The sequence below is a fragment of the Rhizobium sp. BG4 genome, assembly GCF_016864575.1.
GTDB lineage: Bacteria > Pseudomonadota > Alphaproteobacteria > Rhizobiales > Rhizobiaceae > Rhizobium.
Map to the genome: position 1 here is coordinate 1 of NZ_CP044125.1, position 112,693 is coordinate 112,693.

General features: G+C 61.5%; 104 protein-coding genes, 7 tRNA genes and 14 pseudogenes (1 of these 125 cut by a window edge). 39 read left to right on the top strand and 86 right to left on the bottom strand.

The features are described from left to right. Nucleotides 1-6 precede the first annotated feature (6 nt). Nucleotides 7-688, top strand: a pseudogene (locus F2982_RS00005) (helicase-related protein); the annotation flags it as partial. On the opposite strand, the pseudogene F2982_RS00010 reads toward F2982_RS00005, so the two are convergent. The 14 genes and pseudogenes from F2982_RS00010 to pcsA form a co-directional block, all read right to left on the bottom strand. Continuing rightward, nucleotides 644-1,374: pseudogene (locus F2982_RS00010) on the bottom strand (DUF502 domain-containing protein). The pseudogenes F2982_RS00005 and F2982_RS00010 overlap by 45 nt on opposite strands. Nucleotides 1,375-1,492: 118 nt before the next feature. Further along, nucleotides 1,493-3,318: pseudogene (gene glmS, locus F2982_RS00015) on the bottom strand (glutamine--fructose-6-phosphate transaminase (isomerizing)). 100 nt (nt 3,319-3,418) lie between these two features. Continuing rightward, nucleotides 3,419-4,776: pseudogene (gene glmU / locus F2982_RS00020) on the bottom strand (bifunctional UDP-N-acetylglucosamine diphosphorylase/glucosamine-1-phosphate N-acetyltransferase GlmU). 91 nt (nt 4,777-4,867) lie between these two features. Next, nucleotides 4,868-5,624: pseudogene (locus F2982_RS00025) on the bottom strand (FadR/GntR family transcriptional regulator). A 15-nt stretch (nt 5,625-5,639) separates the two neighbouring features. Further along, nucleotides 5,640-6,609, bottom strand: a pseudogene (gene yjfF / locus F2982_RS00030) (galactofuranose ABC transporter, permease protein YjfF). Beyond that, nucleotides 6,606-7,635 (bottom strand): annotated as a pseudogene (locus F2982_RS00035) (ABC transporter permease). The pseudogenes yjfF and F2982_RS00035 overlap by 4 nt, the downstream one beginning before the upstream one ends. Further along, nucleotides 7,632-9,156: pseudogene (gene ytfR, locus F2982_RS00040) on the bottom strand (galactofuranose ABC transporter, ATP-binding protein YtfR). Before ytfR ends, F2982_RS00035 begins: the two co-directional pseudogenes overlap by 4 nt. A 119-nt stretch (nt 9,157-9,275) precedes the next feature. Continuing rightward, on the bottom strand, nt 9,276-10,238 hold the full coding sequence (gene ytfQ, locus F2982_RS00045) for a galactofuranose ABC transporter, galactofuranose-binding protein YtfQ (protein ID WP_203428907.1): 963 nt from the start codon (nt 10,236-10,238) through the stop codon (nt 9,276-9,278). Between the two features lie 153 nt (nt 10,239-10,391). Continuing rightward, nucleotides 10,392-11,462 carry a BMP family ABC transporter substrate-binding protein gene (locus tag F2982_RS00050; protein ID WP_112711843.1) on the bottom strand — a complete coding sequence of 357 codons (1,071 nt, stop codon included), beginning with the start codon at nt 11,460-11,462 and terminating at the stop codon, nt 10,392-10,394. A 54-nt stretch (nt 11,463-11,516) separates the two neighbouring features. After that, nucleotides 11,517-12,437 (bottom strand): ABC transporter permease, encoded by a 921-nt coding sequence (locus F2982_RS00055; protein ID WP_199629300.1) that lies wholly within the window; start codon nt 12,435-12,437, stop codon nt 11,517-11,519. Beyond that, nucleotides 12,434-13,519, bottom strand: a complete 1,086-nt coding sequence (locus tag F2982_RS00060) for an ABC transporter permease (RefSeq protein ID WP_203428908.1) — start codon at nt 13,517-13,519, stop codon at nt 12,434-12,436. Before F2982_RS00060 ends, F2982_RS00055 begins: the two co-directional genes overlap by 4 nt. Next, on the bottom strand, nt 13,509-15,083 hold the full coding sequence (locus tag F2982_RS00065) for an ABC transporter ATP-binding protein (protein ID WP_203428909.1): 1,575 nt from the start codon (nt 15,081-15,083) through the stop codon (nt 13,509-13,511). Before F2982_RS00065 ends, F2982_RS00060 begins: the two co-directional genes overlap by 11 nt. 46 nt (nt 15,084-15,129) lie before the next feature. Next, nucleotides 15,130-16,110 carry a quinone oxidoreductase gene (locus tag F2982_RS00070; protein WP_112711835.1) on the bottom strand — a complete coding sequence of 327 codons (981 nt, stop codon included), beginning with the start codon at nt 16,108-16,110 and terminating at the stop codon, nt 15,130-15,132. A gap of 10 nt (nt 16,111-16,120) precedes the next feature. Beyond that, nucleotides 16,121-16,849: a phosphatidylcholine synthase gene (gene pcsA, locus F2982_RS00075; RefSeq protein WP_112711833.1), complete on the bottom strand. Its 729-nt coding sequence runs from the start codon at nt 16,847-16,849 to the stop codon at nt 16,121-16,123. Nucleotides 16,850-17,095: 246 nt separating this feature from the next. Between pcsA and F2982_RS00080 the strand changes: the two genes are divergently transcribed. Next, on the top strand, nt 17,096-17,908 hold the full coding sequence (locus tag F2982_RS00080) for a ferredoxin--NADP reductase (RefSeq protein WP_203429983.1): 813 nt from the start codon (nt 17,096-17,098) through the stop codon (nt 17,906-17,908). A 48-nt stretch (nt 17,909-17,956) separates the two neighbouring features. On the opposite strand, the gene F2982_RS00085 is transcribed toward F2982_RS00080, so the two are convergent. From F2982_RS00085 to F2982_RS00110, 6 genes are all read right to left on the bottom strand, one after another. Beyond that, a complete protein-coding gene (locus F2982_RS00085) occupies nt 17,957-18,571 on the bottom strand; it encodes a GntR family transcriptional regulator (RefSeq protein WP_112711831.1) in 615 nt (204 codons plus the stop codon). 104 nt (nt 18,572-18,675) lie between these two features. Next, nucleotides 18,676-19,884: an ABC transporter permease gene (locus F2982_RS00090; protein WP_130278354.1), complete on the bottom strand. Its 1,209-nt coding sequence runs from the start codon at nt 19,882-19,884 to the stop codon at nt 18,676-18,678. Beyond that, entirely contained in the window at nt 19,874-20,590 is a 717-nt protein-coding gene (locus tag F2982_RS00095; RefSeq protein ID WP_203429984.1) for an ABC transporter ATP-binding protein, read from the bottom strand. Before F2982_RS00095 ends, F2982_RS00090 begins: the two co-directional genes overlap by 11 nt. An 11-nt stretch (nt 20,591-20,601) precedes the next feature. Beyond that, a complete protein-coding gene (locus F2982_RS00100; RefSeq protein ID WP_203428910.1) occupies nt 20,602-21,909 on the bottom strand; it encodes an efflux RND transporter periplasmic adaptor subunit in 1,308 nt (435 codons plus the stop codon). A 147-nt stretch (nt 21,910-22,056) separates the two neighbouring features. Further along, nucleotides 22,057-22,434, bottom strand: coding sequence for a GFA family protein (locus F2982_RS00105; protein ID WP_203428911.1), 378 nt, complete (start codon nt 22,432-22,434; stop codon nt 22,057-22,059). After that, nucleotides 22,431-22,643: a hypothetical protein gene (locus F2982_RS00110; protein ID WP_203428912.1), complete on the bottom strand. Its 213-nt coding sequence runs from the start codon at nt 22,641-22,643 to the stop codon at nt 22,431-22,433. The genes F2982_RS00105 and F2982_RS00110 overlap by 4 nt, the downstream gene beginning before the upstream one ends. Nucleotides 22,644-22,848: 205 nt before the next feature. Between F2982_RS00110 and F2982_RS00115 the strand changes: the two genes are divergently transcribed. Next, on the top strand, nt 22,849-23,286 hold the full coding sequence (locus tag F2982_RS00115) for a hypothetical protein (RefSeq protein WP_112711823.1): 438 nt from the start codon (nt 22,849-22,851) through the stop codon (nt 23,284-23,286). A 360-nt stretch (nt 23,287-23,646) separates the two neighbouring features. Here the strand turns inward: F2982_RS00115 and F2982_RS00120 are convergent, their stop codons facing one another. From F2982_RS00120 to F2982_RS00130, 3 genes are all read right to left on the bottom strand, one after another. Then, the gene (locus F2982_RS00120) at nt 23,647-23,964 is read right to left on the bottom strand and encodes a hypothetical protein (protein WP_203428913.1); all 318 of its coding nucleotides are present in this window, start codon (nt 23,962-23,964) and stop codon (nt 23,647-23,649) included. Nucleotides 23,965-24,115: 151 nt separating this feature from the next. After that, nucleotides 24,116-24,385: a hypothetical protein gene (locus tag F2982_RS00125; RefSeq protein WP_203428914.1), complete on the bottom strand. Its 270-nt coding sequence runs from the start codon at nt 24,383-24,385 to the stop codon at nt 24,116-24,118. Between the two features lie 217 nt (nt 24,386-24,602). Then, a tRNA-Lys gene (locus F2982_RS00130) sits at nt 24,603-24,678 on the bottom strand. Between the two features lie 195 nt (nt 24,679-24,873). Between F2982_RS00130 and F2982_RS00135 the strand changes: the two genes are divergently transcribed. Beyond that, a complete protein-coding gene (locus F2982_RS00135) occupies nt 24,874-25,623 on the top strand; it encodes a cytochrome c biogenesis CcdA family protein (protein WP_199629308.1) in 750 nt (249 codons plus the stop codon). A 44-nt stretch (nt 25,624-25,667) separates the two neighbouring features. Further along, the gene (locus tag F2982_RS00140; RefSeq protein WP_203428915.1) at nt 25,668-26,618 is read left to right on the top strand and encodes an AEC family transporter; all 951 of its coding nucleotides are present in this window, start codon (nt 25,668-25,670) and stop codon (nt 26,616-26,618) included. Here F2982_RS00140 and F2982_RS00145 read toward each other — a convergent pair. From F2982_RS00145 to F2982_RS00170, 6 genes are read right to left on the bottom strand one after another with little or no spacing between them, the layout of a single operon-like run. Continuing rightward, nucleotides 26,598-27,809, bottom strand: coding sequence for a UbiH/UbiF family hydroxylase (locus F2982_RS00145; protein WP_203428916.1), 1,212 nt, complete (start codon nt 27,807-27,809; stop codon nt 26,598-26,600). The two genes, F2982_RS00140 and F2982_RS00145, sit on opposite strands and share 21 nt — an antisense overlap. Nucleotides 27,810-27,846: 37 nt before the next feature. Next, complete coding sequence (locus F2982_RS00150; RefSeq protein WP_203429985.1) at nt 27,847-28,359, bottom strand: DUF934 domain-containing protein; 513 nt, start codon at nt 28,357-28,359, stop codon at nt 27,847-27,849. 10 nt (nt 28,360-28,369) lie between these two features. Continuing rightward, nucleotides 28,370-30,040, bottom strand: a complete 1,671-nt coding sequence (locus F2982_RS00155) for a nitrite/sulfite reductase (protein WP_130278363.1) — start codon at nt 30,038-30,040, stop codon at nt 28,370-28,372. Between the two features lie 8 nt (nt 30,041-30,048). Further along, nucleotides 30,049-30,363 carry a DUF2849 domain-containing protein gene (locus tag F2982_RS00160; RefSeq protein WP_130278364.1) on the bottom strand — a complete coding sequence of 105 codons (315 nt, stop codon included), beginning with the start codon at nt 30,361-30,363 and terminating at the stop codon, nt 30,049-30,051. 2 nt (nt 30,364-30,365) lie between these two features. Further along, on the bottom strand, nt 30,366-31,802 hold the full coding sequence (gene cysG / locus F2982_RS00165) for a siroheme synthase CysG (protein ID WP_203428917.1): 1,437 nt from the start codon (nt 31,800-31,802) through the stop codon (nt 30,366-30,368). Between the two features lie 2 nt (nt 31,803-31,804). Beyond that, nucleotides 31,805-32,062, bottom strand: a complete 258-nt coding sequence (locus tag F2982_RS00170; RefSeq protein WP_203428918.1) for a hypothetical protein — start codon at nt 32,060-32,062, stop codon at nt 31,805-31,807. On the opposite strand from F2982_RS00170, the gene F2982_RS00175 reads away from it, so the two are divergent. The 3 genes from F2982_RS00175 to F2982_RS00185 are packed head-to-tail and all read left to right on the top strand — an operon-like array spanning nt 32,052 to nt 34,715. Continuing rightward, complete coding sequence (locus F2982_RS00175; protein WP_203428919.1) at nt 32,052-32,639, top strand: nucleoside deaminase; 588 nt, start codon at nt 32,052-32,054, stop codon at nt 32,637-32,639. The genes F2982_RS00170 and F2982_RS00175 overlap by 11 nt on opposite strands. 6 nt (nt 32,640-32,645) lie before the next feature. Continuing rightward, nucleotides 32,646-33,479 (top strand): nucleoside triphosphate pyrophosphohydrolase, encoded by an 834-nt coding sequence (gene mazG / locus F2982_RS00180; RefSeq protein WP_203428920.1) that lies wholly within the window; start codon nt 32,646-32,648, stop codon nt 33,477-33,479. Between the two features lie 6 nt (nt 33,480-33,485). Continuing rightward, a complete protein-coding gene (locus F2982_RS00185) occupies nt 33,486-34,715 on the top strand; it encodes an NAD(P)/FAD-dependent oxidoreductase (protein ID WP_203428921.1) in 1,230 nt (409 codons plus the stop codon). An 88-nt stretch (nt 34,716-34,803) separates the two neighbouring features. Here the strand turns inward: F2982_RS00185 and F2982_RS00190 are convergent, their stop codons facing one another. From F2982_RS00190 to dusB, 9 genes and pseudogenes are all read right to left on the bottom strand, one after another. Next, entirely contained in the window at nt 34,804-35,031 is a 228-nt protein-coding gene (locus tag F2982_RS00190; RefSeq protein WP_203428922.1) for a hypothetical protein, read from the bottom strand. 44 nt (nt 35,032-35,075) lie between these two features. Continuing rightward, nucleotides 35,076-36,407 (bottom strand): GTPase HflX, encoded by a 1,332-nt coding sequence (gene hflX / locus F2982_RS00195; protein ID WP_203428923.1) that lies wholly within the window; start codon nt 36,405-36,407, stop codon nt 35,076-35,078. Between the two features lie 77 nt (nt 36,408-36,484). Next, entirely contained in the window at nt 36,485-36,727 is a 243-nt protein-coding gene (gene hfq, locus F2982_RS00200) for an RNA chaperone Hfq (RefSeq protein WP_003539403.1), read from the bottom strand. Between the two features lie 110 nt (nt 36,728-36,837). After that, complete coding sequence (locus F2982_RS00205) at nt 36,838-37,701, bottom strand: D-amino-acid transaminase (protein ID WP_203428924.1); 864 nt, start codon at nt 37,699-37,701, stop codon at nt 36,838-36,840. 59 nt (nt 37,702-37,760) lie between these two features. Then, nucleotides 37,761-39,124: pseudogene (locus F2982_RS00210) on the bottom strand (sigma-54 dependent transcriptional regulator). Further along, on the bottom strand, nt 39,114-41,384 hold the full coding sequence (locus tag F2982_RS00215; protein WP_112711791.1) for a PAS domain-containing sensor histidine kinase: 2,271 nt from the start codon (nt 41,382-41,384) through the stop codon (nt 39,114-39,116). Before F2982_RS00215 ends, F2982_RS00210 begins: the two are co-directional and overlap by 11 nt. A 197-nt stretch (nt 41,385-41,581) precedes the next feature. Further along, nucleotides 41,582-43,033: a nitrogen regulation protein NR(I) gene (ntrC, locus tag F2982_RS00220; RefSeq protein ID WP_112711789.1), complete on the bottom strand. Its 1,452-nt coding sequence runs from the start codon at nt 43,031-43,033 to the stop codon at nt 41,582-41,584. After that, a complete protein-coding gene (locus F2982_RS00225; protein ID WP_112711787.1) occupies nt 43,030-44,175 on the bottom strand; it encodes a nitrogen regulation protein NR(II) in 1,146 nt (381 codons plus the stop codon). Before F2982_RS00225 ends, ntrC begins: the two co-directional genes overlap by 4 nt. Further along, nucleotides 44,172-45,193: pseudogene (gene dusB / locus F2982_RS00230) on the bottom strand (tRNA dihydrouridine synthase DusB). The gene F2982_RS00225 and the pseudogene dusB overlap by 4 nt, the downstream one beginning before the upstream one ends. Before the next feature lie 144 nt (nt 45,194-45,337). Here dusB and F2982_RS00235 point away from each other — a divergent pair. The 3 genes from F2982_RS00235 to F2982_RS00245 all read left to right on the top strand — a co-directional run bounded on the left by F2982_RS00235 (nt 45,338) and on the right by F2982_RS00245 (nt 47,429). Beyond that, a complete protein-coding gene (locus F2982_RS00235; protein ID WP_203428925.1) occupies nt 45,338-46,558 on the top strand; it encodes a bifunctional 2-C-methyl-D-erythritol 4-phosphate cytidylyltransferase/2-C-methyl-D-erythritol 2,4-cyclodiphosphate synthase in 1,221 nt (406 codons plus the stop codon). After that, nucleotides 46,555-47,049: a CinA family protein gene (locus F2982_RS00240; protein WP_203428926.1), complete on the top strand. Its 495-nt coding sequence runs from the start codon at nt 46,555-46,557 to the stop codon at nt 47,047-47,049. Before F2982_RS00235 ends, F2982_RS00240 begins: the two co-directional genes overlap by 4 nt. A gap of 74 nt (nt 47,050-47,123) precedes the next feature. Further along, a complete protein-coding gene (locus F2982_RS00245; RefSeq protein ID WP_112711779.1) occupies nt 47,124-47,429 on the top strand; it encodes a hypothetical protein in 306 nt (101 codons plus the stop codon). Nucleotides 47,430-47,432: 3 nt separating this feature from the next. On the opposite strand, the gene F2982_RS00250 is transcribed toward F2982_RS00245, so the two are convergent. From F2982_RS00250 to F2982_RS00325, 16 genes and pseudogenes are all read right to left on the bottom strand, one after another. Continuing rightward, nucleotides 47,433-47,879, bottom strand: coding sequence for a type II toxin-antitoxin system RatA family toxin (locus F2982_RS00250; protein WP_203428927.1), 447 nt, complete (start codon nt 47,877-47,879; stop codon nt 47,433-47,435). Nucleotides 47,880-47,888: 9 nt separating this feature from the next. Continuing rightward, entirely contained in the window at nt 47,889-48,461 is a 573-nt protein-coding gene (locus tag F2982_RS00255) for an AAA family ATPase (RefSeq protein ID WP_203428928.1), read from the bottom strand. A 77-nt stretch (nt 48,462-48,538) separates the two neighbouring features. Further along, on the bottom strand, nt 48,539-49,510 hold the full coding sequence (gene lipA, locus F2982_RS00260) for a lipoyl synthase (protein WP_112711775.1): 972 nt from the start codon (nt 49,508-49,510) through the stop codon (nt 48,539-48,541). Between the two features lie 91 nt (nt 49,511-49,601). After that, nucleotides 49,602-49,850 (bottom strand): GlsB/YeaQ/YmgE family stress response membrane protein, encoded by a 249-nt coding sequence (locus F2982_RS00265; RefSeq protein ID WP_112711773.1) that lies wholly within the window; start codon nt 49,848-49,850, stop codon nt 49,602-49,604. Between the two features lie 26 nt (nt 49,851-49,876). Next, nucleotides 49,877-50,131, bottom strand: coding sequence for a GlsB/YeaQ/YmgE family stress response membrane protein (locus F2982_RS00270; protein ID WP_112711771.1), 255 nt, complete (start codon nt 50,129-50,131; stop codon nt 49,877-49,879). Between the two features lie 76 nt (nt 50,132-50,207). Further along, on the bottom strand, nt 50,208-51,656 hold the full coding sequence (gene lpdA, locus F2982_RS00275; protein ID WP_203428929.1) for a dihydrolipoyl dehydrogenase: 1,449 nt from the start codon (nt 51,654-51,656) through the stop codon (nt 50,208-50,210). A 13-nt stretch (nt 51,657-51,669) separates the two neighbouring features. Further along, entirely contained in the window at nt 51,670-52,254 is a 585-nt protein-coding gene (locus F2982_RS00280) for a GNAT family N-acetyltransferase (protein ID WP_203428930.1), read from the bottom strand. Between the two features lie 2 nt (nt 52,255-52,256). Beyond that, nucleotides 52,257-52,897: pseudogene (locus F2982_RS00285) on the bottom strand (SGNH/GDSL hydrolase family protein). A 19-nt stretch (nt 52,898-52,916) separates the two neighbouring features. Further along, nucleotides 52,917-54,260: a pyruvate dehydrogenase complex dihydrolipoamide acetyltransferase gene (locus tag F2982_RS00290; protein ID WP_130278382.1), complete on the bottom strand. Its 1,344-nt coding sequence runs from the start codon at nt 54,258-54,260 to the stop codon at nt 52,917-52,919. Next, a complete protein-coding gene (locus F2982_RS00295) occupies nt 54,250-54,558 on the bottom strand; it encodes a hypothetical protein (protein ID WP_199629326.1) in 309 nt (102 codons plus the stop codon). The genes F2982_RS00290 and F2982_RS00295 overlap by 11 nt, the downstream gene beginning before the upstream one ends. 10 nt (nt 54,559-54,568) lie before the next feature. Continuing rightward, the gene (locus F2982_RS00300; RefSeq protein ID WP_199629327.1) at nt 54,569-55,957 is read right to left on the bottom strand and encodes a pyruvate dehydrogenase complex E1 component subunit beta; all 1,389 of its coding nucleotides are present in this window, start codon (nt 55,955-55,957) and stop codon (nt 54,569-54,571) included. A gap of 15 nt (nt 55,958-55,972) precedes the next feature. Then, the gene (gene pdhA, locus F2982_RS00305) at nt 55,973-57,019 is read right to left on the bottom strand and encodes a pyruvate dehydrogenase (acetyl-transferring) E1 component subunit alpha (protein WP_112711759.1); all 1,047 of its coding nucleotides are present in this window, start codon (nt 57,017-57,019) and stop codon (nt 55,973-55,975) included. A 146-nt stretch (nt 57,020-57,165) separates the two neighbouring features. Then, nucleotides 57,166-57,486, bottom strand: a complete 321-nt coding sequence (locus tag F2982_RS00310) for a septum formation initiator family protein (protein WP_112518610.1) — start codon at nt 57,484-57,486, stop codon at nt 57,166-57,168. Between the two features lie 144 nt (nt 57,487-57,630). After that, nucleotides 57,631-58,905, bottom strand: a complete 1,275-nt coding sequence (eno, locus tag F2982_RS00315) for a phosphopyruvate hydratase (RefSeq protein ID WP_112711757.1) — start codon at nt 58,903-58,905, stop codon at nt 57,631-57,633. Between the two features lie 164 nt (nt 58,906-59,069). Continuing rightward, the gene (gene kdsA / locus F2982_RS00320) at nt 59,070-59,915 is read right to left on the bottom strand and encodes a 3-deoxy-8-phosphooctulonate synthase (protein ID WP_112711755.1); all 846 of its coding nucleotides are present in this window, start codon (nt 59,913-59,915) and stop codon (nt 59,070-59,072) included. Then, nucleotides 59,912-60,790, bottom strand: coding sequence for a VOC family protein (locus tag F2982_RS00325; protein WP_203428931.1), 879 nt, complete (start codon nt 60,788-60,790; stop codon nt 59,912-59,914). Before F2982_RS00325 ends, kdsA begins: the two co-directional genes overlap by 4 nt. 204 nt (nt 60,791-60,994) lie before the next feature. On the opposite strand from F2982_RS00325, the gene lexA reads away from it, so the two are divergent. Continuing rightward, a complete protein-coding gene (lexA, locus tag F2982_RS00330; protein ID WP_112711751.1) occupies nt 60,995-61,708 on the top strand; it encodes a transcriptional repressor LexA in 714 nt (237 codons plus the stop codon). On the opposite strand, the pseudogene F2982_RS00335 reads toward lexA, so the two are convergent. Further along, nucleotides 61,689-63,864, bottom strand: a pseudogene (locus F2982_RS00335) (ComEC/Rec2 family competence protein). The gene lexA and the pseudogene F2982_RS00335 overlap by 20 nt on opposite strands. Before the next feature lie 510 nt (nt 63,865-64,374). On the opposite strand from F2982_RS00335, the gene gltA reads away from it, so the two are divergent. Further along, complete coding sequence (gene gltA / locus F2982_RS00340; protein WP_112711747.1) at nt 64,375-65,664, top strand: citrate synthase; 1,290 nt, start codon at nt 64,375-64,377, stop codon at nt 65,662-65,664. Between the two features lie 32 nt (nt 65,665-65,696). Here the strand turns inward: gltA and lpxB are convergent. From lpxB to F2982_RS00415, 15 genes and pseudogenes are all read right to left on the bottom strand, one after another. Further along, nucleotides 65,697-66,871, bottom strand: a pseudogene (lpxB, locus tag F2982_RS00345) (lipid-A-disaccharide synthase). Beyond that, entirely contained in the window at nt 66,868-67,749 is an 882-nt protein-coding gene (locus F2982_RS00350; RefSeq protein WP_203428932.1) for an LpxI family protein, read from the bottom strand. Before F2982_RS00350 ends, lpxB begins: the two are co-directional and overlap by 4 nt. A gap of 2 nt (nt 67,750-67,751) precedes the next feature. After that, on the bottom strand, nt 67,752-68,570 hold the full coding sequence (gene lpxA / locus F2982_RS00355; RefSeq protein ID WP_203428933.1) for an acyl-ACP--UDP-N-acetylglucosamine O-acyltransferase: 819 nt from the start codon (nt 68,568-68,570) through the stop codon (nt 67,752-67,754). Then, nucleotides 68,567-69,034 carry a 3-hydroxyacyl-ACP dehydratase FabZ gene (gene fabZ, locus F2982_RS00360; RefSeq protein ID WP_112711739.1) on the bottom strand — a complete coding sequence of 156 codons (468 nt, stop codon included), beginning with the start codon at nt 69,032-69,034 and terminating at the stop codon, nt 68,567-68,569. Before fabZ ends, lpxA begins: the two co-directional genes overlap by 4 nt. Then, the gene (gene lpxD / locus F2982_RS00365; RefSeq protein WP_203428934.1) at nt 69,031-70,092 is read right to left on the bottom strand and encodes a UDP-3-O-(3-hydroxymyristoyl)glucosamine N-acyltransferase; all 1,062 of its coding nucleotides are present in this window, start codon (nt 70,090-70,092) and stop codon (nt 69,031-69,033) included. Before lpxD ends, fabZ begins: the two co-directional genes overlap by 4 nt. A gap of 48 nt (nt 70,093-70,140) precedes the next feature. Beyond that, on the bottom strand, nt 70,141-72,483 hold the full coding sequence (gene bamA, locus F2982_RS00370; protein ID WP_203429986.1) for an outer membrane protein assembly factor BamA: 2,343 nt from the start codon (nt 72,481-72,483) through the stop codon (nt 70,141-70,143). Nucleotides 72,484-72,680: 197 nt separating this feature from the next. Next, nucleotides 72,681-73,814: an RIP metalloprotease RseP gene (gene rseP, locus F2982_RS00375; RefSeq protein WP_112711735.1), complete on the bottom strand. Its 1,134-nt coding sequence runs from the start codon at nt 73,812-73,814 to the stop codon at nt 72,681-72,683. Between the two features lie 28 nt (nt 73,815-73,842). Then, a complete protein-coding gene (locus tag F2982_RS00380; protein ID WP_203428935.1) occupies nt 73,843-74,679 on the bottom strand; it encodes a phosphatidate cytidylyltransferase in 837 nt (278 codons plus the stop codon). Continuing rightward, complete coding sequence (locus F2982_RS00385; protein WP_112711731.1) at nt 74,679-75,422, bottom strand: isoprenyl transferase; 744 nt, start codon at nt 75,420-75,422, stop codon at nt 74,679-74,681. The genes F2982_RS00380 and F2982_RS00385 overlap by 1 nt, the downstream gene beginning before the upstream one ends. 36 nt (nt 75,423-75,458) lie before the next feature. Next, nucleotides 75,459-76,019, bottom strand: coding sequence for a ribosome recycling factor (gene frr, locus F2982_RS00390; protein ID WP_112711729.1), 561 nt, complete (start codon nt 76,017-76,019; stop codon nt 75,459-75,461). A 55-nt stretch (nt 76,020-76,074) separates the two neighbouring features. Next, nucleotides 76,075-76,797, bottom strand: coding sequence for a UMP kinase (gene pyrH, locus F2982_RS00395; RefSeq protein WP_112711727.1), 723 nt, complete (start codon nt 76,795-76,797; stop codon nt 76,075-76,077). A gap of 95 nt (nt 76,798-76,892) precedes the next feature. Next, complete coding sequence (tsf, locus tag F2982_RS00400) at nt 76,893-77,819, bottom strand: translation elongation factor Ts (RefSeq protein WP_112711725.1); 927 nt, start codon at nt 77,817-77,819, stop codon at nt 76,893-76,895. Nucleotides 77,820-78,062: 243 nt separating this feature from the next. Then, entirely contained in the window at nt 78,063-78,827 is a 765-nt protein-coding gene (gene rpsB / locus F2982_RS00405; protein WP_112711723.1) for a 30S ribosomal protein S2, read from the bottom strand. A gap of 205 nt (nt 78,828-79,032) precedes the next feature. Beyond that, nucleotides 79,033-79,734 (bottom strand): pentapeptide repeat-containing protein, encoded by a 702-nt coding sequence (locus tag F2982_RS00410; protein WP_203429987.1) that lies wholly within the window; start codon nt 79,732-79,734, stop codon nt 79,033-79,035. A 57-nt stretch (nt 79,735-79,791) separates the two neighbouring features. Further along, nucleotides 79,792-80,631 (bottom strand): cell envelope integrity EipB family protein, encoded by an 840-nt coding sequence (locus F2982_RS00415; RefSeq protein WP_130278396.1) that lies wholly within the window; start codon nt 80,629-80,631, stop codon nt 79,792-79,794. 136 nt (nt 80,632-80,767) lie between these two features. On the opposite strand from F2982_RS00415, the gene F2982_RS00420 reads away from it, so the two are divergent. From F2982_RS00420 to F2982_RS00440, 5 genes are all read left to right on the top strand, one after another. Continuing rightward, on the top strand, nt 80,768-81,235 hold the full coding sequence (locus tag F2982_RS00420; protein ID WP_203428936.1) for a RidA family protein: 468 nt from the start codon (nt 80,768-80,770) through the stop codon (nt 81,233-81,235). Nucleotide 81,236: 1 nt separating this feature from the next. Beyond that, entirely contained in the window at nt 81,237-81,956 is a 720-nt protein-coding gene (locus F2982_RS00425) for a glycerophosphodiester phosphodiesterase (protein WP_203428937.1), read from the top strand. A 78-nt stretch (nt 81,957-82,034) separates the two neighbouring features. Continuing rightward, the gene (locus F2982_RS00430; RefSeq protein WP_203428938.1) at nt 82,035-83,225 is read left to right on the top strand and encodes a GNAT family N-acetyltransferase; all 1,191 of its coding nucleotides are present in this window, start codon (nt 82,035-82,037) and stop codon (nt 83,223-83,225) included. A 50-nt stretch (nt 83,226-83,275) separates the two neighbouring features. Continuing rightward, nucleotides 83,276-83,704, top strand: a complete 429-nt coding sequence (locus F2982_RS00435; RefSeq protein ID WP_203428939.1) for an HIT family protein — start codon at nt 83,276-83,278, stop codon at nt 83,702-83,704. A 26-nt stretch (nt 83,705-83,730) separates the two neighbouring features. Then, nucleotides 83,731-84,021, top strand: coding sequence for a Dabb family protein (locus tag F2982_RS00440; RefSeq protein ID WP_130278399.1), 291 nt, complete (start codon nt 83,731-83,733; stop codon nt 84,019-84,021). Between the two features lie 72 nt (nt 84,022-84,093). Here F2982_RS00440 and clpA read toward each other — a convergent pair whose 3' ends face one another. The 7 genes and pseudogenes from clpA to F2982_RS00475 form a co-directional block, all read right to left on the bottom strand. Next, complete coding sequence (clpA, locus tag F2982_RS00445; RefSeq protein WP_203428940.1) at nt 84,094-86,586, bottom strand: ATP-dependent Clp protease ATP-binding subunit ClpA; 2,493 nt, start codon at nt 86,584-86,586, stop codon at nt 84,094-84,096. Nucleotides 86,587-86,596: 10 nt separating this feature from the next. After that, nucleotides 86,597-86,950: an ATP-dependent Clp protease adapter ClpS gene (gene clpS, locus F2982_RS00450; protein ID WP_112388172.1), complete on the bottom strand. Its 354-nt coding sequence runs from the start codon at nt 86,948-86,950 to the stop codon at nt 86,597-86,599. Between the two features lie 259 nt (nt 86,951-87,209). Beyond that, nucleotides 87,210-87,581 (bottom strand): phasin family protein, encoded by a 372-nt coding sequence (locus tag F2982_RS00455; protein WP_112711707.1) that lies wholly within the window; start codon nt 87,579-87,581, stop codon nt 87,210-87,212. Nucleotides 87,582-87,811: 230 nt separating this feature from the next. Further along, the gene (locus tag F2982_RS00460; protein WP_203428941.1) at nt 87,812-88,255 is read right to left on the bottom strand and encodes a DUF3597 domain-containing protein; all 444 of its coding nucleotides are present in this window, start codon (nt 88,253-88,255) and stop codon (nt 87,812-87,814) included. A 148-nt stretch (nt 88,256-88,403) separates the two neighbouring features. Beyond that, complete coding sequence (locus F2982_RS00465) at nt 88,404-88,607, bottom strand: DUF3126 family protein (RefSeq protein WP_112388095.1); 204 nt, start codon at nt 88,605-88,607, stop codon at nt 88,404-88,406. Between the two features lie 138 nt (nt 88,608-88,745). Next, nucleotides 88,746-89,578: pseudogene (gene cysE / locus F2982_RS00470) on the bottom strand (serine O-acetyltransferase). A gap of 132 nt (nt 89,579-89,710) precedes the next feature. Beyond that, nucleotides 89,711-90,490 carry an alpha/beta hydrolase gene (locus F2982_RS00475; protein ID WP_203428942.1) on the bottom strand — a complete coding sequence of 260 codons (780 nt, stop codon included), beginning with the start codon at nt 90,488-90,490 and terminating at the stop codon, nt 89,711-89,713. A gap of 158 nt (nt 90,491-90,648) precedes the next feature. Between F2982_RS00475 and F2982_RS00480 the strand changes: the two genes are divergently transcribed. Continuing rightward, the gene (locus tag F2982_RS00480) at nt 90,649-90,894 is read left to right on the top strand and encodes a zinc-finger domain-containing protein (protein WP_112711699.1); all 246 of its coding nucleotides are present in this window, start codon (nt 90,649-90,651) and stop codon (nt 90,892-90,894) included. A 26-nt stretch (nt 90,895-90,920) separates the two neighbouring features. Beyond that, nucleotides 90,921-92,054 carry an FAD-dependent monooxygenase gene (locus F2982_RS00485; RefSeq protein WP_203428943.1) on the top strand — a complete coding sequence of 378 codons (1,134 nt, stop codon included), beginning with the start codon at nt 90,921-90,923 and terminating at the stop codon, nt 92,052-92,054. Here F2982_RS00485 and F2982_RS00490 read toward each other — a convergent pair whose 3' ends face one another. Continuing rightward, the gene (locus F2982_RS00490) at nt 92,055-93,245 is read right to left on the bottom strand and encodes a cystathionine beta-lyase (RefSeq protein WP_203428944.1); all 1,191 of its coding nucleotides are present in this window, start codon (nt 93,243-93,245) and stop codon (nt 92,055-92,057) included. A 369-nt stretch (nt 93,246-93,614) separates the two neighbouring features. Between F2982_RS00490 and F2982_RS00495 the strand changes: the two genes are divergently transcribed. The 4 genes from F2982_RS00495 (at nt 93,615) to F2982_RS00510 (ending at nt 97,879) form a co-directional block, all read left to right on the top strand. After that, nucleotides 93,615-94,640, top strand: a complete 1,026-nt coding sequence (locus F2982_RS00495) for an amino acid ABC transporter substrate-binding protein (RefSeq protein ID WP_112711693.1) — start codon at nt 93,615-93,617, stop codon at nt 94,638-94,640. A gap of 94 nt (nt 94,641-94,734) precedes the next feature. Beyond that, the gene (locus F2982_RS00500; RefSeq protein WP_203428945.1) at nt 94,735-95,937 is read left to right on the top strand and encodes an amino acid ABC transporter permease; all 1,203 of its coding nucleotides are present in this window, start codon (nt 94,735-94,737) and stop codon (nt 95,935-95,937) included. A gap of 1 nt (nt 95,938) precedes the next feature. Next, the gene (locus tag F2982_RS00505; RefSeq protein ID WP_112711689.1) at nt 95,939-97,093 is read left to right on the top strand and encodes an amino acid ABC transporter permease; all 1,155 of its coding nucleotides are present in this window, start codon (nt 95,939-95,941) and stop codon (nt 97,091-97,093) included. A gap of 18 nt (nt 97,094-97,111) precedes the next feature. Beyond that, nucleotides 97,112-97,879: an amino acid ABC transporter ATP-binding protein gene (locus F2982_RS00510; RefSeq protein ID WP_112711687.1), complete on the top strand. Its 768-nt coding sequence runs from the start codon at nt 97,112-97,114 to the stop codon at nt 97,877-97,879. A 69-nt stretch (nt 97,880-97,948) separates the two neighbouring features. Here the strand turns inward: F2982_RS00510 and F2982_RS00515 are convergent, their stop codons facing one another. Next, nucleotides 97,949-98,662 carry a hypothetical protein gene (locus F2982_RS00515; RefSeq protein ID WP_203428946.1) on the bottom strand — a complete coding sequence of 238 codons (714 nt, stop codon included), beginning with the start codon at nt 98,660-98,662 and terminating at the stop codon, nt 97,949-97,951. A gap of 312 nt (nt 98,663-98,974) precedes the next feature. Here F2982_RS00515 and F2982_RS00520 point away from each other — a divergent pair, with 312 nt between their 5' ends. From F2982_RS00520 to F2982_RS00535, 4 genes are all read left to right on the top strand, one after another. Then, nucleotides 98,975-99,262: a hypothetical protein gene (locus tag F2982_RS00520; RefSeq protein WP_112711683.1), complete on the top strand. Its 288-nt coding sequence runs from the start codon at nt 98,975-98,977 to the stop codon at nt 99,260-99,262. A 9-nt stretch (nt 99,263-99,271) separates the two neighbouring features. Continuing rightward, nucleotides 99,272-99,871, top strand: a complete 600-nt coding sequence (locus F2982_RS00525) for a Pr6Pr family membrane protein (protein ID WP_203428947.1) — start codon at nt 99,272-99,274, stop codon at nt 99,869-99,871. 65 nt (nt 99,872-99,936) lie between these two features. Next, nucleotides 99,937-100,266: a hypothetical protein gene (locus tag F2982_RS00530; RefSeq protein WP_112711679.1), complete on the top strand. Its 330-nt coding sequence runs from the start codon at nt 99,937-99,939 to the stop codon at nt 100,264-100,266. Between the two features lie 132 nt (nt 100,267-100,398). After that, nucleotides 100,399-100,475: transfer RNA gene (locus tag F2982_RS00535), tRNA-Thr, on the top strand. A gap of 147 nt (nt 100,476-100,622) precedes the next feature. Here the strand turns inward: F2982_RS00535 and F2982_RS00540 are convergent. From F2982_RS00540 to F2982_RS00550, 3 genes are all read right to left on the bottom strand, one after another. After that, a tRNA-Arg gene (locus F2982_RS00540) sits at nt 100,623-100,699 on the bottom strand. A gap of 44 nt (nt 100,700-100,743) precedes the next feature. Continuing rightward, on the bottom strand, nt 100,744-101,049 hold the full coding sequence (locus tag F2982_RS00545) for an ETC complex I subunit (protein WP_112711677.1): 306 nt from the start codon (nt 101,047-101,049) through the stop codon (nt 100,744-100,746). 169 nt (nt 101,050-101,218) lie between these two features. Then, nucleotides 101,219-102,868 (bottom strand): phosphoethanolamine--lipid A transferase, encoded by a 1,650-nt coding sequence (locus F2982_RS00550; protein ID WP_203428948.1) that lies wholly within the window; start codon nt 102,866-102,868, stop codon nt 101,219-101,221. A 185-nt stretch (nt 102,869-103,053) separates the two neighbouring features. Between F2982_RS00550 and F2982_RS00555 the strand changes: the two genes are divergently transcribed. Together F2982_RS00555 and F2982_RS00560 are read left to right on the top strand one after the other, a co-directional pair. Next, nucleotides 103,054-103,130, top strand: a tRNA-Pro gene (locus F2982_RS00555). 56 nt (nt 103,131-103,186) lie between these two features. Continuing rightward, nucleotides 103,187-103,396 carry a hypothetical protein gene (locus F2982_RS00560; RefSeq protein WP_130278408.1) on the top strand — a complete coding sequence of 70 codons (210 nt, stop codon included), beginning with the start codon at nt 103,187-103,189 and terminating at the stop codon, nt 103,394-103,396. A gap of 13 nt (nt 103,397-103,409) precedes the next feature. On the opposite strand, the gene F2982_RS00565 is transcribed toward F2982_RS00560, so the two are convergent. Beyond that, nucleotides 103,410-103,901 (bottom strand): DUF192 domain-containing protein, encoded by a 492-nt coding sequence (locus tag F2982_RS00565; protein ID WP_112711935.1) that lies wholly within the window; start codon nt 103,899-103,901, stop codon nt 103,410-103,412. Between the two features lie 8 nt (nt 103,902-103,909). Beyond that, nucleotides 103,910-104,488, bottom strand: coding sequence for a cold-shock protein (locus tag F2982_RS00570; RefSeq protein ID WP_112711631.1), 579 nt, complete (start codon nt 104,486-104,488; stop codon nt 103,910-103,912). A gap of 195 nt (nt 104,489-104,683) precedes the next feature. Here F2982_RS00570 and gloA point away from each other — a divergent pair, with 195 nt between their 5' ends. The 4 genes from gloA to F2982_RS00590 all read left to right on the top strand — a co-directional run bounded on the left by gloA (nt 104,684) and on the right by F2982_RS00590 (nt 106,790). After that, the gene (gene gloA, locus F2982_RS00575) at nt 104,684-105,124 is read left to right on the top strand and encodes a lactoylglutathione lyase (RefSeq protein WP_130278410.1); all 441 of its coding nucleotides are present in this window, start codon (nt 104,684-104,686) and stop codon (nt 105,122-105,124) included. Between the two features lie 154 nt (nt 105,125-105,278). Then, nucleotides 105,279-106,370 (top strand): D-Ala-D-Ala carboxypeptidase family metallohydrolase, encoded by a 1,092-nt coding sequence (locus F2982_RS00580; RefSeq protein ID WP_203428949.1) that lies wholly within the window; start codon nt 105,279-105,281, stop codon nt 106,368-106,370. Between the two features lie 196 nt (nt 106,371-106,566). Then, nucleotides 106,567-106,641, top strand: a tRNA-Glu gene (locus F2982_RS00585). Nucleotides 106,642-106,715: 74 nt separating this feature from the next. Then, nucleotides 106,716-106,790 (top strand) — tRNA-Glu (locus tag F2982_RS00590). A 33-nt stretch (nt 106,791-106,823) separates the two neighbouring features. Here the strand turns inward: F2982_RS00590 and F2982_RS00595 are convergent. After that, nucleotides 106,824-106,991, bottom strand: a complete 168-nt coding sequence (locus F2982_RS00595; RefSeq protein WP_165402600.1) for a hypothetical protein — start codon at nt 106,989-106,991, stop codon at nt 106,824-106,826. A 253-nt stretch (nt 106,992-107,244) separates the two neighbouring features. Between F2982_RS00595 and F2982_RS00600 the strand changes: the two genes are divergently transcribed. After that, nucleotides 107,245-107,319 (top strand) — tRNA-Glu (locus F2982_RS00600). Nucleotides 107,320-107,446: 127 nt separating this feature from the next. Here F2982_RS00600 and F2982_RS00605 read toward each other — a convergent pair. Next, a complete protein-coding gene (locus tag F2982_RS00605; RefSeq protein WP_203428950.1) occupies nt 107,447-108,328 on the bottom strand; it encodes a capsular polysaccharide synthesis protein in 882 nt (293 codons plus the stop codon). A gap of 275 nt (nt 108,329-108,603) precedes the next feature. On the opposite strand from F2982_RS00605, the gene F2982_RS00610 reads away from it, so the two are divergent. The 4 genes in view from F2982_RS00610 to rfbD are tightly spaced (at most 20 nt apart) and all read left to right on the top strand, a layout consistent with a single transcriptional unit that may run on beyond the window. Then, nucleotides 108,604-110,580 (top strand): glycosyltransferase, encoded by a 1,977-nt coding sequence (locus F2982_RS00610; protein ID WP_203428951.1) that lies wholly within the window; start codon nt 108,604-108,606, stop codon nt 110,578-110,580. A gap of 9 nt (nt 110,581-110,589) precedes the next feature. Then, a complete protein-coding gene (gene rfbC / locus F2982_RS00615; RefSeq protein ID WP_203428952.1) occupies nt 110,590-111,156 on the top strand; it encodes a dTDP-4-dehydrorhamnose 3,5-epimerase in 567 nt (188 codons plus the stop codon). A 20-nt stretch (nt 111,157-111,176) separates the two neighbouring features. Continuing rightward, on the top strand, nt 111,177-112,232 hold the full coding sequence (gene rfbB, locus F2982_RS00620) for a dTDP-glucose 4,6-dehydratase (RefSeq protein WP_203428953.1): 1,056 nt from the start codon (nt 111,177-111,179) through the stop codon (nt 112,230-112,232). Nucleotides 112,233-112,234: 2 nt separating this feature from the next. Next, nucleotides 112,235-112,693, top strand: the 5' portion of a protein-coding gene (gene rfbD / locus F2982_RS00625) for a dTDP-4-dehydrorhamnose reductase (RefSeq protein WP_203428954.1). It continues 429 nt past the right edge of the window; the window shows 459 of its 888 coding nt (coding positions 1-459); the start codon lies at nt 112,235-112,237; its stop codon lies off the right edge, out of view.

Consider the following 112,693-nt stretch of genomic DNA (forward strand, 5'->3'; position numbering starts at 1 on the left):
GTGCAGCGGCTGAAGGGTGCGCTTGGCGAGGGCAAGAAGGCTTACTGGATCTGCCCGCTGGTCGAGGAGTCCGAAGAGCTTGACCTGATGTCGCCGAAGAGCGGCATTCGACGCTGGTTTCGGCCCTTGGGCCCGGCATCGGCCTGATCCACGGCCGCATGAGCGGACCGGAGAAGGATGCCGTCATGCTCGCCTTCAAGAGCGGCGAGATCCGGCTGCTGGTCGCGACGACCGTGGTCGAAGTCGGTGTCGACGTACCGGACGCGACGATCATGGTGATCGAGCATGCGGAGCGTTTCGGCCTGGCGCAGCTCCATCAGCTCCGCGGCCGCGTCGGCCGTGGCGACGAGGCCTCGACCTGCATCCTGCTCTACAAGGGACCGCTCGGTGAGACCGGCCATGCGCGGCTTTCGATCATGCGTGAAACCGAAGACGGTTTCCGTATTGCGGAAGAGGACCTGAAGCTGCGCGGCGAAGGCGAGCTTCTGGGCACCCGCCAGTCAGGCACGCCCGGGTTCAGGATCGCCAGCCTTGAAGACCATGCCGATCTCCTGGAGATCGCCCGCAAGGATGCCGCCTATCTGATCGAGCGCGATCCGATCTGACGAGCGAGCGCGGAGAGGCCGTGCGCACCCTGCTCTATCTATTCCGGCGCGATGAGGCGATCCGCTTTCTTCATGCGGGCTGAGGCCTTCGGCTTCAGCGCCGCAGGCTCGGCGCCCGGCACGACCGGCAGATATTCCGGAGTGACGAGACCGCCGGAAACCAGAAGCTTGGCGCCGTCCTCAGCCGTCATGTCGAGCACGACGATCTTTTCGCGCGGCACGAAGATCAGAAAGCCCGCCGTCGGCACCGGGGTCGGCGGCAGGAAGACGCTGACCATGTCCTTGCCCATCGCATTGAACTTCGAGGCGATCTCGCCCTTGGCGTCGGTGGCGATGAAGACCAACGACCAGAGGCCGGCGCTCGGATATTCGATCAGACCGACCTTCTTGAAGGAATCGCTGCGCTCCTTGAGCACCGTCTCGAATATCTGCTTCAGGCTCTTGTAGATGCTGCGCACCAGGGCACGCGGCGCACCAGCGACTCGCTGAACTGCACGATCGTCTGGCCGATCAGGTTCTTGCCGAGGAAGCCGATGATGGTGATGAAGATCATCGCGATCAGCAGGCCGGAGCCGGGCACGGCGAAATTCAGGTAACTGTCGGGATCGTAGCGCGCAGGGATATAGGGCTTCACCCAGCTATCGGCCCAGCGCACGACGGACCATGTCAGCCAGAGCGTAATGGCGATCGGGGCGCAGATGATGAGGCCCGCAAGGAAGTTGTTTCTGATGCGCGTGGCAATCGGCAGGCGGGGAAGCTTGTTGGTCATCGCTCGCGATGAACTCCTTGAGTCTATCAGCTTTCGTGATCAGGCGCTCCCCCGTACCTTCGTAACGAAGCTGCCAGAATTCGGTTCCCGGACAAGCCTCGTCCGGGGATTTCAGGCTTCACTCCACCGTGACCGACTTGGCGAGATTGCGCGGCTGGTCGACATCCGTGCCCATGAAGACGGCCGTGTGATAGGCGAGCAACTGGATCGGCAGCGAGAAGATCATCGGCGCGATGATTTCATCGACATTCGGCAGCGTGATCGTCGCCATGGTCGGCAGCTTGGAGGCGCCGGCACCCGCTTCATCGGTGATGAAGATGATACGGCCGCCGCGGGCCGCGACTTCCTGCATGTTGGAAACGGTCTTTTCGAAGAAGCGGTCGTAGGGCGCGATGACGATGACGGGCATGTTCTCGTCGATCAGCGCGATCGGGCCGTGCTTGAGCTCACCGGCGGCATAGCCTTCGGCGTGGATATAGGAGATTTCCTTGAGCTTCAGCGCGCCTTCCATGGCCAGCGGGAAGCTGGTGCCACGGCCGAGATAGAGAACATCGCGGCACTTGGACAGCTCGCGCGACAGGCTTTCCATCTGCGGCTGGATGAGGTTCAGCACGCGGCTCATGATGCGCGGCATTTCCGAGAGATGCTTGACCAGAACCTTCTCGTCCTTGGCGCTGAGTACGCCGCGGGCCTTGGCGGCGCCGAGCGCCAGCGAGGCGAGCACGGCGAGCTGGCAGGTGAAGGCCTTGGTGGAGGCAACGCCGATCTCGGGACCGGCCATGATCGGGAAAACGGCATCGGATTCGCGGGCGATGGTCGACTCGCGAACATTGACGACGGCGCCGATCTTCAGGCCGTTGTCCTTGCAGTATCGCAGCGAGGCGAGCGTATCGGCGGTTTCGCCTGATTGAGAGATGAACAGTGCCGCCTGCGTCGGCTGCAGCGGCATTTCGCGGTAGCGGAATTCCGAGGCAACGTCGATCTCGACGGGCAGGCGCGCATAGCGCTCGAACCAGTACTTGCCGACGAGACCGGCAAGATAGGCCGTGCCGCAGGCCGAGATCGCCAGGCTGCTGACCGACTTGAAATCGATCCCGGCGGCATTGGCGCCGATCGTATTCTCGGCGAAATTCACATAGTGGCTGAGCGCGTGGGAGATGACTTCCGGCTGCTCATAGATTTCCTTTTCCATGAAGTGGCGGTGATTGCCCTTGTCGACGACATAGGCCGTCGCCTGGGAAATCTGCTTCTGGCGCTTCACGACATTGCCGTTGAAATCGACGATCGTCGCGCCTTCGCGGGTGATGATCGCGCAGTCACCGTCGACGAGATAGGTGATTTCGTTGGTGAAGGGCGAAAGCGCTATGGCATCCGAGCCGAGGAACATCTCGTGCTTGCCGTAGCCAATGGCGAGCGGCGGGCCGGAACGCGCGGCCATGATCGTGCCCGGATGATCCTTCAGCATCACCGCCAGCGCATAGGCGCCGGTGACGCGGTTCAGCATCTTCAGCATCGCCGCCTGCGGCTGCAGACCCTCGCGCAGATACTTCGCCATCAGGTGGGCGATGACTTCGGTATCCGTCTGGCTTTCGAAGACCGAGCCTTCGGCGGTCAGGTGATCGCGGATTTCCGAGAAGTTTTCGATGATGCCGTTATGGACGACGGCGACGCCTTCGACGAAATGCGGGTGGGCGTTGGTTTCGTTCGGAACGCCATGCGTTGCCCAGCGGGTGTGGGCGATACCGGTCGTGCCCGGCAGCGGCTCCGAATCAAGGCGCTTTTCGAGATTGAAGAGCTTCCCTCGGCGCGGCGGCGATCCATGACGCCGTCATGGACTGTCGCGACACCGGCGGAATCGTAACCCCGGTACTCCAGGCGCTTCAGCGCATCGACCAAACGCCCGGCAACCGGCTTGCTACCGACGATCCCAACGATACCACACATGAAATAATCCCCAACCGCTTCGAAATAGTGACGCCACTCCTAGCAATTTATTCTTATTTCTCAATCGGTCAGGCGGTCACTTTGGATTTCGGGCCGTAACTCAGCCCTTGGCCTTCTTCTGAGCCTTGATTGCCAGGGCGCGCTCGCGCAGCAGCTTGGCACGGTCAGGCTTTATTTCCTGTCGCGCGCGGCCGAATGCGAGAGCATCACCGGGGACATCATCGGTGATGACGCTGCCGGACGCAATGTAAGCGCCATCCCCAATCTGGACAGGTGCGACCAGCGAGCTGTTCGACCCAATGAAGGCGTTGGCACCGATTCTGGTCTCGTGCTTGTTCACCCCGTCGTAATTGCAGGTGATCGTCCCTGCCCCGATATTGGTGTGCGCACCGACCACGGCGTCGCCGATATAGGTCAGATGGTTGACCTTGGCGCCCTCGGCGATCTTGCCATTCTTTACCTCGCAGAAATTGCCGACCTTCGATCCCTCGCCGAGATCGGCACCGGGGCGCAGGCGGGCGAACGGGCCGACGGTGGCGCCGGCGCTGACATGGGCGCCCTCGATATGCGAGAAGGCATGGATGACGGCGCCGCTGTCGATCGTGACACCGGGCCGAAAACGACATTCGGCTCGATCAGCGCATCCTGACCGATGACGGTGTCATGCGACAGGAAAACCGTTTCTGGCGCGACCATCGAGACGCCTGAGATCATCAGCTCGTGGCGGCGGCGCTCCTGCCAGAGGCGCTCGATATTGGCGAGCTCGGCACGGTTGTTGCAGCCGGTCATTTCGACCTCCGGCGCATCAACGGCCGTAACGCGCCACCGAGCGAGCGGGCGATCTCGACGAGATCGGTCAGATAATATTCGCCCTTGGCATTGCTGTTGCCGATGCGGGCAAGCAGATCGAGAGCCTTGCGGCCGTTGATCGCCATCAGGCCGCTGTTACACCACTTGACGGCGCGCTCGGCATCCGTCGCATCCTTTTCCTCGCGGATGGCGATCAACTCGCCATCCCTGACGAGCAGGCGGCCGTAGCCGGTGGGCTTTTCGGTGTGGAAACCGATGACGACGATGTCGCTGCCATCGGCCAAGCCCTGACGTGCTGCCTTCAGCGGCCCATCGGTCTGCAGCGGCACATCACCATAGGTGACGAGGATGTCGTCATAGCCGCGGGCGATCGCCTCGCGTGCGGCGAGCACGGCATGGCCGTGCCAAGCCGCTCCTTCTGCAGATGCGTCTCGACAGCAACGCTACCGATCGCGGCCGCCTTCGCAACCTCATCGGCATCACGGCCGACGACGAGCGCAACCGACGAAATACCCGCCTTCGAGACCGCATCGACCACGTGCGCGATCATTGGCCGGTTGGCGACCGGATGCAGAACCTTCGACTTCGAAGACTTCATGCGGGTGCTGTCGCCGCGGCGAGAATGACGGCAAGGCAGGTGCGTTCCATGTGCAGGCTCCGGGAATCCATTATTCGACGCTTTGCTGTGACATAGCAGCAAGGCGAAGCGGCGACAAAGATGAAAAATCGGCTTACGCCGCTAGGCCGAGACGCGGCTGATCGTCAGAAAGGCTTCATGGACGTGATCGCGCCCATCGATGATCACGTCTTCCATCGCCTTGCGGGTAGCCGCGACATCACCGGCGGCGATCATATCGACGATGCGCATATGGGTGTCGGCGATATTGGAAAAGCCCTGAGTTGCTGAGATGGCGGCGTGCTATGCGGAACATGCCGACGAGTGCGGCCTCGATCAGGCTTCCGAGCGTGCGCATGAAGGGATTGTGCGAGGCATCGGCGACCGCCAGGTGAAAGCGAAGGTCGGCGAGCGCCAGGCTTTCGGTCGTGTGCCCGGGCTCGGCCATGACAAGCGCCAGTTCGCGGAGGTGGGCGATATCGTCGCCGGTGGCGCGTTCCGCCACCAGGCCTGCGGCGAAGGGCTCGAAGGCCAGACGGATATCGTAGAGCTGCAGCAGGAACTCTTCGGTGACGCCATTGTCGAAATGCCAGGCGATGATCTCGCTGTCGAACATGTTCCAGAGGTTCTTCTCCGTCACACGCGTACCGACGCGGGCCTTGGCGACGACCATGCCCTTGGCGGCCAGCGTCTTCATCGTTTCGCGAAGAACAGTGCGCGATACCTTGAAACGCTGGGCGAGCTCCGCGTCGCCAGGCAGAATGGAGCCGACCGGATATGTTCCGGCGACCATGGCCCTGCCAAGCTCGTCCACGACCTGCGCGTGGCTCGTCCGCGTTTTCCGTCCCGCCTTGCGGGTATCAAGCATTCTGCTGCGCAAGCAACACGTCCTCCGTCAGGCATACCTCTTGTTCAGGCTGGAAAGGAACAGAATGGCCTTCTGCATCAAGATGAATGCGAAGAGCAGAAGCCCGATCAAGATCTTCGTCCACCAGCTCGACAGGGTTCCGTCGAAGGTGATGTATGTCTGAATGAGCCCCTGTATCAGGAGACCGATAAAGGTTCCCGCTACGAATCCTGCACCCCCAGTCAGCAGCGTCCCTCCGATGACGACCGCTGCGATGGCGTCGAGCTCGACGCCCACCGCTGCAAGGGAATAACCGGCCGACGTATAGAGAGAAAAAACGATTCCGGATAGGCCCGCCAAAAAGCCCGAAAGCGCCGTAGATCTGGATAGTGGTCTTGGCCACCGGAACGCCCATCAACTCTGCCGTTTGAACCCCGCCGCCGAGCGCGTAGACGTTGGTGGACGAAGCGAGTGCGGTGGGCGAGGAAGATGCCCGCCGCAAAGACGATCAGCATGATGGCACCGATCAGCGTCAGGCGCCCGCCGCCCGGCAGACGGTAATAGATGCCCGTCAGCGTCGTGTAGTATTCGTGCTCGATCGGGATGCTGTCGATCGACAGCACGTAGGACATGCCGCGGGCCAGGAACATGCCGGCGAGCGTGACGATGAAGGGCGGCATTTTCAGGTAATGGATGACGCGCCCATCAGGCCGCCAAGCGGTGGTGATGACGAGCACCATGGCGAAGGCAACGAGCGATGAACGGTCGTGTCACGCAGGACGACGGCGAGGAAGACGCCGGTGAAGGCGATCACCGAACCGATGGACAGATCGATGCCGCCCGAGATGATGACGAAAGTCATGCCGACGGCGGCGGCAATGCCGAGGAAAGCGTTGTCGGTCAGAAGATTACCGGCGACGCGGGTCGACAGCATGTTCGGATATTGCAGCGCGCAGGCCGCATAGGACAGGATGAAGATGACGATCGTGGCGAGCAGAGGCAGGTAACGGGAATTCATTTCGGCTGCTCCACGCGCACGCCCGCGCTCTCCACCGGCTTGCGGCTGAAGAAGGCGGCTGCCGATTGCAGCGCCGGCGACTGGATGATGAGAATGACGAGGATGATGATCGCCTTGATGATCAGGTTGAACTCCGGCGGAAAGCCGGAAAGCAGGATACCTGTATTGACCGCCTGAATGATCATCGCGCCGATCAGCGACCCCAGGATGCTGAAGCGGCCGCCGAGCAGCGAGTTGCCGCCGACGACCACCGCCAGGATGGCGTCGAGCTCCAGCCACAGACCGGCATTGTTGGCATCGGCGCCCTTGATGTCGGCGGCGACGATGATGCCGGCGATCGCCGCGCAGAGCGCGCGCTCAGCATATAGACGGCCATCAGCAGCACCGGGGTACGAACCCCGAGAGCGTGCTGGCGCGTCTGTTGATGCCGACGGCCTCGACCAGCATGCCGAGCGCTGTTCGGCGCACCAGCAGTATGACGATCGCGCCGACGAGCAGCCAGATGACCACCGGCATCGGCAGATAGGCGAAGGAGCCGCTGCCGAAGAAGATCAGGCCTGGATCGTTGAAGGTCATGATCACGCCTTCGGTGATCAGCTGCGCGATGCCGCGGCCCGCGACCATCAGCACCAGCGTGGCGATGATCGGCTGGATGTTGAGGATGGCGACGAGGAAGCCGTTCCAGACACCACAGAGCAAACCGACCGCCAGCGTGACGACGAGCGTATAGGCCAGCGAATTGCCCGAAACGATCGACGAGGCCGCGACCGCGCCGCAGATAGCGATGACGGCGCCGACCGAGAGGTCGATGCCCTTGGTGGCGATGACGAGCGTCATGCCGATCGCCAGCAGCGCCACGGGCGCGCCGCGGTTCAGCACGTCGATGAGGCTGCCGTAGAGCCGGTCATTTTGAACAACGACGTTAAAGAATTGCGGGAACATGATGAAATTCAATGAAAGAATGACAACAAGCGCAATCAATTGCGGCGCCAGGCGGATGGCGAGCGCCTTAAGTGAGGAACTCATGCATCCTCCGTCTTCTTCTCGGCCGCGGCGATGGCATCGACAATGCCCGACGCGGTAATGCTGTTGCCTGAAAGCTCGGCGATATGTTCGCGGTCACGAAGTACGATGACACGTGAACTATAGGCGACAAGCTCTTCTAATTCCGACGAAAATCACCACCAGCGACATGCCCTTGGCACAGAGCTCCTCGATCAGCCGGATGATCTCGGCATGGGCTCCGACATCGATGCCGCGGGTCGGTTCGTCGAGGATCAGGAAGTCTGGATTGGTGGCGAGCCAGCGGGCCAGGATGGCCTTCTGCTGGTTGCCGCCCGACAAGAGCCGGATCGGTTTCTCGCGGTCGGTGGTGCGGATATCCAGCGCCTTGATGTACTGGTCGGCCAGGGCGTTCTGTTCGCTGCGGGAGAGCGGCCTTGCCCAGCCGCGGCGGGCCTGCAGCGCCAGGGCGATATTCTCGCGGATCGAGAGATCGCCGATGATACCGTCGGTCTTGCGGTCCTCCGGGCAGAAGCCGAAGCCCTGGCGGATTGCCGCTCGCGGGCTGTTCAGAGCAACGGGCTTGCCGTCGATCTCCGCCTTGCCGCTATCGGCATTCTCGATCCCGAAGAGCAGCTCGGCCGTCTCCGTGCGCCCGGAACCCAGGAGGCCGGCGACACCGACGACCTCACCGACGCGAACTTCGAGATCGAAGGGCTTCACCTTGCCGCGCTTGCCATAGCCTTCGAAGCGGTACTTCATCGCCCCGGCCTCGGTGCTGCGTTCCTTGGCCGCTTCCTCCGCATGGGCGAGCTCGCGGCCGAGCATCATCGCAATCAGGCCCTGACGCGGTAGCTCGGCGGTATCGCGCGTGCCGACAAGGCGGCCGTTGCGCAGCACCGTTATGCGGTCGCTGATCTCATAGACCTGCTCGAGGAAGTGCGTAATGAAAACAATGCCTAGCCCCCTCTCCTTCAAGTTTCTGATGATACCGAAGAGCATCGCCACTTCCTGCGTATCGAGGCTGGCGGTGGGCTCGTCGAGGATCAGGACCTTGCCGGAGAGATCCACGGCCCGGGCGATGGCGATAACCTGCTGCACGGCGACCGAGAAGCGGTCGAGCTGTGCGGTCACGTCGATCGTCAGGCCGTATTGGGCGAGCAGCTCGCGCGCCTGCCGGTTCATGGTGCGGATGTCGACCATGCCGAAGCGCCGCGGCTGGCGGCCGAGGAACAGGTTCTCGGCAACGCTGAGATTGGGAAGGAGGTTGACCTCCTGGTAGACGGTGCCGATGCCAAGCCGCTGGGCGGCGAGCGTATCGCCCGGATCGATGTCACCGCCATCGAGCGTCAGGCCGCCGCCGTCACGGCGATAGGCGCCCGTCATGCATTTGATGAGTGTCGATTTGCCTGCTCCGTTTTCGCCGAGCAGCGCATGCACTTCGCCCTTGCGCAGAGTGAAATCCACCTTGTCCAGCGCGACTGCGCCGGGGAAGAATTTCGATATGCCTGATGCGACGAGGACGTTCTCGAAATCGTGAATCATGGTCCGGCCGTTTCCTGATATGCACCCCGTCATGCCGTTGCAAATGCGGGACATGACGTCCGCACGCAGAGGCAGTCCCGCACCGGTCCATGATGGGCCGGTGCGGTTCCAGCGTCAAATCAGTAGCCCTGACCCTTCTTCTCCTCGTAGACCTTCATCGGATCGTCGGCCTGCGTGTAGAGCTTGGATTCCGTCTGGATCCACTTCGGCGGTGCCTTCTTGTCCTTCAGATACGCATCGAGCGCATCGAAGGCCGGACCCGCCATGTTCGGCGTCAGCTCGACCGTGGCGTTCGCCTCGCCGTCAGCCATCGCCTTGAAGAGATCCGGAACGGAGTCGATCGAGATCGTCAGGATGTCCTTGCCCGGCTTCAGGCCGGCTTCCTTGATCGCCTGGATGGCGCCGACGGCCATGTCGTCGTTATGGGCGTAGAGGGCGCAGATATCCTTGCCGCCGTTCTCCGCCTTCAGGAAGCTTTCCATGACTTCCTTGCCCTTGGCGCGGGTGAAGTCGCCGGTCTGGCTGCGGACGATCTTCAGGTTGTTATGACCCTTGATGGCTTCCTCGAAGCCCTTCTTGCGGGCGATCGCCGGCGAGGAACCGGTCGTGCCCTGAAGCTCGACGATGTTGCACTTCTTGTCGCCGACGGTCTTGACCAGCCAGTCACCGGCAACCTTGCCTTCATGGACCTGATCCGAGGTCACGGCGGTGAGGTAGAGATCCTCCGGCGCCTTGATCGTGCGGTCGAGCAGGATGACCGGGATATCGGCTTCCTTGGCTTCCTTCAGGACGGCATCCCAGCCGGTTTCGACAACAGGTGCGAGCAGGATGGCGTTGACGCCCTGGGCGATGAAGGAGCGGATCGCCTTGATCTGGTTTTCCTGCTTCTGCTGAGCATCGGAGAACTTGAGATCGATGCCGCGCTTCTCGGCCTGCTGCTTGGTCACGGTCGTTTCGGCAGCGCGCCAGCCCGATTCCGAGCCGATCTGCGAAAAGCCGACAACGAGACCGGCGGCCTGGGCCGAACCGAACATGCAGGCAGCCAGAATCGTGGCACTCAAGAGTGCAGTTTTCAGTTTCATGATTGTCTCTCCCAAAAGGCCGCCTCCTCGCGGCACGAGAGTCAAAAAATCATATAGTATTACTTTTGTAAATCGTAATTCTAGCATGCAGTGCAGCAAAAAAGGCGCCCCTATCGGAGCGCCTTTCGCAATCGCAAAAGTTGCGGCCGGATATTATTGCGGCAGCTTGTCGTCGACGCCTTCGACGTAGAAGTTCATGCCGAGCAGCGTGCCGTCATCAGCCTTCTCGCCGGCCTTCAGCCAGGGCGTACCGTCCTGCTTGTTGATCGGGCCGGTGAAGGGATGCAGTTCACCGGACTTGATCTTGGCTTCGGTATCCTGCGCCATCTTCTTCACGTCGTCAGGCATGTTGGTGTAGTCGGCCATCTTGAGGATACCGTCCTTCAGGCCATCCCAGCTCTGCTCGGACTTCCAGGTGCCGTCGAGCAGCGCGTGAACGCGCTTGGAGTAGTAGTTGCCCCAGGTGTCGACGATCGCCGTCAGCTGTGCCTTCGGGCCGGCTGCGATCATGTCGGAGGCCTGACCGAAGGCGTGGATGCCGCGCTCTTCAGCAACCTGCATCGGCGCGGTCGTGTCGGTGTGCTGCGTCAGGACGTCGACGCCCTGGTCGATCATCGCCTTGGCGGCATCGGCTTCCTTGCCCGGGTCGAACCAGGTGTTGACCCATATGACCTTCAGCTTGAAGCTCGGGTCGACGGACTTGGCGCCCTGCTCGAAGGAGTTGATGCCCATCACGACTTCAGGAATCGGGAAGGAGGCGATGTAGGCAGCGCCGTGGTTCTTCGAGGTCTTGGCAGCGATCTGGCCGAGGATGTAGCGGCCTTCGTAGAAACGCGAGTTGTAGGTCGCGAGATTCGGGCCGGTCTTGTAGCCGGTGCCGTGTTCGAACTTCACGTTCGGGAACTTGGCGGCAACCTTGACGGTCGCGTCCATGAAGCCGAAGGAGGTCGTGAAGATCAGCTTGCAGCCGGAACGGGCGAGACGCTCGATGGCGCGCTCGGCGTCCGGGCCTTCCGGCACGTTTTCGAGGTAAGGCGTTTCGATCTTGTCGCCGAATTCCTTCTGGATCTGCTGGCGGCCGAGATCGTGTGCCTGCGAGTAGCCGCCGTCGGTGTGCGAACCGACATAGACGAAGCAGATCTTGGTCTTGTCCGCCGCCTGAGCGGAACCGACGCTGATCAGCGCGGCAGCCGATGCGGCGAGTGCGAGTGCTATTTTCTTCATGGTGACCCCTGTTGGTTTTGAAGAGATTTCCGGAAACCCGTCTGATTTTTTCTTCTATCGCTCCGGTACGAAGGCTTTTCCAAGCGACGCGGGCGTGTTGATCAACGTCGTGCGCCGATTATGAGAAATGATGATGAGAACCACAATAGTGGCCGCATAGGGCAGCATCGACAGGAACTGTGCCGGAATGCCGATGCCGAAGGCCTGGGCATGCAGCTGCAGAATGGTGACGGCGCCGAACAGATAGCCGCCGGCGAAGACACGCAGCGGACGCCAGGAGGCAAAGACGACGAGTGCCAGCGTGATCCAGCCGCGGCCCGACGACATGTTCTCCACCCATTGCGGCGTATAGACGAGCGACAGCTGCGCGCCGGCAAGACCGGCGCAGGCGCCACCGAAGATGACGGCGAGATAGCGGGTGCGGATGACGTTGATGCCGAGCGCATGGGCCGAAGCGTGATTGTCGCCGATGGCGCGCAGCTTTAGCCCGGCACGGCTGCGGAACAGGAACCAGCTGACGCCGACCAAGAGCGCGATCGACAGGTAGAAGGTCAGGTCCTGGCGGAACAGCACCGAGCCGATCACCGGAATATCCGACAGGAACGGGAAGACGATGGGGCTCAGCCGGATACCGGGAACGCTGACGAAGGATTCGCCGAGCATGCCTGACACGCCAAGGCCGAGAATGGTCAGCGCCAGCCCCGTCGCCACCTGGTTTGCGACCAGCGTCAGCGTCAGGAAGCCGAAGAGCAGCGAAAACAGCGCGCCGGCGGCGATGCCGCAGATCAGGCCGACATAGGGAGAGCCGCTCATCTGCGCACCGGCGAAGGCGGCAACGGCACCCATGATCATCATGCCCTCGACACCGAGATTGAGCACGCCAGAACGCTCGGCCACGAGTTCGCCGAGTGCGGCGATGACCAGCGGCGTGGAGGCGGTGATGACCGTCAGCAGGATTGCTTCGAAGATGCTCATGCCGCGCCTCCCCGAACCCGCGACCAGATGATGCGGATCTTGTAGTAGATGAGCGTGTCGCAGGAGAGCACGAAGAACAGCAGCAGTCCCTGGAAGACGCGCGTAACCTTGTCGGAGACACCAATCGACAGCTGCGCTGCCTCGCCGCCGAGATAGGTCAGCGCCAGCACCAGGCCGGAGAGAATGATGCCGAGCGGATTAAGGCGGCCGAGGAAGGCGACAATGATCGCGGTAAAGCCATAACCCGGCGAGATCGCCGGCTGCAGGTGGCCGATCGAACCGGAGACTTCGGAAATGCCTGCGAGACCGGCCAGAGCGCCTGAGAACAGGAAGCCGAACCAGATCATCCGCTTCGAGGAAAAGCCTGCAAAACGCCCTGCCCGTTCCGACTGCCCGAGGACGACGATCTCGAAGCCCTTCAGCGTGTATTTCATCATGAACCAGACGAGGATCGCGGCAACGATCGCGAAGATGAAGGCCCAATGCGCGCGGCCGGACTCCTCCCAGATCGCGGGCAAAGTCGCTTCCGGCGGAAAGCCGACGCTTTCAGGGAAGTTGAAGCCCTGCGGATTGCGCCAGCGGCCGCGGATCAGCCAGTCGAGGAAGAGCTGGGCGATATAGACCAGCATCAGCGAAGTCAGGATTTCGTTGGTGTTGAAATGCGCCTTGAGCAGTGCCGGGATTGCTGCAAACAGCGCCCCGCCGATCGCGCCCATGATCAGCATCAGCGGCAGCACCATCGGCGAATGCCATTCGGTGAAGACGATCGGCAGGATCGAACCGGTGATCGCGCCAACCGTGAACTGGCCTTCGGCGCCGATGTTCCAGTTGTTCGAACGGTAACAGACCGACAGGCCGACAGCGATCAGGATCAGCGGTGCGGCCTTGATCGCCAGTTCGTGCAGCGACCAGACTTCGAGCAGCGGCTCGATGAAGAAGGCGTCGAGCGCCTCGATCGGGTCCTTGCCGAGAATGGCGAACATGATGGCGCCGGCAATCAACGTCAGGGCCAGTGCGAGCAGCGGCGAGACGAAGGCGTAAAGCTTCGAGACCTGCGGACGCTTTTCGAGTTCAATGCGCATGTCCGGCCTCCGCAGCGGGCTTGCTTTCATGCAGGCCGCCCATGAGCAGGCCGATCTTTTCGCGGGTCAGTTCGCCCGACGGGAATGGCGGCGACAGACGCCCTTCAGAGATGACGGCGATCTCGGTCGCGACTTCGAAGATCTCGTCGAGATCCTGGCTGATGACGACGACGGCAGAACCGGCACGGGCCAGATCGACCAGAGCCTGACGGATGCGGCTTGCAGCACCGGCATCAACGCCCCAGGTCGGCTGATTGACGACGAGGACGGCCGGCTGGCGGTCGAGCTCGCGGCCGACGATGAACTTCTGCAGGTTGCCGCCCGAGAGCGACCCAGCCGCCGGATCGTCTCCGCTCTTGCGGACATCCATGGCTTCGGAAATGCGGCGCGCGGCGGTCTTGACTGCGCCGTGCTTGATGACACCGAGGAAGCCTCCGCCAAGGAAGGACTTGCGATCCGACTGGCTGCGCGCCAGCACCAGATTGTCCGACAGCTTCATGGCCGAGACAGCGGCGTGGCCGTGGCGTTCTTCCGGGACGAAGCCGGCGCCGAGAAGACGGCGAGCGGTGATGCCGAGGGTACCGACCGGTTTTGCGCGGATCATCACGGCGTTCGGCTCGGCAACGGGATATTCGCCGGAGAGCGCATCGAAGAGTTCGCTCTGACCATTACCGGCCACACCGGCGATCGCCAGGATTTCGCCGGAGCGGACAGCCAAAGAGACGTCCTTGAGCGGCATGGCGAAGGGAGTACGCGCAGAGACCGAAAGGCCGGTCACCGCGAGCTGGACTTCGCCCTTGTTGCCGCGGTCGGGATGGGTGACGGCCGCGACATCGCTGCCGACCATCATGCGGGCCAGCGACGCCGGCGTTTCCTGCTTCGGATCGCAGGCGCCGGTCACTTTGCCGTGGCGAAGAACGGTGGCGCGGTCGCAGATGCGCTGCACTTCCTCGAGACGGTGGCTGATATAGAGAACGGAGCGGCCCTCGGCCTTCAGCTTGAAGAGTGTCTCGAACAGCTTGTCGGCTTCCTGCGGCGTCAGCACCGAGGTCGGCTCATCGAGGATGATCAGCTTCGGGTTTTGCAGCAGGGCGCGGACGATCTCGATGCGCTGGCGTTCGCCGACCGAGAGGTCGGCGACATGCGCATGCGGATCGAGCGGCAGGCCGTAGGCGCGCGACAGCGTGCGTGCCTCTTCGGCGATCTTGCCGATCGGGATGGTGTCAGCGAGCGAGAGAGCGATATTTTCGGCGACGGTCAGCGCTTCGAACAGCGAGAAGTGCTGGAAGACCATGCCGACGCCGAGATTGCGGGCCTCGCCGGGGGAGCCGATGGTGACGGGCTTGCCTTCCCAGAGGATGTGACCAGCCGTCGGCTCCAGCACGCCGAACAGCATTTTCACCAGGGTCGATTTTCCCGCACCGTTTTCTCCAAGCAGAGCGTGGATTTCGCCGGGGGCTATATCGAGGTCGATTTCATTGCAGGCAGCAAAGCTGCCGAAATGCTTGGTCAGCTTCTGGACCGACAGTAACGCACCCGACGACGGCGCATTGGATGACGACACGTTCCCCTCATTTCTCTCTGCCGATCCGTCCTTTTTCACGGAATCTCTATGGGATCAGCAGCGTAGTTCCAGTCGTTTTTCTTGCTTCCAGATCCGTGTGAGCCCGTCCCACCTCACGTAGCGGATATGTTTGATTGATATTGATACGCACTTTGTTGCTCAGCACAACAGCAAATAGCGCGTTTGCACAATCCTTAAGCTCTTGCGGTGTCGCAATATAGCTGAAGAGCGTCGGCCGGGTGGCGAAGAGCGAGCCGCGCTGGGCGAGTGCGGCAAGCGTGAAATTCTCAATGCCGCCAGAGGATTGACCGAAGGAGGCGAAGAGACCGCGCGGCTTCAGGCAGTCGAGCGAGTGCGGGAAGGTGTCGCGGCCGATGGAGTCATAGACGACATCGACGCCCTTGCCGCCGGTGATTTCCTTCACCCTTTCGACGAAGTTTTCGGTCCTGTAGTTGATGACGTGATCGTAACCGTGCTCGAGCGCCAGCTTGACCTTGTCGTCCGATCCCGCCGTACCGATGACGGTAGCGCCGAGCGCCCTCGCCCACTGGCCGGCAATCAGGCCGACGCCGCCGGCAGCGGCGTGGAACAGCAGGACCGTTTCCGGGCCGACCTTGAAAGTGCGGTTCAGCAGATACTCGGCCGTCATGCCCTTGAGCATCATCGCCGCTGCAGTCTCGAGACTGATGCCGTCGGGCACCTTGACCAGATGCTTGGTGTCGATGTTGCGCTCGACGCTATAGGCGCCATCGGCGCTGGCATAGGCCACCCGGTCACCGACGGCAAAGCCGGTCACGCCCGGGCCGACAGCGGTGATGGTGCCGGAGGCTTCCTTACCGGTGACGAAGGGCAGATGCGGCGCCTTGTAGGTGCCGTCGCGGAAATAGACGTCGATGAAGTTCAGGCCGATCGCAGCATGTTTCAGCTGCACCTCGCCGGCGCCGGGCGGCGGCAGATCGACATCCACATAGTCAAGAACCTCCGGGCCGCCATTGCGGGTGAATGCGACTGCCTGCGTCTTTGCCATTGCGCCTGTCCTATTCGCTCTTTCCAAGCGCCGGGAAGAACTGCAGCACGGCGCCGATGCAGTAGAGATAGATACCGCTGATGATGAAGAGGACAACCGCCCAATGCGGCATGTCGAAATGCATCAGCAGCGAATAGATGCCGAGCGCCGACCAGAGAAAGAAGACGCCGAGATTGAGCGGCCGCAGGCGCTTGACGCGGACCGGATGCAGGAAATTGATCGGCAGGAACGTCAGGAATACCGAGACCGTGACGACGATCATCGCCGTCATCGCGCTCGCATCCATGACGAAGAGCGTGAAGACGATCATGTTCCAAACGACGGGGAAGCCCGAGAAGAAGTATTCCTCGGTCTTCATGCCCATGTCGGCATAGTAGATGGCGCTGGAGACGACGATCATGCCGGCGGCGGCAAAAGACCAGGGCTCGCCGATCATGCCGCTCTGATAGAGCGCGAAGGCCGGAAGCAGTACGTAGGTGACGTAGTCGATGATGTTGTCGAGCGTGTCGCCCGACCAGTTCGGCAGCACTTCCTTGACCCGCACCTTGCGGGCGATCGGGCCGTCGATGCCGTCGACGAGGAGCGCCAGGCCCAGCCACCAGAACATGTCGATGAAACGATGTTCGGCAGCGGCCACAACGCCGAGGAAGGCCAGAAAGGAGCCGGAAGCCGTCAGAATATGGACGGAAAAGGCGCGCATCTCCGCGTAGGGTACGCGCTTGTAATTGAAAATCTTCATGTTTCCCCGTAGCGCCTGCCGCTCCCTGATACTCCCGGGCGCGTTTTGGCCCTAATATGCATCCTTTGCCCCGCTCCGCCAGATCAAAAGCGAAAACAGCCCACAGAGCGTTGAATCATGAGAATGACATGCATATTTCGCAGCTGGCACGCGGCAGAGAATGGATTGCCTTTAATTTGCGGTGGTTTTGTAATATCAGCCTCGCAATAGAACTTTCGTGCGATGAATACGGGATCCGATACCGAAATGAACGCCCCTGCAAAGACCGAAGATTTCGCCTCCTCCATTCCGGCAAACGTCTATGCCGAAACGGTGCTGAGCGTGACCCATTATACCGACCGGCTCTTCCGCTTCACGATGACCCGGCCGCAGGGCTTCCGTTTCCGCTCGGGCGAGTTCGCGATGATCGGCCTGATGGTCGAGGGCAAGCCGGTATTCCGCGCCTATTCGATCGCCAGCCCGGCCTGGGCCGAAGAGCTCGAATTCTTCTCGATCAAGGTTCCGGATGGCCCGCTGACCTCACATCTGCAGGGCATCAAGCCTGGCGACCAGGTGCTGATGCGCAAAAAGCCGACCGGCACGCTGGTCCTCGACGCGCTGACCCCCGGCAAGCGCCTCTACATGTTCTCGACCGGCACCGGCATAGCACCCTTCGCCAGTCTGATCCGCGATCCCGAGACCTATGAGAAGTTCGAGGAAGTCATCCTCACCCATACGACGCGTGACGTTGCCGAACTGAAATACGGCTTCGACCTCGTTGACGAAATCCGCAACGACGAGCTGCTCGCCGAAATCGTCGGCGACAAGCTGCGCCACTATGCGACCGTGACCCGCGAGGATTTCGAGCGCACCGGCCGTATTACCGACCTCATCGAGTCCGGGAAGCTGTTCACCGATCTCGGCATCCCGCCGATCGATCCGGCGATCGACCGCGGCATGATCTGCGGCTCCTCGGCCATGCTGAAGGACACCAAGGAACTGCTCGAAAAGGCGGGCCTGGAAGAAGGCGCCAACAGCAAGCCGGCCGAGTTCGTCATCGAACGCGCCTTTGTAGGCTGATCGTTCCAGACAATCTGATTGCAAACGGCTCCGGAAACGGGGCCGTTTTCATTTCTGGCTGAGATAGTCGATGAGTACGGTCATCGTGTCACGGGCGGCGTCGGTGCGTCCCTCGCGGATCGCCTCGATCGTTGCGACATGCAGCGCGATCGAGCGCTCCATGCGGGACGGGTTGGCGGTCGAGTACCAGATGCGGCGCGAATGGGTCTGCACCGGGCCGAGCGCCGCGGTGATGAACTGGTTGGGACAGGCCTCCTCCAGCACTTCGTCGAACGCCTTGTCGGCAGCGAAGAAGGCAGCAAGATCGCCGCTATCGGCGCAGGCCCGCATGGCGTTCTCGCAGCCGGCGAGCGCCTCGCGCTGATCCTCGTTCGCGTGCTCGGCAACGAGGGCCGCGGCAATCGGCTCCAGCTCGCGGCGCACCTGCATGACGCTGGCGTGGTCGTCAGGGCCGATCTCAGCAATCTGCAGGCCGACGCGCGGGCGCACGATGATCAGGCCCTGCCACGCGAGCTTCTGGATCGCCTCGCGCACCGGCGTGCGGCCGTGGCCGGTCATGTCGATCAGCTGGCGCTCCGTCACCATGGCACCGGGCTTCACAGCGAGCGTCACGATCGCGTGCTCAAGCGCCAGGTAGGATTGGTGACTTTGCGAGTTCTGCATTCGGTGATCCGCCGCAACTTACTGATATATCATCCCTTACACGCATCCGGCGCAATGGCAAGGTTGGGTGTGGGGATGACATATCAAAGAGCGGTGACTTCAGGTCACTCGTGACGCAGTGCCTCGATCGGGTTCAGCTGGGCAGCACGCCGGGCCGGAAAATAGCCGAAGATCATCCCGATCGCCGCCGAGAAGGCGAAGGCGACGCCGATCATCAGCGGGCTGACGACGAAGGGCACCTTCAGCAGCGTCACCGAAACGAAACCGATCCCCATGCCGAGCACGATACCGGTAATGCCGCCGAACAAGGACAGCGCCACCGCCTCGACGAGGAACTGCATGAGGACCTGCGTCTCCAGCGCGCCGATCGCCAGGCGGATACCGATCTCGCGGGTTCGCTCGGTCACCGATACCAGCATGATGTTCATGATGCCGATGCCGCCGACGAGCAGACTGATGGCGGCGACGGCGCCGAGCAGGCCGGTCAGCAGCGTCGTCGTTCCGGTCATCGCTTCGGCGATCTGTGTCATGTCGTTGACGTTGAAATCGTCCTCGCGGCCTGGAATGATCTTGCGGCGCTCGCGCAGCAGGTTTTCGGTCTCGTCCTGGATCTTGGAGGTCTCGACACCATCGCGCGCCGAGATGACGATCATCTGCACATTCGCATTGGCCTTGCCGCCGATACGGCGCTGATAGACCTTCACCGGCATGATCACCACGTCGTCCTGGTCATTACCCATGCCCGACTGACCGCGCTTGGCGAGAACGCCGATGACGCTGCAGGAAACCTTGCCGACGCGGATCTGCTGGCCGGTCGGGTCGGCGCCGCCGAAAAGCTGCGAGCGCACGGTCTCGCCGAGGATACAGCGCGCCCTGCCCCGTTCCTCGGCGGCATCGAAAGTACGGCCGAGCGCCATGTCCCAATCCTGGGCGATGAAATAGTCGTTGGTCGTGCCCATCACGCTCGTCGAATGGCTCTGGCCGCCATAGATGACCGTCGCCGTCGTCTGGTTGAGCGGCGCGACAGCGCGCAGGCCACTCACCTGATCTCTGATGGCATCGACATCCTTGACGGTGAAGCGCCGGGCCTCGGTGCTGGCGCGGCCGGGGCCGAACTGGCCTGGCCGGGCAAAGAGCATGTTGGTGCCGAGCCGGGAGAGCTCGGCCGATACCTGCGCCGTCGTGCCATTGCCGATCGTCACCAACGCGATGACGGCTGCAACGCCGATGACGACGCCGAGCACGGTCAGAAACGAGCGCAGCATGTTGCGGGTGATGGCGCGCAGCGCGAGCTTCAGCGTCTCAAGAAACATGGCCGGCCTCCTGCTTATGCGCCACTTCGGCTTCCAGCTTGCCATCGACGAAGCGCAGCAGGCGCTGGGCATAGCCGGCGATATCGGGCTCGTGGGTGACCATGACGATGGTGATCCCCTGCTCCCGGTTCAGGCGCGTCATCAGATCCATGATCTCGATGCTGGTCTTGGTATCGAGATTGCCGGTCGGCTCGTCGGCGAGCAACAGTGCCGGCTCGGTGACGATGGCGCGGGCGATTGCGACGCGCTGCTGCTGGCCACCGGAGAGCTCCTGCGTCTTGTGATGTTCGCGGCCCGAGAGTCCGACGAGCTTCAACGCTTCGCGGGCGCGCTTGTGACGCTCCGCGGCATGCATGCCGCGATAGATCAGCGGCAGCTCGACATTTTCGAGCGCCGAGGTGCGCGACAGAAGATTGAAGCCCTGGAAGACGAAGCCCAGCATGTGGCGGCGCAGCAGCGTCAGCTGGCTGCGATCGAACCCGGTCGTCGAGATGCCCTGGAAGACATAGTCGCCCGAAGTCGGCACATCGAGGCAGCCGAGAATATTCATCGCCGTCGACTTGCCGGAGCCGGAGGGACCCATGATCGCGACGAACTCGTGTGTCCGGATCGTCATGTCGACGCGGTCGAGTGCGCGGATCGCCGCCTCGCCCTCGCCGTAGATCTTCGACACCTGCCGGAATTCCAGAAGCGGCGGAGTGCTCATCATCCGCCCGCCTATCGTGTCCTGGCGGTGGCGTCGGTCACGAGCGCATCGCCGTCCTTGATCTCACCCGAGGTCACCTGCGTGAACTGGCCATCCGACGAGCCCACCTGGATGACGAGCGGAACCTGGCGTTCGCCGCGCAGTACCCAAACGCGGCGCTTGTTGCCGGTCAGCGCCTCGCCACCGGCGCCCGATCGCGGTCCCATGCGGGGCGGACGGAAGAGACCGAAAATACCGCGGTTGCGGCCGGCGCCCGTTTCTGGCGGCGCATAGCGCAGCGCCGCATTCGGCACCATCAGCGTGTCCTTGACGGCCTCGACGGTGACGTCGGCTGTCGCCGTCATGCCCGGGCGCAGCAGCAGGTCCGCGTTATCGACAGAAAGGACGGCCTTGTAGGTAACGACGTTGTTGGTCGTCTCCGAGGCAAAGCGGATCTGCTCGATCTCGGCGGGGAACGTGCGGTCCGGATAGGCGTCGACGGTGAAGGTCGCCTTCTGGCCGACGGCGATCTGGCCGACATCGGCCTCATCGACATCGACCTGCAGCTCCATCTTCTTCAGGTCTCCGCCGATGACGAACAGAACCGGTGCGGAGAGCGACGCGGCAACGGTTGCGCCCGGATCGACCGAACGCGTCAGGATGACGCCATCGATCGGCGAGACGATCTTCGCCTTGGCGAGATTGACTTCCGCCAGCTGCAGATCGGCTTCCGACGATAGCACGTCGGCTTCATTGATCTCTTTGGTGGCGACGGCGGAATCGAACTTGTAGCTCGCGTCGTCGAGGCTCTGGCGCGTCGTGACGTTGCTCTGCACGAGGTTTTTGACGCGATCCAGCGAGGTGCGCGCCGATTCGAGATCGGCACCGGCCTTGGTGACATTGGCTTTCGCGGAAGCGAGCTTGGCGCGCGAGCTCTTGACGTCGGCTTCCAGCTTGTTGGTGTCGAGGACGGCAAGCACGTCGCCCGCCTTGACGGTGCTGTTATAGTCGACATTGACGTCGCGCACCGTGCCGGAAAGCTCGCTCGAAATATCGACCTGCTCCGTCGGCTGCACCGAACCGGTGGCTGTGACGAGCACCGTCAGGTCGCCGCGCTTCACCGGCTGGGTCGTATAGCTGTATTCGTTGCCGCCGCGGCCGGAATAGTAATAGGCCGCGCCGCCACCGATGATGACGATCGCCGCGGCTGCAAGCAGTCTCCCTCGCCAGCGGCCGGATTTGCGGCGCTTGCCGGATGCGGCGAGAACGGCCGCGAGATCGTTTTCGGCATGCTTGGCGGGCGATGTCTTCGGGCCGGTTCCAGTTTCGGAATCGCTCATAAAATCCTCAAACAGAGATATGGGAGCACCTGCTCCGTTCATCCCTAGATAGTCACAGGGTAGATGAACCGGAGATTAGCGATAGCGCCGCATTGGCACGGAAAGCGGGCATTGTGCAATTAAATCTTGGTAATAAAACTCCGCTTTTCAAACCGGATCTCTCGGAAACTGTGCCGCGCCGGCGACGGGATGCAGCCAGCGCTCACGCCTGATGATCCAGACCTCCTGTGCCGGCTCGATACCAACAGGAGGACCATCGAGCGAGCCGAGCCGCAGCTCGGCTTTCTCATCCGTCAGGCAAAATAAGCGACCGCCGCAATGCGGACAGAAGCTGCGCCCGGCAAAGACGGAGACGGTACCGGCATAAGTCAGGGCGGCGCGCGGCCATATCGCATAAGCGGAGAACAGCGAGCCGCTTTCCTTGCGGCAATCGGCACAATGGCAAAGACCGGATGTCAAAGGCTCGCCCCGGATCTCGTAGCGGACGGCGCCGCAGAGACAGCCGCCGCTGCGAAGCGCGCTCACATGCCGAGGCCGGGCGTCGGCTGCGGCGGCCTGCGCTTTGCCGCCATCAACAAGTCGAGCTCCGTGGCTGAGGGACCGAACTTGTCGAAAAGCCGCTTCGCCTCGTCATCATCGAGGCGGTATTTGCGCGCGAATTCGCTGATGCTGTAGGGCCGCCCGCGGATCACCTTGTGGGATGAGGTCTTGCTGTCACTCGTATGTCCGGTCATCGAAAGAGCCCTCCTGCGCGCTGCATTTACAATCTAGGGCGGCGGCCGATCATGGAAAGGCCAGCGGAAAAACGTGAAACAGAATGCAACCTGAAAGTAATCGTGGAACTATACTTATAGTTGGTGAGATAAATTGCCGCGTTGACTGAGAATTTCATCCGGTCCGATAGTTTACGGGCACACGGTACAATCGGAGGATGGACCAATGCTCAATCGTGCACTTCTGCTTACCTCGCTTGCTTTTCTCGGCGCCACGGCCTTCATGGCAACACCGGCCTCGGCGCTGACAATGAAAGAATGCAGCGCCAAGTATAAGTCCGCGCAGGCGGACGGCTCGGCAAAAGGCGTGAAGTGGAACGACTTCCGCAAGGCTCAATGCGGCGCTGACGCAACCGCCGAGCCCGACGTTTCTCTCAACACCAATGAAGAGCCCGAAAAGCCGACGGTGGCTGCCCCCTCGGGCGTGAAATTCCCGACCGCAATCTCGACGAAATATGCCAGCGAAAAGCCCGGCAAGGCCCGCATGCATACCTGCGTCGATGCATACAACGAAGACAAGGCCAACAATTCGCTTGGCGGCCTGAAGTGGATCCAGAAGGGCGGCGGCTATTACAGCCTCTGCAATGCCAAGCTCAAGGGTTGATGGCGGACCAGGAGCCGGTGCCTCGCCGAAGCTAGCGGCGGGGCATCCCCAAATCTCGCGATATGCGATAGCTTAGGCTTCGATCATATTAAGGCCATCCGCAAGTGCGATGGCGGTCGCACCCGGAACATGACGGCTGCCGATGAACGGCCCGTCCAACGAGGGGTCAGGCCATGTGGGATATCATCACAATCGTCGCAATCTTCAGCGTATTGTTCCTCGGCCGCGAGGCCCAGACCGTTGTCGCCAAGGCACGGGCATCCAACTGGAACGACTTTCCGCGGCGCTGAACGGCAATAATCGACGGCAAACAAAAAGCGCGCTCAACGGCGCGCTTTTTCATTTGCGGCTCGTCCGGCCTTAGCGGCAGACGCGAACGCTTTCCATATGCCAGCCGCCATCATAGGCGTTGGCCACCTGGCGGTCCTCGAACCAGCAACGCGGCGGCGGAGGTGGCTCGACATAACGCGGGCCGTTGTTGACAAGGGCTCCGCCGATCATGCCGCCGATGACGCCGGCAGCGAGGCCGCCGGCAATGGCTGCGCCGGTATTGTCGTGATAGTGGCGATCATAATGCCGCCGATGGCGCCAGTCGTCCGCGGCTGCGTTGTCCGTCACTGCAATCAGGCAGCTCGCACCAATCACCGCCGCCAAGATCGAACTCGTTATCTTCTTCATCGTCTCTCCAGTCGAGCTTCCGCGCTTCGCGCTGTGGCACTCAAACATCGAAACAATGGCATCATTGCGATTAATCCCGCATTAACGACGCCGTCCCGCAGACATGACAAAGCCCCGGCGCGAACCGGGGCTCTTCCTCAGTCACGGGTGATTACCAGCGTGAATAGCTGCAGACGCGCTTCTTGGCGAAGACCACACGGCCATGGCGATGATAGCGCACGGTCCTTACATTGCAGTGGCGGCGCGCGTGATGGCGCGAGCGGTAGTGATGGCGGCGCCAGTCGTTATGGTGACTGCGATTCCAGCGATCCCCATGATGGCTATCCCCGATCGTCACCGTGACACTGTCGGCCATGGAGGGCGTGGCACTCGCGGTGATCGAGGCGAGACCGATGAAACAGGCAACAAGAAGCTTCTTCACTATATTCTCCGCATATTGAGCCGGATACTGATCCGGGCATGGCATCATTCAGTCGATGCCAGCTAACGCGGGGGAAATGTGATTGTTCCGCAAAAGACGGAATGCGGCGGGCGCTAAGCCGCGGAAAAGGCGGGAGAATGCCGATTCGAGTTGGCAGAGACAGGCAACGGAAACAGTCTTCGCCGGTTGCTCAGATCGGAAAATCACTGGGAGAAAGTGGTGAGAGCGTCGGGGTTCGAACCCGAGACCTACTGATTAAAAGTCAGTTGCTCTACCGGCTGAGCTACGCTCTCCCACGGTGCACTGGACAGCGATTTGCCGCCCGGCTGGAAGTGCGCGGAACATATGCAGGCGACCCATTGCGGTCAACCGAAAAATCATGCCTTTCACAGGCGTTCGGCACATTTCTTGCCGGAGCGCAAAAAGGTGATTGGCAATCGCGTGGCCGCAGCGCTAGAGAACGGCCTGATTGCAGCCGGAGAAGATGCGTGTCGATTGCCGATATTTCCCTGTGGAGCGCCCTGATCGCCGGTGCTCTGTCCTTCCTCTCCCCCTGCGTTCTGCCGCTCGTTCCGCCCTATCTCTGCTATATGGCCGGGATCTCCGTCGATCAGTTCCGTGGCGGGACGGCTGTTGCCGTGGCTCCCGATGTGCGCCGCGGCGTGTTCTTCTCGGCGCTGTTCTTCACGCTCGGATTCGCGACCGTATTCGTGGCGCTGGGTGCGGGTGCCTCCAGCATCGGCATGGCTCTCCGCCAGCATCTCGATATTCTCTCGAAGATCGGCGGCCTGATCATCATCATCATGGGCCTGAATTTCCTCGGCGTGTTCCGAATCGGATTGCTGGCGCGCGAGGCCCGCTTCCAGAATGGCGGCAAGCCGGCGACGCTGACCGGCGCCTATGTCATGGGTCTTGCCTTCGCCTTCGGCTGGACGCCCTGTATCGGCCCCGTACTCGGCGCGATCCTCGGCGTCGCCGCGTCGCGCGATACGGTCGGTTCCGGCGCCGGGCTGCTTGCCATCTATTCGCTGGGCCTTGCCATTCCCTTCTGGATCGCAGCCGGTTTCTCGGGCGCCTTCATGCGGTTCCTGGTGCGCTTTCGTCGCCATCTCGGCACCGTCGAGAAGGTTCTCGGCGGGCTTCTGGTGCTGACCGGCCTCGCCTTCATGTTCGGCTTTATCAGTCAAGCCGCGATCTGGTTCCAGCAGACCTTTCCAATCCTGATGCAGATCGGCTAAGCGGGAAGCATTCGCCCGCTCTGCAACTTGCCCCGGACGGTCCAGTGGCCGACATCATCAGCCTGCTCCTGCCCTTCTTCGGCCTGATCCTGATCGGCTATATCGCCGCGAAAGTGACGAAACAGCCGGCCGAGGCGCTCGGCTGGCTGAATACGTTCATCGTCTATGCCGCCCTGCCCGCGCTGTTTTTCAAGCTCGTATCGCGCACGCCGGTCGAGGATCTGGCGCGGATCGATTTCATCGTCACCGATCTGGCCGCCACCTATTCGATCTTTATCGCGATTTTCGTTATCGGCCGTTTCATCCGCAAGAGCCGGATGGACGAATCGACGATCCAGGCTTTTGCCGGCGCCTATGGCAACATCGGCTACATGGGTCCCGGGCTGGCGCTGATCGCCTTCGGTGACAGGGCTGCGGTTCCGGTCGCGCTGATCGTCTGCCTCGAGAACGCGCTGCATTTCATCGTGGCGCCGGCGATGATGGCGGCTGCCGGCGATGACAAGCGCTCACGGGGACAGATTGCCGTCGATATCGTCCGCAAGGTCGCGTTGCATCCGTTCATCCTGTCGACGGCGGCCGGTTTTCTTGCGGCGGGGCTGCAGTTCGAGCAGCCATCGGCGCTCCGGCAGTTCATCGACTATCTCGCCCAGGCGGCCGCACCCTGCGCGCTGTTTGCCATGGGCGTGACGCTGGCGCTGCGGCCGCTGAAGCGGGTGCCTGTGGAGATCAGCTACATCGTTCCGGCGAAGCTCATCGTCCATCCGCTCGTCGTCTACGCGGCGCTGACGCTGGCCGGCGGCTTCGAGCCGGTCTGGGTCTATGCCGCGGTGCTGCTCGCGGCACTACCGACCGCGACGAATGTCTTCGTCCTCGGCCAGCTCTATCACGTCTGGCAGGAGCGCGCGTCGGCGACCATCCTGATCACCACGGCGCTGTCTGTCGTCACCGTATCGATGTTCCTGATCGCGATCAAATCAGGCTTTCTTCCGGCCTAGCCTTTCCTTGAGCGCCGCCGGAATGCCGCGAAGACCGCGGCCGGGCTCGATTCCCTCGCGCATGACGACATTGCGCAGCGGAGGGATAGCCGAGAGGATGTGCAGGCCGGCAGCGCGCAGCATCTGCACCGGTAGGAAGTCCGAAAGCAGCGAGCGGTTCAGAAGGTCGACGCTTGCGGTGCGCGTCATGATATCGGCGCGGCGCTTACGGTCGAACTGGTCGCCTGCATCGGCCGCGACCGGCAATTCGGCGCGGGTGCAGAGGATGTCGGTCAGCGCCATGATGTCGCGCAGGCTGAGATTCAGGCCCTGAGCCCCGATCGGCGGGAAGACGTGGGCAGCCTCGCCGATCAGCGCGATCCGGCCCTTGCCGAAGCGATGCGCCATCATGCCGGACAGCGGCCAGACCTGAACGCCCTCTTCGACGGTGACCTTGCCGAGCATCGACTGCATGCGCTCTTCGACGAGACGGCTCAGATCACCAAGGGAGAGTTCGGCATTCTGAGCGGCCTCCGCCGGGTTCTGGACCCAGACGAGGCTGGAGCGGCTTCCTGCGAGCGGGACCTGGGTGAAAGGCCCATGCTCGGTGTGAAACTCGGTGGAGATGTTCTGGTGCGGCACCGAATGGCTAAAATTCAGCACCATGGCCGATTGCGGATAGGACCAGTTGCGGACATCGATGCCGGCCGTTTCGCGCAGCTTCGATTTGCGCCCGTCGGCGCCGACGGCGAAATCGGCCGTCAGCTGCTCGCCGCCGGCAAGTGTCAGCGTCACGCTCTCGGCGCCGATTTCGATCGTCTCGGCGAAAGCGTCGAAGCGCGTGATATTGCCCTCGCCTGCGATGGCCGTTTCCAGCACATCGGTCAGAGCCTTGTTCGGGAAATTGTAGCCGAAGGCATCGAGGCCGACTTCGGCGGCACGGAAGGTCGTTGCCGGTGCGCGCAGCAGGCGATTCGTGCCATCGATGATGCGCATGCTGGTGAGCGGCGCGGTCGACGGCTTCAGCTTGTCCCAGAGGGTCAGACGATCGAGGAAGCGGATCGACTGATCCATCAGCGCCGTGGTGCGGCGGTCTTCCCTGGCTGCAGGCGGCGCGATCAGCGCCACGTTGCGGCCGCCGCGGGCAATCGCTACCGCGGCAACCATGCCGGCGAGACCGCCACCGATCACCGCCACTTCGAAATTCTTCATCGCATTGCTTCCGTCATCAGATGACGGCGAGCCGGCCTTATGCCGCCGGCTTCGCCTGACGGCGCCAACTATAGCCCTTGCCGCTGTCCGCGTCACGCACAGCCGGCTGATAATGATGCTGAATTCCCGGCAGACGGTTTTCCGAGAGACGCTTCAGCGCCGTCTCGTTGGTCACGGCGAAGCTGTCGATGCCGACGCGCAGCATCAGCGGCACCTGGTCGATCAGCACGTCGCCGACGGCGCGCAGTTCGCTCTTGTAGTCGAGGCGATCGCGCAGCAGCGAGGCATGGCTGAAGGCACGACCATCGTTGAATGCCGGGAAGGCAACGGCGATGATCGCCAGACGGTCGAGATAGGGCTCGAGCTTGCGGACATCGTCGGCCGGCTTGACCAGCACACCGAGGCCGACATCGTTGCTTTCGTCCGCCTTGGCGATGAGCTCGTCGAGGCCAAGCAGCGGCTTCTGATTTTCGGTTGCCTTGACTTCCTCGGTCTCGATGACCCAGGGATCGTTTTCGACAAAACCGGTTTCTCTCCAGATCTTCGTCATCATCCCCTCCTTACGCAGCTTCGGCGGCAGAGCCGTAAAGCGCGTCCTTGAACGGCTGCGGCCCGACACGGCGATAGGCTTCGAGGAAGATTTCCGACTGATCCTTGCGGATCTTCAGATAGGTATCGACGATCGTCTCGATGGCGTCCGTCACTTTCTCGGGCTCGAAGCCGCGGCCGATGATTTCGCCGATCGAGGTGTGCTCGTCGCCGGAGCCGCCAAGCGTGATCTGATAGAGCTCGGCACCCTTCTTCTCGACACCAAGCAGACCGATATGGCCGACGTGGTGATGGCCGCAGGCGTTGATGCAGCCGGAGATCTTGATCTTCAGCTCGCCGATTTCGGCCTGGCGCTCGGGATTGCCGAAGCGGCGGGAGATTTCCTGGGCCACCGGGATCGAGCGCGCATTGGCGAGAGCACAGTAGTCCAGGCCCGGACAGGCGATGATATCGGTGATCAGCCCGGCATTGGCTTCGGCGAGATCGATCGCCACGAGGCCACGATAGACGGCTTCGAGATCGGCCAGCGCCACATGCGGCAGGATCAGGTTCTGTTCGTGGCTGACGCGGATTTCGTCGAAAGCATATTCCTCGGCGATATCGGCGATCGCATCCATCTGGCTGTCGGAGGCGTCGCCGGGAATGCCGCCGATCGGCTTCAAAGAGATCGTCACCATGCCGTAGTCGGGGTTCTTGTGCGGCTGCACGTTCTGCTGGACCCAGCGGGCGAAAGCCGGATCGGCCTTCTTCCAGCGGGCGAGGTTTTCCCAGCCTTCGGCGCGCTGCGGCAGGGCCGGAGGCGCGAAATAGGCGGTGATCGCCTCGACGTCCTGTTCCGGCAGCTTCAACTCGGTGTCCTTCAACTGCGCGAACTCGACCTCGACCTGGCGGGCGAGCTCTTCGGCGCCGGTCTCATGAACGAGGATCTTGATGCGGGCCTTGTACTTGTTGTCGCGGCGGCCGTGCAGATTGTACACGCGCATGACGGCGGTCGTGTAGGACAAGAGGTCCTCTTCCGGCAGGAAGTCGCGGATCAGCTTGGCGACCATCGGCGTGCGGCCCTGGCCACCGCCGACGTAAACGGCAAAGCCGATCTCGCCCTTGTCGTTCTTCTTCAGATGCAGGCCGATATCATGGACCTGGATTGCGGCGCGGTCACGCTCGGCACCGGTGACGGCGATCTTGAACTTGCGCGGCAGGAACGAGAATTCGGGGTGGACAGACGACCACTGACGCAGGATTTCCGCATAAGGCCGGGGATCAGCGACTTCATCGGCGGCGGCGCCGGCGAAATGGTCTGCCGTGACGTTGCGGATGCAGTTACCGGAGGTCTGCAGCGCGTGCATTTCGACAGTTGCCAGTTCGGACAGAACAGCCGGCATGTCCGAGAGCTTCGGCCAGTTGAACTGCAGGTTCTGGCGGGTGGTGAAGTGGCCATAGCCGCGGTCATAGGTGCGGGCAACATGGGCCAGCATGCGCATCTGTTTTGAGCTCAGCGTGCCATAGGGAATGGCAATGCGCAGCATGTAGGCATGCAGCTGCAGGTAAACGCCGTTCATCAGGCGCAGCGGCTTGAAGGCATCTTCGGAAAGCTCGCCGGCGAGACGGCGTTGGACCTGATCGCTGAACTGCGCAACGCGCTCGGCGACAAAGGCGTGGTCAAATTCGTCGTAACGGTACATCAGCTTCCTCAGACATCAATGAACTTGGGATCGGCAATCGCATATCCCGGAGCATATTCCATGGTCGGGCCTTGCGCGCGAATGCGCTCACGCAGGCGCAGCGGCCACAATACGCCGTTGGTTTCCTGAACCTCGATGACATTGACGTCAACGACCTTGTTGTCGGCATAGGCTTTCTTGCCGATGTCCTCGAGTGCGGCGACCGCTTCCGCATGGCGGGCGACCAGCGCATCCTGCAACGAGGTGACCCACGCGCCATTGGCGTCGAGCCAGACGGCAATGCCGTCCGTCAACCGGTTGGCGGTCAGTACCTTGTCTACCATATTCAGCTCCTTGCAAGTTCCGGCACGCTCGCCTCCCGGCGACCCAGCGGCTCGGACAGTTCGAAATTGGCGCCTGCCACTGCATCGCCGATAATGACCATGACGGGGCCCGTCAATTCGTCACGATGCTGCAGGTCGGGAAGATCGCGCAGAATGCCATGCATGAGACGGCGCTCGGCGCGGCTGGCATTCTCGATGACGGCAACCGTCGTCTCGGCGGGAATGCCCGCAGCCATCAGACGCTCGGCAACCGAGGCCGCGACGGTGCGGCCCATATAGACGGCGATGGTGGCACCCGAGACGGCGAGGCTCGCCCAATCCGGCAGCACGTCGCCGGTCAAGTCGTGGCCCGTCGTGAAGACCAGCGACGAGGCGACGCCGCGCAGCGTCAGTGGCAGTTCGAAATCGGCAGCGGCGGCGAAGGCGGAGGTGATGCCAGGCACCACTTCATAGGCGATACCGGCGGCGCGGAGAGCCGCCATCTCTTCCCCTGCCCGGCCATAGACCAGCGGATCACCGGACTTCAGGCGCACGACGCGCTTGCCTTCACGGCCAAGCTGGACGAGCAGATCGTTGATCTCTTCCTGAGACTTGGAATGGCAGCCTTTGCGCTTGCCGACCGAAATACGTTCGGCATCGCGGCGGCCCATGTCGACGATCGCCTGCGGCACGAGTGCGTCGAAGACGAGCACATCGGCTTCCATCATGACGCGCTGCGCACGCAGCGTCAGCAGGTCTTCGGCACCGGGGCCGGCGCCGACAAGCCAGATACGGCCCTTCGCCTTGCCCGTTTCCTGCAGCAGCGCCTGTGCGGCGCGCTCGGCTTCCGGCAGATTGCCATTGGCCACGGCATCGGCGACGGGACCGGAGAAGAAGCCGCGCCAGAAGACACGGCGGGAAACGCCGCGCGGAATGAGGTGCTCGACCATCTTGCGGTAGCTGGTCGCCAAGGTCGCGAGGCGCCCAAGCGAGGGCGCGAGCAGCTGGTCGATCTGCGCGCGGATCATCTGGGCCAGGACCGGACCGGCGCCTTCCGTTCCGATCGCGACAGCGACGGGCGCGCGATTGACGAGCGCCGGCGTGAAGAAATCGCAGTAATCAGGCTGGTCGACAGCATTGGCCGGGATTTTTGCCGCGCGGGCTGCATCAACGATGGCGCGGTCGACGGCAGCCTCACCGGTCGCAGCGAAGACAAGCACCGCGCCCTCGACCTGTTCGGCAGCGAAGGATGCGCGGACGGTCTCGATGCGATTGGCGATCAGGAAGGCGTGGTAGCTGGCTTCCGGATGATCGGTATAGGCAACCACGCGCGCTTGCGTATTCAGCAGCAGGCGCGCCTTCGCATAGGCCTCGTCTCCGTTGCCGAAGACGGCTGCGATCCGCCCTTCCACACGGAAGAAGGCGGGGAAAACCGATAGCTGTTCGCTCTTGGAAGGCATTATCATTCCACTTCGAAGTTGCGCCAATATGCCTTTAACCGGCAAGGCGTTGAAGAAACAGAAATTCGAAAGCCTACGCGGTCCGCGTAATCTTTTGCCTGCATGCCACTGATTTGAGAAAAGTCGCCCGAGCGACGCCGTTGTCGCTGCAGTGCAATGTAAAGCCTGTGATCAAAAACGTCCATCGGGCAATTCGGCATTTTTCTTCTTGCCCGGGCGGGATAGACTTGCTGCGACAAGGAGAAAGCCATGGCTTCCAAGACGATTGCTCCACGCCTGCTCGAGGTGATGGAGCGCGATATCCTGCCGATGACCGAGCGCGGCGTTTCTGCCGGCAACAAGGTGTTCGGCGCGGCAATCCTGCGCAAGTCCGACCTCTCGCTGGTGGTCGCAGAGACCAACAACGAGCTCGAAAATCCGCTCTGGCACGGCGAAGTGCACACGCTGAAGCGCTTCTACGAACTCGGCGAGAAACCGGCGACCAAGGACCTGATCTTCCTGTCGACTCACGAACCCTGCACCATGTGCATGTCGGCAATCACCTGGGCGGGTTTCGATAACTTCTATTATTTCTTCAGCCACGAAGATTCCCGCGACAGCTTCGCCATTCCGCACGACCTAAAGATCCTCAAGGAAGTCTTCGGCCTCGAGCCCGGCGGATACCGCCGCAGCAACGCTTTCTGGAACAGCTTTGCGATCGCTGATCTCGTCGAGACCGAGGCGGATACGCTGAAGAGCGAGCTGAACGCGCAGACCGCCCGCATCAAGTCCCGCTACGACGCTCTCTCCGGCGCCTATCAGGCCTCCAAGAGCGATAACGACATCCCCCTGAATTGAGCGATCATGGAAGCCTCCAAAGACATTTCGCGCCTCATCGAGATCATGGCAGCGCTGCGCAACCCGGAAACGGGATGCCCCTGGGACATCGTCCAGACCTTCGAGACCATCAAGCCCTATACGATCGAGGAGGCCTATGAGGTTTCCGATGCGATCGAGCGCAACGATATGGACGATCTCTGTGACGAGCTCGGCGACCTTCTGTTACAGGTGGTCTTTCACGCGCGGATGGCGGAGGAAGCCGGTGAGTTCTCCTTCGGCGATGTTGTCGAGGCCATCACCCGCAAGATGATCCGCAGGCATCCGCATGTCTTCGCCCGCTCCGATGCCGATACGCCCGATCGCGTGAAGAAGCAGTGGGACGAGATCAAGCAGGCGGAAAAGCGCGAGCGTGCCGAGCGGCGCGCCAGGCGCGGGGCGACCGAGGACTCCACGGCCGGGTTTCTGGGCTCTGTGCAGCGCAGCTTTCCAGCCCTGACGGAGGCGCTGAAGCTGCAGGAACGTGCCGCCAAAGTCGGCTTCGACTGGTCGGCACCCGAGCCGATCCTCGACAAGATCGAGGAAGAGATCGGCGAACTGCGCGAGGCACTGGCGCATGGCGACCGGGCCAAGGTCAGCGACGAGCTCGGCGATCTCATCTTCGCCGTCGTCAATATCGGCCGCCATGTCGATGCCGATCCGGAGCAATCCCTGCGCGGAACGAACACGAAATTCAGGCGCCGTTTCAATCATATAGAAACCATTCTTGAGAAAGAAGGCGAAACGTTGGAGGCCGCAAGCCTGGAGCGGATGGAAGAGATCTGGCAGGCGGCGAAAGCCATCGAACGGCAACTCGGCTGACCCGCCATGAAGCTCTCCGGCCTTGAGATCGCGATTGCAGGTGCCGGTATCGGTGGATTGTCACTGGCCGCGCTCCTGGCACGCCATGGCGCAAACGTCACCATCTACGACCAGATGGCAGCACCCCAGCCGGTCGGGTCCGGCTTCGTGCTGCAGCCGACGGGAGCCGCGGTTCTCGCGGCGATGGGGCTGCTTGACCAGGTCGAGCAGCGCGGCGCGCGGATCCGGCGGATGCATGGCAGGCTCTCGGCGACGGGCCGCACCGTGCTCGATGTCGGTTATCGCAATGGTGCGTCGGGCATCGCCATCCAGCGAGTGGCACTCTTCGACCTGCTGCTCGATGCCGCTGTCGCATCCAGCGTGAGTTTCGAAACGGCTTCGCGGGTGACGGCGTTCGAACCGGGCGCAAGGCCGCGGCTGAAGCTCGGCAATGGCAAAGCATCCGCCGCTTCCGATCTCGTCATCGATGCGATGGGGGCCAGCTCGCCGATCGGCTACAAGTCCTCGACCGAGCTCGATTACGGCGCGCTCTGGGCCACCGTTCCCTGGGATGCATCGGGCGTCTTCCATTCCGACGAGCTGGAGCAGCGCTATCACCGGGCAAGCCAGATGGCAGGCGTGCTGCCTGTCGGCACGGCCAAGGATGGCGCCGCACCGATGGCGACCTTCTTCTGGAGCATCCGCAACAAGGATGTGGCGGCCTGGCGCGACGCCGGGCGCGAGGCGTGGATCGAAGCGGTCCATCGCTTCTGGCCGGAGGCTGCCCATTTCGCCGCATCGGCCGAGCCGGTTCATGCACGCTACCGGCATCATACGCGCGTCCCGGTCGCCGGGCAGAATGTGGTAAAGATCGGCGACGCGTGGCATGCGACGAGCCCGCAGCTCGGCCAGGGTGCCAATATGGCCCTGCTCGACGCCGCCTCGCTCTGCACGGCGTTGATCCGCGAGGCAACGGTCGGCGATGCCATTTCACGGCATCTGCGCCAGCGCCAGATCCATATCCGCTTCTACCAGCTGCTGAGCCGCGTGCTGACGCCGTTCTATCAGTCGGATAGCAAGATCCTGCCGATGAGCCGCGACCTGATGATCGGCCCGGCGACGAAACTGCCGTTTCTGCGCAGCCTGATCACGACGCTGGTGACCGGCGAGCTGCTCGATCCTGTCGGGCGGAGTGGTCTGGAATGGCTAGCTTCCGATAAAGAGCCTGCAGCAAGAGATCAGACGGCGCTGGTATAGCCGAGCGCCGAGAACTGCTGCTGGAACCACCAGTAGCCCGCCAACGTCAGCAGTGCGACGATCGCGAAGAGCACCCAGCCGGTGACCGTCAGCTTCTTTCGGCGGCATTGCGATAGTTCAGGCCTGCGCCGGCGAACAGAAAGCCCAATCCGAAGACCAGGCAGGCGGGCACCGCGAGGAAGGCTCTCAGCTGATAATGGACCTCGGGAACACCGGCCTGCGCTTCCTTCAGCGGCTGCAGCAGGAAAAACCAGGCAAGAGCGCATCCGATAGCGATCAGCAACAGACCGCCTGCCCGAGCCTTGATACCAGCCATGCCGTCCCTTCCAATGATCTGATGCAGTGCGAGATTGCGAGCGCTCAGCGCTCCCAATCTTCCTTCGCCGTCTTCTGCGTGCCGAGCCGGCCTTCGAGTGCCGACGCTTCAGCCTCGGCCATGCGCACATCGAGCGTCACCGAGCCGTCCTCGTTGTCCTCGCGGGCATCGACGATGGCGTGCTCATAGATCCACGACAGCAGCGCCAGTTTCGAAACCGGCACGGTGATCGAGGTCTCCGTCATGACGCCGGAAAGGCGGCGGCTGATTTCGTCCATCAGCCGGTCGACGCCCTCGCCGCTGACGGCCGAGACGGCGACGACATTCTCGGCGCCGGATGCCTTCTGGACGATGACATCGTGGGTCTCCGGCTCCAGCCGGTCGATCTTGTTCCAGACCTCGATGATGCGCTTCTGGCCCTCGGCTTCATCGATGCCGAGGTCGTTCAGGATGCGCAGCACGTCGGCACTCTGGGCCGGATTGTCGTCATCAGCCATGTCGCGGACATGCAGGATGAGATCGGCTTCGAGCACCTCTTCCAGGGTTGCGCGGAAAGCGGCCACCAGGTGGGTCGGCAGGTCGGAGATGAAGCCGACGGTATCGGAGAGAATGACGGTGCGGCCATGCGGCAGCTTCATGCGGCGCAGCGTCGGATCGAGCGTGGCGAACAGCATGTCTTCGGCAAGCACGCCGGCGCCGGTGATGCGGTTGAACAGCGTCGATTTGCCGGCGTTGGTATAGCCGACCAGGGCGACGATCGGATGCGGCACCTTCTTGCGCTTGGCGCGGTGCAGCTGGCGGGTCCGCACGACCTGCTCCAGCTCGCGCTCCAGCTTGATGATGCGATCCTGCAGCATGCGCCGGTCGGCTTCGATCTGCGTTTCACCCGGACCACCCATGAATCCGCCACCGCCGCGCTGGCGCTCAAGGTGGGTCCAGCTGCGGACCAGGCGGCCCTTCTGGTAATTCAGGTGCGCGAGATCGACCTGCAGCGTGCCCTCCTTGGTGGAGGCGCGGCGGCCGAAGATTTCGAGGATAAGGCCCGTGCGGTCGATGACCTTGACGTTCCATGCCTTCTCGAGATTGCGCTGCTGAACCGGGGTCAGCGGGTGATCGACGATGACGAGACCCGAATCATGCTCGTCCAGCTTGGCCTTGATCTCTTCGATCTTGCCGGTGCCTAGCAGCGTTGCAGGCCGGGGATCATTGATCGGGACGACGGCGCCATAGACGACATCGAGGTCGATCGCTTCGGCGAGGCCGCTTGCTTCTTCAAGCCGGCTTTCCGGCGAACGTGTCGTGGAGATTGCACCATCGGATGCGGCGCCACGTCCCCGGCCCTGCTTGAGCACGGGCACGACGACGGTCGCACGCATATCGTCCCGGAGCTTTTCGGCTTCCGGGATGATGGAATCGTTCTTCGTATCGCGTGTCGAAATGACTTCTGATCCTATCAGGAAGCGGCTTCTTCGCTCTCGAACATCTGCATGGGCTGGCCCGGCATGATCGTCGAGATCGCGTGCTTATACACGAGTTGCGAATGACCGTCACGGCGAAGAAGAACGCAGAAATTGTCGAAAGACGTGACAACGCCCGTGAGCTTAACGCCGTTAATCAGAAAAATTGTAAGGGAAATCTTTTGCTTGCGAACAGTATTGAGAAATAAGTCCTGCAGATTCTGAGAACGTTCCGCCATCGCGCCGCTTCTTTCTTTATTGCCGGCGTGTTTCAGCCGGTAGAATACTAATCAACCTCTCCAGGCCATCGGCAGGTAACCCTCACCCCTGCGTCCAGCAAATCTTGGTATCAAATCGCAATCTTTTCCGCAACGTCGAAAAAGGCTTCCCGAATATTCTGCGACACGCTTCCGGGATGGCCATTGGCGATCGTCTGTCCATCGATGGAAACCACGGGAAAACAAATGCTTGTCGCCGCCGTGATGAAAACCTCGCGTGCAGCCAGCATTTCGGCAACGGTGAACTTACGTTCCGCGACCTTGAGGCCCAGTTTGGCGCCGACATCGAGCAAGGTGGTGCGGGTAATCCCTTTGAGGATGCCATGCTCTGCCGGACGGGTGACGAGCGTGCCGTCGGCATCGACGAACCAGACATTGGTTGCGGCACCCTCGGTAACGAAGCCGTCGCGGTCGACATAGATCGCTTCCTGGGCCCCGGCTTCCTTCGCCTGCTGGCGGGCCATGACGTTCGGCAGCAAACCGACGGTCTTGATATCGACGCGGTCCCAGCGGTTGTCGGACACGGTCACCGCCTTGATGCCATTGGCATTCTTCTTCGCAATAACCGATGCATCGGTGCTTTTCGCGGTGATGACGATCGACGGCTTGGTGCCTTCGGCCGGGAACACATGGTCACGGCGCGCGACGCCGCGGGTGACCTGCATGTAGAACAGGCCGTTCTTCACCTTGTTGCGCCGAACCGTCTCGCGAATCACATGCACCATCGCTGCCCGGCTCATCGGCGCGGCGATGCGCAGCTCGCTCAGCGAGCGGTGCAGGCGGTCGAGGTGACGGGTGATATCGACGATATAGCCGTGGCGGATTTCGCAGACCTCATAGACGCCATCAGCAAACTGATAGCCGCGGTCCTCGATATGAACGGCTGCTTCGGAATGCGTGACATACTGGCCGTTGACGTAGGAAATTCTGGGCATGGGAAACCTGATGCTGGGGCAATGACATGAACCGGCGCAGGATCTGCGCCGGCAAAAGCTTAGACGCCGAGCGACTTCAGCTTGCGGTGAAGCGCCGAGCGCTCCATGCCGACGAACTCGGCGGTGCGCGAGATATTGCCGCCGAAGCGGTTGATCTGGGCGATCAGATAATCCTTCTCGAACATCTCGCGCGCTTCACGCAGCGGCAGCGTCATGATGTGATAGTCGTTCTTGGCCGAGACCTTCGGCAGCATGTCGCCGAGGTCGGTCGGCAGCATGTCGGCGGTGATCGGCGCGTCCGGACCGTCGGAACGGGCAAGGATCATCAGACGCTCGATGTTGTTGCGGAGCTGGCGGATATTGCCCGGCCAGTCATGGGCCTGCAGAACCGCCATCGCGTCATCGCCGATGCGGCGCAAGCGAATGCCGGCCTGTTCGGAAATCTGACGCATCAGCTGATCGACGAGGAACGGAATGTCCTCGCGGCGCTCGGCCAGTGCCGGAACCCGGACCGGCACGACGGCCAGACGATGATAAAGGTCTTCGCGGAACCAGCCTTCGGCAATGCGGCTTTCGAGATTGTAGGCGGTCGAGGAGATGATGCGGACATCGACCTTCACGCGCTTGGAGCCGCCGACGCGCTCGAACTGCTGGTCGACGAGCACACGAAGGATCTTGTTCTGCGTCTCGCGCGGCATTTCGCCGACTTCGTCGAGATAGAGAATGCCGCGATGGGCCTCTTCCAGCGCGCCGATCTTGCGGGCCTGGCCGGGCGAACCCTCGGTGCCGAAGAGCGCGATTTCCATCCGGTCGGGGTGATGTTGGCGGCATTCAGCGCCACGAATGGACCATTGGCGCGCGTCGACTTCTTGTGAATCATCCGCGCCACCAGCTCCTTGCCGGAACCGGATGCGCCGAAGATCATGATGCGGCTGTTGGTCGGCGAGACCTTCTCGATCGTCTGGCGCAGCTGCGAGACGGCAACCGAGGTGCCGATCAGCTCGACGGCGTCGCCCGCCCGCTTCTTGAGCTCGGAGACTTCGCGCTTCAGCTTGGAATTTTCGAGCGCGCGCTCGGCGATCAGGATCAGGCGGTCAGCCTTGAAGGGCTTCTCGATGAAATCGAAAGCGCCGCGCTTGATGGCGGAAACGGCCGTTTCGATATTGCCATGACCCGAGATCATCACCACCGGAATATCGGGATGGCGCGTCTTGATCTCGTCGAGCAGCGACAGCCCGTCGAGCTTGCTGCCCTGCATCCAGATGTCGAGGAAGATCAGCCGCGGGGCGCGATCGGAAATCGCTGCCAGCGCACTATCGCTATCGTGAGCGGTGCGGGTTTCGTGGCCCTCGTCGGACAGTATCCCGGACACGATCTCGCGAATGTCATGCTCATCGTCGACGACGAGAATATCAGAGGCCATAAACGCTTTCCTTGTCGCTTTCGGCAGGGGCGGAGGATGCCGGCTCGAGACGCGGCAGATGCACGCGGATCATGGCTCCTCTTCCCTGGTCAAATTCTGCGGGCGCATCATGCAGCTCAAGCTGCCCGCCATGCTCTTCAATGATTTTCTTGACGATGGCGAGGCCCAGGCCTGTGCCCTTCTCCCGCATCGTCATGTAAGGCTCTAGAATGCTGTGCCGGTTTTCCACCGGCAGACCGCGGCCGTTATCGATGACATCGACGGTGAAGCGGTCACGGCCTTCGTCCATAGCTGCCCGCACCAGCACCTTACGCTCGTCGCGTTCTTCGCTCGGTACGGCTTCGATCGCCTCGACGGCGTTCTTGATCAGGTTGCCGAAGGCCTGACCCAGCATGCGGCTGTCGAACATGCCTTCAAGCGGCCGTTCGCCGAGCTCCTGCAGGAAGCTGACATGGGTGTTGCCCATCTCGCGCAGGAACATTGCGTCGCGCAGGATGTCGCGCAGATCGCTCGGTTCCTTGGTCGGCTTCGGCATGCGGGCGAAAGCCGAGAATTCGTCCACCATGCGGCCGATATCGCCGACCTGACGGATGATCGTGTCCGTGCACTGGTCGAAGACGGTCTTGTCGTCCTGATTGATCTGCTTGCCGTAGCGGCGCTGGATGCGCTCGGCCGACAGCTGGATCGGCGTCAGCGGGTTCTTGATCTCGTGGGCGATGCGGCGGGCAACGTCGCCCCAGGCGGTCGAACGCTGGGCAATGACGAGATCGGTGATGTCGTCGAGGGTGATGACGTAGGATTCGCCACTCTCCCTCACCTCTTCACGCGTCACCTGGACGCTGAGCGTACGGACCGTGCCGCCGCGCACCAGAGCGATCTGCTTGCGGAAATCGCCGCGGTAGCGCTGTGCGGCCTCGGTGAGGACCTGATCGACCTCGGGGGCGATATCGGAAAGCTGCTTGCCAAGCATATCGGGCGCTTCGAGCGCCATCAGCGTCTCGGCCGAGCTGTTGACGATGGTGATGCGGCGGTCGCTCTCGACGCCGATGACGGCAGCGGTAACGCCCGACAGCACGGCCTCGATGAAACGGCGGCGGTCGTCCACCTCGTCCTTCGCCTCGAGGATTTCGTCACGCTGGGTGCGGATTTCCGAGATCATCTTATTGAAGGTGCGCGACAGGTTGGCGACGTCGCCATCGACGGCGTGAACTGGGACGACGATATCCATATTGCCGGATGCAACGCTATCGGCAGCCGTGATCAGCAGCCGGATCGGGCGGACGATACGGTCGGCAACGGCAATCGCGGTCCAGATGGCGGCGAGCAGAACGATCAGCGCGAAACCGATATAGAGAACCGCAAAGGCGATCTGCAGTGAGACGCGCCCCGCCTCCATCGACTGATATTCGCTGGCATTTTCCTGCATCAGGCGCATCGCGCCCATGACCTTCGGATCGACGGCACGCACCGTGTAGAGGAATGCGTCAGGAATGGATTCGAGCTTGATGATGGCGCCGACGAGGTTGGTGACACCCGGAGGAATCAGCGTCGGCTGTCCGGCGGCGGCCTTGGTCAGCGCATCCTGCGGAATGGCCGGCAGCGGCTTCTCGGTCTTGATATCCGCCTGCGTGATCACCGCGCCGTTGCTTTCGACCAGGAAGGCGCCGAGCAGGCCGCGTCCTCGCGCCTGACGGGTCATCAGATCGGCGAAGCCGGTACGGTCGAGATTATAGAGCGTGCGGTTGCGCTCCAGGTCGTTCGCCATCGAGACCGTCTGGCCCTGAAGATAGCTGGCATTCTCCATCATGTAGGCCTGGCCGACATTGCGCGACGAGCTGACGATCGACTGGGTGCGCAGCGAGAACCACCGGTCGAGACCAGCGTTCAGCGTGATACTCGCAAAGAGGGCGACGAGGATCGCCGGGGTGATCGCCACCAGCGAGAAAAGCACGACGATGCGGATGTGAAGCCGCGCTGCGGCCCTTCCACGGGTTCGTGCCTTCATCAGTCGCGCAACCTCACGGCCGATCAGCGCCATCAGGCCAAGGACGAAGAAGGAATTGACGACGACGGAGGTGATGACGACGCGCGAGGTCGGCTCGATCGGCGTGAAGCCGAGCAGCACGAAGAGCGTTGCGGTGGCGCAGAGCAGCGCACCACCCGCCAGCATGAGGCCTGGCAATGCGAAAAGCGCGCGACGATCGGTAACGATCGCAACTCCCTCTTCACCCGCCGCAGGCGATGCCGCATCCTGCTTCATCAGGTCATTCTCCTGGCAGCAAATCGCCGCCACGCCACATCTGCAACCAACGGACCGGAAATCGAAAGCGTTCGCTCAATCCCTGAATGAAGAGATCAGCGGCACAGACCATCTGTTATGGTTACGATTGTCCAAACCCCATGCGTGACCTTTAAGCAACGCATTGTGGCGAAAATGCAACGCATCCCGCCACATTGTCAAGCTGTGCGGGAGCTCCGGTAGACCGAAACGCCGAGCTCACGGATCTTCTTGCGCAGCGTATTGCGGTTCAGACCGAGAAGATCGGCCGCCTTGATCTGGTTGCCGCGGGTCGCTGTCAGCGCTGCCAGGATCAGCGGATACTCCAGTTCCGTCAGAACACGGTCATAGAGGCCGGGCGGCGGCAGATTCTCGCCGAAGCTGGCGAAATAGGTGCGCATATTCTCTTCGACGGCCTGGGCGATGGTCATCGAACCCGAGCGGATCGGGCCCTTGTCGATCGGGCTATCAGGCACGTCGGAGCGCAGCTCGCTCTCGATGATTTCGCGGGTGATCACATCCTGTGGATAAAGTGCCATCAGGCGGCGGATCAGGTTCTCGAGCTCGCGAACGTTACCCGGCCAGGCATAGGCCTTCATCAGCTCCAGCGCTTCCTGGTCGAATCGCTTGGTGCCGAGACCTTCCTTTTCCGCCTGCTGGATGAAGTGACGGACGAGGTCGGGAATATCCTCCGCGCGGTCACGCAGCGGCGGCAGGCGCAGCGGCACGACGTTGAGGCGGTAATAGAGGTCCTCGCGGAACAGGCCCTGATTGATCGCCTGCTTCAGGTCCTTGTTGGTGGCGGCGACGATGCGCACGTCGGTGCGGATCGGCGTGCGGCCGCCGACGGTGGTGTATTCGCCCTGCTGCAGGACGCGGAGAAGACGAGTCTGCGCATCCATCGGCATATCGCCGATTTCGTCGAGGAAGAGCGTGCCGCCCTCGGCCTGTTCGAAACGGCCGGTCGAGCGGTTCTGCGCGCCGGTGAAGGCGCCCTTCTCGTGACCGAAGAGCTCGGACTCGATGAGATCGCGCGGGATGGCGGCCATGTTGATGGCGACGAAGGGACCGTTGCGGCGCTTGCCGTAATCGTGCAGCGCGCGGGCGACGAGTTCCTTGCCGGTACCGGACTCACCGGTGATCATCAGCGTCAGGTCGGTCTGCATCAGGCGCGCCAGCACGCGGTAGATTTCCTGCATCGCGGCGGAGCGGCCGACCAGCGGCATACCGTCCTGCATATCCTCGTCGAGCTTGGCGGGCTTCTTTTTCGGCTCGGCCAGCGCCCGGCCGATGATGCCGATCAGCTCCGTCAGATCGAAGGGCTTCGGCAGGTAATCGTAGGCGCCCTTCTCGGATGCCTTGATCGCCGTCATGAAGGTGTTCTGCGCACTCATGACCAGCACCGGCAGATCCGGCCGCGCCTTCTTGATGCGCGGCAGCAGATCGAAGGCGTTCTCGTCGGGCATGATGACGTCGGTCACCACAAGATCGCCCTCGCCCGCCGAAACCCAGCGCCAGAGCGTGGCGGCGTTCGAGGTGATGCGGACATCGTAGCCTGCGCGGCTGAGCGCCTGATTGAGCACCGTACGAATTGCCGCATCGTCATCTGCGACGAGAATCGTTGCTGTCATCGAGAAGTTCCTGTGGGGTTTGCAATTGCCGCGTCATCGGAAGAGGCATCCTTGGATGCCGGCATCAGGACACGGAAGGTGGTCTTGTTGTTCTGGCTGTCGCATTCGATGATGCCACCATGGTCGCCGATGATCTTGGCGACCAGAGCAAGGCCAAGGCCGCTGCCATTGGTCTTGGTGGTGATGAAGGGATCGAAGAGATGCGGCAGCAGGTCGGAGGGCACGCCCGGACCATTGTCCTGCACGCAGAACTCCAGCGGCAGCGAGATTTTTTCGCGGGTGCCGGCGACGGAGAGGCGGATGCCGGGACGATAGGCGGTCGTCAGCAGGATCTCGCCGTCCTGCCGTTCACCGACAGCCTCGGCGGCGTTCTTCACCAGATTGAGGAAGACCTGCACCAGCTGGTCGCGATTGGCATAAACGGCCGGCAGCGACGGATCGTAATTCTCGGTGATGCGGATCTGGCGGGCAAATCCTGCCTTGGCCACGGCCTTCACATGATCGAGGACCGAATGGATGTTGACCGGAACGCGATCGACGGGGCGCTCGTCGGAGAAGACTTCCATACGGTCGACAAGCGAGACGATGCGGTCGGTCTCGTCGCAGATCAGCCGGGTCAGCGCCCGGTCCTCATCGACGGCCGATTGTTCCAGCAGCTGTGCCGCGCCGCGGATGCCGGAGAGCGGGTTTTTGATTTCATGCGCCAGCATCGAGGCCAGCCCGGTGACGGAGCGCGCCGCGGCGCGATGGGTCAGCTGACGATCGATCTTGTCGGCCATCGAACGTTCCTGGAAGACGACGACGACGGAGCCCGGGGCACTGATGACAGGGGCGACATAGAGATCGACCAGTTTGTCCTGGCCAAGCCGCGGCGAGCTCAGATCGACGCGATACTCGTTGACCGGAGCGCGACGCTCTCGGACCTGATCGATCAGCGCCAGCAGCGGGCTGCCGAAAGGAATGAAGGTCGAGATCCTGTAGCGCGCCAGATGCGAGGCACTGGCGCCGAAGAAGGCTTCGGCCTCCCAATTGGCGAAGGCGACGAGCCCCTGCTCATCCACCATGATGACGGGGTTCTGGATGGCGTTCAGCACTGCCATCGCTACGCCACTCGTCTGATCGGCCTGCGTCTTGTCCGTCATGCCGCCTCCCGGCTCTGAACTGCCTCTGCACCTGCAGAGAGCGCATCGTGAAGCCGCCGCTCCACCTCCAGCGGCTGGTTCGAAGTCATGATCGCCGCCCTGTCTTCCCGGAAAGGCCTGGGGCGTATCGTTCGAGATACCAGCCGAGATGCTTGCGGGAGTGGCGGATGGCGACATGCTCGCCGTAGAATTCCAGCATCATCCGGTAGTGCTCGACCGCAATATCGGCGATCTCCGCGCTTTCCGGACCGGCAGCACCGGCCAGCACACCGGCATGCCACGGACGGCCCTGGCAGCCGCGGCCGATCATCACCGCATCGGCGCCCGAGCGGCGGAGAATTTCTTGGGCATCTTCGGGCGTGTTGACATCGCCGTTGGCGATCAGCGGCACCGAGACGACATCGCTGACGGCGCGGATCGCGTCCCAATCCGCCTTGCCCTCGTAGAACTGCATGCGCGTTCGGCCATGGATGGTGATCAGCTGGATGCCTGCCTCCTCGGCACGCTTGGCGATATCAGGGGCGTTCAGCGAATTCTCGTCCCAGCCGAGGCGCATCTTCAGCGTGACAGGGATATCGACAGCCTTCACGGTCGCCTCGATCAGCGTCAGGGCGTGATCGGGATCGCGCATCAGCGCCGAGCCGGAATAGCCGCCGATCACCTTCTTGGCCGGGCAGCCCATGTTGATGTCGATGATATCGGCGCCTGCATCGGCGGCGACCTTGGCCGCCTCGCCCATCCAATAGGCTTCGCGCCCGGCAAGCTGCACCATATGCGGCTTGAAGCCGGCAGCCTTCAGGCGCGACCAGGATTCGGCGGTGTTATTGACCAGCTCGCGGCTCGCCACCATCTCGGTGACGACGAGGCCGGCGCCATAGCGCCAGGCCAGCTGCCGGAACGGCATATCCGTGACGCCGGACATCGGCGCCAGCGCGACGCGGTTGCGCACGGAGACGTTTCCGATCTGCAATGGCGCTGCTAGGTTCACTGGATGCAATTGATTATCTTTCAGGCACACAATATTGCTGCACTATTTTTAGCCATAGACGAATGGCTTGCCAAGAGGCTTTGGTTGGAATTGATATTTTTCGGGCAGATGCTGGAAAGCCGATGACCAAGGCTATAGAGCACTTACGTCGCTTTCTGCATATTTTAGGGATTTATGCCGCAAATGCATTCGAAGCAACCACTATCGGCCGGGATCGTCGTCGTCGCCGCGGGGCGCGGCGAGCGTGCTGGTGCCTCCGTCGAAGGGCCGAAGCAGTATCGCATGGTCGGCGGCAAGCCGGTTATTGCCCATACGCTTGAAAACTTCATGACATGGGAGCACGCCGCCCATATCGTCGTGGTCATCCATCCCGACGACGAGGCGCTGTTCGACAAGGCGCTGCGCCATATCCTTTCGGCGACGCCGATCGAGGCGGTGCATGGCGGCGCGACGCGCCAGCAATCGGTGCTAGCCGGCCTGCGTCATCTCAAGAACAAGGGCATCAGCCACGTTCTCATTCACGATGCGGTGCGGCCGTTCTTCGACCATGTGCTGCTCGACCGCGTCGCCGATGCGCTGATTGCCGGAGCGCCCGCAGTCCTTCCGGCCACGCCCGTCGCCGACACGCTGAAACGCGCCGACAAGACGGGAACCGTGCTGGAGACCGTGTCGCGCGAGCATCTCTTTGCGGCGCAGACGCCGCAATCCTTCGCTTTCGACACCATTCTGGCCGCGCATGAAGATGCGCATCAATCCGGCCGGAGCGATTTCACCGACGATGCCTCGATTGCCGAATGGGCGGGCATTCCCGTGACCATCGTTGAAGGAGCTGCCGACAACATGAAGCTGACCGTGAAGCGCGATATCGCCCTTGCCGACAACCGCCTGTCGTCATCGGCCCTGCCCGACGTGCGCACCGGCAACGGCTATGACGTCCACCAGCTGGAGCCCGGCGACGGCGTGACGCTCTGCGGCCTGTTCATTCCGCACGATCAGAAGCTGAAGGGACATTCGGATGCCGACGTGGCGCTGCATGCGCTGACCGATGCGCTGCTCGCCACCTGCGGCGCCGGCGATATCGGCGACCATTTTCCGCCATCCGACCCGCAGTGGAAAGGTGCCGCCTCGCGGATCTTCCTCGAGCATGCCGCCAAGATCGTGCGCGACTGCGGCGGGACGATCATGAATGCCGACGTCTCGCTGATTGCTGAAGCGCCGAAGGTCGGGCCGCATCGCGACGAAATGCGCGCCAATATTGCCGAGTTCCTCGGCATTTCGATCGGCCGCTGCTCGGTGAAGGCGACGACCAACGAGACGATCGGCTTCGTCGGCCGCCGCGAGGGCATTGCCGCCATCGCCACCGCGACCGTCGTCTTCCGCGGCGCGAGGGATTGACGATGTTCACGGCCGAGATCCTGGCGCTTGCTGAAAAGATCATCCGGGAATTCTCGGCAGAGGAGTTAATGGTCTCGACGGCGGAGAGCTGCACGGGCGGACTGATCGCCGGCGCCTTGACGGAAATCTCGGGATCCTCCGCCGTCGTCGACCGCGGCTTCGTCACCTATACGAACACGGCAAAGATGGAGATGCTCGGCGTCCAGGAGCAGACGCTTGCGCGCTTCGGCGCCGTATCCGAGGAAACCGCGCGGCAGATGGTGCATGGCGCCCTCTTCCGCTCGCGCGCTGCCTTTGCCGTGGCGGTGACCGGCATTGCCGGGCCTGGCGGCGGCTCGGCGGAAAAGCCTGTCGGCCTCGTCCATCTCGCAGCAAAGTCGCGGCAGGGTGCGCTCATGCATCACAAGATGCTCTATGGCGATATCGGTCGCGACAAGGTGCGGCTTGCGACCGTCAAGACGGCGCTGGAAATGCTGCTGGCGCTGAAGTAGCATCCGGGAACAAAAGTCTTCTGCCACCGTTTCAGCCGCGTTGCCGGCCGCTGCCGGTTTTGAAGGATGTTCCCATGCGATATTTGGCTGCCATCGGCGTTGCATTGAGCCTCGGCTGTATTTCTGCCGCGGAAGCACCGTCCAACTATCAGACCTATTCCGGCATCCGTGTCGATTCCGACCCGGTGCTGCTCGCCCGCTACGATCGAGCGCTGTCCTATTGCCAACCCGAAGCGATGTCTCATCGCGGCTCGCCGGATACGCACAGCATGATCTACAACGTGGCTCTGCGGAACTGCCTCTACCGGCGCAGTTTCGTGGATCGGGGCTACTACGCCTATCCGGCAAACCAGGTCTTCGACCACTTCCTGGACCGGTAGGCGTCAGCTACCGTAGATCGCCGATGCGCGCTTTTCGAAGGCTTCCGTGAACATGCGGAAAGCCCTGTCGAACATCGTGCCCATGAGCGCGCCGAGAATGCGGCTCTTGAACTCATAGTCGATGAAGAAATTGACCATCGAGCCCGGTGTGGCTTCGGTGAAGCTCCAGCGGTTGTCGAGATACTTGAACGGGCCGTCGATATATTTCACGTCAATGACGCGCTCTGCCTTGTTCAGCAGCACCTGCGTCGTGAATGTCTCGCGGATCGCCTTGTAGCCAACCGTCATGTCGGCGACGAGCAGGGTCTTGCCGTCGCGTTCCTTGCGGCTGCGGATCGTCAGCGCCTCGCAGAGCGGCAGGAATTCCGGATAGCGCTCGACATCGGCGACGAGGTCGAACATCTGCTCGGCTGTATGGGGAACGGGGCGATGCGTTTCGAATTGCGGCATGAAGCGCAGTTAAGCGGGCGCGCCGAGAAGATCAAGAAGGCGGCTGACGTCTCGCCGGCTTTTCAGCTGCAAAACCGGGATATCAGGGCCATAGCGATCGATACCAGCAACGACGAGCGGCGAAAACCGCTGCTCGAAAGTCCAGATGTAGGTGAGGAATTCGCGGTCCGGCAGCTGTTCGCGGCAGCCGGGCGCCATGTCCGGCCGTGTCTTGCCGAGGTGAAAGAACGCGCGCTTGCAAATGCCCCAGAGGCAGATCCATCGCGGCATGCGCACCCAGATGATGAACTGCGTGCGCGGCACGCGGATATCGAAGGTCGAGGGGCCGGTGCCGTCCATCAGCCAGGCTTCCCCGTTGACAACCTCGGTGATCAGCGCGCGCTCCTCGGCCTTCTCGCGCTTGACCCAGCCGGGCAGCCAGAAGAATTCCCTGTCCATCGAGACATGCCGCAGGCTGAGAAGGCCGGCAATTTTTCGCGACAGCGTGCTCTTGCCCCCGCCGGAGCAGCCGACGACCATGATGCGCCCTGAGCCGCGGATCAGGCTGACGGCTTGGTCGAGATCGTCCATATAGGCCGGCATCGCATCGCTCCGCATTTCGGCAAACAAAAAGCCGCGGCGAAAATCGCCGCGGCTTCTCGAAAATGCAAGCAGGGATTTTATTCTGCGGCGATCAGCAGCTTCTTTTCGCGCGCCGCTTTCAAACGGGCGAAGTCGTCGCCGGCGTGATGCGAGGAGCGCGTCAGCGGGCTCGAAGCAACCATCAGGAAGCCCTTGGTGTAAGCAACGGTCTCGTAGGACTTGAATTCCTCCGGCGTCACGAAGCTTTCGACCTTGTGGTGCTTGCGGGTCGGCTGCAGATACTGGCCGATCGTCAGGAAGTCGACGTCGGCGGTGCGCAGGTCGTCCATCAGCTGCAGCACTTCGTTGCGCTCTTCGCCGAGGCCGACCATGATGCCTGATTTGGTGAACATGGTCGGATCCAGTTCCTTCACGCGCTGAAGCAGGCGGATGGAGTGGAAATAGCGGGCGCCGGGACGGACGGTCAGGTAGTTGCCGGCGACGGTTTCCATATTGTGGTTGAAAACGTCTGGCTTGGCGGCGACGACACGCTCCAGCGCACCGGGCTTCTTCAAAAAGTCAGGGGTCAGGATTTCGATCGTCGTCATCGGCGAGGCCTCGCGGATCGCCCAGATGACCTTCTCGAAATGCTCGGCACCGCCGTCTTCCAGGTCGTCGCGGTCAACGGAGGTGATGACGACGTGGCTGAGGCCCATCTGCTTGACGGCCTTGGCGACGTTCTCGGGCTCTGCCATATCCAGCGCATTCGGCTTGCCGGTGGAGACGTTGCAGAAGGCACAGGCGCGGGTACAGATCTCGCCCATGATCATGAAGGTGGCGTGCTTCTTGTCCCAGCACTCGCCGATATTCGGGCAGCCGGCTTCCTCGCACACGGTGACGAGCTTGTGCTCCTTCACGATCGAGCGGGTTTCGGCATAGCCCTTGGAGGTCGGCGCCTTTACACGGATCCATTCCGGCTTGCGCAGAACTTCCTGGTCCGGCCGGTGGGCCTTTTCCGGATGGCGCACGCGCTTGGCGTCGGGATTGATCGTGTCGAGAATGGTTACCATTACCGTGTCAACTTTCCGCCGCCCCAATGCGGCTTCATCAGTCTGCACATAAGTCTTTTAGCCGTCCGTTACAATCGGCCGATCATGTGCATCATCGCCGGACGAGCCGGGCGAAGAATATCAGCAGGCAAGCGCCCAGGAATCCGGTGACGAAGTAGCCAAGCCGCCCGCCGGCCACTTCGATATGGAACTGCGCCAGGATTGCGGTCGCGACGACCGAGCCGACGATACCGAGCACGATATTCAGCAGAATGCCGTATCGCGCATCCATCAGCTTGCCCGCGAGCCAGCCCGCAAAACCGCCGATGATGATTGCCGCCAGCCAGCCTACGCCTTCCATATCCGTCCTTCCGTTTCCCGGTCTGCCTACGCTATCGCCCTGGCGATCAGCACCACGATGATGGCGCCGACGGTGGCGTGAATGATCTGTACAACCAATGCATTTTCAATGCCGAGCGAGATGCCCAGCGCATTGAACAGAAAGCCACCGACGAAGGCGCCGATGATGCCGCTCAGCAAGCACCGGATCAAACCGCCGCCGCCAACCACGAGGCTTGCCAGAAAGCCAGCGACGAGCCCGATCAGCAGGAAGATGAGCAGTGCCTGCGTACCCATTGACATGATGATTTCCTTTCGTTTTTCCGCCCCGTCAGGACAGTTCACACCATCCTGATAGAGAGGGCGGAAACGGAAATTATCAAGCGTTCAGCACGCGACCGTAAGCGTCGAGCACGGCTTCCTTCATCGATTCCGAAACGGTCGGATGCGGGAAGATCGTGTGCATCAGTTCTTCTTCGGTCGTTTCCAGGTTCATGGCGACGACAAAGCCTTGGATGAGCTCGGTGACTTCGGCACCGACCATGTGGGCGCCGAGCAGTTCGCCGGTCTTCTTGTCGAAGATGACCTTGACCATGCCCTGGTCTTCGCCGAGCGCGATCGCCTTGCCGTTGGCGACGAAGGAGAAGCGGCCGACGCGGATGTCGCGGCCCTGTTCCTTGGCCTTGGCTTCGGTGAGGCCGACCGAGGCGACCTGCGGGTTGCAATAGGTGCAGCCCGGGACCTTGCTCTTGTCGGTCGGGTGGACGTTCGGCAGGCCGGCGATCTTCTCGATGCAGACGACGCCTTCATGCTCGGCCTTGTGGGCGAGCATCGGCGGGCCGGCGACGTCGCCGATGGCGTAGATGCCGGGCACGTTCGTCTTGCCGTAGCCGTCGATGACGACGCAGCCGCGGTCGGTCTTCACGCCGAGCGCCTCGAGGCCGAGATTTTCGATATTGCCCTGAACGCCGACGGCCGAGATCATCCGGTCAGCGGTGATCTGCTGCGATTTGCCATCAGCTGTCTCGACGGTCGCGGTAACGCTGTCTGCGCCCTTTTCGACCTTGGTGATCTTAGCGCTGGTGAAGATCTTCAGCCCACGCTTTTCGAGCTGCTTGCGGGCGATCGCGGTGATCTCAGCGTCCTCGACCGGCATGATCGTCGGCATGACTTCGACGACGGTGACGTCGACGCCCATCGAGCGGTAGAAGCTCGCGAATTCGATGCCGATGGCACCCGAGCCCATGACGATCAGCGACTTCGGCAGGACATCCGGCTTCAGCGCTTCGAAATAGGTCCAGATCAGCTTGCCATCCGGCTCGATGCCCGGCAAAGCGCGCGGACGGGCGCCGGTGGCGATGATGATGTGCTTGGCCGTATAGGTACCGGCTTCGCTCTTGATGTTCTTCGGCAGCGGATGCTGCGGCTCGACGACAGGCTTCGAGGACTTGGAAACGGTGATCTCGCCGGGCTTGGTGATCTTCGCCTCGCCCCAGATGACATCGACCTTATTCTTCTTCATCAGAAAGCCGACGCCGGCATTCAGGCGACCGGAGACGGCGCGCGAGCGGGCGACGACGGCCTTGGTATCAGCCTTGACCGAACCTTCGAGAACCAAGCCGTAATCCTTCAGGTGGTTCGAATGATCGAGAATTTCGGCGGAGCGCAGCAGCGCCTTGGTCGGGATGCAGCCCCAGTTGAGGCAAATGCCGCCCAGGTGCTCGCGCTCGACGATCGCGACCTTCAGACCGAGCTGACCGGCGCGCACCGCAGCGACATAGCCGCCCGGACCAGAACCGATGATGATGACGTCGTAGTTCTCAGCCATGTTTCCTGCCTTTTTATCCGGCGAGGCGGGTCAAAAGCACCCACTCGTGTTTCTTGCTGCTTTCGAAAAGCGGTACGGCGTCAGCGCGCGCCGCTTCCGAAAATCCATTCTTCTTGTACAGCGCGAGCGCTGCGTCATTGTCGCTTGCGGTGATCAGGCTGACCGGCAATCCGTTTGCCCTGTCGATCTGGTCACCGAGAAGCTTCATTCCAATACCGATACCGCGCAGATGGCGGTAGACCGCGAGCGTGCCGATGAACCAGCCACCGGCGACCGTCTTCTGCATGGCGATGACGGGCGCCAGTGCGGGACGGTCCGTCTTGAGGGCGTGGATCCCCTCGCCCAACTCGTATCCGACTGCAGCGCCCGCGACCTCGCCGTAAGCTTCGGCAACGACTGCGTTCTGCCAGCTACCCCATTCGCCGTCCCGGCTCATCTTCAGCCGGCCATGCTCCAGAGGCGTATCGGTCTTGCCGTTGGCAACCTCCCAAAACCACAGCCAGGAGGCAAAGCCATGCGAGCCGATATCGACGAGGATCGCGAGCTCGGCCGCATCCTTCCGTTCCGCCGCTCTAAGCGCTGCGAAAGCGCCGCCCATGGTCACAGCCCCAGCATCATCCGGACGATCGATTCCATGCCGCGCCCGAGAGCGCGGGTATTCTCGGCATCGAGATGGATGCCGTCGAGCGGCGTCGTCTTGGCGACGGAATTGCCGTCGAAGAAGCCGCAGCCGAGTTCGTCGGCGAGATCGCGGTAGAGCGTCGCAAGCTTCGCAGACTCTTCGATGCCCCCGGGAACGATGCAGCGAAGGGCACGTTGCCCGTCGCGCAGATCGCCGGCGGCGCCACGATCAGGATGTCCGGACCGTCGAACTCGAAGGGCCAGGCGTGATTGCGGATCAGCCGCACCAGCCGGGCGATGCCCTGGCAGGCGGCAAAAGCCGAACCCGCCACGACAGGCTTCATGTCGTTGGTGCCGAGCAGGATGATGATGAGATCGAGCGGCGCATGCGTCTGCAGAATGGTCGGCAGGATGCGTGCGCCGTTGCGGTCGCAATCGGCAAGATGGTCGTCGAAGGCGGTGGTCCGGCCGTTCAGACCTTCGGCGATGACGCGGACATCGCTGCCGAGAGCGGCTTGCAGCGCGCTCGGCCAGCGATCTTCATAGGCGTGGCGGCCGATCGTCTCGGCGCTGTAGCCCCAGGTCAGCGAGTCGCCATAGCAAAGAACGGTCTTCGTCATTTCCGCCTCCGCCCTTTGATCAGACCAGCATGCCCATCGGGTTTTCGATGTAGCCCTTGAACGCCTGCAGCACCTCGGCTCCGAGAGCGCCGTCTACGCAACGGTGGTCGGTCGAGAGCGTGACGCTCATGACGGTGGCAATCGCCATTTCGCCCTTCTTGACGATGACACGCTGCTCGCCTGCGCCGACCGCGAGGATCGTTGCATGCGGCGGGTTGATGACGGCGGCAAACTGCTTGACGCCCATCATGCCCATGTTCGACACCGACGTGGTACCGCCCTGGTATTCCTCAGGCTTCAGCTTGCGGTCCTTGGCGCGCTTGCCGAGGTCCTTCATCTCGTTGGAGATTGCCGAGAGCGTCTTCAGCTCCGCCTTGCGGACGATCGGGGTGATCAAGCCACCCGGGATGGAGACAGCAACGCCGACATCGGCGTTCTTGTGCTTGACCATCGCATTTTCGGTCCAGGAAACGTTTGCATCCGGAACGTCGCGAAGAGCAAGCGCCATCGCCTTGATGACCATGTCGTTGACCGACAGCTTGTAGGCCGGAACGCCGTCCTTGGACTTCGGTGCGGCATCGTTGAGCTGGGCACGGAGCGCCAGAAGCGCATCGAGTTCGCAATCGACGGTGACGTAGAAGTGCGGAACGGTCTGCTTGGATTCGACCAGGCGCTTGGCAATGACCTTGCGCATGCCGTCATGCGGCACGAGTTCATAGGAACCGGCTTCGAACAGCTTGAGAACGGCCTCGTCGGAAGCGCCCTTCGGGGCTGCGGCAGGTGCCGGTGCGGCGGCCTGCGGCGCTGCTGCGGCCGGAGCCTTGGCACCACCGCCGGCGACGGCAGCTTCGATGTCGCTCTTGACGACGCGGCCATGCGGACCGGAACCGGAAACGGCAGAAAGGTCGATACCGGCTTCCTTGGCAAGGCGGCGGGCGAGCGGCGACGAGAAGGTGCGGTTGCCGGACGAGGCTGCGGCAGCAGGTGCTGCGGCCGGAGCCGGAGCAGCAGCGGCCGGAGCCGGCTGGGCAGCAGCAGGTGCGGCTTCCGCCTTCGGCGCCGGTGCGGCTTCGGCCTTCGGTGCAGAACCTGCACCGCTTGCGGCAGCCTTCACGTCTTCGCCTTCGGCAGCCAGAACCGCGATCAGCGCGTTGACCTTGACGCCTTCGGTACCGGCGGGAACGACGATCTTGGCAACGGTGCCTTCGTCGACGGCTTCGACTTCCATCGTCGCCTTGTCGGTTTCGATCTCGGCGATGACGTCACCGGACTTGACGGTGTCGCCTTCCTTGACGAGCCACTTGGCCAGGTTGCCCTCTTCCATGGTCGGAGACAGGGCAGGCATCGTAATATTAATGGGCATTGTCTCTCTCTCCCGGCATCTCACTTACCAGTTCAAGTCTCTTCCCACGAATAGTTCTACCGATACTCGCGAAGAGGAAATAGTTTAGCGTAAAAAAGGAAGCGCCTAGAACCACGACAAGCTGTACCGCCATACGGATCACCCCCAACGCTTGCTCGGACAGCTGAAAAAGCCCTCCGAGCAAGGCGATGAAGAAGCCCGAAACAAACGTCCAAACGACAACAACCAATGCCGTCGAAAGAAGATGCTTCCAATATACCGACCAAGTAATCGGCATCAGCGACTCGACGTTAGCCACGCGCAATCCCTTACTTGTAGCAGACGGTTTTCACTGCCTGGACGACTTCGTCGACATTCGGCAGCGCCAGCTTCTCGAGGTTTGCGGCGTAGGGCATCGGAACGTCCTTGCCGGCGATCGTCAGAACCGGTGCATCGAGGTAATCGAAGGCCTGCTGCATGACACGGGTGGCGATTTCGGTGCCGACCGAGTTCTGCGGGTAGCCTTCCTCGACGGTGACGAGGCGGCCGGTCTTCTTGACGGATTCGATGACCGTCGGGAGGTCCATTGGACGCAGCGTACGCAGGTCGATCAGTTCGGCGTCGATGCCGATCTTCTCGAGCTCGGCCACAGCCTTGACCGCATAGGTCATGCCGATGCCGAAGGATACGATGGTGACGTCCTTGCCCTGGCGGTGGATGCGCGCCTTGCCGATCGGCAGAACGAAATTGTCGAGCTTCGGCACGTCGAAGTGCTGGCCGTAGAGAATTTCGTTTTCGAGGAAGACGACCGGGTTCGGATCGCGGATCGCAGCCTTGAGCAGGCCCTTGGCGTCAGCTGCCGTGTAGGGCATGACGACCTTGAGGCCGGGGATCTGGCTGTACCAGGAAGCATAATCTTGGCTGTGCTGTGCGCCGACGCGGGCTGCAGCGCCGTTCGGGCCGCGGAAGACGATCGGAGCGCCCATCTGGCCGCCGGACATATAGAGCGTCTTGGCAGCGGAGTTGATGATCTGGTCGATCGCCTGCATGGCGAAGTTGAAGGTCATGAACTCGACGATCGGCTTCAGGCCGGCCATGGCAGCGCCGACGCCGACGCCGGCAAAGCCGTGTTCGGTGATCGGGGTGTCGATGACGCGGCGTGCGCCGAATTCCTGCAGGAGACCCTGGGTGACCTTGTAGGCGCCCTGATATTCGGCAACTTCTTCGCCCATGACGAAGACGCTGTCGTCAGCGCGCATTTCTTCGGCCATCGCGTCACGCAGTGCTTCGCGAACGGTCATGGAGACCATTTCAGTGCCGGCCGGGATTTCCGGATCGTTCGGCACGGATGCCTTGGGCTCGGCCGGGACCGGAGCGGCAGCCGACTTCTGTTCGGTTGCGGCAGGCGCCGGAGCAGCGGCGGCCGGAGCCGGCTCAGCAGCAGGAGCAGCCGACGAAATATCGGCAGCCGATTCGCCGTCCTGCAGCAGGATCGCGATCTTGGCGTTGACCTTGACGTTTTCGGTGCCGGCCGGGACCAGCAGCTTGCCGATCACGCCTTCATCGACGGCTTCGACTTCCATCGTCGCCTTGTCGGTTTCGATTTCGGCAATCACGTCACCCGAGGTGACCTTGTCGCCTTCATTCTTGAGCCACTTGGACAGCGTGCCTTCTTCCATCGTCGGAGAGAGGGCGGGCATGAGGATATCGATAGGCATTGGTTCCCTCCCCGATTAGAGCAGAATGTCGGTGTAGAGCTCGGATGCATCCGGCTCCGGATCGTTCTGGGCGAAATCGGCACTGTCGGCGACGATGTCACGGACATCCTTGTCGATCGTCTTCAGATCGTCTTCGGAAGCCCAGCCCTTTTCGACGAGGCGAGCCTTGACCTGCTCGATCGGATCCTGCTCGGAGCGCATCTTCTGCACTTCTTCCTTGGTGCGATACTTCGCCGGGTCGGACATCGAGTGGCCGCGATAGCGATAGGTTAGCATTTCCAGGATGATCGGGCCCTTGCCGGAGCGGCAATGCTCGAGCGCTTCGTCTGCGGCAGCCTTGACGGCGCGCACATCCATGCCGTCCACCTGGACGCCCGGAATGCCGAAGCCCGAACCGCGCAGCGAGTAGTTCGACTGCGCCGTCGCGCGGGCGGTCGAGGTGCCCATGGCGTAACGGTTGTTTTCGACGATATAGATGATCGGCAGCTTCCAGAGCGCCGCCATGTTGAAGCTTTCGTAGACCTGGCCCTGGTTGGCAGCGCCATCACCGAAATAGGCGACGCTGACCGAGTCGTTGCCGCGGTAGCGGTTGGCGAAAGCCAGGCCCGTGCCGAGCGACACCTGGGCGCCGACGATGCCGTGGCCGCCGTAGAAGTGCTTTTCCTTGGAGAACATGTGCATGGAGCCGCCCTTCCCGTGGGAATAGCCGCCCTTGCGTCCGGTGAGTTCCGCCATGACGCCGCGGGCGCTCATGCCGGTTGCCAGCATGTGGCCGTGGTCACGGTAAGCCGTGATGACCTGGTCGCCTTCTTTCTGCGCCATCTGCATGCCGACAACGACAGCTTCCTGGCCGATATAAAGGTGACAGAAACCACCGATGAAGCCCATGCCGTAAAGCTGACCGGCCTTCTCTTCGAAGCGGCGGATCAGAAGCATCTCGCGATAGGCCTTGAGCTCCTCATCGCGCGTAAAATCGGCAACCGGACCACCATTGGAGGCCTTGGCTGCGGATTTCGTGCTGGTTTTACGGCTGGAAACGGTCGCGTTCTTGCGAGGCGCCATACAACCCTCCCTATGGGTTTGTCGTTCTTCGAGTGGCGCGTACCATAGGGAAGAAAGATGGCCACAGCAATGCCATAAATGCATGGCACGTATTCAGGATTAAGCCACTGATAATTCTATCGAATTATCGATTAACCAGTATTCGGTTAATTGGAATATGAATTGAATATGACGACCTCGTCGGCGCGAGACATATTCAGCTGGTAACGGGCTTTTTCGTCCAGCATATCCTTATCGAGAGAGCCATCACTCAGCAGCGCGACCTGCTGCTCGATATGCTCGCGCTTGGCCTTCAGCGTCGCCAATTCCTTCTCGCGGGCAATGCGCCGCTGCTCGAAGACTTCGGTGGCACGCAGGCCGTAATCGCCATGGATGCAATGATAGCCGAAATAGGAGAGAAAGGCGACCGTCATGGCCGGAACCACGAACCGGCCGATCTTCTTTTTCTTATGATGCTTTGTCCACATACACACACATGCTCTAAAACGCATTACCTATGCGAAGAGAGTAGCGCTCAGAGATTAACCGTCCGTTGACTATGAATTCTTGTGGGCAAGAAAAAACCCGCGCCGGTGAAGCGCGGGTTTCAAGGCATTGAGCTTTAAGGGCTATCAGCCGCGGATGATCGAACGGCCGGCATAGCGGGCCTGCGGGCCGAGACCCTCTTCGATGCGGATCAGCTGGTTGTATTTTGCCAGACGATCCGAGCGCGACAGCGAGCCGGTCTTGATCTGACCGCAGTTGGTGGCAACTGCGAGATCGGCGATCGTGGAATCTTCGGTTTCGCCCGAACGGTGCGACATGACGGCGGTGTAGGCTGCCTTGTGCGCGGTGTTGACGGCGTCGAGCGTCTCGGTCAGCGAGCCGATCTGGTTGACCTTGACGAGGATCGAGTTGGCAACGCCCATCTTGATACCATCGCGCAGGCGAGCCGAGTTGGTGACGAACAGATCGTCGCCGACCAGCTGAACCTTCTTGCCGGCGAGATCGGTCAGGGCCTTCCAGCCGTCCCAATCGTCTTCAGCCATGCCGTCTTCGATCGAGATGATCGGGTACTGGGCGGCGAGCTGTGCGAGGTATTCGGCCATGGCGCCTGATTCCAGCGTGCGTCCCTCGCCTTCGAGAACGTACTTGCCGTCCTTGAAGAATTCGGTCGCTGCGCAGTCGAGGCCGAGATAGATGTCTTCGCCCGGCTTGTAGCCAGCCTTTTCGATCGACTTCATGATGAAGTCGAGGGCTTCAGGGGCGCTCTTCAGGCCCGGTGCGAAACCGCCTTCGTCACCAACGTTGGTGTTGTGGCCCTGAGCCGACAGTTCCTTCTTGAGGACGTGGAAGACTTCCGAGCCCATGCGGACGGCTTCGCGGATCGAGTCGGCGCCAACCGGCAGGATCATGAATTCCTGGAAGTCGATCGGGTTGTCGGCATGTGCGCCGCCGTTGATGATGTTCATCATCGGAACCGGCAGGAGGTGAGCCGAAGCGCCACCGACGTAGCGGTAGAGCGGCAGGCCGGCGGCCTGAGCAGCAGCCTTGGCGACAGCGAGCGAAACGCCGAGGATGGCGTTGGCGCCGAGACGCGACTTGTTCGGCGTGCCATCCAGCTCGATCATGATGTTGTCGATCTGGATCTGGTTTTCGGCATCGATGCCGCCGATGGCATCGAAGATCTCGGTGTTGGCGGCTTCGACAGCCTTTTCGACACCCTTGCCGAGATAGCGCTTGCCGCCATCGCGAACTTCAACGGCTTCATGCGCGCCGGTCGAAGCGCCCGACGGAACAGCCGCACGGCCCATGCTGCCATCTTCGAGATAGACATCGACTTCGACGGTGGGGTTGCCACGGCTATCGAGGATCTCGCGGGCGATGATATCGGTAATTGCAGTCATGGGTTTCTTCCTGCTCGGTGGGTGGATAAATCGTTTGAAATCGTCTTAATCGAAGGCACGCAGATTGCAATGGCGTTTTCACAGCCGTTTTTGAGCCGCCTAACATGCCTTCGTTTCAGGCCACCTGCGTGGCCTATTACAAGATCATGTCAGCCTTTTGAATGTCAGGCCGACTTTGCGATCGCATCGAACGCCAGAAGCTTTTCGAGAAGCCGCGGCATGTCCTTCAGATAGACCATGTTCGGGCCATCCGACGGCGCATTGTCAGGATCCTCATGCGTCTCGACGAAGACGCCGGCGACACCGACGGCGACGGCCGCACGCGCCAAGGTCTCGACGAATTCGCGCTGGCCGCCACTCGATCCGCCCTGCCCGCCCGGCTGCTGCACCGAATGCGTGGCATCGAAGATCACAGGCGCGCCCATGGCCGCCATGATCGGCAGCGAGCGCATGTCGGAGACCAGCGTGTTGTAACCAAAGGAAGCACCGCGCTCGCAGAGCAGGATGTTCGGGTTGCCCGTCTCGTTCAGCTTGGCGAGAACGTTCTTCATATCCCACGGAGCCAGGAACTGGCCCTTCTTGACGTTGACGGCGCGGCCGGTCTTGGCCGCAGCAACTAGAAGGTCGGTCTGGCGCGAGAGGAAAGCCGGGATTTGCAGGATGTCGACGACGGTTGCGACCTCCGCACACTGCTCCTCGGTATGAATGTCCGTCAGAACCGGGAAGCCGAATTCCTTCTTCAGGTCAGAGAAGACTTCGAGCGACTTGTCGAGGCCGATGCCGCGCTGCGCCGAGAGCGAGGTGCGGTTCGCCTTGTCGAAGGAAGACTTGTAGACGAGGCCGATGCCGAGCTTCTTGCAGAGTTCGCTCAGAACACCGGCGATCATGAAGGCATGTTCGCGGCTTTCCATCTGGCAGGGTCCAGCGATGATCGACAGCTTGCCGGCATTGGAAAAGGTAACGCGGCCAGCGCCTTCGCCGACGGCGACTTCTGCATTGGTGTTGCTCATTGGGTCTCCTCGAAGGCGAAGATCGCGCCTTGTCCCGGCGCCGGCTTCACCAATAGACGATTGTTCATATTCACGTAGGTGATCCCGTTAGCAGCCAAATGCGCCGCTGTCACGGCCAGATCAGCGACTGTAAAGACGATTGCCCGCGCCCGCAGGCCGTTATCGGTGCCAAGCGGCTCGACATCGAAATAGGCCTCCATCCCTTCTTCGGAATAGATGGCGATCCGGACATTACTGAGGGCGAAGGAAAGGCCGAAGGCGGCCTCACCGGGCGCAACGCCGCCACTTGCCGTCTGCAACAGCGACGCGAAGGCGTCGGGTTCCTCCGCGCTGAGGGCAATCTCGACAATGCCGAGAACGCCGTTGGCATGAGTCTCCAGCACCTTGCGATCGGCCGGAAAGGCGTTGATCCGCTGGCAGGCGAAAAAGAAGACATCGGGCGCCCTCAGATCGGCGGCAAAGGCGAGCTTGAAGGCGCCGGTCGCCTGCGTTCCATCGGGCATGACGATCGGGCGCGAGAACTCCACCATGTCACCGCCGCTCAGCTGCGCGCCATCATAGGCGGCCCTGTCCGCATCGGCATCGTCAGTGCCGAAGACGACTGCCGAGAAGCCATCATCGCCGCAGCGGAAGCGGAAGGCCTGGTCGCGGGCGACAAAGCTGTTGCCCTTGGCGGCGGCGGCATCGCACTCCGCCTGGCTCGCGATGCCGAGCGGCTCCAGATAAGTCTTGTCGGCGAGGAAGACGCAGGCATTCTCCGTTCCGAACGGATGACGGCCATTGGCGGCGACGGTGAAACCGAGACGGCCGAGTCGCTCGCGGGCGACATCGATGTGGGTGACGGGCAGTACCAGATGATCGAGCGGATGCGTCATGGCGGTTCCCTCCGGTGAAGCCGGCAGAGATTTGCACGCCGCGCCGGGCAAAGCGCAAGCGCGGATAACCAATCCGGCAAAGAAACTTTCAAAAATGACGAAAAATGACGGGAAGTTTTACCAATATTTAGGCACTTGCGGAACACATATGGAACATATAGTGTCCGTTCTGGCTTTGTTTCACGAATCTGGGGAAAGACTTCGATGCTGACGCGCAAACAACAGGAGCTTCTCCTCTTCATTCACGAGCGGATGAAGGAGTCCGGCGTACCGCCGTCCTTCGACGAAATGAAGGATGCGCTCGACCTCGCCTCTAAGTCGGGCATTCATCGCCTGATCACAGCGCTCGAAGAGCGCGGCTTCATTCGCCGCCTACCGAACCGCGCCCGCGCACTGGAAGTCATCAAGCTGCCCGAGGCCTACAGCCCCAGCATCCAGCCGCGCCGCGGCTTCTCGCCAAGCGTCATCGAAGGCAGCCTCGGCAAGCCGCAGCCCGTTGCGCCGCCGAAGCCGGCGAACGAAGACAATAGCAGCTCGATCTCGGTTCCCGTCATGGGCCGCATCGCCGCCGGTGTGCCGATTTCTGCGATCCAGCAGAACACCCACGACATCACCGTTCCCGCCGATATGCTCGGAAACGGTGAGCACTATGCGCTTGAGGTCAAGGGCGACTCGATGATCGAGGCCGGCATCTTCGACGGCGACACCGTCATCATCCGCAATACCAATACCGCCAATGCCGGCGATATCGTCGTCGCCCTTGTCGACGATGAAGAAGCGACGCTGAAGCGGTTCCGCCGCAAGGGCGCATCAATCGCACTCGAAGCTGCCAATCCGGCCTACGAGACCCGTATCTTCGGGCCTGATCGCGTCAAGGTTCAGGGCAAGCTTGTCGGCCTTATCCGCCGCTATCACTGACTGGCCCTTCATCGCCATCGAAAGTGCCGCTGCGCCAGTCATAGGCGCGGTGGCGGGTCCAGGGGCGGTCGAGATCCTCGAAGGATGCGGTGACCGCTGCAGCGCCTCCATCGAAGCGCAACTCGACAGAGCCTGTCTTTCTTAAGGTAGCGCCGGTAAAAAGCAGTGCGCCAGAGCGGCAGCTTTCGAGCCGCAGGCGCACCGGTGTGACGACGATATCGGATGCATCGCAGGCGGGGCCGAGGTAAGCGGCATTGTCGATGACCGTCAGCACCGAGCCGTTCTCCAGCTTTGCCGTGCACCAGGCTTTCTTTACGCAGGAAAACCGCTCTTCCCTGGCATTGGCCGTGATTGCGCTCTGCGCTTCCTGCTGTTGCGCTGGTGTCAGCCTTAATCTTTCGCCCGGCGGCGCGGGACCGATGCCGATGTGATGAAGATCGGCTCGCGATGGCTGTCCAGCACCAGAGCCCGTTTCCACTGATCGAAGATGAAACCCGGCGGGCGCTCGCGATTGGTGGCGATTGCGCTGGAACCGATGATCCCCGCCATGCTGCCGTCCTCAGCAATGACGATCTTCGGTGGGGGCTTCTCGGGAAGCATGACGACCACAAGCGTCGACAGGGCCATGATTGCCGTGCCGATGTGCCTCAGCCGGGTGCGCAGCAGGGTCAATAGCAGGAAGCCCGCGACCGCAGCCGGGAAATACCAGGCAGGCAACCGGCCGACGCCGATATCACCGCCCCAGGACGAGACGGTCTTGGCGATCGCGATCACCAGATCGAGACCGAAGCCGACCACCTGCCAGGCCCAGGCATCCAGCCCGAACGGCATCAACAGCATCGCAAGCAGCCCGGCCGGCATGATGACGAAGGAGATGACGGGCATGGCGGCGAGATTGGCAGGCAGGCCATAGGCCGTCAGCCGGTGAAAATGCTCGATCGAGAACAGCGCCGTCGAGAAACCGCCGATGACGGAGGTGAGCAGGATGCCGCCGAAGAAGCCGGCCGCCGATGACATGAGCCTGACCGCCCGCAATTTCGCAAATGGCTTGTCGCGCGCCGGCCGCTCCTTCCAGAGCGCATAGCCGGCGACCAGCGCCAGCGTCGCGGCAAAGGACATCTGAAAGCTCGGCCCCATGATTTCCGAGGGCGAGATGGCGATGATGATCAGTGCCGAAAGCGCCACATTGCGCAAACTGATCGACGGCCGGTCGAAGAACACCGCCGTCAGCATGATCGCCATCATGATGAAGGCGCGCTCGGCGGAAACTGCGAAGCCGGAAATCAGGAAATAGGCGGTGACGGCCGCAAGCGCTCCGGCGGCGGCGATCTTCTTGACCGGATAGGCCTGGGCGACGGACGGAAACAGGCTGAGCAGCGTGCGGAACCCGACGAAGAAGATGCCGGCAGACAGCGCCATGTTGAGGCCCGATATGGCGATGATATGCGCGAGGCCTGATTGCCGGAGTGCCTCCGTAGTTTCTGCCGAAATGGCCCGAAAGCGCCGGTATCGCCGGGCAAAATGCCCCTGATGCGATCGCCGATGCCGCTTCTCAGCCGGTAGAGCCACTCGAAGGCGCTGTCGGTCAGCGAATGCTCGTCTGCGGCTCCCGGCGTCACCGCCGTTGGCGCCCCATAGAAAAACCCATTGGCGCCAACGCGATCGAAATAGGATGAGAAGGCGAAGTCGTTGAGACCGGGGAGTGCCGGACCGGAGGGTGGCGTCAGCCGCGCCCTGCCCTTCACCCAGGTTCCCGTCTCGAACTCGGACTTGGCGCCGCGGGCGATGACAGTCACCCGGGCGGGCGGGCGTTTCACCACCGGGTTTTCGGTTGCGCGCAATGACAGCAGATAGCGCCAGCCGCCGCGGCCATCGCTTTCCCGGCGCTCGACCCGTCCTGTGAGCGTCGTCGTCACGGCGGAATCAAGGAGGATGGTCTCGGCTCTCCACGTTTCGAATTGCGCAGTCGCGACGCCTGCCGCTACCAACGTCAATGCGGCGATCACGACGCGCATCCCCTCCCGCGCCCGATCGGTGAAGACCAGCAGAGTGAACAGCACCGCGATGAAGAAAAGTGGCATGATCGGCGAGACGCTGGTGCCGGCCGCAAACCACGCCACGGCACCAAAGCCGAGCGCAACCGGCGCGAAGAGCATGCGTCCACCGTAGGCGAGCTCTTCGTCGGCGCATTTCGGGATGGCGCCTATCGCGCGCCCGATGGATGATCGGAGTCGATAAGCGCTGAGCGTGGCCGGTACGTGCCGCGTTGGCACGGGCACGAGGCCAGAATAGGCGCGCGCTGGCTCAAGATGCGGCAATTTGGCCGCATCCCCCGAAAGTTCCAGGCTGATCTCGCTGCTTTTCAACCCCGGCATGTAAAGAGCCTTGCGACCCATTAAAATACAACCAAGATGCAACCCTGCGCGCGTTTCAGCAACAATAATCGATTGAAAAAACGCAAAAAATCGTGAGTGCAAAAAGCCTAAATAAATCATCGGCTTCCGCTATGCGTTTACAGCATCGCAGGAGTGCCTAAAAGTTGATACTGCGATGCACAAAATGGCGTCACGGTAACTTGGCATTAGGCGCGCTATCATATAGCAATCTGAGCGGACGCTTAACCCTATGGCGCTTTTATGGCGCCGCCGCCAATTTGGAGGATCAGAATGACGGATCAAAGCGCAACAATCAAAATCGGCGACAAGTCCGCCAATCTTTCCGTAAAGAGCGGAACGATTGGGCCAGATGTCATCGATATCGGCGCACTCTACAAAAACACCGGCTCCTTCACGTACGATCCTGGTTTCACCTCGACCGCATCCTGTGAATCGAAGATCACCTACATCGATGGCGATGAGGGCGTTCTCTTGCACCGCGGCTATCCGATCGAGCAGCTGGCCGAGCACGGCGACTTCCTGGAAGTCTGCTATCTCCTGCTTTACGGCGAACTGCCGACGGCAGCTCAGAAGAAGGACTTCGACCACCGCGTGACGCACCACACAATGGTGCACGAACAGATGAGCCGCTTCTTCACCGGCTTCCGCCGCGATGCGCATCCGATGGCCGTCATGTGCGGCTGTGTCGGCGCCCTGTCGGCCTTCTACCACGACTCGACCGACATCACCGATCCGCACCAGCGCATGGTCGCTTCGCTGCGCATGATCGCCAAGATGCCGACGCTGGCCGCAATGGCCTACAAGTACCACATCGGCCAGCCCTTCGTTTACCCGAAGAACGACCTCGATTACGCGTCGAACTTCCTGCGCATGTGCTTTGCCGTTCCCTGCGAAGAGTACACGGTCAATCCGGTTCTCTCCCGCGCCATGGACCGTATCTTCATCCTGCATGCGGACCACGAGCAGAACGCTTCGACCTCGACCGTTCGTCTCGCCGGCTCTTCGGGTGCAAACCCGTTCGCCTGCATCGCGGCCGGCATTGCCTGCCTCTGGGGCCCTGCTCACGGCGGCGCCAACGAAGCAGCGCTCAACATGCTGTCGGAGATCGGCTCCGTCGATCGTATCCCCGAATATGTCGCACGCGCCAAGGACAAGAACGATCCGTTCCGCCTGATGGGCTTTGGTCACCGCGTCTACAAGAACTACGATCCGCGCGCCAAGATCATGCAGAAGACGACGCATGAAGTTCTCGGCGAACTCGGCATCAAGGACGATCCGCTTCTCGAAGTGGCGATGGAACTCGAGCGCATTGCGCTCACCGACGAGTATTTCATCGAGAAGAAGCTCTACCCGAACATCGACTTCTACTCGGGTATCACGCTGAAGGCTCTCGGCTTCCCCACGACCATGTTCACCGTTCTCTTCGCTCTCGCCCGCACCGTCGGCTGGATCGCTCAGTGGAACGAAATGATCGAGGATCCGCAGCAGCGCATCGGCCGCCCGCGCCAGCTCTATATCGGTGAAGCACAGCGCGATTACGTTCCGGTTTCCAAGCGCTAAGCGCCCGGACAATCTAAAAACAAGAAACCCGGTCAGCGATGACCGGGTTTTTTCTTGTCCAGAACGTCGAGAACGATCTCCGCCGCCTTCTCTCCGGGTGGCTTTTCCGTCTGCATGCGCTGCCAGACGAGATCGTAGCCTTCCAGCATGGTGCGCCGCTGCGCGGTATCGCCGGACAGCCGCTCCATCCAGCGGGCAAGCGCTCCGCCACGGACGCTGTCGTTGAAATATTCGGGTACCACGGCGTAATCGGCAATCAGGTTCGGGATCGCCGCCGTCCAGGTCTTGATGCGCGAGGTCATCAGCGAGATGATCCAGTCGGTCTTGTAGGTCGAGACCGTCGGCACGCCGGCGAGCGCGAGCTCGAGGATCACCGTTCCGGAGGCAGCAAGCGCCGCATCGGCCTCGCCGAAGGCCCGCCACTTGGCATCGCTGCCGATCAAGATTTCGGGCTGCACTTTCCACTGCGATACCAGCTCGCGCACCAGAGCCTCGCGGCGGCTGACCGTGGGCATGACGAAGCGGACGCTGCCATCGCGCGCCAGGAGATCATTTGCCGCATCCTCGAAGAAGGGCATCAGCTTGGATATCTCGGTCGAGCGCGAGCCCGGCAGCAGCATGATCGTCTTGCCTTGCTCCGGCGAGATGGCTCGGGCAGCGCGGCTGCTTCGCGCAGCCAGCAGATTTGCGTCCGCAGTCAGCCTGTGTCCGACATAGGTGGTCGCCGGGCCGCCGAGGCGCTGCATAACTTCAGGCTCGAAAGGCAGAACGGCGAGCACATGATCGACGTAGCCGAGCATGCGCTGGGCTCGGTATTCCTTCCAGGCCCAGACACTCGGACAGACGTAGTTGACGACCGGCAGATCAGGCAGCGCCGTGCGCACGCGCTTGGCAACGCGATGAGTGAAATCGGGGCTGTCTATGATGATCAGGATGTCGGGCTTGGCCGCAATCAGCGCCGCCGTTGTCTGGCGGATCAGCCTGTAGAGCGTTGGAAGCTTGGCGAGCACCTGACTGATGCCCATGATCGACAGTTCGGAATAGTCGAACAGCGATTTGAGGCCCTGCGCTTCGAGCGCCTCTCCGCCGACGCCAACGAGTTCGACGGGCCGTCATGGATGCGCTTCAGGGCAGCGATGAGATCGCCGCCGAGCAGATCGCCGGATACTTCGCCGGCAATGATGCCGATCTTCAAATGGCGGCTCATGCGAGCCCCCAGGACGGCAGGCCGCGATCCAGTCCAGTGACAAAGAGGCCGGAGGCATTGGCAGCAGCGATCAGCGCTTCGCGTTCCAGCACCAGTGCCCTGCCCGCCTCGACGGCTATCCCCGCCAAACCGGCCTTCCTGGCATTTTCAACAGTTGACGGCCCGATCGAGGGCAGATCAGCGCGCAGATCCTGCTGCGGCTTGCAGAGCTTGACGAGGACGCCCTTGCGGCGGGCGGAAATGCGACCTGCTGTGCGCAACGAGGCGACACGCTCCAGCATTCCGTCGGTACCTTCGGGGCCTTCGAGCGCAACAACGCGGCCGCCGACGGAAACGGCACCCTGTCCGACATCGAGCAGCCCCAATGCATTTGCTGCCTCGGCCGCCTTCAGGATATCGGTGATGTCATCCTTGCCTGGTGCGACCACACCGGCCGGCCCCACCGAGGCCAGCAGATCAGGTGCGATCTCCTGGGCGCCGATGACGCGGCGGCCATCAGTTTCGATAAGCTTGATGACCATTTGCAGCACCGTGTCATCGCCGCCAGAGAGCAGCGTCCGTATGACCGAGGGTACCTTGCCGATCGTCTTCCAGCTGGGTCGTATCTCACGCCATTCCGGGCGGCGGCGAACGCCACCGGACATGACGACGCGGCGGATGTCATTCTTACAGAAAATGCCTTCGAGCGCCGCGAAATCGGCGACGCCGATGACGGCGTGGTCGTAGTCCTGCCATGAGCGGTCGAGCTCGCCCTTCAGGGAGATGATGAAAGGTTCATCGCCGGCGGCGCGGGCGGCCTCTGCGACATAAGCCGGCAAAAGGCCGTTGCCGGCGATGATCGCCAGACGGCCTTTTGCAGCGTCACCAGCCAGAGACACACTCAGCCTTTCTGTCCCCGCGTCGGCGAAGACAGCGCCCGGTCGCTTTCAGCAGCGATGAAATCGAGGATCTCGACCACCTGCGGGCAATCGGCATATTCGGCGCGGATCGCAGCAGCATTGTCGCGCACCGAATTGGCACCTTCGAAGATTGCCTTGTAGGCACGGCGAACGATGTGGATGACGGCGCGGTCGATGCCTGCACGCGTCATGCCCACGACGTTGAGGCCACCGAGAAGGCCCGGATTGCCGTTCAGCATGCCGTAGGGAATGACGTCGTAGCTGACGGCGGAGAGACCGCCGACGAAAGCCTGGCGGCCGACGCGGGTGAACTGATGGACGGCACAGCCGCCGCCGAGAATGACGCGATCCTCGATTGTGACGTGGCCGGCCAGCATGACGTTGTTCGACATGATGACGTTGTTGCCGACGCGGCAATCATGCGCCACATGCGAATTGGCGAGGAAGAGATTGTTGTTGCCGACGATCGTCTTGCCGCCGAAATCCGACGTGCCGGTGTTGATCGTCACGCCTTCGCGCATCGTGCAGTTTTCGCCGATGGTCAAGGTCGTCTCTTCGCCGGCGTGATGGACGCTCTGCGGATCGCCGCCGATCACGGCCATCGGGAAGACTTTCGAGCCCTTGCCGAGCTCAGTGCGGCCCGTCACGATCGAATGCGGATGCAGATGCACGTTATCATGAAGCGTCACCTTCGGCCCGACATAGGCGAAGGGGCCGATCGTCACGTTCTCGCCGATGACGGCGCCGTCTTCGACGACGGCCATCGGGTGAATACGTGCGCTGGCAGCAACCGTGCTCATGCCTGGTCCTTACGCAGGATCATCGCGCCGATATCGGCTTCCGCCGCAAGGTTGCCATCAACCTTGGCGTCGCAATGGAACTTCCAGATATTGCCACGCTGCTTCAGCTTCTTGACGTGGAATTCAACGCGGTCGCCCGGGATAACCGGCTTGCGGAAACGGGCATTGTCGATCGTCATGAAGTAGACGAGGTTGCCGTTCGAGCCGTCCTTGCGGGCGCAGATAGCACCAGCCGTCTGTGCCATGCCCTCGATCAGGAGCACGCCAGGCATGATCGGCGATTCCGGGAAATGGCCGGTGAACTGCGGCTCGTTAGCGGTGACGTTCTTGATACCGATCGCAGAATCGTCGCCATCGATCTCGATGATCTTGTCGACCATCAGGAACGGATAGCGATGCGGCAGGAGCTTCATGATCTCGATGATGTCAGCCGACGAAAGAGAAGCCTTTGCTTCTTCAGTCATTCCTTGTCTCCCGTTTTACTCGCCCGCGCACCGGAGCGTATCATTATTTCCGCGGACTCGCGCAGGAAATCCTTGATCGGACGCGCCGGGATGCCGCCATAGCGCTCGCCTGCAGGGATGCTCTGCACGACGCCACTCTTGGCGGCGATCTGCACGCCGCTGCCAATGGTAATATGGCCGTTGAGGCCCGCCTGACCACCGATCTGCACGCCGTCCCCGATCACGGTACTGCCGGCAATGCCGACCTGCGAGACGATGGCGCAATGGCGGCCGATCTTGACGTTATGGCCGATCTGCACCTGGTTATCGATCTTGGTGCCTTCGCCGATCACCGTATCGTCCATGGTGCCGCGATCGATCGTCGCGTTGGCGCCGATCTCGACATTGTCCTGGATGATGACGCGGCCGATCTGAACGATCTTGATCATGCCGCGCGGTCCCGGCGCATAGCCGAAGCCATCCTGGCCGATACGGGCACCATTATGGATGATCACGTGATTGCCGAGGAAGGCACAGAGAACGCTGGCGCCGCTCGCAATCGAGCAGTTCCGGCCGATCTTGACGCCCTGCCCGATGATCGCGCCTGCGCCGATGCGCGTGCCAGTGCCGATCTCGACATTGGCACCGATGATCGCGAGAGGCTCAACGACGACGCCGGCTTCCAGCTTGGCAGTCGGGTCGATGACGGCGCCGGTACCAACAGTCGCGTCGTCCGACATGGCCGGAAGCGGCTGCAGCGCAGACGGGTGAAGGTAGCCACCCGCCATGGCAAAAGCCGCATGCGGGTTTTTCGACACGAGAGCCGGGATATGCGGCGGGATCGCCGACAACAGCGCGGGATCGCACAGCACGGCTGATGCCTCGCAGGTCTCAAGCTCGGCTTTGCTCTTCCGCGAGATCACATAGCAAAGGTCACCCGCCTGGGCCCGGTTGACCGGAGCCACAGAGCGAATGATCACATCTGCCTTTGATGCATCGGGAAGTTCTGCCCCGAGATATTGGGCGAGCTCAGAGAGCGTCACCCCATCCCGAGGCTTGAAGAACGAATTTTGCTCCATCGGCAATGCTCCAGAACGGAATTCCAGTATGGTTCCGGACTGCCGATATCAGAATTGGTTGTTGATGCCAAACTTGAAGTACTGCGTCTTGTCGTAGTCCTTCTTGAGTACCGGCATCGCGTAGTCGACGCGGAGAGCGCCGAACGGAGACTGCCAGATCAAGCCAAGACCGACCGACGCACGGAGCGCAGCATCTTCACCATTGACCGTTTCAGGGCTGGTGACCTTCACGTCGTTGCCGAACAGCGTGCCTGCATCGGCGAAGACGGCACCACGCAGACCGAAGTCACGCGGGAAACCAGGCATCGGGAAGGATGCTTCAGCCGAAACCGTAAAGTAGGTCGTGCCACCGAGCGGATCATCCGGACCATTGCCGACGCGCGGGCCGATACCCTTGTTTTCGAAGCCACGGATATCGCTGTTCCCCAGCGTGAACTGGTCGAAGATGTTCAGGTCCTTGCCGAGGCCGACGACATAACCAGCACCAGCAGAGAGCGAGCCGATGATGTCGGCGTCGTCAGCGAGCAGGTGATAGTAGCGGGCCTTACCGTAGACCTTGTAGAACTGCGAGTCGCCGCCGAGGCCTGCGATTTCGTTGGTCAGCGTTGCGTAGATACCTTCACGCGGCAACGTCATATCGTCGAGCGTGTTGTAGGTGAAGGTCTGCGAGACCGACGACTTGATCCACGGACCGTTGTTGACGAGATCCTGATACGGCGTCGACAGATCGCTCAGATCGCTACCGCTGGAGTCATAGTCCATACGCTTGAAGTTATAGCGGAAGGTCGAAGCCAAATCTTCGGTGATCGGCGCAGTTGCGCGCAGAACCAGGCTGTCTTCCGTGTAGTCGTAGTTGTCGTTGCTCGAGGTCTCGCTGTGGTTCAGGTCGAAACCGGTCGCGAGGCGATAGCCGAGGAAGTAGGGCTCGGTGAAGCTCAGGCCGTAGCTCTGCGAACCTTCGAGACCACCACCGGCCGAAACCTTGATGTACTGGCCGCGGCCGAGGAAGTTCTTTTCTTCGATCGAGGCTTCGAGGATGAGGCCGTCGCCACCAGCAGCGTAGCCGGCGCCGATACCGAACGAACCGGTCGACTGATCCTGGACATCGACGACAACGACGACGCGGTCCGGAGCGCTGCCCGGCTGCGTGCTGATGTTGACCGACGAGAAGAAGCCGAGAGCTTCGAGGCGGCGCTTCGCCTTGGTGATCATCTGCTGATTGAATGCATCGCCTTCAGAGACGTCGAATTCGCGGCGGATGACGTAGTCGCGGGTGCGGCTGTTGCCGCGGATTTCGATGCGCTCGATGTAAGCACGCTCGCCCTGGTCGACGAGATATTCGACGCCGATCGTGTTGTTGCCGAGGTCGCGGTTGCCGCGCGGCGTGACACGGGCGAACGGATAGCCTGCCGAAGCAACCTGATCGGAGATCGCTTCCATGGACTGCTGAACGCTCTTAGCGCTATAGACTTCACCTTCATGCGTCTTGACGAGGCCCTGCAGCTGCTCGCCGCTGACGCCATCGACGGTCGACTGAACGGTGACAGCGCCGAAGTTGTAGCGCGGGCCTTCTTCGATATTGAAGGTCAGCGTGTACTTGTTCGTGGTTTCGTCGAACTGGGCGTCGGACGAGACGATCTTGAAGTCGGCATAGCCGCGATTGAAGTAGAACTGGCGCAGCGCTTCTTCGTCGGCGCGCAGCTTGTCTTCGTTGTAAACGTCCTTGCGCGTCAGGAACGACAGGAAGTTCGAGCGCTTCGTCTGAATGACGGCAGCGAGGCGGCCGGCACTGTAGGCATTGTTGCCTACGAAATTGATGGCGGCGATCTTGGTGCGATCACCTTCGTCGATCACGAAGGCAAGGTTCACGCGGCCTTCGCCGAGCGGAACGACCTGCGTCGTGACGTTGACTTCGCTACGGCCGGTGGCGGCGTAGGCTTCCTTGATGGCAGCGATGTCGGCCTGGATCTGCGCATCGTTGTACGGGCCAGAGGCGTGCGTACCAACGACGGACGCCAGCTTGTCGTCCTTGACCTTGCGGTTGCCGTTGAAGACGACCTGGTTGACCAGCTGCGCTTCCTGGACCTGCACGACGAGCGTGCCGCCGGAGACGGAGATCTTCACGTCGGAGAAGTAACCGGTGCCGTAGAGCTGCTTCACCGAGTCATCGATATCGGTGTTCGAGAAGCTCTTGCCCGGCTGAATGGTGAGGTTGGAACGCACAGCCTCCGCACCGACGCGGCTTGCCCCGCGTACATCGATGCGCTGAATGACTGCGGCTTCAGCCGCACTCGCAGAGACGATTGTAATGACACCTGCGCCCGAAGCCACAACACTTGCAGACAGCGCAACCGCCGATACTGCGTTCAAAAATCTTGAACCAGCCTTCATTTCACCCATTACCTTTTTTCTCGTCCCCGTCGCCGGGATAACCCCGATTCCGGCCACGTGTGTCGTTTTACCCGCTTTTGACATACAAGCAAGGTAGCAAGTTAATTTCTGTTTACTTCATTTCGAAGCGTGACCCATTCGCCACTACAGCTTTGAAACATCGTAAATAAACGGTAATTTTCCCTCGCCAGACGCCCTTATCCAATGAGCGCGCTTATGTCATTCCAAGTAGCAAAAACCATTAGCGAGAGCACCATAGCCAGACCAATGCGAAATGCAATTTCCTGAGCCGATGACCCCAAAGGTTTTCCCCTCACGGCTTCAATCGCATAGAACATCAGATGCCCGCCATCAAGTACCGGGACGGGCATGAGGTTAAGCAATCCAATAGAGACCGACAATACCGCTGCCAGTTGCAGCACCGCGGCAACACCAAGCGTCGCCATCTGGCCGGATGCCTGCGCAACGCGGATCGGTCCGCCGAGCTGGTCCGGCTTCATATATCCGGCAAAGAGATTGCCGATATATTTGAAGGTGCCAGTGACGATATGCCAGGTCTGGACCGTGCCTTCCTGGAGCGCCTGGACCGGCGTGTAGGTCTGGATCCGGAAATGGCCGACCTCCTGGTTGGTGACGATACCGATCAAGCCGATCTCGATCTTGTTGCCGAACTGGTCGGTCATATCGGTGCGCTTCGGCACCATCGGCAGATCCATCTTCTCGCCGTTGCGTTCGATGCTGACGACAATCTTCTGCTCGGGACGAATGCTGACATAGCGGCGGACATCGTCGAAGGTCTCGACCTTTCCGCCGTCAATCGCGATCAGCAGGTCTCCGGGAAGAATGCCTGCTTCTGCGGCAGCGCTCTCAGGCTTGACCTCGGCAACGACAGGATCAGCGACAGAGCGGCCGTAGATCGAGAAGAGCACCGTGAAGATGGCGATCGCCAGAATGAAATTGGCAATCGGACCGGCCGCTACCGTCGCCGCCCGCTTCCAGAGCTTGGCGCCGGCAAACGAGCGCGCCCGATCCTCGTCGGACATTGCGTCGAGAACACTGGTATCCGGCTTGCTCGATGCATCCTCGTCCCCGAAGAATCGCACATAGCCGCCGAGCGGGATGGCGGAAATCTTCCAGCGCGTGCCGTGGCGGTCGCTGAATCCGATGATTTCGGGGCCGAAGCCGACGGAAAAGGCCAGGATGCGGATGCCGCTCCAGCGGCCAACGAGATAGTGGCCCATCTCATGCACGAAAACGAGCAGTGAGAGCACCAATACAAAGGGGATAATATATCCCGTCAGGAAGCCGAATATACCGGTCAAGCCTTCCATAAGTTTCTTCCGCCGCCTTTCGCCGCTTTCAAAGTCCGAACAGTGCCGCACCGAGCGGCGCTGCTGCTCCGCCCTTTATCAAGGAAAAACCTGTCGCAAGCAAGAAAGCCGCAAAGCAGGCAAAAATCAGACCGTCGACGCGGTCCATGACCCCGCCATGTCCGGGAATCAGATGGCTCGAATCCTTCACGCCGAAACGGCGCTTGATGAAGGATTCGAAGAGATCGCCCGCCTGGCTGCAGACCGACAGGATGAAGGCGACCGCCGCAGCAACCAGCCAATCGGCGCCCGGCACGAAGATGTAGGCGATCAGGCTACCTGCAATCACCGCCGAGACGGCACCGCCCATGGCGCCCGATTGCGTCTTTCCGGGAGAGATCTTCGGCGCCAGCTTCGGGCCGCCGATGGCGCGGCCGACGAAATAGGCGAGAATATCGGTCGCCCAGACGACGGCGAAGACGAACAGCATGGCGTGAAGGCCGGAAAGGTCGGCGCCGCGGATTTCGGCGAGCGCGATCCCCGTCAGCCCGGCATAGACCACGCCTGCCGGAAACCAGCGGCTGACGCCACGCAGGACGACGAAGCCGATCGCGACCAGAAAGAGTGCCAGGAGAGCCCCGAGCGCCCAGTCGAAGCGCTCCAGCAGGATTGCGAGGGCTATGGCGCCCTGCCCGGCCCAACCGACGACATTGGCCGCCGGCTGTTCACGCTGCAGGCCTGTGATCGCCGACCATTCATAATAGATCAGCAGCCCGATCAGCGACGACAGCGCGCGGAACGCCAGACCTCCGTACCAGGTCGCCGCAAGCACGATCGCGGCCAGAATGATTCCTGAGATGATACGGAGCTTCAGTTCCTGCTGCATCAAGTACCCACTGCTGCGGCCTGCGACGACAAGCCACCGAAACGGCGGTCGCGGGCGGCGAATTTTTCGAGGGCGGAATAGAAGAGTTCGCGCCCGAAGTCCGGCCAGTATTCCGGCACGAAGATGAATTCGGAATAGGCGGCCTGCCAGAGCAGGAAGTTCGACAGCCGCTCCTCGCCGCTGGTGCGGATGATGAGGTCGGGGTCGGGAATGCCAGCCGTATCCAGCCGGGCATTGATCAGCGCCGGTGTCACGTCCTGCGCCCGCAGCACGCCGGCCTCGACGTCCTTGGCCAGGCTCACCATGGCCCGGGCGATCTCGTCGCGCGAGCCATAGTTGAAGGCGATCACGAGCGTCAGCGCAGTGTTGTTGCGCGTCGTCTCTTCAGCTTCCAGCAGCAGATCGAGAATGTCGCTGCGCAGCGTGTAGCGATCACCGATGATCCGGATGCGGACATTTTCGGAATGCAGTTCGGCAAGATCGCGGCGGATGAAGGCCTTGAGCAGGCCCATCAGATCCGACACTTCGGCTTCGGGCCGGCGCCAGTTCTCCGAAGAGAATGCGAACAGCGTCAGATACTTGACGCCAGCGTCGCCGGCAGCGCGCACGGTCTCGCGTACGGCTTCGACACCCTTGCGGTGGCCCATGGCGCGCGGCAGGCCACGCTGCTTGGCCCAACGGCCGTTGCCATCCATGATGATGGCAACGTGTTCTGGCATGCTTGCGAATGCTGGTTTCGACATTTCCCGTCCGGTTTCTTGGGGGCGCAGGCGAAAGCCTTAGACCTGCATGATTTCCTTTTCCTTATCCGCAAGCAAGCGATCGATTTCGGAAATCGTCTCATCCGTCATCTTCTGCACACGATCGGACTGGGCGCGGCTTTCATCCTGGCCAATGACACCGTCCTTTTCGGCTTTCTTAAGGCCGTCCATGCCGTCACGGCGAACATGGCGAATCGCCACCTTGCTCTTTTCGGCGTAATCGTGGGCAACCTTGACCAGCGACTTGCGGCGCTCTTCGTTGAGCTCCGGCAGCGGAATGCGCAGATTCTGGCCGTCGACGATCGGGTTCAGGCCGAGGCTCGATTCGCGGATGGCGCGCTCGGTGGCGGAAACCATCGACTTGTCCCAGACCGAGACCGACAACATGCGCGGCTCCGGCACGGTGATGTTGGCGACCTGGTTGAGCGGCACGCGCGAACCGTAGGCTTCGACCGTCACCGGATCCAGGATGTTGGCCGAGGCACGGCCGGTGCGCAGCGATGCGATATCGCTCTTGAATGCGGAAACCGCGCCATCCATGCGGCGCTTGATTTCCTTGATGTCGATGCCTTCACTCATAGCAATACTCCCGTCTCAGTCGCAATCGCGCCGTCTCACGCGGCGCAGTCTATCGTCAGTTGTCGGATACGATGGTCTTGAGGCCACCGCCCGTCAAGATTTCAGCAAAACCACCCTTCTCGTGGATCGAGAAGACGATGATCGGAATGGAGTTTTCGCGGGCAAGCGCAACGGCTGCGACGTCCATGACCGCGAGGCCCTTGTCGAGCACTTCCTTGTGCGTCAGCCGGTCGAAGCGCGTCGCGTCCGGAACCTTCTTCGGATCGGCCGAATAGATGCCGTCGACCTGCGTGCCCTTGAAGATCGCTTCGGCGCCCATTTCGGCGGCGCGCAGCGCTGCAGCGGAGTCGGTCGTGAAGAATGGATTGCCGGTACCGCCGGCGAAGATCACCACGCGGCCGAGCGACAGGTGGTAGAGCGTCGCGCGCTGGGAGAAGCTCTCACAGATCTCCGGCATGGCGATGGCCGACAGGACGACCGTATCGATATTCAGCTTGCGCAGCGAGGTTGCGAGCGCCAGCGCGTTGATGACGGTTGCGAGCATCCCCATGTGGTCGCCGGTGACCCGGTCGCCGCCCTTGGAAGCGACTGCAACGCCGCGGAAAATGTTGCCGCCGCCGACGACGACGCCGACTTCGACGCCCATCTGGCGGGCTTCAGCGATATCAGACGCAATGCGGTCCGCCACCGCTACGTCGATACCGAAGCCCTGGCTGCCCATGAGGGCTTCGCCGGAAGCCTTGAGTAGAACACGTTTGTAGACAGGCTCTCGCGACATCTTGGCTCCTCGTTAATCACCGCTGACTGCCGGATACACGAAGGGCACCGCGTTGTCACGCGATGCCCTTGCGTTTTCACATGTATGAGGCGCTATCAGCCCTTGGCGACAGCAGCAACTTCAGCAGCGAAGTCGCTCTCTTCCTTCTCGACGCCTTCGCCGAGGAGGAGGCGTGCCATGCCGACGACTTCGATCTTCGCGCCGGCTTCCTTTTCAGCTTCCTTGACAGCAGCGCCGACCGTCAGGTCGGGGTTGATGACGAAAGCCTGCGAGAGCAGAGCGACTTCTTCGAAGAACTTGCGCATACGGCCTTCAACCATCTTTTCGATGATGGCTTCCGGCTTGCCGGATTCGCGGGCCTGCTCGATGAAGACGTTGCGTTCGCGCTCGGCAACGGCAGCGTCGACTTCTTCAGCGCGGATCGCGAGCGGGTTGGTCGCAGCGATGTGCATGGCAACCTGGCGGCCGATCGAGGTCAGGACAGCCTTGTCGCCTTCCGACTTCAGAGCGACGAGAACGCCGAGCTTGCCGATGCCGTCGCCGGCAGCGTTGTGGATGTAGGTCGCAACAACGCCGTGCTCGACTTCGAGCTTGGCAGCGCGACGGAGCGTCATGTTTTCGCCGATGGTTGCGATCGCGTCCTTGATGGTGTCGGCGACCGGCTTGCCGGATGCCGGGTAGGTCGCAGCAGCGATGGCTTCAACCGAACCGTCGGTGCCGAGAGCAACGTTGGCGATGCCGCGGACGAGGTCCTGGAAGGCGTCGTTACGGGCAACGAAGTCGGTTTCGGAGTTCAGCTCGACGACAACAGCCTTGTGGCCGGCGCCAGCGATGGCAACCAGACCTTCGGCAGCAGCGCGGCCGGCCTTCTTGTCGGCCTTCGAGATGCCCTTGGCACGGAGCCAGTCGATCGCTGCTTCGATGTCGCCGTTGGTTTCCAGCAGCGCCTTCTTGCAGTCCATCATGCCTGCGCCGGACTTCTCGCGCAGTTCCTTTACCAGTGCAGCCGTAATCTCGGTCATAAGCTTCCTCTTTGTCGGTTCAAACGGTGGCCCGCGAAACGCGGTGCTGCACCGGATTGAGGCACGAAATGTACCTGTATGTATGACAGCGTGATGAATGACGCGTCATATCGAAACTGTGGCGGCAAGGGGCAGATCGCCCTCGCCTGAAATGGTCAAGGCCGCCGAACTTCTGAGAGTCGCGAGCGGCCTTTCCCAATCTCTGGAAAGCATGACGGGCGATACTGCCCGCCTGCTTCTTTATCAGGCGCCGGTTTCGTCGAGCGCCGGCTCAACCGGTGCATCGATCGCTGCGCCGAGATCGCGGCCCGATGCGCCCTGCTGACGAGCGATGCCGTCGATGGCAGCGCGTGCGATCAGGTCACAGTAGAGAGCGATGGCGCGCGAAGCGTCGTCGTTGCCCGGGATCGGGTAGTCGATCAGGTCCGGATCGCAGTTCGAGTCGATGATGGCAACGACCGGGATGCCGAGGCGCTTGGCTTCGTCGATCGCGATCTTTTCCTTGTTGGTGTCGATGATGAACATCAGGTCCGGCGTGCCGCCCATGTCCTTGATACCACCGAGAGCCTTGTCGAGCTTTTCGCGCTCGCGCTCGAGGTTCAGGCGTTCCTTCTTGGAGTAGCCGGAGCCTTCCGAGCTGAGGATCTCGTCGAGCTTGCGCAGGCGCTGGATCGAGTTGGAGATCGTCTTCCAGTTGGTCATCATGCCGCCGAGCCAACGCGAGTTGACGTAGTACTGAGCGGAACGCTTGGCCGAGTCAGCGATGAGCTCGGAAGCCTGACGCTTGGTGCCGACGAACAGAACGCGGCCGCCACGGGCAACGGTGTCGGACACGACCTGGAGGGCGCGCGACAGCATCGGAACCGTCTGAGCGAGGTCGATGATGTGAATGTTGTTACGATCGCCGAAAATGTACGGCTTCATCTTCGGGTTCCAGCGGTGCGTCTGGTGGCCGAAGTGGACGCCTGCTTCAAGAAGCTGGCGCATAGAAAAATCGGGCAATGCCATGCCTAGTCATCCTTTTCCGGTTGAACCCCCGCAAGACGAACAGCATCCTTTCGGGATGCCACCGGGCGGAACAATCCGGATTTCTCCCGGACCATCCCATGCCTTGCGTGCGGAATGCGGGTGCCCTTACAGTCGATTCACTGCAAATGCAAGGCTCGCGCGGAAAAAACTGCCTGATTGCAGGGATCCGCGGGCGCTGCCAGCGTCAATTGTCGGTTTCAGCCGGGCACGGCCAACCGGCCGGCGCCTTGAGACCCGACGGCAGCTTCGTCGAGGCGTCGCCGCAGGCAAGCTCGATCTGCGTCTGCTCCAGTCCCTGCGCCGAAGACAGATCGACGCCTTCGATGCGCGTCAGATACATGAAGGCACGGTCGAAGCTGACCTGACCGCCGAAAGTCGCGCCGACCATGTTGGCGCGCGACAGGTTCGCGAGCGAAAACTTAGATTCGCTGAGCGTTGCCTTGCTGAAATTGGTGCGGCCGAGCTCGGCCTTCTCGAAGCTGGAGCCCGAAAGCTGTGCGCCGGTGAAGTCGGCGCGCTGCAGCTCAGCAGCAACGAAGGAGGCCTTCTGCGCCGAGGCATTCTGGAAAACCGAGCGGTAGGCCTCGATCTTGTCGAACTTGGCGCCGTCAGCCTTGGCACCCTCGAGCCAGGCACGCACCAGCGTCGCCTTCTCGAAATTCGCCGAGGTGAGGTTGGCGCCTTTCAGGCTGGTCTGCGACAGGTCGGTATCCGAGAGATTGGCGCCCTCGAAGTCGCTCGACTCCAGCATCAGGTTCTTCTTGTTGCAATTGCTCCAATCGACGCCGGAATAAGGCGTGTCGCTGCAATCGGCCGCCAGCGCGGGCAGCGCGGCGCAGACGGCGCCGAGCGCGATCAAGGATGTCGCAAGCAATTTTACCGGCATGTGTGCCATGCCAACCTCCCGGAAGAAGACCTGCCGATTCGATGCGGCTTCAAGAGGTTACTTGCAGGTCTCGGGCTTCTTGTCGAGCATTTCAAGCTTGGCGAGCTTTCCCGTCAGAACGAAGTCGCCGTAGTCCATCGTCAAGTCACGGGTGATGCCGTTCTCATAGAGCTTGAACGACATGCGGTAGACTGGCAAGGCGTCGGTCTTGCTGTTCTCGTTGAAGTAGGAAATCGTCACCGGCCAGAAAGCGGTCTTGGCGAATGCGCCGGCATTACCGGCATCAGCCTCGTCGCCGGCCTTGGGGCTGACGAGCTTGCCGACAACGGTCGTGGTCGCCAGGGCCTTGTCGCCATCGTCGGAACCGTCGAAGACGCGGGCTTCGAAGAAGCGCTTGCCCGACTTGGCGTTCTCGATCACGTCGAGCATGTGCTCGGTGGGAAAACGGCTCTCGGCGAGCTGCAGCTCTTTCGCCTGCGGGCTCGTCAGATCGACGGTGACGCCATCGGCCTTGTCGCTCGCTTCGCCGTTCACTTCCTTGTCGAGTTGATCATCGGTGAAGGACTTCGTCTCGAAGGTGAACTTGCGGTCCTTGATATTCTCGAAGGTCTTGGTCTGCTGGTCGCTGACGCGGGTGTTGTCGCCGGTATCGATCTGCGTCACGAAACGGAAATTGGTTGTGAAGCCTTCACAGTAATTGCCGTTGAATTCGTAGACCATGCGGCCCGACATGCCGGCGATGCCCGAGCGTTCCGAGGCGTCCTTGAGCTCCAGATCGTAAATTGCTCGATGCGCGACAAGGCCCGAAGCGATCGCCGCTCCGGCAGCGGGCGCCGCAGCCCATGCATTTGCGGAAACGCTTGCAAGCAGCAGAGCGGCAAGACTCGATCGGAACATCCATTATCTCCTGTTGGACTCGGCCGCGATGTTATAAGAACGCTTTCGGCCAAATCGAGGCTGGAAGCTGTCATACGCAATATTCTAGTCTTGATGCATAATTTTTGAAGCATTGACAATGAAAGTGGAGGCGAAAATGTCCGACCAGATTGCCGCAAAACTCAAGGAAATGGGGATAACCCTGCCGGAAGCGGCTGCTCCTGCGGCGAACTATGTTCCCTATGTGATCAGCGGCGGACTTCTCTACATCTCCGGCCAGCTGCCGCTCGAAGGCGGCAAGGTCGCCGTCAGCGGCCATCTCGGCAAGAATGTCGACGTTGCCGCCGGCCAGCGCGCCGCCGAACTCTGCGCCATCAACATTCTGGCGCAGGCCAATGCCGCACTCGGCGGCAATCTCGGCCGCATCAAGCGCGTCATCAAGCTGAACGGCTTCGTCGCTTCCACGCCTGAATTCGTGGAGCAGCACCTCGTCATCAACGGCGCGTCCAACCTGATCGCCAACGTGCTTGGCGAAGCCGGCAAGCATGCACGCGCCGCCGTCGGCATGGCCGCCCTGCCGTTCAACGCCGCCGTCGAAATCGATGCCATCATGGAAATCGCATAACATGACCTCCGCAGCCTGGATCAAGGAACTCCCGGTCGCCCATCGCGGCTACCACGACACCAACAAGCTCGTGTGGGAAAACACGCTGAGCGCGTTTTCGCGCGCCGTCGAAGCCGGTTTTGCGATCGAATGCGACCTGCACTACGCCTCCGATGGCGTGCCGATCATCTTCCACGACGAGAACCTCGAACGCCTCTGCAACATGCCGGGCGATATCCGCGCGCGGACCTCGCAGGAACTCGGCCTGCTCTCGGTCGGCGGCACTGCCGACAAGATCCCGACGCTGAAGCAGCTGCTCGATCTCGTCCAGGGCAAGGTGCCGCTCGTGCTCGAACTCAAGGGCCGCGAAGCCGATGACGAAGGCTTTGCCGAAACAGTGCTCGAAGTGCTCGAGGGATACCAGGGCAAGGTGGCGCTGATGAGCTTCGACCATTGGCTGCTACGCGACCTGAAGGCGCTGAACGCGCCCTACCCGGTCGGCCTGACCGCTGGCGGCAACAAGCCGGAGGAATTCGAGGTGCATGAGAAGGCGATGGCGCTCGGCCTCGACTTCATCTCCTATTTCTTCGCCGACCTGCCGAACCCGTTCATCTCGGGCCAGCGCGCCAAGGGCATTCCGGTGATCACCTGGACGGTCCGCGACGAGAAGGCGCGCAAGCATACGTTCGAAAACGCCGATCAGATGACCTTCGAGGGATTTGATCCGCGCGTTTCGGTTTGATGCTCGCTTTTTGGACAAGATCATGCGCAGACTGAAAGGGAGCCACACTCCTCCCCCGAAGGCTTCGTCTTTTGCTCCATGACTGATGAAATCTCGATCCGCGTCGAACGGTCTTTTACCGCCATTTCCCCGGAGAGCTGGTCACGGCTCTCCGGAACATCGAAAGCGGCGGACACTGTTCCCTACAATCCATTCCTCTCCCACGCCTTCCTGTCGTCTCTCGAAGAGTCAGGTTCCGCGACGGCCGATACCGGCTGGCTCGGACATCACCTGTTGCTGGAGACAGACAAGGGAGAGCTGATCGGCGCCCTGCCCGGCTATCTCAAGAACCACAGCCAGGGTGAATATGTCTTCGATCACGGCTGGGCCGACGCCTTCGAACGCGCCGGTGGGCACTATTATCCGAAGCTGCAATGCTCGATCCCCTTCACGCCCGCGACCGGGCCGCGCCTCCTCGTCGCTGAAGGTTTCGAGCGGCGGCCGATCCAGACCGCGATTGCCGAAAGCCTCAAGGAAGTGGTGCGCCGCCTCGGCGTCTCCTCGGCGCATGTGACCTTCGTTCCCGAAGACGAGATTTCGGTCTTCGAGACGGACGGCTATCTGCATCGCACCGACCAGCAGTTCCATTTCATCAATGACGGCTATGCCGATCACGACGCCTTCCTGGAGACGCTGGCATCGCGCAAGCGCAAGGCGCTGAAGAAGGAGCGGCGGGCGGCGCTTGAGAACGGCATCAGCATCGACTGGCTGACCGGCGCCGATCTGACCGAGCGGATCTGGGACCAGTTCTTTTCTTTCTACATGGACACCGGCAGCCGCAAATGGGGCCGGCCGTATCTCACGCGAGACTTCTATTCACTGATCGGCGAACGCATGCCTGACGATATCCTGCTGGTGATGGCCAAGCGCGACGGGCGCTATGTGGCGGGCGCCATCAATTTCATCGGCGGCGATACGCTTTACGGCCGCCACTGGGGCTGTATCGAGGATCACCCCTACCTGCATTTCGAGGTCTGCTATCATCAGGCGATCGACTTTGCGCTTGCCAAGGGCCTGAAGCGGGTCGAGGCCGGGGCGCAGGGCGAGCACAAGCTCGCCCGCGGCTACCTGCCGGTCACGACGCATTCGGCGCATTACGTCGCTCATGCCGGGCTTCGCCGTGCGATCTCGGATTATCTCGAGCGCGAGCGCGAGGATGTCGAGCATATGAACGAGATCCTCACCGACCACAGCCCCTTTCGCAAAGGCGAACGGCAGCAGGAGGATTGACGCCCTCGCCTCCGCCGCGCTACCCGATCAGCACACATGAGGAGATTTCGATGACCAGCGCCGCCTATGACGACAACAACATCTTCGCCAAGATTCTGCGCGGCGAAATCCCCTCCCATCGCGTCTACGAAGACGAGCAGACCGTTGCCTTCATGGATGTGATGCCGCAAGCGCCGGGCCATGTGCTCGTCGTTCCCAAGGCTCCGTCGCGCAACCTCCTCGATGCCGATCCGGCAGCGCTTTCGCATTCGATCACCGTCGTCCAGAAAATCGCCAATGCCGTGCAGGATGCCTTCGACGCCGACGGCGTCTTCGTCTGCCAGTTCAACGAGACGGCGGCCGGCCAGACGGTGTTCCACCTGCACTTCCACGTCATCCCGCGCCACGAGGGCGTGGCGCTGAAGCCGCATTCCGGCAAGATGGAAGACGGCGCCGTGCTTGCCGCCAATGCCGAGAAGATCAAGGCCGAGCTCGGCTGAGCCAGCAATCGTCGGGAGAACTATCGATGATCCGTCATACCGTGGCGTTCCGCCTCAAGCATTCCGCCGGTTCGCCTGAAGAGAAGGCGTTTCTCAGTGCCGCACTCGATCTGGCGCAGATTCCGAGCGTGCGCAACTTCGAGCAACTCCGTCAGACCAGCCCGAAGAACGCCTTCGCGTTCGGCTTTTCCATGGAGTTCGAAAACCAGGCCGGCTACGACGCCTATAATGTGCATCCCGCCCATGTCGCCTTCGTGCGCGACCGGTGGGTGCCCGAGGTCGAGGATTTCCTCGAAATCGACTACCAGCCACTCTGAGGCCGGCGACCACTTGAAAGCAGAAGAGGCCGCATCGCTGCGGCCTCTTCGTTATTCACCTGCCGGTGACATTCAGTTCTTGCGCGGCACTTTCGGTACCGCGCTGCCCTTCTTGGGCGCGGATTTGACTTCGGGCTCGGCCGAGGCTTTGGCCTTCTTCGCCGTGACCTTCTTCGCCTTGGTCTTCAGCTCGCCATCGTCGTCATGATCGGCTTCCGGATGGATGGCCTCTGCTTCGGGCTTCGGCTTGATCGGCGCCAGTTCCGAAACGGAATTGAGCACGATGCCGGGTTTGCCGTCTTCCTTCGGACCGACGCTGACGGTGACGACGCCACCCTTCTTCAGCTTGCCGAACAGGATTTCGTTGGCCAGGGGCTTCTTGATGACATCCTGGATGACGCGAGCGAGCGGGCGGGCACCCATCTTCTCGTCGTAACCCTTTTCGGCCAGCCAGGCGATCGCATCCTCGTGCAGGTCGAAGGTCACGTTGCGTTCGGAAAGCTGTGCTTCCAGCTGCATGATGAACTTCTGGACGACCTTGTGGATGACGGCGGTCGGCAGCGAGGCGAACGGAATGATCGCATCGAGACGGTTGCGGAACTCCGGCGTGAACAGGCGGTTCAGCGCCTCTTCATCCTCACCGCTGCGCTTCGACGAACCGAAGCCGAAGGCGGCCTTGGCCATTTCGGACGCGCCCGCATTGGTCGTCATGATCAGGATGACGTTGCGGAAGTCGATCTTCTTGCCGTTATGGTCGGTCAGCGTGCCGTGGTCCATCACCTGCAACAGGATGTTGTAGATGTCGGGATGCGCCTTCTCGATTTCGTCGAGCAGAACGACGCAATGCGGATGCTGGTCGACGCCATCGGTCAGGAGACCGCCCTGGTCGAAGCCGACATAGCCGGGAGGCGCGCCCAGCAGACGGGAAACCGTGTGCCGCTCCATGTACTCGGACATGTCAAAGCGCAGCATCTCGACGCCGAGCGAGGAAGCAAGCTGCTTGGCGACTTCCGTCTTGCCGACGCCCGTCGGGCCGGAGAAGACGTAGGAGCCGATCGGCTTGTTCGGCTCGCGCAGACCGGCACGGGCCAGCTTGATCGCCGTCGACAGGGCTTCGATCGCCGTATCCTGGCCGTAGACCACCGAACGCAGTTCCTGCTCGAGATTGGCAAGAACGGCTTCGTCATCCTTCGACACGGTCTTCGGCGGAATGCGGGCCATGGTCGCGATCGTCGCTTCGATCTCCTTTTCGGTGATCAGCTTGCGGCGGCGCGACGGCGGCAACAGCATCTGGGCCGCACCGGTTTCGTCGATGACATCGATCGCCTTGTCCGGCAGCTTGCGGTCCGAGATATAGCGGGCCGACAGCTCGACAGCCGACTTGATGGCGTCATTCGAATAACGCAGGTGGTGATACTCTTCGAAATAAGGCTTCAGGCCCTTCATGATTTCGATCGCATCGTCGATCGACGGCTCGTTGACGTCGATTTTCTGGAAGCGGCGAACCAGAGCCCGGTCCTTTTCGAAGAACTGGCGGTATTCCTTGTAGGTGGTCGAACCGATGCAACGGATCGCACCCGAAGACAGAGCGGGCTTCAGGAGGTTCGATGCATCCATCGCGCCGCCCGAGGTGGCGCCGGCGCCGATCACGGTATGGATCTCGTCGATGAACAGAACGGCGCCCGGATACTCTTCGAGTTCCTTGACGACCTGCTTCAGGCGCTCTTCGAAGTCACCGCGGTAGCGGGTGCCGGCGAGCAGCGTGCCCATGTCGAGCGAGAAGATGGTGGCGTCAGCGAGCGCTTCCGGAACCTTGCCTTCGACGATGCGCTTGGCGAGGCCTTCGGCAATCGCCGTCTTGCCCACGCCGGGATCACCGACATAGAGCGGATTGTTCTTCGAACGGCGGCACAGGACCTGGATCGTGCGGCTGACTTCGGCGTGGCGGCCGATCAGCGGGTCGATCTTGCCGGTCTTGGCCTTCTCGTTGAGATTGACGCAGTAAGCCTTCAGCGCATCCTGCTGCTTTTTGCCGGCTGCATCGTCCTCGCCGCCGCGCGAGGTGCTCGGCTTGCTTTCGGACTCATCCTCGGCACCGCGCGGGGTGCGGCTTTCCGACGAGCCCGGCCGCTTGCCGATCCCGTGCGAGATGTAGTTGACCGCGTCGTAGCGGGTCATTTCCTGTTCCTGCAGGAAGTATGCGGCATGGCTTTCGCGCTCGGCGAAGATGGCGACGAGCACGTTGGCGCCGGTCACTTCTTCGCGGCCGGAAGACTGGACATGGATGACGGCACGCTGGATGACGCGCTGGAAGCCGGAGGTCGGCTTGGAGTCCTCGTCATATCCGGTGACCAGGTTGGAGAGTTCGTTGTCGATGTACTCGATCAGTGTCTTGCGGAGCGCGTCGAGATCGACATTGCAGGCACCCATGACCGCGGCCGCATCGGAGTCGTCTACAAGGGCGAGCAGCAGATGCTCGAGCGTGGCATATTCGTGATGCCGCTCGTTGGCAAAGGTCAGTGCCTGATGGAGCGCCTTTTCTAAGCTAGGCGAAAATGTTGGCACGTTGTGATCCTCACTTCTTTTCCATGACGCATTGCAGCGGATGCTGATGCTGCCGGGCAAAGTCCATCACCTGGCTCACCTTGGTCTCCGCTACCTCGTATGTGAATATCCCGCATTCACCGACGCCGTGGTTATGGACATGCAGCATGATGCGGGTGGCACTTTCGCGATCTTTCTGGAAAAACCGCTCCAGGATGTGGATGACGAATTCCATGGGGGTGTAGTCGTCATTCAGGATGAGCACGCGGTAGAGATTAGGCTTCTTGGTCTTCGGCTTGGTACGTGTAATGACCGAGGTTCCGCGATTTCCGTTGTCCCCGTTCCTTTCGCCATCGTTTTGCATCCGGATCGGCTTTGCGATCATTTTCATTCATTCCTCGATCAGTCCGATGGTGCATGGGAGGATGCTTTACCCACCGAATATCTGAAACACTAACTTAGTTCATAATGCTGCGATTTTAAGCCCCTTGTTCCCGACTGCAATCACAATTCCGCAGGACTTGACGCAAACGCGAAAAAAGTCCCGGACTATTTCTTGAACGCGGCAGAAAACAAAAAAGACCGGCCGCAAGTGCGTAGCCGGTCTTCGTTTTTCAAGGGGTGCGCCCATCGGGCGCATGAAATCAGGCCGCGGCGGGCGTCGCCTGCGCTGCGGCCTTGGCGGCCTTCACGATCGGCGCCGGAACCTGTGCCTCGTAGGGCTTGTAGGCGCCCTTGGCGAGGTCGGAATACATGTCGCCCATCTTGGTGGCTTCGGCAACGAAGCTTTCGTAGGACGATTTCACATAACTGCTCTGAAGGTCGAAGGCAGCTTCGATGCTGCGAACGCCCGTCAGCGCCTCGAAATGCTTGACTGCGTCTTCAAAGGATTTCTTGGAATATTCCACCGCTTCGGTGGCGATCGCCTGGAAGCCCTTGGCGCTATCCGAATAGCTCTTGAGCATCGTGTCCATGGCTTCCTTGCTCTTGCGGTTCGTCTCGTCAAAGTTGAACATGCACATCCTCCTCTTCGGCTCTGCAGCAAAAAAGGTAGCTGCAAAGCTTCAGGAGTCAAGCGATTTTGTGCGATGCAAAACGACTCATGCGTGCATTCGCGTTCAGAAATACTCCAGCAAAAAAGAGGAACGTACATCCATCATTGATTTTGCAGACATATATCAGCAAGTCGCAACCTGAGGCTTCGCCATTAGCCAGCGAAGCCTCGAAACACATTTGCGTTTGCCTCCTAGTCGAGCAGATCGGCCGGCACCTTGCCGCCATTTTCCGACAGCCGCTTCATCAGCGCCTTGTGCAGGAACATGTTCATCTTGGCGGAGTCGCCGGGATCACCGGAATAACCGAGCTCGGCTGCCAGCTCCTTGCGCTCGGCAAGGCTGGCATCCATGCCGACCGCCTTCATCAGATCGACGATCGAGCGGCGCCAGTCGAGCTTCTGGCCGCTCTTCTTCACGGCAGCATCGAGGATGGGTACGATATCGACGGGAGCTGCGGTGCTCGGCGCGGGTGCGGAGGGCGCCGGAGATGCTGCGGGCGCTGCAGCCGCAGGGGCGACCGAAGGCGAAGCGGGAGCCGCCGCAGCGGGCTCGGCCTTCGGCGGCGCAGCGGCCGTTACCGGTGCCGCCTTGGCCTCACCGAAGATCGCATGCTTGATCTTATCGAAAATACCCATGTCCTCAGCCTCCATCTTGGTTGATCGCATTCGCAATCCCTAAAATGGAGCAGAGGACGGGTTCATCCAGCGATTCCACCCGGATTGTTTCGGCAAAAACAAACGGGCCGCAGAGCGGCCCGTGATATCCAGCGAATGGCGGCGCTGATCAGAGATCGACGTCGAGGATCGCCATCGAGAAGTTATAGGAGCGGTCGCCGTCTTCGTCATCGATATAGACGACACCCAGGAACTCCTCGCCGAGGTAAACTTCAGCCGAGTCGTTCTTGCGCGGACGCGCCTTCACGACGATTTCCGGATTGAGCGTTTTCTTGAAATAGGCGTCGAGCTTCTTGAGTTCTTCAGGCTTCACACTTGATCTCCTAGCGGTCTCAGTTGGCCGCTTCTTGCACAGGAAAAGCGGCGCTGTAAAGGCTGCCAGCATGCAAGTGCACCGGCTTTCCCCTTGCGTTTGTGGCCCGCTTTTTCAGCCGTTTCTGATATGAGCGGCTCAGATATCGGCGCCGATCACCTGGTCCATTATCCGCGACGGCTCCGAACACCCGGCTTCTCCGACCACCTTCGCCGGCACGCCGGCAACGGTCGTCTTCGGGGAACGGCCTTCAGCACCACCGAGCCTGCGGCGACGCGCGAGCAATAGCCGATCTCGATATTGCCGAGGATCTTGGCACCCGCGCCGATCAGCACGCCGCTACCGATCTTCGGATGGCGATCTGCGCCTTCCTTGCCGGTACCGCCGAGCGTCACGCCATGCAGGATCGAGACGTTGTCACCGATCACAGCCGTTTCGCCGACCACCAGACCGGTTGCGTGATCGAGGAAGATGCCCTTCCCGATCCGCGCCGCCGGATTGATATCCGTCTGAAATACACTGGACGAACGGCTCTGCAGATAGAGCGCCAGATCGCGGCGTCCACGGTTAAGCAGCCAATGAGCCAGGCGATGGGTCTGCAGCGCGTGAAAACCCTTGAAATAGAGCACGGCCTCCATGAAGCGCAGGCACGCGGGATCGCGGTCGTAGATCGCCTGGATGTCGACACGCAGGATGTCGCTCCATTCCGGCCAATCGGACAGCATCTCGTCAAAAGCCTGACGCAGCAGCGTCGCCTGCATATCGGGATGGTCGAGGCGTTCGCAGATACGGTGGATGACGCATTCTTCCAGCGAGCGGTGATTGATCACCGTCGAATAAAGGAAAGCCGCCAGGACCGGATCCTTCTCGGCAGCAACGCGCGCTTCTTCGCGCAGGCTGTCCCAGATCGGATCCATCACCTTGAGCGAGCTTGCAGCTTCAAGAGGACGAATGTCTGTCTTCGCGACCATTACCGGTCTCCTCATTTCCCTTGGGAAGGTCATTGTATAAAGCAAAACGGCTGTAACATAAATGGGTGCAGCCGCCAGACCTTTTTAGGATGATTTTTCCGTGAAGATCCGCCCAAAAGCGGCATGTCACCGTCAGGCGACTTTCTCGTAAAACTCCAGAACGGCCTTCTTGAACACCCTGTCGCCGACCGCCAGCATGTGGTCGCGGCCCGGGATATCCAACGCTTCGGCATTCGGCATCAGGGCGGCAAGCTCCTGAGGCGAACCCGCGATGTCGTCCTTTGTTCCGACGCCGATCAAGGTCGGCGCCTCGATCTTGCCCATGTCGGCCCTTGCGACAAGATCGCGCGATCCGCGGATGCACATGGCAAGCGCCTGGCGGTCGCTCCTAGTCTGCTCGGCAAACATGCGGAACATGCGGCCGCGATCATGCGTGACGGTATCGAGCGAGGGCGCCAGCAGTGCATCGGCGATCGGGTCCCAGTCGCCGACGCCATCAGTCATGCCGATGCCGAGACCGCCGAGCACCAGCGAGCGGACGCGGTGCGGATTGGCAAGTGCTGCGAAGACGGAGATGCGGGCACCCATCGAGTAGCCCATGACATTGGCTTCCGGAATGCCGAGATGGTCGAGAAGCGCCATGGAGTCGGCCGCCATGACCCAGGGGCGGTAAGCCTCGGAATCGTGCGGCTTGTCGCTTGCGCCATGGCCGCGGTTGTCCATGGCGATGACGCGGTAGCCGGCATCGCCCAGCGTTTTCAGCCAGCCCGGATGCACCCAGTTCACATTGGCGGTCGAGGCAAATCCGTGGATCAGCAGGACCGGCGCACCATTCGGATCGCCTTCATCGAAATAGGCGAGGTTGAGGCCATCATGCGTGAAGCTGGAGAATGCTGGCGTATTCAAGTTCATAAAGGCTGGTTCCTGTTTGCGGCGGACCATATTTTATCGCTGCCGCGAGGTGAACCCCGGCGGGCAAAAAACCATGCCGCTTGCGGCGCTTTGGCTCTACACATTTGCGGCGAAGAAAGATAATGTCCGGCCAAATTTCAAAGCATTCGGAGACAGACATGGCCGGCCACAGCATTCCTCACTTCCAGAACGACGGCGGACACCGCGTGATCGAAGTCGGCGTGAAGGAATTCATGTGCACCGGCGCATCCGTGCCGTTCGACCATCCGCATATCTTCATCGACATGGGCGACGACAACGAGAAGGTCTGCTCCTACTGCTCGACGCTCTACCGCTTCAACGGCGCGCTGAAGTCCAACCAGACGAACCCGGCCGGCTGCGTTTTCCACGTCAAGGCCGCCTGATCATTTCTTCCGGGATCGGATAACAGATGCCGGTCGAACATGCCTCCATTGCGGGCGCTGGAATTGCGGGGCTGACGGCCGCGCTGGCGCTTGCCAGGCACGGTATCGGCTCCGACATATTCGAGCAGGCGAGCGAACTTGCCGAAGTCGGCGCCGGACTGCAGCTCTCTCCCAATGCATCGCGAATCCTGCGTCAACTCGGCGTTCTCTCCGAGATCGAAAAGCACTGGCTTGAGCCCGAGATGATCCGGCTCGTCGCCGGCGATACGCTGCGGCCTCTCGCCGCCGTTCCGGCCGGACGTTTTGCGCGCGACCGGTGGGATGCACCTTATGGCGTGCTGCATCGCGCGACCTTGCAACGGGTTCTGCTCGAAGCCGTGCGCAGCAATCCGCTCTGCCGCCTGCATCTTGGAACACCCTTCGAATCCGCCAGCCTGCCTGCCGGGTTGGTGATCGGCGCCGATGGCGTCTGGTCGAAGATGCGCCAGCATATTCCCGGCGCACCCTCGCCGCGGTTCTCCGGCAATATCGCCTATCGCTTCACGATTTCTCAGGCGTCGGCGCCGGATTTTCTCGATCGCGACAATGTCGCGGCCTATCTCGGCCCGTCCGCGCATCTCGTCTGCTATCCGCTGAAGGAGACCGCGAGCTTCAATCTGGTGGCGATCACCGGCGGCACGGATGACCGGCACCTCTGGGACGGCGGAGCGGAACGTCACCAGCTGGAGATATTGCGATCGCGCTTCAAGGGCTGGCACCCGGGCATCAAGTCACTCTTTGGCGACATCGCACCAACCTTCTGGCCGCTCTACGAGGCGACCGAGGGACGCTGGCAGAACGGGCGTGACCGCGTGCTGATCGGCGATGCCGCACATGCGATGATGCCCTTTGCCGCACAGGGCGCGGCGATGGCGATCGAGGATGCTTTCGAGCTTGGTGAGATGTTGTCTCGGGAAGGTGCCGGACAGGCCCTGCCCCGCTTCGAGGCGCTGAGGACGGCGCGGATCGCCAGGATTCGCAAGCGCGGTGCGTTCAACCGCTTTGCCTATCACGCCCGCGGTCCCGTCAGGATCGGGCGTGATATCGTCTTGTCGCTGAAGCCGCCGCAAAGTCTCGCGGCGGATCTCGACTGGATCTACGGCTACCGGCCGCAGGCCTGATCAGACGGCGTTCGACGCGGCAAAGCCGCGCTCGATGTCGGCCTTGATGTCGGCAACATCTTCGAGACCGATCTGCAGGCGGATCAGCGGGCCGCCTTCCGGCGCCTTGGCGATACGGCGGTCGTTCAGGTTGACGTGAACCGCGAGGCACTCGAAACCACCCCAGGACCAGCCGAGGCCGAAGATGCTGAGCGCATCGAGGAAGGCATGCGCCTTCGGCTTGAACTGCTCGGCGGAATCGGCCTTGAGCACGAAGGAGAAAATGCCGCTGGCGCCCTTGAAGTCACGCTTCCAGAGGTCGTGCCCCTTGAAGCTCGGCAGGGCCGGATGCAGCACCTTCGCCACTTCGTCCCGGCCCTCAAGCCATTTTGCAACGGCAAGCGCGCTTTCATAGTGGCGCTCCAGGCGGATGCCCATGGTGCGCAGTCCGCGCAACACCTGGTAAGCGTCGTCGGGCGCGCCGCAGATACCGAGCGTGATGTTGGCTTCCTTCAGCTGCTCCCAATGCTTGGCATTGGCCGAAACGGTGCCCATCAGGATATCGGAATGACCGGCCGGATACTTGGTCGCGGCGTGGATCGAGATATCAACGCCGAAATCGAGCGGGCGGAAATAGACCGGGGTCGCCCAGGTGTTGTCCATGGCAACGACGGCGCCGTGCTTGTGGGCGATTGCGGCGATGGCCGGGATGTCCTGCATCTCGAAGGTGTTCGAGCCCGGCGCCTCGGTGTGCACCAGCTTGGTATTCGGCTTGAACAGCTGCTCGATTCCCGCGCCGATCGCCGGGTCGTAGTACTCCACCTCAACGCCGAGGCGCGTCAGCATCGTATCGCAGAAATGGCGGGTCGGCGTGTAGACGGAATCAACGATCAGCGCATGATCGCCTGCCGAGAGGAAGGCAAGGAACGGCACCGTGACCGCCGCCAGGCCCGACGGTACCAGGATCGTTCCGGCAGATCCCTCCAGTGCGTCGATCGCCTCGCAAAGCGCATCCGTCGTCGGCGTGCCGCGGGTACCATAGGTGTATTTCTGCGCCCGCGTTTCCATCGCCTTGGCATTCGGGAACAGCACGGTCGATGCATGCACCACGGGCGGATTGACGAAGCCGTGATATTCCGAGGGATCGTTGCCGAGATGCGAGAGGCGGGTGTTGATGCCTGCATTCTGCAGGAGACCGTCTTTGTCTTTCATAGTCTGAAATAGCCTTTGGCGAGGGATGCAATGGGCGAGTTTTGGACCTCGGGAAAAGGCCGGTCAACCCCGTAGCCGGAACTGCCCGAAAATTACCCGCATCGTTACTTTCGCAGATATATCAGTGAATTGCGCGGTATTTTTCCGCAAAACACTGCCCAAATACTATCCAACTGCCTATGAGAACGGCGCATTTTGCCAAAATGCCGAATTTTGCCGCATTTATTGTCTGCGACACTTGACCGTCTTGGCATTTGCGACTGTGATAGAACCACTCGCGCCGGGAGGGTGTCGAGAATTGGGGGGAAGGTTTTCTTCGGCCGTCTCCTCCACAAAGAACATAAGACAACAGATAAAAGGTTGGGAAAAATGAAGATTAAGCTCCTGTCCGCCGCCGTCGGCGCAGCAGTTTTCGCTCTTGGCGCCCATGCGGCCTCGGCAACCACTCTTGAAGACGTAAAGGCAAAGGGTTTCGTTCAGTGCGGCGTCAACTCGGGCCTGCTCGGCTTCGCGCAGCCTGACGCTTCCGGCAACTGGGCCGGCTTCGACGTTGATTTCTGCAAGGCCGTCGCTTCCGCCGTCTTCGGCGACCCGACCAAGGTCAAGTACACGCCCCTCTCCGCGAAGGACCGCTTCCCGGCCCTGCAGTCGGGCGAAGTCGACGTTCTCTCGCGTAACACCACCTGGACGATCAACCGCGACACCGCTCTCGGCTTCAACTTCCGTCCGGTCACCTATTACGACGGTCAGGGCTTCATGGTTCGCAAGAGCCTGAACGTGAAGTCGGCTCTCGAACTCTCCGGCGCTGCTGTCTGCGTACAGTCCGGCACGACCACCGAGCTGAACCTCGCCGACTACTTCAAGGCCAACAACCTTCAGTACAACCCGGTCGTTTTCGAAAAGCTCGAAGAAGTCAACGCTGCTTACGACTCCGGCCGTTGCGACGTCTACACGACCGACCAGTCAGGCCTCTACTCGCTGCGTCTGACGCTGAAGAACCCCGACGAGCACATGATCCTTCCGGAGATCATCTCCAAGGAGCCGCTCGGCCCGGCAGTTCGCCAGGGTGACGACCAGTGGTTCGACATCGTGTCCTGGACGGCTTACGCGCTCGTGAATGCTGAAGAGTTCGGCATCACCCAGGCCAACGTCGACGAGATGAAGAACTCGCCGAACCCGGATATCAAGCGCTTCCTCGGCACCGAAGCCGATACCAAGATCGGTACGGACCTCGGCCTGACCAACGAGTGGGCCTACAACGTCATCAAGGGCGTCGGCAACTACAGCGAAGTCTTCGAGCGCAACGTCGGTCAGGGCAGCCCGCTGAAGATCGCGCGTGGCCTCAACGCTCTGTGGAACAAGGGCGGCATCCAGTACGCACCGCCGGTTCGCTAAGCTTTTGACATGAATGCCGGAAAGGCGGGAAACCGCCTTTCCATCTTCCAAGAAAAAAAGCCCAAAAACGGGCACATAGGGGATTAGGCTCGGCATGACGCAAGAGGCTGTGCACACGACACCTTTGCCGGAGAGCCGCTGGACGCTCCAGTCGGCACTTTACGACCCCAAGTTAAGGGGCATCTTTTTCCAGGTTCTGACCGTAGTTCTGCTCGTTGGTTTCATAGCGTGGGTCGCTCACAATACGGCGATCAACCTGCAACGCAGCAACACGGCATCTGGCTTCGCATTTCTCAATGGGCGCGCAGGCTTCGAAATCGGCCAGTCGCTGATCTCCTATTCGAGCGATTCGACCTACGGCCGGGCGCTCGTCGTCGGCATCCTGAACACCATTCTCGTTGCCATCACCGGCATCATCACTGCGACGATCATCGGCTTCATCGTCGGCATCGGACGCCTGTCGCATAACTGGCTGATCGCCAAGCTTTGCACCGTCTATGTCGAGGTGTTCCGCAACATCCCGCCGCTGCTCGTCATCTTCTTCTGGTATTCCGGTGTTCTCGCCGTGCTGCCGCAGCCGCGCGAATCCCTGCACCTGCCCTTCAGCATGTTCCTGAACAACCGCGGCCTCGCCTTCCCGAAGCCGATGTTCGAGGCGGGCATGTGGGTGGTGCTCGCCGCCCTCGTCATCGGCATCATCGCGACCGTGATCACGGCGCGCTGGGCGCACAAGCGTCAGGCCGCGACCGGCAAGCAGTTTCACACGATCTGGGTATCGATCGCGCTGATCGCCGGCCTGCCGATCCTCGCCTTCCTGGCGACCGGCCTGCCGATCTCCTTCGACGTACCCGTGGCCGGCAAGTTCAACCTGACCGGCGGCTCCGTCGTCGGCCCGGAATTCATGTCGCTGTTTTTGGCATTGTCCTTCTACACCGCAGCCTTCATCGCCGAGATCGTGCGTGCCGGTATCCGCGGCGTGCCGAAGGGCCAGTCGGAGGCAGCCGGTGCACTCGGCCTGCATCCGTCCTCGGTCACCCGCCTCGTCGTCGTGCCGCAGGCCTTCCGCATCATCATTCCGCCGCTCACCAGCCAGTATCTGAACCTGACCAAGAATTCGTCGCTGGCAATCGCCGTCGGCTTCTCGGATCTCGTTGCCGTCGGGGGTACGACGCTCAACCAGACCGGCCAGTCGATCGAGGTCGTCGTCGTCTGGATCGTCGTCTATCTCGGGCTCAGCGTGCTCACCTCGCTGTTCATGAACTGGTTCAACGCCAAGATGGCACTGGTGGAGAGATAAGATGTCCGGCTCGAACATTTCTTTCGTCCGCAATGCCATGCTGGAGCCAGAACCGGCTCCGGCAAGCCAGCGCGGCGCAATCGCCTGGATCAGGCGCAACCTGCTCGCAACACCGAAGGACATCGTGCTGACGGTGATTGCGATCGCAGCACTCGCCTGGGTGCTGCCGCACATGATCAACTGGCTGTTCATCCAGGCCGTCTGGACCGGCACCGACCGCACCTTCTGTGCCACGACCGTCCAGGGCGGCACGCAGCCTGATGGATGGAGCGGTGCCTGCTGGGCCTTCGTCAACGCCAAGCTCGATCAGTTCGTCTATGGCCGCTATACGCTCGACGAGCGCTGGCGCCCGACGCTGGTGTTCATCATGTTCGCAGCGCTGCTGACGCCGATGCTGATCCCGTCGATGCCGCGCAAGGGCCTGAACGCGCTGCTGCTGTTCGTTGCCTTGCCGCTCGTGTCGATCTGGCTGCTTTACGGCGGCTTCGGTCTCGAGATCGTCGAGACGCCGCTCTGGGGCGGCCTGTTGGTGACGCTCGTGGTCTCCTTCGTCGGTATCGCAGTGTCGCTGCCCTTCGGCATCATCCTGGCGCTCGGACGGCGTTCGCAGATGCCGGTCGTGAAGATGGTCTGCGTCATCTTCATCGAGGTCATCCGCGGCATTCCGCTGATCACCGTGCTGTTCATGGCAAGCGTCATGCTGCCGCTGTTCCTGCCGCAGGGCTGGAATGTCGACAAGCTGATCCGCGCCGTCATCGGCGTATCGATCTTCGCGTCCGCCTATATGGCCGAAGTCATCCGCGGCGGCCTGCAGGCCATTCCGAAAGGTCAATACGAGGGCGCCGCTTCGCTCGGCCTCGGCTATTGGCAGAAGATGCGGCTGATCATTTTGCCGCAGGCGATCAAGCTCGTGATCCCTGGCATCGTCAACACGTTCATTGGTATGTTCAAGGATACGTCGCTGGTGTCGATCATCAGCATGTTCGACCTGCTCGGCATCGTTCGCCTGAACTTCTCTGACGGCAACTGGGCCTCTGCAGTCACACCATTGACAGGATTGATCTTTGCTGGCTTCGTCTTCTGGATTTTCTGCTTCGGCATGTCGCGCTATTCGGTGTTCATGGAACGCCATCTCGACACCGGCCACAAACGATAAGAATTGAGGGTAACAACTATGGCTGAAGCTAAAAAGCTCACCGTCTCCGCGACCGAGGTCGCCGTCGAAATCACCAACATGAACAAGTGGTATGGCGACTTCCACGTTCTGCGCGACATCAACCTGAAGGTCATGAAGGGCGAGCGCATCGTCATCGCCGGCCCGTCGGGCTCCGGCAAGTCGACGATGATCCGCTGCATCAACCGTCTGGAAGAGCATCAGAAGGGCCAGATCGTCGTCGACGGTACCGAGCTCACCAACGACCTGAAGAAGATCGACGAAGTGCGCCGCGAAGTCGGCATGGTGTTCCAGCACTTCAACCTCTTCCCGCATCTGACGATCCTGGAAAACTGCACGCTGGCGCCGATCTGGGTGCGCAAGATGCCGAAGAAGCAGGCCGAAGAAGTCGCCATGCACTTCCTCAAGCGCGTCAAGATCCCGGAACAGGCCAACAAATATCCGGGCCAGCTTTCCGGTGGTCAGCAGCAGCGCGTAGCGATCGCCCGTTCGCTCTGCATGAACCCCAAGATCATGCTGTTCGATGAGCCGACCTCGGCTCTCGACCCTGAAATGATCAAGGAAGTGCTCGACACCATGGTCGGTCTCGCCGAAGAAGGCATGACCATGCTCTGCGTCACCCACGAAATGGGCTTTGCCCGCCAGGTCGCCAACCGCGTCATCTTCATGGACCAGGGCCAGATCGTCGAACAGAATTCGCCCGCCGAATTCTTCGACAATCCCCAGCACGAGCGCACCAAGCTCTTCCTCAGCCAGATCCTGCACTGAGGCTCAGCCAATTCCAGGAAAAGCCGCCGGATCGCTCCGGCGGCTTTTTTTGTTTGAGCGGGATATCCGTCAGCGGGATGCCAGCGTGCGCAGCATCTTGCAGAGACCGGCAAGACCCGAGTCATAGCCGCCCGCTGCCACGTCGCGGCAGCGCACCAGCATCTTCTTCTGGTCGCTCGGATCCATCCTGCTGAACTCGCGCGCCACGGCACCGGGCGTGATATTGGCACCATTGCCGTTGCTGCCGGTGGCACTGCCGCCGATCCCTAGACCGAGGGTGGCGCCGACGCTGTTGCCGACGTCTGCACCGACATTGGCGTTGATGCCGCTGCGGCCACCGACGGAAGCAGTGACATCGGCGTCGAGCAGCTGGCTGCCGCCTGCCGTTGCACCCACCTTGGCGTTGACGCCGTTGCTGCCGCCAGCGGAGACATCGGCATTGACGTCGGCGAGATTGCTGCTGCTCAGCGCGTTGGCGCCGACCTTGGCCTTGACGCCGTCGCTGCCGCCGACCGTTGCGTCGACATCGGCATCGACAAGGCCTTTCGAGCCGCCGACCGTAGCATTCGTATTGGCGTTGATGCCCTTCGAACCGCCGACCGATGCTCCGACATTGGCACCGAGGCCGCCGGAGCTGCCTGACGACACGCCGACGCTGGCATTCACACCATTGCTGCCGCCGATCGAGATATCAAGCGCGTGAGCAGCGCCGAGCGGCATGACAAAAATCGAGCAGGCGGTTGCGAGAACGGCAAGCCGGGTCCTGGAATAAGCGTAAGTCATTGTACTCCTCCGTTTTCCAAATGCCGGATTTGACCGGCAGCCGAAAATCGAGGGAACGCGCGAACCATCGATCGAGTGGACCGGGCCATTGCAGCCAAGCCCATGGACAGCGAACGTAAGAATATTAGAATTGTTTCACGCAACCAAACCTCTAGGTTAGCGCGAAGAAAAGATCGAAGCCGGCCGCTCCGAAACGGGACACTTTCTCGTCATCAGCGGGCCGTTTGCGAATCGGCGCGCTTCCGGGCCATAGAAAAAAGACTGCGAAATCCTAGTTCTAAGATGCAGCCTTGCCGTTGATGGAGCACTCCGATGAAACTTACCCTTGCCTCAGTTCTGGTCGCTGCAGCACTGCTCTCCGGATGCAATACCGCGGGCGGCGATATCTCCGGCCCCGGCCTGGCACCGATCCCGGGGAGCATCACCTATAACGGCCAGCCGCGCACGAAGCTGACGAAGTCGCCGATCGGCTCCTATTTCCCGCATACATTCGTGGATGCCCGCGGCCGCGAGGTGGAGGAAACCTATATCATCCGCCCGGATCGCAGCCTGATGATCGCCAACCGCGTTTACCGGCCGATCTTCCGCTGGAACGATTGATCCGCCCACATGGAGCGGCTCGCGGCTGCCATCATTGCTCTGACCGCCTGGACTGGCCTTGCCATCCAGCTCGATGCCAGTATCGCGATGTCAGGTTCGGCACCTGAAGCCATATGGGTAATGGTGCGCTACTTCACGATCCTCACCAATCTCGCCGTCGCGCTTGTCATGACGGCGGCAGCTTTCGATCTCAAACGGATCGCCACGCCGCTCGTTCTCGGCGGCGTGACGACGAGCATCATCCTTGTCGGCGTGGTGTTTGCGTTGCTGCTGCGCGGCATGGTGGAGCTCAGCGGCGGGGCGGCCGTGGCCGATGCCCTCAATCACCGCGTCACGCCGCTGCTGATGACCGTCTATTGGCTGATTGCGGTGCGCAAGCGCGCCCTTTCTTCCGCCGCCCCGCTGCTCTGGACACTGCCGCCGCTCGTCTATTTTCCCTATGCGATGATCCGCGGCCGGATCGAAGGGATCTATGCCTACCCCTTCCTCGATATCCATAGCATCGGCTGGGGCGGCGTGCTCCTCCACGCGCTGGCGATGGGTGCCGGCCTGCTGCTGCTCGGCTACGCCATGCTCGCGATCAACCGGCAGGCTCACCGCGCGCTCTAGATCCCCTGCTGGAACAAATAAGAGTGAAAGCCATTCTCCTTTCCACGAGAAGAGGAGTAGAGACAATGACATACGATCCGAACAATCTGAATGATCCGAACCGCCCGCTCAACCCGACGAACGGTCCGGACTTCCGCACCACACCCGTCGGCGCCCGTAAATCCAGCTCCTGGGTCGGCTGGGTCGCAGCCATCGCGGTGATCGCCGTTGCCGCCTTCGCCTATATGGAATGGAACGGCACGCCCGATACCGACCCGCAGACGACGGCTTCGACCAAGAGCGAACCGGCAGCTCCGGCTCCCGCACCGGCAACGCCGATGGCCCCGGCCGACAACAATGCCGCCCCTGCCCCGGCAACCCCGCCGGCACCGGGTGGTGGCGCCACGCAGCAGTAATCTGATCGAAGGCCCGGTGTTCGCACCGGGCCTTCTTCCTTAATACGGTGCAAGCCCGTTAAGCTTACCCGCTAACCCTGATGAAAAGAACGCATTGCCCGCCCGCCCGGCCGGGTCTATCGAATGCCTCACGCCCCTTGTAGCTCAACCGCCAGAGCAGCTGCGTTGTCAGCAGCCGATCCAGGTTCAACTCCTCGGCAGGGGCACCATTCTTCCGCAAGATGCTATCAACTACTGGCGAGCTGCCAGCTCTGCTACCCTGGTCTCATAGCTACAGACTGGCTAGGCACCGGCTTTGCGAAGAACTGATATGTTTGAAGCGCTGTATGGGGCCCGGAGTGGCACCTGAAATCAAATGGCGACCCCTGCAGGACTCGAACCTGCGACCTGCTGCTTAGAAGGCAGCTGCTCTATCCAGTTGAGCTAAGGGGCCGGCCGGCCGCCATTGCGATGGCGGCGAACGCGGTATGCCTGAAATCAGTGCGTCCAGGGCTGCGTGCGGGTATAGCGGAAATTATCCGGATAGGCGACAGTCTGGCGGATCGGGTCCTTCGGCTGCAGCACGCGGTATTCGATGCCGTTGCGCTTGGCATAGGCCTCGGCCAGTTCCTGCGTCTCGAAGGTCAGCTTGACCTGCTGGCGCATGTCGCCGGACGAGGTGTAGCCCATGACCGGATCGATCTTGCGCGGCTGCTCCTGATCGAATTCGAGCACCCAGAGATGCGTCTTGGCCTTGCCGGACTGCATGGCGGTCTTGGCTGGACGGTAGATCTTGGCAGACATCGCGGCATTCGCCTCCGGATAAGCGGTTTCACCCGCGGATATTTCAACCTTCCGCGCCTGATGCGGCACGGTTCTCTGCGCCAGTGATAGCGCAAAGAGATGAATTTTGCTTATCCGCGAATCCGCCGGGTTTCAAGAAAAAAGCCGAGGCAAAGCGAACTGCCGCAGTTCAATTGGAGGCAAGCTTGTCCGCCGGCTTGCGGCAGCGCGAAACGAGGTCGAGCGAAGCGTCGCGAACGCTGGTCTCGACTTCCATCAATCCGAGCACGCTGTGGAACATGTTGTCGTGCGAGGCCGGGTGCTTGGCGCGCTCGGCGATGCAGGCGGTGTCGAGCCGCGTCTCGCTGGCGAATTCATCCGACAGCCACAGCGCCATCGGCACATGCGTCTGCTCGGCGGGCGCGATGAAATAGGGAGCGCCATGCAGATAGATGCCGTTTTCACCGAGCGATTCGCCGTGATCCGAGAGATAGAGCATCGAGCCGGCAAGCTCGCCCTGATGGGCCTTCAGCTTGTCGATGACGGCAGCGATCACCTGGTCGGTCATGACGATCGTGTTGTCATAGGCGTTGGTGACTTCCTCGGGCTTGCAGGTGGCGAAATCGGCGGCGCGGCAATCCGGCGTGAAGCGGCGGGCCGAATCGGGATAGCGCAGGTAATAGGCCGGGCCGTGGCTGCCGAGCTGGTGCAGCACCAGCACGCTGTCGCCCTTCACGTTGGCCAGCCAGTCGTCCAGCTTGTCGAGCAGGATCGTGTCCAGGCATTCGCCATCCTTGCAGAAGCGCGGATCGCGGGTGTCGGGCAGATACTTGTACTTGATGCGGTCGGCGACGCCGTAGGTGCCGGTATCGTTGTCCCACCACTCGACATCGACCTTGGCGTGGCCGAGCACGTCGGTCAGATTGTCGGTCGTCAGGCCCTTGCGGTAATTGTAGACGCCGCGCGGATAGACCGAGAACATGCAGGGGATGGAGACGGCCGTCTCCGTGCCGCAGCTCGTCACATCCGGGAAGAAGGTGACACCACGGGCCTTCATCTCGGGATTGGTGTCGCGGCCGTAGCCGGCCAGCGAGAATTCCTTGCCGCGCGCCGTCTCGCCGGCAACGATCACCAGCACGCGCGGCTTGCCGGGTGCGGCAGGCGGCAGCTGATGCGCATCGGTGCCGATCGGCTGGCGCACGAGGTTCAGGTTATCGCCATAGGTGGCCGTGTAATAGATCGCGCTGCCGATCGGGAAATGCGGATTGATCGTCATCATCATGTCGCGGTGAATGCGCCCGACGGCGGCATAGGTCGGATAGAAGCCCATGCCGACGATCGCGATCAGCGCGATGCAAGGGATGATGACCGCCATGTTGTGCAGGAATTTGCTCGGGAACGGCCGGTGGATAATGCGCACGGCGGCAATCAGTAGCGACGGCACGACGCCCAACAGCAGCATGTAGAGCATGAATTTGCCGGTGATCAGGTGCCCGGCTTCCGACGAGGTGGTCACCGCGGCGTTACGGATCATCTCGCGGTCGATGATCGTTCCGAATCGATCGGTGAACCATGCGGCAGCGACAGCCGCGAGCAGCAGCACGATCAGCACCGGCTTCATCAGATATTTCACCGAAAACGTGACGGCGATCGCCACCGTCAGCGCGATCATTCCGGCGACGAATCCGACGAAGGCCGGCCGGTGGCCGTCGAAATAGACATAGGCCCGGCTCCAGAACGTGTAATTGGCGACGATGAGGATGTAGAGGGAAACGATGACGGCGAGCGTGACGCTGCCGATCGCCGGGCGCCACGACGCCGTCTTCTGTTCTGTTGCCATGCTATCAGGTTCGCTCCGGCGCAGCGGCACTTTACGACTCGCGCCAGCACCGCAATCTCAAAATCGTGGCGACCATGGCGGTGCTTCCTGACACTATCCTGAATGCAAAAGCCGCAACGAAGCACGGGACAAGCGCGTTTTTGATATTGCGGGGTCACGGTGAAGCGTGTATTGCCCCCTTCATTCGGAGTGTAGCGCAGTCTGGTAGCGCATCTGGTTTGGGACCAGAGGGTCGGGAGTTCGAATCTCTCCACTCCGACCATTTCCCTTAAATCTCTATCTTCCGCAGGCGGTGACCCGCCCGAGCAGGAGCCGGTCATGCAAGTCGAAATCCCCTGCCCCAAATGCGGCAAGACACGAATGAACTTCCCGCGTCCGCAGCCGCTCGATGACGACATCATCACCTGCTACAGCTGCAATTTCGAGCTGGGGACCTATGGCTCGGTGAAGGCGAAGATGGCGCGGTTCATGGAACGCGTGCGCCAGGAAGCCGTCGCCCAGGCGCAGGCTGCCCGCAAGAAGCAGTAGGCTTCGTCTCTCTCTATTTCTTGGTGATCGTCGGGCTGGCGGCCTTGTCGCCGACCTTGATGCCGAGCTTCTTGACGATGCCGGCGTTGAGCTCGACGACATATTTCACCGATCCCATCGAATCGATGATGTCTTCCGAATAGGGAACGGCATTTTCCTTGATGTGGCGGATGACGCCGGTGCTGTCGATGAACAGCATGTCGAGCGGCAGGATGGTGTTTTCCATCCACATCGTCACTCGGCGCGACTGGCCGAAATCGAACAGCATGCCGGCATTCTCGGCCATTTCCTTGCGGTACATCAGGCCGTATTGCCGCTGTTCATTGGTCGAGGCGATCTCGACGGTGAAGTTCAGCAGCTTGCCGGATGCCGTCTGGACGACCAGCGGCTCCTTGGCAAAGACCATCTGCTGTTCCTGCTGCGCGAAGCCGGGCACAGGGGCTGCCGTCGCCACAATGAAAAAAAGCGCCAAGAAGGCGCCTTTGATTCTATGCATTGTTCTCATCCTGAACATCAGTGAGCGCGGCTTGCCGGGCTCGGCATATCCGGGTGGATCTCGGCAGCCATCAGACCCTTGTCACCGGGCCCGAAACGCACCAGCACAACCTGGCCCGGGCGCAGCTCGGTCAGGCCGAAACGGCGCAGCGTTTCCATGTGAACGAAGATATCCTCGGTGCCCTCGCCGCGCGTCAGGAAGCCGAAGCCCTTGGTGCGGTTGAACCACTTGACCAGCGCACGCTCAAGGCCGCTCGTGGCGGTCACCTGGACGTGGGTACGAACCGGCGGCAGCTGCGAGGGATGAACCGCTGTGGACTGGTCCATGGAGAGGATCTTGAAGGCCTGATAGCCACGTTCGCGGCGCTGGATCAGCGCGACGATGCGGGTGCCTTCGAGGATCGTCTGGTAGCCATCGCGGCGCAGGCATGTGACGTGAAGAAGTACGTCCTGCATGCCGTTGTCTGGAACGATGAAACCGAAACCCTTGGCAACATCAAACCATTTGACGACACCGGTGATTTCAATGAGATCGACGGCATCCCCCGATAGCTCGTCGAGATCACTGAACTCCTTCGATGAAATCCTATCAGCCATGTCGCCAGCCCCTCATTACGCGTCACACTGTTACGGTTAACTGATTCTTGAAATCAAGATTAACATCTTGGTAACGGATAAGCGCAAGTCCTGTTTTTGGTTATTCCCAGTTGCTGATTTTAGCGGCATGTCTTGCCCGAAGCTGACCATGCGTCACCTATCCGGGCTAGGCTCCAACATTCGAAAGGAAATAGAATGCGTTATCTTCATACCATGGTTCGCGTGAAGGACCTCGACGCCTCGTTGCATTTCTACTGCACATTGTTCGGACTGAAGGAAATCCGCCGTTCCGAGAATGAAAAAGGCCGTTTCACACTCGTTTTCCTTGCTGCCACGGATGATATCGCCGAAGCACAGCAAAAGGGCGCCCCCTGCCTCGAGCTCACCTACAATTGGGATAGCGAGGATTATACGGGCGGACGCAATTTCGGCCACCTCGCTTATGAGGTCGACGATATTTATCAGACCTGCCAGCAGCTGATGGACCAGGGAATCACCATCAACCGTCCGCCGCGCGACGGGCGCATGGCCTTCGTGCGCTCGCCGGATGGAATCTCGATCGAGATTCTGCAGAAGAACGGCAGCCTGCCAGCAGCCGAACCGTGGCTTTCCATGGGCAATACCGGCGCCTGGTAAGCCGGGGCTTTAGCGAGGCTTGCGGCTTTGGCGATTTCGGGCTCCGGCCACGTCTTCGCTCTTGCCGCAGCCACGGCCCGCATGCACCCTCCGGCCAAATCAGGCAGCCCGGCCCATCCGTGGCTGCTCCCGTATTTGTCCGGAGAGCTTTCGCTTGCCCCATCTTCGAACGCGACCGTTCCTCTTTCTGACCGCCGTTTCGGCCCTGGCGCTGACCGGCTGCGTCTCCAGCCAGAAGGCGCTTGATTCTGCCGAGGCGACGCCCGCTCCGGCGGCCGGCGCCGCGCAACAGCAGACCGCCATGGCGCCGGGCGCGCCCGGCCAGCAGACCCAGAAGACACCTGGCTATCGCGACCCGATGGTCAGCAATGTCGGCCAGCAGCAGACAACGGCGGCCGATCCCAATGCCGCGGCAAACATGGCGCCGGGCTCGACTCAGATGCAGCCCGCCAATATCGGCGGCATGGCGATGCAGTCGACCCGCATCAACGCCAATTCGATGAGCATCTTCTCGTCGCAGCCGGTGATGCCGCAGAACAACCGGACATCGACGATCATCCAGCCGGCCGATGCCAATGCCTATGCGCCGGTTCAGGGCGGGCTGACGGGCTCGCGCGCCGGCGTGTTCGGCACGCAGCCTGGCCAGCAGGTGCAGCCGAATGCGCAGGGCGAAATCCTGCCGCCGCAGCAATCGTCGCAGAATACCAGCACGCAGATCGCGCCGTCCTACCAGACCGCATCGCTTGCAACCGGCAGCCTGCCTGGAGGCTCCAGCAATGCGCTCTATGCCGCGCCGAAGCAGAACCTGATGGGCAGCCTCTCCGGCCTCCTGCAGAAGGCCTCCCTGCCCGGCATGACCCGCGTCGCGCCGAACGGCGTGCATGTGCAGAATGCCAGCGTCGAAGTCAGCTGTTTCAAGCCGAATCTGCTGAACGTCATCAAGACCGTCGAGACGCATTTCGGCAAACCCGTCGTCGTCACCTCGGGCTACCGCGATCCCGAGCATAACCGCATGGTCGGCGGCGCCGAGGAATCGATGCACAAGAGCTGCGATGCCGCCGACATCAAGATCGACGGCGTCTCGAAATGGGATATCGCGAGCTACATCCGTTCGCTGCCGGGCCGCGGCGGCGTCGGCACCTATTGCCATACCGACTCCGTCCATCTCGACACCGGCAACAATCGCGACTGGAACTGGGGCTGCGGTGCCCGGCGCGGCAGCCCGCCAAGCGCTCGCGCGATCTGAACGAAGAGCGCGGTTGCCGTGCCTTAACGTCAACCGCGCGGCCCTCATCAAACACCCATTCACAGGGCATTGATTTAGCAGGGTAAATTTGAATCTCCCCGCACAAACATAGCCTTGTCATTTTTTTGATAGAATTGCGATTTTCCCGCTTGCGGGATTCCAAGACCCTGACTATAAGGGCGCCACCACGAAGGAAGCGCCCTTCGTCTATCGGTTAGGACACCAGATTTTCATTCTGGGAAGAGGGGTTCGACTCCCCTAGGGCGTGCCACTTCTCTCTTCAAAACATCGCTGTTTTGACGCTTGTACAGCAAGCATCCACTCCCCATTTATTCCTCATCGCCGGCGCCCTTCGTCTATCGGTCAGGACGGCAGATTCTCATTCTGCAAAGAGGGGTTCGATTCCCCTAGGGCGTGCCAGAAAAAGGCCCCGCCGCAGCGAGGCCTTCTCCACTATCCGTCGTTGGCTCTTGCCTTCGGTCCTTCCTTGGAGGTGACCGAGGCGGTCTTGCCATCGGGCTGCTGCCCGAAATAGGTCCCGCCGAGATGGCCGCCACCGCTGGTGTGCTCGACCTGGCGCTCGGCGCGCTTCTGGATTTCCTTGACGTCAGTCTTGCTCATAAGTGTCTCCATTGTTGAGGTGGTGACATCTGAACAACCGGTGACGGCCAGATTCGTTTCAAACTTTTCCGGGCGACAACGCGTAGACGCGGCAGATCGAGGAAAGAGCGCATGGCGCGATCCCCTGCTCTCCAGGGGCTTCAGCAATTTCTCAGGGGCATTTCCACAAGCCGTGAAAAAATCTACGGAATTTCGCATTTTACCGCTTGCGGGTCAGAAAGGTGCTGACTATAAGGGCGCCACCACGAAGGAAGCGCCCTTCGTCTATCGGTTAGGACACCAGATTTTCATTCTGGGAAGAGGGGTTCGACTCCCCTAGGGCGTGCCACTTCTGGATCTTCCAGAAATTGTTATTCCTGAATAATTCCGCTTCGCCTCGCGGCGTTCTGGACTGGTTGCGTCAGTTGATGCGGTGCCGCCGCAAGACGTGATGTCCTGCGGCGGGGAGCGTCCCCCTATCGGAAAATCACCGGGTCTTCGCGGGCGATCATGTCGAAGAACGAGCCGGCCGCCGGTGGGCTCACCTTGTAGGTCAGCTTGTGCACCGGCATCAGGTTCTCGATCGCCTTGAAGGTCGATTCGTCGAACGGATACATCAGGCGGTGCTGCATCTCGTGAGCGTGGTAGGAGCTATAGCGCGGCGCCTTCTGCCATTCGGCGTTCAGATCCGCGTTGATGGTCACCGCGCATTCGAACAGGTGATGGAAGATGAAGTAGTTGATCAGCTGGTCGTTTTCGAGCCAGTAGCTGATCAGCATTTCCCTCAGAGCGCTGACGAGCGGATGTTCGGGCCGCGCGGTCATGAACCAGTTGGACAGCAGATATGGATCGGCGTCGCGCGTGAAAGCGAAGAATTCCGAGTTCATCATATCAGGCCGCGGCGCGTCGGTCAGAAACACCGTCGCATCCATCCAGGTGCCGCCGTATTTGTGCAGCAGCTCGACGCGCAGCATATCCGAAAAATGCGTCTTCGATTTTGCCTTGACCCGCTCGGATGCAACGGGATGCGGCTTGATATAGCGGCCGATCGCGTTGTCATCGAGAATGATGATCTCACGTTCCGGAAGATGGCGTTCGACCGATCTCAGGCAGCTCTGGACGATCGGCGGAGCATTGTCGCGGCCCTGCGCCCAATATAGCCAGACCGGGCCTTCGAACGAGGCCGGCACCGAGCGCGGCTGCGTCTGGTGATAGGTCAGCCTTTCAGGCACTGCATATTGCAGCAATACGGCGCGGGCCTCGATCTCCTTCCGGTTCCGGGAAACCATAGTTTCCAACCAGCGGCGGAGATCGTCCTCACGCGAGGCGAAAACGTTCTCGGTATTATTGTCGGTCATGAAGGACCTCTTTCATCGGAACAGCCAGGGCCTGAAATATGTGCCCAGATAGCAAATAGGGTTGAATGAAGCCGCGGCGGCGGGCGGCAGCGACTCTTGTACAGGAGATTCGCACCGGTTTGCTATGGCGAGATGACAGCGGGAATCCCGGCCTTGGCAGGCCATTCTTCCAACAGGGTGGCGCAAGCTTCGATGCCGATAGTCCGGCCAATAACGCCGGATTGGGCTTGCGGGACTTCCGTTTCCGCGGCGGACGGCATTCGAAGGACCGGACTTTGACGATCAACCAGCCAATTCCAACCACCCTGCCCGCCGGCCTGCCGAGCCTGGAAAGCCTGAGCGGCAAGGCGGCGCAATCCGGATCGGTGATCGTCTACCAGCCATACCTCGACGCCGGGCAGCTCGCGCAGCTCGATCCGGCAGCGCTGCCCTTCGACATTTCCTTCAATACGCAATCAACGACCCGCGAATACGAGCTGTTCCGGATTCTTCACGAGCATCATCTGCAGGCGGGCCTGCCGGACGACATGTTCTGGGGGCTGTTGTCCAGCAAGTTCGAGACGAAATCGGTCTCCAGCCTGCAGTCCTTCATTTCCGAAGCGACGAAGGCCCGCGCCGACGGCGCCGATGCCTATCTCTACAATCCCTTAATCGGCCACGCGGCGATCTACAGCAATGTCTGGGAGCATGCCCTGATGGGCGGACATCCGGGCATGGAACCGATCTTCACCTTCCTGAGGGATAGCAGCTTTGCGATCGCGCTTCCTCAGGGGCAGACGACCTTCTTCTTCTGCAACTATTTCGCCGGTAACCGGAAATTCTGGTCCGGCTATTTCGCCTTCTGCGAACATGTGCTGAACGCACTCGAACAGGAAGCCTTGCGTGGCACCGCGGCCGGACGCGCCTATAGCAGCACCGCGAACTACAGCCGCGATGGCAACGCCGCCATGCGGCCCTTCGTCATCGAGCGGCTGCTTGGCCTCTACATTCCGCATGCGGTCGCGAGCGGCATGAAGGTTTCGGCTTTCTCGCCGTCGGCTGCGGATTTCGAATGGAAGTTCGGCGCCCGCGCCGGCCGCCTGCTTCACGATCTCTTCGAGCGCAAGGAAGCCTTCCTGCAGACCCGTGAGCCGTCCAGGCTGGAAGCCTGGCAGGAGGGCCGCATGCCTGTCGCCAAGGAGCCGCATCTGATCTGGAATGCCGACGATCCGCCGGCCTGGGTGCCGCGCGGCGCCTTCCCGAAGAGCGAACTTGCGCCCCGCGCTTCCAGCGTCAACGACACGTCGCTGCCGCCGGTCAATCCGGCCGCACTCGCGGCCCTGACGCAGCCGCTTGCGCCGCTGTCGGCTGCGGCACCGGCCGCGAAGATGCTGCAGGCCTTCGAGGGCGGCTGGGAGGCCCACAAGGACAAGCACTGCATCTGGATCGTCACGCCGCGAGGCTACAATCACAGCCACGCATTTGACGAGGTGGCGCTCGCGCTGCAGGGCGCCTTCCAGGAACTCGGTGGTTCGGCTCCGATCGTTCGCGAGATGCACGAATTCGCCGGGCGCTCGCCGATCATCTACGGCGGCAACCTGCTGTCTCTCGAGATTATCCAGAAATTGCCGAAAGACAGCGTCGTCATCAATCTCGAACAGGTCTCGGACGAGAGCACCTGGATGAACGAGCGCTACAGCGCCGTTCTCAAGGCTTTCCCGGTGCTAGATTATAGCCCGCGCAACCGGCGCAACCTTGCGGCCAAGGGCATCGAGCATGCCGGCGTGCTGGAGATCGGCTACAGCGAATGTCTGTCGCAAATCCGGCATGCGCCGGTGAAGGATATCGACGTCCTGTTCTATGGCTCGATGAATGATCGCCGCCGCGAGATTCTCATTTCGCTGCATGAGGCCGGCCTGAAGGTCGTGCATCTCTTCAACGTCTATGGCGCCGAACGCGATGCGGCGATCGCGCGCGCCAAGATCGTCATCAATATCCATCACTATGCCAGCGGCGTTTTCGAAATCGTCCGCATCTCCTATCTGCTCGCCAACCGCGTCTGCGTGTTGACCGAGGGCGATATTGAGGATCCCGATCTCGATCCCTTCATCGGCGGGCTCGCCGTCGAGCCCTATGACGATCTCGTCGAGCGCTGCAAGGAATTGCTCGCCGACCAGGCGGAACGCGAACAGATCGCCGAGAACGGCTATAATGCCATGCGGGCACGCTCCCAGGCGGCTATGCTGATGAGCGTGATGCAGGGTACGGAATAGAGACTGACGATGCGCATCGAGACCACGAAAATTGACGGCGTGCTGAAGATCATCCCGGCGCGCCATGGCGATCACCGCGGCTATTTCTCCGAGGTGTTCAAGGACGGCTGGTTCCGTGAGAATGTCGCCGACGTGTCCTTCGTTCAGGATAACGAATCGCTTTCGGCGCAGGTTGGCACTTTGCGCGGGCTGCACTTCCAGACAGCGCCCTTCGCACAGGGCAAGCTGGTGCGCTGCCTGCGGGGCCGGATCTTCGACGTGGCCGTCGATATCCGCGCCGGATCTCCGACGTTCGGGCAATGGCTCGGCGAAGAACTGACGCCTGAGAACGGCGTTCAGCTATGGGTCCCGGCAGGCTTTGGGCATGGCTTTGCGACCTTGGAGCCTGATACCGTCATCAGCTACAAGGTGACCGCACCTTATAGCCCGGCGAATGACAGCGGCATTTTGTGGAGCGATCCTGATATCGGCATTGTCTGGCCGGTTGCGGAGGCCGATGCGGTACTTTCGGACAAGGACAGGAAGCTTCCGAGGCTCGCCGATATTCCGGCCTATTTCCAATATTCTGCGCAGTGATTGAAGGGGGCGTTCCGGTAATGCGGGTGATGGTAACGGGGGGAGCGGGTTTCATCGGTTCGGCGCTGGTGCGCCATCTGGTGGGCACGGTCGGAGCTGACGTTCTCAATATCGACAAGCTGACCTATGCCGGCAATCTGGCCTCGCTGTCTTCGGTCGAGAACGCCGCCAACTACCGGTTCCTGCGCGCCGATATCTGCGACCGCGCCGCGATGCAGGAGGCGTTTGCTTCCTTCCGGCCGGAGATCGTCATGCATCTCGCCGCCGAGAGCCATGTCGATCGCTCGATTTCGGGTGCTGGCGACTTCATCCAGACCAATATCGTCGGCACGTTCAGCCTGCTCGATGCGGCGCGCGGCTATTGGGATGGTCTTGAGGCCGAGGCCAAGAGCGCTTTCCGCTTTCTGCATGTCTCGACCGATGAGGTCTATGGCTCGCTCGGCGATGACGGACTCTTCGAGGAAGTGACGGCTTACGACCCGTCCTCGCCCTATTCGGCCTCGAAGGCGGCGAGCGACCATCTGGCGATCGCCTGGCACCGGACCTATGGGCTGCCGGTTGTGGTGTCCAACTGCTCCAACAATTACGGCCCGTTCCATTTCCCGGAAAAGCTGATCCCGCTGATAATCCTCAATGCGCTGGAGGGCAAACCGCTGCCGGTTTACGGCAACGGCGCCAATATCCGCGACTGGCTCTATGTCGAGGATCATGCGCGGGCACTGTTCACCATTGCCTCGCGCGGGCGGCCGGGCGAGAAATACAATGTCGGCGGCCGCAACGAGCGGCGCAACATCGAGGTGGTCGAACGCATCTGCGCGATTCTCGATAGCGTATTTCCGGGCAAGGAGGCGCATTCGCGGCTGATCACCAATGTCACCGACCGGCCGGGGCACGACGCGCGTTACGCCATCGATGCCACCAAGCTCGAGACCGAGCTCGGCTGGAAAGCGGAAGAGAATTTCGACAGCGGCATCGAAAAGACCGTTCGCTGGTATCTCGACAATGAATGGTGGTGGCGGCCGCTGCGCGACAATGTCTATTCCGGCGAACGCCTTGGCACTTTCAAGGGGCGATGACGATGCGCATTGCCGTCACGGGCAAACAGGGACAGGTCGTCCAGTCGCTTCTGGCAATGGCTCCAGCCCACGGGGTTGAACTGATCGCCATCGGCCGTCCGGACCTCGACCTTACCGATCCCGCCAGCGTGCTGCCGGCTCTAGCGGCAGCACAGCCTGACGTGATCGTCTCGGCGGCAGCCTACACGGCGGTGGACAAGGCCGAGAGCGAGGCCGAGCTTGCTCATGCGGTCAATGCCATTGGCGCGAGCGCCGTTGCCGAGGCCGCCTCGGCACTTGGCGTTCCGGTGATCCATCTTTCGACCGACTATGTCTTCAGCGGCGGTAAGCCGTCGCCCTATGTCGAGACGGATTCGACTGGGCCAATCTCGGTCTACGGCAATACCAAGCTCGAGGGCGAATTGCGCGTCGCTGCGGCCAACGCCAATCACGTCATTCTGCGCACGGCCTGGGTCTATTCG

Coding starts and splice junctions, on each gene's coding strand:
- F2982_RS00085 (WP_112711831.1), bottom strand. CDS start 18,571: ATGCAGAACTCGCAAAGTCACCAATCCTACCTGGCGCTTGAGCACGCG.
- lpdA (WP_203428929.1), bottom strand. CDS start 51,656: ATGGCTGAGAACTACGACGTCATCATCATCGGTTCTGGTCCGGGCGGC.
- ntrC (WP_112711789.1), bottom strand. CDS start 43,033: ATGACAGCAACGATTCTCGTCGCAGATGACGATGCGGCAATTCGTACG.
- F2982_RS00155 (WP_130278363.1), bottom strand. CDS start 30,040: ATGTACCGTTACGACGAATTTGACCACGCCTTTGTCGCCGAGCGCGTT.
- lexA (WP_112711751.1), top strand. CDS start 60,995: ATGCTGACGCGCAAACAACAGGAGCTTCTCCTCTTCATTCACGAGCGG.
- hflX (WP_203428923.1), bottom strand. CDS start 36,407: ATGCGTGCGACCGTCGTCGTGCCCGTGCTCAAGCAGGGCCGGGGACGT.
- tsf (WP_112711725.1), bottom strand. CDS start 77,819: ATGACCGAGATTACGGCTGCACTGGTAAAGGAACTGCGCGAGAAGTCC.
- pyrH (WP_112711727.1), bottom strand. CDS start 76,797: ATGTCGCGAGAGCCTGTCTACAAACGTGTTCTACTCAAGGCTTCCGGC.
- F2982_RS00420 (WP_203428936.1), top strand. CDS start 80,768: ATGTCCGACCAGATTGCCGCAAAACTCAAGGAAATGGGGATAACCCTG.
- kdsA (WP_112711755.1), bottom strand. CDS start 59,915: ATGAGCAACACCAATGCAGAAGTCGCCGTCGGCGAAGGCGCTGGCCGC.
- F2982_RS00410 (WP_203429987.1), bottom strand. CDS start 79,734: ATGCCGGTAAAATTGCTTGCGACATCCTTGATCGCGCTCGGCGCCGTC.
- F2982_RS00235 (WP_203428925.1), top strand. CDS start 45,338: ATGCCGCAAATGCATTCGAAGCAACCACTATCGGCCGGGATCGTCGTC.
- fabZ (WP_112711739.1), bottom strand. CDS start 69,034: ATGACTGAAGAAGCAAAGGCTTCTCTTTCGTCGGCTGACATCATCGAG.
- rfbB (WP_203428953.1), top strand. CDS start 111,177: ATGCGGGTGATGGTAACGGGGGGAGCGGGTTTCATCGGTTCGGCGCTG.
- pdhA (WP_112711759.1), bottom strand. CDS start 57,019: ATGGCGCCTCGCAAGAACGCGACCGTTTCCAGCCGTAAAACCAGCACG.
- F2982_RS00280 (WP_203428930.1), bottom strand. CDS start 52,254: ATGGGCGGCGCTTTCGCAGCGCTTAGAGCGGCGGAACGGAAGGATGCG.
- F2982_RS00060 (WP_203428908.1), bottom strand. CDS start 13,519: ATGCGCATTGAACTCGAAAAGCGTCCGCAGGTCTCGAAGCTTTACGCC.
- F2982_RS00300 (WP_199629327.1), bottom strand. CDS start 55,957: ATGCCTATCGATATCCTCATGCCCGCCCTCTCTCCGACGATGGAAGAA.
- pcsA (WP_112711833.1), bottom strand. CDS start 16,849: ATGAAGATTTTCAATTACAAGCGCGTACCCTACGCGGAGATGCGCGCC.
- frr (WP_112711729.1), bottom strand. CDS start 76,019: ATGAGTGAAGGCATCGACATCAAGGAAATCAAGCGCCGCATGGATGGC.
- F2982_RS00505 (WP_112711689.1), top strand. CDS start 95,939: ATGTCCGGCTCGAACATTTCTTTCGTCCGCAATGCCATGCTGGAGCCA.
- F2982_RS00545 (WP_112711677.1), bottom strand. CDS start 101,049: ATGTCTGCCAAGATCTACCGTCCAGCCAAGACCGCCATGCAGTCCGGC.
- F2982_RS00550 (WP_203428948.1), bottom strand. CDS start 102,868: ATGGCAACAGAACAGAAGACGGCGTCGTGGCGCCCGGCGATCGGCAGC.
- F2982_RS00310 (WP_112518610.1), bottom strand. CDS start 57,486: ATGTGGACAAAGCATCATAAGAAAAAGAAGATCGGCCGGTTCGTGGTT.
- F2982_RS00415 (WP_130278396.1), bottom strand. CDS start 80,631: ATGTTCCGATCGAGTCTTGCCGCTCTGCTGCTTGCAAGCGTTTCCGCA.
- F2982_RS00250 (WP_203428927.1), bottom strand. CDS start 47,879: ATGCCGCAATTCGAAACGCATCGCCCCGTTCCCCATACAGCCGAGCAG.
- F2982_RS00525 (WP_203428947.1), top strand. CDS start 99,272: ATGGAGCGGCTCGCGGCTGCCATCATTGCTCTGACCGCCTGGACTGGC.
- F2982_RS00495 (WP_112711693.1), top strand. CDS start 93,615: ATGAAGATTAAGCTCCTGTCCGCCGCCGTCGGCGCAGCAGTTTTCGCT.
- F2982_RS00605 (WP_203428950.1), bottom strand. CDS start 108,328: ATGACCGACAATAATACCGAGAACGTTTTCGCCTCGCGTGAGGACGAT.
- F2982_RS00595 (WP_165402600.1), bottom strand. CDS start 106,991: ATGAGCAAGACTGACGTCAAGGAAATCCAGAAGCGCGCCGAGCGCCAG.
- F2982_RS00115 (WP_112711823.1), top strand. CDS start 22,849: ATGCTCAATCGTGCACTTCTGCTTACCTCGCTTGCTTTTCTCGGCGCC.
- gloA (WP_130278410.1), top strand. CDS start 104,684: ATGCGTTATCTTCATACCATGGTTCGCGTGAAGGACCTCGACGCCTCG.
- F2982_RS00190 (WP_203428922.1), bottom strand. CDS start 35,031: ATGGCTGGTATCAAGGCTCGGGCAGGCGGTCTGTTGCTGATCGCTATC.
- F2982_RS00565 (WP_112711935.1), bottom strand. CDS start 103,901: ATGAGAACAATGCATAGAATCAAAGGCGCCTTCTTGGCGCTTTTTTTC.
- F2982_RS00480 (WP_112711699.1), top strand. CDS start 90,649: ATGGCCGGCCACAGCATTCCTCACTTCCAGAACGACGGCGGACACCGC.
- F2982_RS00255 (WP_203428928.1), bottom strand. CDS start 48,461: ATGCCGGCCTATATGGACGATCTCGACCAAGCCGTCAGCCTGATCCGC.
- bamA (WP_203429986.1), bottom strand. CDS start 72,483: ATGAAGGCTGGTTCAAGATTTTTGAACGCAGTATCGGCGGTTGCGCTG.
- F2982_RS00425 (WP_203428937.1), top strand. CDS start 81,237: ATGACCTCCGCAGCCTGGATCAAGGAACTCCCGGTCGCCCATCGCGGC.
- F2982_RS00515 (WP_203428946.1), bottom strand. CDS start 98,662: ATGACTTACGCTTATTCCAGGACCCGGCTTGCCGTTCTCGCAACCGCC.
- F2982_RS00385 (WP_112711731.1), bottom strand. CDS start 75,422: ATGTCGAAACCAGCATTCGCAAGCATGCCAGAACACGTTGCCATCATC.
- rseP (WP_112711735.1), bottom strand. CDS start 73,814: ATGGAAGGCTTGACCGGTATATTCGGCTTCCTGACGGGATATATTATC.
- F2982_RS00120 (WP_203428913.1), bottom strand. CDS start 23,964: ATGAAGAAGATAACGAGTTCGATCTTGGCGGCGGTGATTGGTGCGAGC.
- F2982_RS00100 (WP_203428910.1), bottom strand. CDS start 21,909: ATGAGCGATTCCGAAACTGGAACCGGCCCGAAGACATCGCCCGCCAAG.
- lpxD (WP_203428934.1), bottom strand. CDS start 70,092: ATGGAGCAAAATTCGTTCTTCAAGCCTCGGGATGGGGTGACGCTCTCT.
- F2982_RS00185 (WP_203428921.1), top strand. CDS start 33,486: ATGAAGCTCTCCGGCCTTGAGATCGCGATTGCAGGTGCCGGTATCGGT.
- mazG (WP_203428920.1), top strand. CDS start 32,646: ATGGAAGCCTCCAAAGACATTTCGCGCCTCATCGAGATCATGGCAGCG.
- F2982_RS00455 (WP_112711707.1), bottom strand. CDS start 87,581: ATGTTCAACTTTGACGAGACGAACCGCAAGAGCAAGGAAGCCATGGAC.
- F2982_RS00460 (WP_203428941.1), bottom strand. CDS start 88,255: ATGGGTATTTTCGATAAGATCAAGCATGCGATCTTCGGTGAGGCCAAG.
- F2982_RS00225 (WP_112711787.1), bottom strand. CDS start 44,175: ATGACGGACAAGACGCAGGCCGATCAGACGAGTGGCGTAGCGATGGCA.
- F2982_RS00510 (WP_112711687.1), top strand. CDS start 97,112: ATGGCTGAAGCTAAAAAGCTCACCGTCTCCGCGACCGAGGTCGCCGTC.
- clpS (WP_112388172.1), bottom strand. CDS start 86,950: ATGATCGCAAAGCCGATCCGGATGCAAAACGATGGCGAAAGGAACGGG.
- F2982_RS00175 (WP_203428919.1), top strand. CDS start 32,052: ATGGCTTCCAAGACGATTGCTCCACGCCTGCTCGAGGTGATGGAGCGC.
- F2982_RS00520 (WP_112711683.1), top strand. CDS start 98,975: ATGAAACTTACCCTTGCCTCAGTTCTGGTCGCTGCAGCACTGCTCTCC.
- F2982_RS00265 (WP_112711773.1), bottom strand. CDS start 49,850: ATGGAAGGCGTAGGCTGGCTGGCGGCAATCATCATCGGCGGTTTTGCG.
- rpsB (WP_112711723.1), bottom strand. CDS start 78,827: ATGGCATTGCCCGATTTTTCTATGCGCCAGCTTCTTGAAGCAGGCGTC.
- F2982_RS00530 (WP_112711679.1), top strand. CDS start 99,937: ATGACATACGATCCGAACAATCTGAATGATCCGAACCGCCCGCTCAAC.
- F2982_RS00245 (WP_112711779.1), top strand. CDS start 47,124: ATGCGATATTTGGCTGCCATCGGCGTTGCATTGAGCCTCGGCTGTATT.
- cysG (WP_203428917.1), bottom strand. CDS start 31,802: ATGCCTTCCAAGAGCGAACAGCTATCGGTTTTCCCCGCCTTCTTCCGT.
- F2982_RS00055 (WP_199629300.1), bottom strand. CDS start 12,437: ATGAGCATCTTCGAAGCAATCCTGCTGACGGTCATCACCGCCTCCACG.
- F2982_RS00435 (WP_203428939.1), top strand. CDS start 83,276: ATGACCAGCGCCGCCTATGACGACAACAACATCTTCGCCAAGATTCTG.
- F2982_RS00070 (WP_112711835.1), bottom strand. CDS start 16,110: ATGGCAAAGACGCAGGCAGTCGCATTCACCCGCAATGGCGGCCCGGAG.
- F2982_RS00205 (WP_203428924.1), bottom strand. CDS start 37,701: ATGCCCAGAATTTCCTACGTCAACGGCCAGTATGTCACGCATTCCGAA.
- F2982_RS00145 (WP_203428916.1), bottom strand. CDS start 27,809: ATGAAGAATTTCGAAGTGGCGGTGATCGGTGGCGGTCTCGCCGGCATG.
- F2982_RS00150 (WP_203429985.1), bottom strand. CDS start 28,359: ATGACGAAGATCTGGAGAGAAACCGGTTTTGTCGAAAACGATCCCTGG.
- ytfQ (WP_203428907.1), bottom strand. CDS start 10,238: ATGAAACTGAAAACTGCACTCTTGAGTGCCACGATTCTGGCTGCCTGC.
- F2982_RS00090 (WP_130278354.1), bottom strand. CDS start 19,884: ATGTTTCTTGAGACGCTGAAGCTCGCGCTGCGCGCCATCACCCGCAAC.
- F2982_RS00440 (WP_130278399.1), top strand. CDS start 83,731: ATGATCCGTCATACCGTGGCGTTCCGCCTCAAGCATTCCGCCGGTTCG.
- lipA (WP_112711775.1), bottom strand. CDS start 49,510: ATGGTAACCATTCTCGACACGATCAATCCCGACGCCAAGCGCGTGCGC.
- F2982_RS00290 (WP_130278382.1), bottom strand. CDS start 54,260: ATGCCCATTAATATTACGATGCCTGCCCTGTCTCCGACCATGGAAGAG.
- eno (WP_112711757.1), bottom strand. CDS start 58,905: ATGACTGCAATTACCGATATCATCGCCCGCGAGATCCTCGATAGCCGT.
- F2982_RS00050 (WP_112711843.1), bottom strand. CDS start 11,462: ATGAAGAAAATAGCACTCGCACTCGCCGCATCGGCTGCCGCGCTGATC.
- F2982_RS00325 (WP_203428931.1), bottom strand. CDS start 60,790: ATGACGCATCCGCTCGATCATCTGGTACTGCCCGTCACCCACATCGAT.
- F2982_RS00215 (WP_112711791.1), bottom strand. CDS start 41,384: ATGAAGCAGGATGCGGCATCGCCTGCGGCGGGTGAAGAGGGAGTTGCG.
- F2982_RS00270 (WP_112711771.1), bottom strand. CDS start 50,131: ATGTCAATGGGTACGCAGGCACTGCTCATCTTCCTGCTGATCGGGCTC.
- F2982_RS00430 (WP_203428938.1), top strand. CDS start 82,035: ATGACTGATGAAATCTCGATCCGCGTCGAACGGTCTTTTACCGCCATT.
- F2982_RS00490 (WP_203428944.1), bottom strand. CDS start 93,245: ATGAAAGACAAAGACGGTCTCCTGCAGAATGCAGGCATCAACACCCGC.
- hfq (WP_003539403.1), bottom strand. CDS start 36,727: ATGGCGGAACGTTCTCAGAATCTGCAGGACTTATTTCTCAATACTGTT.
- F2982_RS00570 (WP_112711631.1), bottom strand. CDS start 104,488: ATGGCTGATAGGATTTCATCGAAGGAGTTCAGTGATCTCGACGAGCTA.
- F2982_RS00500 (WP_203428945.1), top strand. CDS start 94,735: ATGACGCAAGAGGCTGTGCACACGACACCTTTGCCGGAGAGCCGCTGG.
- lpxA (WP_203428933.1), bottom strand. CDS start 68,570: ATGAGCACGGTTGCTGCCAGCGCACGTATTCACCCGATGGCCGTCGTC.
- F2982_RS00160 (WP_130278364.1), bottom strand. CDS start 30,363: ATGGTAGACAAGGTACTGACCGCCAACCGGTTGACGGACGGCATTGCC.
- F2982_RS00095 (WP_203429984.1), bottom strand. CDS start 20,590: ATGAGCACTCCGCCGCTTCTGGAATTCCGGCAGGTGTCGAAGATCTAC.
- rfbC (WP_203428952.1), top strand. CDS start 110,590: ATGCGCATCGAGACCACGAAAATTGACGGCGTGCTGAAGATCATCCCG.
- F2982_RS00475 (WP_203428942.1), bottom strand. CDS start 90,490: ATGAACTTGAATACGCCAGCATTCTCCAGCTTCACGCATGATGGCCTC.
- F2982_RS00560 (WP_130278408.1), top strand. CDS start 103,187: ATGCAAGTCGAAATCCCCTGCCCCAAATGCGGCAAGACACGAATGAAC.
- F2982_RS00485 (WP_203428943.1), top strand. CDS start 90,921: ATGCCGGTCGAACATGCCTCCATTGCGGGCGCTGGAATTGCGGGGCTG.
- gltA (WP_112711747.1), top strand. CDS start 64,375: ATGACGGATCAAAGCGCAACAATCAAAATCGGCGACAAGTCCGCCAAT.
- F2982_RS00080 (WP_203429983.1), top strand. CDS start 17,096: ATGAACGCCCCTGCAAAGACCGAAGATTTCGCCTCCTCCATTCCGGCA.
- F2982_RS00110 (WP_203428912.1), bottom strand. CDS start 22,643: ATGACCGGACATACGAGTGACAGCAAGACCTCATCCCACAAGGTGATC.
- F2982_RS00380 (WP_203428935.1), bottom strand. CDS start 74,679: ATGCAGCAGGAACTGAAGCTCCGTATCATCTCAGGAATCATTCTGGCC.